Source organism: Streptomyces sp. AA1529, assembly GCF_000280905.1.
In the GTDB taxonomy this organism is placed as follows: Bacteria; Actinomycetota; Actinomycetes; order Streptomycetales; family Streptomycetaceae; genus Streptomyces.
On record NZ_ALAP01000092.1, the window covers coordinates 1 to 113471 of the forward strand.

Below are 113471 nucleotides of genomic sequence, written 5' to 3' on the forward strand. Positions count from 1 at the left end.
GGCTGGGCGGCCGCTACGCGGTCTTCGCCGACCGGTTGGGCGCCGAACGGGAGCAGCTGCTGGAGGAGGCACGCAGCGACATCGCGGACTTCGCGCTGCTGACCGAGGTGTGGGAGGACTTGGTGACCGCCGCCCGCCGCACACCGGTGACCGCCGAGCCGGAGGTGAGCCGCCGATGAGCACGGACGCTCCGGTGCGATCCGGAGGGGACCTCCCCGGCTCCGCCGTCCCCGGGGCACACCCGGCCGCGGCGCTCACCGCGGCACTCGCCGCGGCGGACACCGACCGGATCGTCTTCGACCTGGCGGGCATCGAGCGCAGCTACGACACCTTGTGCCGGGAACTTCCGGGCGTCCGGGTCCGGTTCGCGATGAAGGCGTGCCCGGTGGACGAGGTGCTGGCCCTCCTGGCACGCAGGGGCGCGGGGATCGACGCCGCCGGACCGAACGAGGTGCGGCAGGCCCTGCGGGCCGGGGTACCGGCCGGACGGATGCACTACGGGAACACCGTCAAGTCGGACGCGGACATCGCCGCCGCGTACCGGCTCGGCATCCGGCAGTTCGCCACCGACAGCCTGGAGGACGTGGCCGCCGTCGCCGCCCATGCCCCCGGATCGCGGGTCTTCTGCAGGGTGCTGACCAGCGGCGAAGGAGCCGTGTGGGGGTTCGGAACCAAGTTCGGGTGCCCGCCGGGTGAGGCGGCGGCCGTGCTGGAGGCCGCCCGGGCCGCGGGCCTGGTGCCCTCGGGTCTGTCGGTGCACGTCGGATCCCAGCAGATGACGGCGGAGGCCTGGCGCGGGGCGCTGGAGGAGCTGGAGGGGGTGCTGCGCACTCTGGTCGGGCGGGGCATCCGCCCCCAACTCGTCAATCTCGGCGGCGGGCTGCCCGCGCTCGGCTATCTCGACCGGCACGGGCGGCCCCTCCAACCGCCCCTGGACAAGATCTTCGCGGTACTGCGGGAGGGCATGGCCCAGTTGCGGCACGCCGCAGGCGGCCCCCTGGAGTTCGTGGTCGAGCCCGGACGCCACCTCGTCGCCGACCACGGAGCGATCCGGGCCCGGGTCAGCCGTCTCGCCAGACGACGCGGGCCGGACGGCGCGGAGCAGTACTGGCTCTACCTGAGCTGCGGCAAGTTCAACGGCCTCTACGAGATGGACGCCGTGCAGTACCGGCTGGTGTTCCCGGGCCACGCGTCCGGCCGGCACGTGCCCGCGGTGGTCGCGGGCCCCACCTGCGACAGTGACGACGCCTACTCCGCCGAGCACGGGCTGGTCCCGGTACCGAGGGCGCTGGCGTCGGGGGATCCGGTCTGGGTGCTGTCCTGCGGCGCGTACGCGACCAGCTACACCACCCGCGGCTTCAACGGGATCGCCCCGCTCCCCCACCACTGCACACCCGCCCCGGGCGGCCCGGCCGGGCAGCGGCCGGTGCCGTCGAGTGCCTCCGTCGCGCCGGAGGCACTCGATGGCTGAGCCGGTGCGCTCGACGGCCGAGCGGGCGCGCCAGGAGGCCGCCGTCCGCATCCGCCCCATCGTGGAGGGCGACTGGGACGCCATCGCGGAACTGGAACGGGACGCCTACGGCAGCATCGGCCTCTCCGAGGGGCGGGCCGCGCTGCAGGCGCGGGCGAACGCCTCACCGGCCACCTGCTTCACGCTGGATCTCGGCCCGCGGACCGTCGGCTATGTGCTGGCGCTGCCCTACCCCGCCTTCCACTACCCCGTCCTGGAGCGGACGGGCGAGGCTGCGCACACCGTCGCGCAGACGACGGGCAACCTCCATCTGCACGACATCGTCGTCGCCGGGCCGCTGCGCCGCAGAGGTCTGGCGCAGCACCTCCTGCGCCACCTCGGCCGGATCGCCGGGGCACGCGGCGACGAACGCATCTCGCTGGTCTCGGTCGGCGGCAGCGAAGGGTTCTGGTCGGCGCGGGGGTTCGTGCCGCATCCGCGCATCGTCCCCGCCGGGAGCGGATACGGCGTGGGCGCGGTGTACATGTCCAAGCCGGTCCGCGCTCCCGGACCTTCGCCCGGTCCCCGGAGCGCGCCGCGGCGTGACCCGGCGATGCACCACGAGGTGAATTGATGCACGTGTCCTCCGCCGCAGGCGGTTCGTTCCTCCGGGCCCAGACGGCGATCGCCGCGCTGTTCTGCTCCCTGGGATTCCAGTACGCGACCTGGGCCTCGCGGATCCCGGCGCTGAAGAGCGGACTCGGCCTGACCGCCGCCCAGGTCGGCATGCTGCTGATGGCCGCCGGGGTCGGTGCCGCGGTGTCCTTCCCGCTGGTGGCCGTACTGATGAGACGGCTGGGCTCGCTGCGGCTCGCCCTGCTCTCCCACCTGTGTCTGACGCTGCTGCTGCCGGCGCTGGCGGCGGCGCCCGACTACCCGGTCGCGCTGCTGGTGCTGTGCGTCGACGGGGTCTTCGTCGGGTGCCTCAACGTCGCGATGAACGCACAGGGGGCGGCGCTGGAGGAGCGGTTCGCGCGCAACGCCATGGCGCGGCTGCATGCGGTCTTCAGCGGCGGGTCGCTGCTGGCGGCCCTGCTCGCGTCGGCCATGAACGTGCTGACCCCTTCGGTGGGGGCGCACTTCGGTGCCGCGGCGGCCGTCCTGCTGCTGCTGGGCGGATACGCGCGGACCGGGTTGCTGGCGGACGGCGGCGCCACCGCGGCGGAGGAGACGCCCGGGCGCCGCCGGTGGGCGCTGCCCTCCCGGGTGACGCTGTGGATGTGCTGCGCCATGGTGTTCGGGACCGTCGCAGAAGGGGCCATGAACGACTGGTCCACGCTCTACCTGCGGGATGTCGCCGAGGCGTCGGCGGAGATCGCGCCGCTGGGGATCGCGGTGGTCTCGGGGATGATGGTCCTGGCGCGGCTGTTCGCCGACGGCTGGCGCAACCGCTGGGGCGACCGGCGGGTCGTCCTCCTGGGCAGCGCCCTGGCGGGCGCCGGGCTGGCCTGCGCCCTGGCGGCCGGCGGTGTGGCACCGGCCCTGGCGGGGTTCGCGTGCGTGGGCCTGGGCATCGCCGCGGTCACCCCCTGCGTGTACGCGGCGGCGGCCAGGGAGGGCTCGGACGCACTGACCCTGGTGGCCGCCATGGGGACGACGGGGCTGCTGGCCGGGCCGCCCCTCATCGGCTTCATCGCGAGCGCGAGCGGTCTGGCCTGGGGCATGGCGACGGTCGCCGCCTCGGCTCTGGTGGTGTCGCTGTGCAGCACCCGGATCCGGTGGACCCCGCCGGTGACCGCCGCCTCCGGCTGAACCCGCCGTACCGTGCCCGGGCGCGCGGCGCTCCCGGCCGGGGCCGGTACCACCGGGCTACGCGCCCGTGGGACGCAGCAGGAGCAGCGCGATGTCGTCGGTGACCGGCACCTGCCGCGCGGAGGGGTCGGTGAGGGCGTCGGCGAGGCCGTCGAGGTCGGACTCGGTGGCCTCGGCCAGTCTGCGGGCCAGTGCGGCGGTGCACGCTCCGATGTCCGCCCCGGGGGTCTCGACGAGCCCGTCGGTGTAGAGGGCCAGGACGGAGCCCGGTTCGAGCGGGACGCGGGTCGTGGCATATGCGCTGTCCGGCTCGATGCCGAGCAGCAGCCCGGGGGGCAGGTCGAGGACCTCGGTACGGCCGTCCGGGTGGCGCAGCAGGGGCGGCGGATGTCCCGCCGTGGCGAGGCCGACCTCGTTCCGGACCAGGTCGAGATGCGCGTACAGGCAACTGGTGAACAGGTCGGTGTCCAGGTCGATGAGGAGCCGGTTGGTGCGGGCGAGGATCTCCCCGGGTGACGCGCCGGCGGTCGCGTGGGTGTGGACGGCGGTGCGCACCTGGCCCATCAGCGCGGCCGCCGTGGTGTTGTGTCCCTGGACGTCGCCGATGGCGGCGGCGGCGCTGCCGGGGCCGCAGCGGACGAGGTCGTAGAAGTCGCCCCCGATGTCCATTCCGCGCCCGGCGGGCAGATAGCGGGCGGCGACCTCCAGCGACGGGATGCGGGCCAGACTGTGCGGCAGCAGACCGGTCTGCAGGCTGTGGGCCAGGCGCCGCTGGGTGTCGTAGAGCCGGGCCCGGTCGAGTGCCTGTGCGATCAGCCCGGCCAGGGAGGTGAAGAGGGCGCGTTCCGGAGAGGTGAAGGGATGGGGCTGGTCGTAGGCGAGCACGAGGGTGCCGATGGGGCTGCCGGACGCGGTCAGCGGCAGGTATGCCCAGGCGGCCATCCCGTCCCGCTGGGCACTGTGCGCGTGGGCCCGTTCGAGGTCGGCGGTGCTCGCGAAGAACGCCGGGACACCGGATGCCAGCACGCGTGCCGCGGGTGCCCCGGAGGAGAGCGGCACCGCGTCCGAACGCTCCATCGCCTCGGCCGGGAAGCCGCGGTGCCCGACGATGTGGAGGCGCCCCTCCTCGACCGTCAGCAGGGCCATGGCGCCCGGGCCGAAGGCGGGCACGAGCTGATCGGCGACGAGTTCCACCACGTCGGCGACGCCGACCGCCTCGCTGAGCACGGCGGCCAGATGGGTGAGGTGGTAGAGAGCGGTGGCGCCGCCCGGCGGTCCCGCCTCGGCCGGGCCGCGGTCCGGGGGCTGGAGGGCCTGTTCGGTGGCGGCGGGTGTGATGTGCACGCTCACCCCGCCCTCGCCGGGGAACAGCCGGAAGGAGAGCCAGGTGTCGGGGGGACGCCGCGCGGTGAAGGTCGTCGGCTGCCGGGCGATCACCGCGGCCCGGTACCGGTCCTCGAACACCGGGTCGTGCAGCCAGGGCAGCGACTCCCAGGGCCGCGTACCCAGCAGCGCCTCCGCATCGGCGCCCACCAGCGTCGCGGCAGCCGGGTTGAGGAAGACGATCCGGCCCTCCACGTTCAGCGAGCAGCAGCCGTCCGGGAGGCGTTCGAGGAACGCGACGGCGGCCGCCGCCTCGGCGGGTTCGGGTTCGCGCGGCGGCCCCGGCTCCAGCAGCCGGGGTTCGTCCCCGGGCAGCAGCGGACGGCCGCTGTCCGCGGCCTGTCGCAGGACCCGGCTCGCACTGCGGCAGCTGGCCCCCAGCACATGGCGTTCGTGGGTGCTCAGCTGCGTCGGGTGGGCGGACGGCCACAGCAGCACGATGCCGCCGCGCGCCGCACCGGAGGTGAGGACGGGCGCGGCGGCCAGCCGGAAGTCGTAGGGCAGCACCAGGCCGACTCTCGGATAGCGGCGGGCCATCTCCTCCTGGCTGGCCAGCCACACGATCCGCCGCTGGCGCATCGCGACCGCCACCGGGATCGGCGCCTCCAGCGGCACCCGGGCCCACGGCGCGGCGATCCGCCGGGACACCCCGACCACCACGGCGAGGCGGAGCACCCGCTCGCCGGGCGGCAGCAGGTACAGCAGCCCCATCGAGGCGCCGGTGGCAGCCATCGCCTCGGACATCACCGCGTCCAGCCGCCCCCAGTCGGGTTCGTCGGATTCAGCGGACCGCACCGTATCGCTCACACCGCTCCCGGAGCTGGACGCAGGTAGCCAGGGCAGCCGGTGCGGCGCACTGTGCGCACCCGGCCGCCGCCCGACATTGTTCCGGTACAGGTCCGCGCTCCGGTGGCGGCGCACCGGGGGGCGGCCAGGTAGCCCCGCGGGCGGGAGGCCGGGAGGCGGCGTACGCGGTCCGGCATCCGGGCTGCCGCGGGGTGCCCGCCCTGCCTGTCAACCGGACGCGCGTTCGACCTGCCGGGCCCGGAGCAGCCGGGCGAGGGCGCGGCCCCGGATCCCGCCGAGCGGTCCGGCTGCCCGGCGGGCAAGCCGCCTCTCCCGCCGCCGCCGCGGCCCGCTCGGACGCTCTGACCCGAGTCCCACAATTCCGGGCACCGTCCGGGAATCACCCCTGTTACGTCCGGTAACTTCCGGGCAATACCGGGCCTGCCGTTTCAGCCGGGGACCAGCGAGCACGCGTACTGCTGTTCCACGCCAACCCGGCGTGCCCCACGAACAGTTGGAGGATCACATGCACTCCCGGCCGAGACACCGCACTCGACGTACGGTCACCCTGGCCGCCACCGTACTGCTGGCCGGGGCCGTCACGGCCCCGGCCGCACAGGCCGCCCCGGCGAGCAGCGGCGGCGGACCGCGACACTGCACACTCGATCTGAACACCGGCGCCGAGCGCTGCTTCGCCGACTTCACCGCGGCCGTCGAGCACGCGAGCGGCGGACGCATCGACGACGCTCCCGCCTCGGCCCGCGCGGCGGCCCACGACAGCGGGTTCCGTGCCCGGGCCCGCTCGCTGGCGGCGGACGGCGAGCGGCAGGCCGACGGCGTCATCCAGGGCACCTTCTTCGAGGACGTCGACTTCGGCGGCGACTCACTGACCATCACCGGCGCGAGCCTGTGCGAGAAGGACGGCTGGGTGGACTACCAGTACGACCTGCAGGACGCCTGGAAGAACCGCATCTCCTCGGTGCAGCCCTGGGGAAACTGCTGGCTCTGGCTCTACCCCGAGCCCGACCTGGGCGGCGACCGGGACGGGCCGTTCAAGGAGAACACCGCGGACATCGGCTCGTTCATGAACGACCGCACGCAGTCCATCGGCTTCAGCTGACGCCGAGGGGACGGACGGTGCCCAGTGCGCTCCGCCCGGCCCGCCATCGCGCCGGCACTCTTCCGCCGTCCCCCACCTTCCGTGAGGAGAAGCCCCATGAAACAGCGCGTCAAGTGGTCCGTCCTGCTCGCAGCCCTCGCCACCGCGGGCAGCGCCGCACTCGCCCCCGGCGTGGCGCAGGCCGACGACAATCCGCCGACCATCCGCGAACTGCTCGACAAGTGCGACAACGGCACCGACGTCTGCGTCTTCCATCCGGACGGGCCGCCCCGCGACTCGATGGGCGAGTCGCACCAGGTCGGCGACAGCGCCTTCAACTGCACCCAGGACCTGCAGCGCTCGACCGTCGGCTGGTCCGACACCACCGGCGAGAGCAACAGCGTGGGCGTGTCGCTGAGCGCGGAGTACGGCTTCGCCGAGGTGTTCAAGGTCAGCATCGAGACGAACTACCAGCACACCTGGGAGAGTTCGCACACCGAGACGGACCAGACGAACATCGACGTCCGGCCGGGTGAGGTCGGCTGGGTCACGCGTGAGGCGCAGTTGCAGACCGTCAGCGGGCAGTACGAGATGCACTTCCCCGACCGGTTCCACGGCCACTACATCTGGTACGTCCCCTTCGAGGCCACCGGCCCGAAACCGGACGCGCCCAGCACCAAGACGCAGCACACCCGCCAGATGACCGACGACGAGCGGGCGCAGCACTGCGGCTGACGCCGGCGCGCCTCCCCCGGCCGGTCCCCGGTACCCGAACAGGGGGACCGGCCCGGGGCCACTCGGGCGGTCGGCCGCGCAGTGCCGTACCGCAGCACGGGTGACACCCGGCGAGGCTCTCCGGTGCCGGAGGCCGGGCGCGGTACCCCTGTGGCATGACCGATCCGGAGCATTACGCGCTGGCCATGGCACACCGATCCGCACCGCCCGGCGACCCGGCGCCGGCCCCCGAGCGCCGACCGGCGGCGCACCGCACCGGCTCCGAGCCGGACGAGGCGGCGCCCGCGCCGCAGCACACCGCGTCCCCGTCCCCGATCGGCGTCCTCAACCCGCCGACGTAGCGGCGGAGACGAACGCCAGCACCACGTTGTGGCCGCCGAATCCGCAGGAGTTGCTGAGTGCCAGTCCCACGGGCCGCGCACGCGCGGTCCCGTGCACGAGGTCGAGCTCCGGGGCGCCGGGGTCGGCATCGCGGAAGTTGGCGGTCGGCGGTACCGTTCCGCGCTGCACGGCCAGCACGGTCAGCGCCGCCTCCACCGCCCCGGCCGCACCCATCATGTGCCCGGTGACCCCCTTGGTGGAGGTGACGGCCGGGCCACCGCCGAAGAGGGAGTGCAGCACGGCTCCCTCGGTACGGTCGTTGAGCCGGGTACCGGTGCCGTGCGCGTTGACGTGGTCCACGTCCGCGCGGGCGGCACCGGCCCGGCTCAGCGCCTGCTCCGCCGCTCTCCGCAGTTGCCGGCCCTCCGGCTCCGGCGCCACCGTGTGGTGCGCGTCGGCCGACGAACCGTGCCCGGCCAGCAGGGCACGGACGGGAGCACGCCGCGCCGTCGCGTCCGCGGCGCGCTCCAGCACCAGCACTCCGGCGCCCTCCGCCAGCACGAAGCCATCCCGCTCGCTGTCGAACGGACGCGAGGCGCCGGCCGGATCACCGGCCCGGCGGGAGAGGGCGCCCGCCCGGGCGAAGGCCGTCGCGCACAGCGGGGTCACCATGGCGTCGCTGCCCCCGGCGACGGCGATGTCGCAGGCGTCGGCGTCCAGCAGCATGGCCGCGACGGCCAACGCGGTCGCACCCGAGGCGCAGGCCGTCGCGGTGTGCAGTACCGGTCCGTGCGCTCCCAGGTCGATGGCGAGCCGGCCGGCGGCCATGTTCGGCAGGAAGGCCGGCAGGGTGAGCGGGGAGACCGCACGGTGCCCGGTGGTGAGGAACCTGTGGTGCTGCTCCTCGTAGGTGCCCACGCCGCCGGCCGCCGAACCGAGGACCACCGCGACCCGTGCGCCGTCCCAGGAGCGCGGCTCCACGGCGGCGTCCCGCACCGCCTCCCGCGCCGCCACCAGGGCGAACTGGGTGAATCTGTCGTCCCGCCAGGGCTGGGCGCCGCCCACGTGCCGGCGAGGCTCGAACCCCTCGACCCGGCACGAGAGCCCGACCGGCGCCCCGGCGAGTGCGGGGTCCTCGGCCGCGGTGGCTCGGCCCGCGCACACCCGCCGCCAGGTCCGCTCGGTCCCCAGGCCCGCCGGAGTGACCAGGCCCAGACCGGTCACAGCCGCGGCACCGGCGCTGCCGCTCACTCCGGCGTCCCCTGCCCGGCGGGCCGCTGCTCCCCGCTCTGCAGCTTCCGCACCAGTGCCGCGACGTCCTCGGGGGTGGCCTCACCGGTGACGGCGTCGTCGGGCGGGCCGACGGCGTACTGCTCCTGGAGCGTGACCAGGAGCTCGGTGACGGCGAGGGAGTCCAGGCCGAGTTCGGTCAGGGTCGTGCCGGGTGCGATGTCCTCGGCGGGGATGTCGAACTTCTCGGTGAGCACAGTGATCACGTGGTCGTGGACGGGGTCCATGGGTCTGCCTTCCGCTGCTGTCGGTCCTGTGACTGGTTCGTGTCGTGGGTCAGGTTCGTGTCGTGGATCAGGTTCGTGTCGTGGGGTGGCGGTCCTCCCCCGAAGTGGCCGGTCCTGCCGGGGTGTCGGCGCACACCCGGACTGCGGGCCAGGTCAGGGCGATCGACCCCCAGGTGAGCCCGCCTCCGAAGGCGGTCAGCAGGGTGGGGGCACCCGGCCGCACCACGCCGCGGGCCGCGGTGTCGGCCAGGGCCAGCGGAACGGAGGCGGCAGCGGTGTTGCCGACGTCGCGGATGTTGCCGAAGCGGCACTCGGCCGCGACGCCGAGCCGGTCGCCGACCGTGTCCAGAATCCGCTGGTTGGCCTGGTGCCCGATGAACGCGCCGAGCGCCGAAGCCCGCCAGTCCGCCCGCCGCAGCGCGGTACGGGACGACTCCGTCATCCGGCGCACCGCGTGCGCGTACACCTCCCGCCCCCGCATCCGCAGATACCGGTGGTCCCGCGGCGGCCGGTCCGAGGTGCCGGGCGCGGCGGAACCGCCCGCGGCGATGGCGATCAGATCGCTTCCCGCACCGTCCGCCCCCAGGTCCCAGGCCAGCACCTCGCCCGGTTCCCCGGGGTCCCCGGCACGCAGCAGCACCGCGCCCGCGCCGTCGCCGAAGACGACAGCGGTGTCCCGGTCCCGGGGGTCGACGATGCTGGAGTAGGTCTCCGCGCCGATGACCAGGGGCCGTTCGCAGAGCCCGGCCCGGACCAGCCCGGTGGCCACGGTCAGCGCGTAGACGAACCCCGAGCAGACCGCCGCCAGGTCGAAGGCAGGGACGGGGCACAGGCCGAGCCGGTGGGCCACTTCCGGAGCCGTCGCCGGACAGCGCCGGTCCGGTGTCGTCGTGGCCAGGAGCACCAGGTCGGGCGCGGCGCCGCCCGCCGACTCCAGCGCGGCCCCTCCGGCGGCCGTCGCCAGGTCCCCGGTGGCGATGCCGGGGCCCGCCCGGCGGCGGCGCGCGATGCCGGTGCGCGAGCGAATCCACTCGTCGCTGGTGGCCAGGTCCCCTTCGCGCGCCACATCCGCGTTGCTCCGCTCCGCGTGGGGCAGCGCGGCGCCGACGCCGCACACCACACCCGCCCGTCCGTCGTGCCGGAGTGTCCGGGACGCCACCGGCTCACACCTCCGCGAAGGGGGAGGCGGGCTTGGGGATGCCGGCGAGACCGCCGTCCGGTACCGACAGTCCGCCGTCCAGCAGCAGCGCCTGCCCGGTGAGATAGGCGGCCGCGGGCGAGGCCAGGTACAGCGCGGCCCAGGCGGCCTCCTCGGGTTCGGCCCAGCGGCCCATCGGCACGTGCGCCATCAGCCAGTCGGAGACCGGGGCGGCGCCGGAGGCGAACGAGGTCATGTCGGTACGGGCCCACCCGGGGCACAGCGCGTTCACACGGATGCCCTCCCGCGCCCACCCGACGGCCAGGCTGCGGGCCAGGGAGACCTGTCCGGCCTTGGTCGCCGCGTACGCCTCCATCATCGGGGTGCCCACGGCTCCGGCCACCGAGGACATCAGCACCAGGGAGGCCCGCCGGGACGCCTTGAGGTGCGGATGGGCGTGCCGGCACAGCGCGGCGGAGGCGTTGAGATTGACGGTCACCACGGTGTCCCAGTCCTCCTGCCGCGTGTGCTGCAAGGGAGCGACGTGCGGTGTGCCGTCGGGGCCGCCGGGCAGGATGCCGGCGTTGTGGACGACGGCGTCGAGTCCGCCCAGCGCTTCGGCCGCGCGGTCGACCACGGCCCCGGCCGCGGACGGCTCGGAGAAATCGGCGGGTGCCAGGGCGGCGGTCCGCCCGCGGCGCGCGACCTCGGCGGCGGTGTCCTCGAGCGCCGCCGAGGTACGGGCCGACAGCACCAGGTCGGCGCCCGCGTCGGCGAAGGCGAGCGCGACGGCCCGGCCGATTCCGCGCGACGCGCCGGTCACCAGGGCGCGGATGCCGTCGAGCCGGAACGCCTCGGCGGTGGTGGGGGTGGTGTTCATGGTGTTCATCGCGGGCTCCGTTCCGTGGATTCCGGGGCGGGGGCGGTGCGGATGACGGGGGCACCGCTCCAGGTGAGCAGCGCGCTGCCCCAGGTCATCCCGGCGCCGAAGGTGGTGAGCAGGACGCGGCTGCCGCGCGGCAGAGCACCCTCGGCGGCCGTGGCGGCCAGCGCGTAGGGCGTCGAGGCGGCGCCGATGTTGCCGACCTCGTCCGCGACGATCGGGAGCCTGCCCGGCGGGATGCCGAGCGACGTGCCGACCGAACGCAGCAGCCGGGGGTTGGGCTGATGGGCGACGAAGGCGTCGATGTCGTCCATGCGCAGCCGGTTGCGGGCCAGGCCGTCGGCGACGACGGCGGGGAACATCTCGGCGATGAAGTCCCGCACGGCGCGGCCGTCCATCCGGATGGTGTGCCCGCCCGAGGCGAGCGTGCCGGAGCTGGCGGGTGCCCGGCTCCCCCCTGCCGGGATCAGCACATGGTCGGCGAGAGCGCCGTCGGAACCGAGGTGGAAGTCGGCGAACCCCTCCCCCTCGGGGACCGGGCCCAGCACCGAGGCGGCGGCCCCGTCGGCGAACAGCACGGCGGTGGCCCGGTCGGCGGGGTCGAGGAACTTCGAGTACGCCTCGACGCCCACCACCGCCGCGTACCGGGAACAGGCGTCGGAGCGCAGGTAGTCGTGCGCGACGCGGACCGCGAACAGCCAGCCCGAGCAGGCCGCGCTGACATCGAGGGCGACCGCGTTGCGTGCCTTGGTGAGCGCCTGGACGCGGCAGGCGGTGGCCGGTCCCAGCTCGTCGGGGGTGGAGGTGGCCAGGATCAGCAGGTCGAGCTGCTCACTGTCGAGGCCGGCCGCCGCCACGGCGGACCGTACCGCGGCCGCCGCCAGGTCGGAGGCGGCCTCGTCCGGGGCGGCCGCGTGCCGGTTGTGCACGCCGGTGCGTTCGGCGATCCAGCCGGGGCTGACTCCGGCCGACCGGGCGACCTCGTCGTTGGAGCGCCGCCCGGCGGGCAGATGGGTGCCCATGCCGAGCACGCCGATGGCGGGCGGCCGCGCCGCGGGCGCCGGAACGGCGCCGGGGGCGGGCAGGGTGGTGGTCACGGGTTTCCTCCGTCGGGGCGGTCGAGGGCGGCGCGGAGCGCGGCGGCGTAGTCGGGGTCGGTCAGCGGGGTGGGGGCGAGCGACTCGGGCGGGCCGAGCGCCGTCGCCAGTTCGTCGAGGTGCGGGGCGAGTCGCGCGCACTGGCGGTCCGCGGCCGCGTCCAGGGAGGCGGCCGTGCGGGCGGAGACGACACCGGTCCACTGCAGCGGTCCGGCCAGCCGCAGCGCCTGTGTGGTGCCGTAGAGCGCGGTCAGCGTCCGCCGGGCCGGATCCGAGCCGGCGCCGGTGCCCACGGAGGCGGCCACGGACTGCGCGGCGAGCCGGAGGGTGTGGACCTCGCCGAGCCGGCGGGCACGCTCCAGCAGGGGGTTCCACAGGTCCATCCCCTCCAGTCCGCGGCCGCGGCCGTCCGCCAGCTCCGCCCGGAGGGCGGCCGCCAGCCGCTGCTCCAGATCGGTGACGGCCCGGCACCACCAGGTGGGGTCGTCGGGGTCGGGCGGCGGGCGGGTGCCGGCGGGCGGCCCGTCGGCGGGGCGCTCCTCGGCCAGGGCGCAGCCGACGTCGAGCAGCACGAGCCGGTTGTCGCCGCCCGCCGCGCCGAACGAGTCCGCGAAGCCGCTGTAGCCGCTGAGCCGGTTGACGGCGAGGTAGCCCGCGACCCCGCAGCGGCGGCGGCATTCCGCGGTGACACGCTCCGCGCCGTCCACGGCGGACGCCTTGAGCGCGGACAGTCTGCGGTCGACGGCCGCCCAGGGGGTGAACGCCGCCCCGTCGGCCGCGGCGGGACGGTCGGCGGACCGCCCGGCCTGTGCGTTCTCGGCCTGCTGCCACAGGTCCAGCGCGGTGTCCGCCACCCGGTCGAGGGCGAACGCCTCCGCCAGCGCGCCCAGGACGGCGCGCTGTTGGGTGCGGTAGGACAGCACGGGCGCTCCCGGGGCGAGGCGGCCGTGCGAGCGACGGTGCCGGGAGTGCTGCAGCGCGGCCACGGCGGAGGCACGGGCCGCGGCGGCGGCCGCGGTGGGTACCGTCGCCCACAGGCGGCGTCCGACGTCCAGGGTGCGCCGCAGCGCCAGGCCGGGATCGCCGCCCGGGTCGTGCAGGACCCCGGCGTCGTCGATCGAGGCGGCGCCGCGCAGCCAGCGGTCGTAGGGCAGCCGTGCTCCCTCGAACCGCACCAGCGCGTACTCCAGCGGGAGGGCTTCCACACCGATCGGTCCGCTGATCGCGACCCCGGGAGCGGTGCTCCGCTCGTCGCAGAGGTCGACGAGGAAGGGATGGACCCCGTGGCAGGTGCCGTCCACCAGCAGGCGGGCGCACACCACCGCCGACTGCGGCCTGCCCGGGACGCCGACGCCGGAGAACTTGGCGGCCCCGGCGTCCGGCGTGCGCAGGACGAACTCACGGCGCTCCGGGTCGAACTCGGCGGTGGTGCGGAGCGCCAGGTGGCTGGTGGCATCGCCAATCTCGGTGACCAGGAAGACCCCCTTGCGGTGGCCGCTCTCCAGGGCTTCCACCGTCCGCGCGAGTTCCTTCGCGCCGAGTTGCTCCTCGTCCGCCGCGCCCGCGACCGAGCCCAGGCAGAGGATGTGGTGGTTGACGACGGTCATGTACAGCGCCGGGTCCACCAGGACCGTGCAGGCGCTCAGCGCGGCCAGCCACTCCCGGTCCCGCAGCAGTTCGCGGGCGGGCGGCAGCACCTCCGCCAACCGCGTCAGCGCGTGGTGGGTCCGGTGGTTGCGGCTGGATCCCTCGCACGGTGCGGGAGGACGCTGGGCTCCCAGGGCGTCCGCGATGCGCCGGGCCTGCCGGGTGCGCAGGGGGTCGCCGTCGGATCGGTGCGGGGGCGGCGAGCCGTCCGGGAGTGTCACGCGATCACCCCGTGCTGCTCGCGGCGGTCCGCACCGGGCCCCTCGCTCCCGGCCGGCCATCGGTCGAAGCACCGGTTGAGGTGGTGCGGCCGCTCCCAGGGGAAGTCCGGTTCGGTGAGCGGACTGCGCGCCGCGACCAGGTCGTGCCCGGCCAGGACCCGACGTGCGTTGCGGGTGAGCGCCTGACCGGTGCCGGCCTCCAGCAGCAGGGCTGGGCCGGGGGTCGCGGCCCGCTCCAGCACCGGGGGCAGCCGCACCGGCCGGGTCAGGCAGCCGGCGAGTCCCTGGTACGGGTCGTCCCACCTGCTGTAGGGGCCGCCGTGGACGGCCGAGTGCACGGGAGTGTGGGCCGGCCGGGACGGCAGAGTGCGGATCGCGGCCGCGAACCCCTCGGCGTGCGTGCCCAGCGACGGATGGTGGGAGGCGAAGGGCAGCCGGAGCCGGACCGCCGCCACTCCGTGCCGCTCGGCGCACGCCTCGGCCTGCGAGAGCTCATGGGTCGGGCCGCTGAGGACGGTCTCCTGCGGGTCGTTGACACAGGCCACGGACACCCGGCGGGCCCCCGTCGTGTCGATCAGCTCCCGCGCCCGTTCCTCGCCTGCGGCGAGCAGGGTCATGCCGCCTCGGCAGCGGCTCAGGTAGCGCGAGAGCCGACAGGCGATCCGGGTTCCGTCGGGGATGTCGAAGACCCCGGCGGCGGTGAGCGCGGCGATCTCCCCGAAGCTCACTGCGACGATCCGCCGGGGTGCCGCGCCGATGGCGCACAGTGCCCGGTGGATCGTCAGGGACGCTCCGAACAGTGCCACCTGGGGGGTGCCCACCGGGCCGGCCGCCAGGGTCCGGCCGCTGGGCGGTGTGCTGCCGAGCAGCGCGGGGCCCAGCGCGGGCACTCCGTAGCTGCCGCTGACCGCGTCCACCTGGGCGAACACCTCCTCGGCCGCGGCGCGGACCACGGGGTGGGCGCGGGCGGCCGCCACCAGCGGCGAGACGGCGAAATCCCCCTGTCCCGGGAAGAGATGAACGAAATCGGGAGCCGCCGCGCCCCGGGCGGGCAGCTCGGGTCGGTCGGATGCTGAGGGCATGGTGCTCTCTCTCTTTGCGCAGGGGGCGCTGTCCGCACGGCGGACGGGGACAGCCGGGACGGTGGACGGATGGCGTCTCCGGGCGCCGGAAGAGGGTTCTTTCGCTCGGTGGGATGCGGCGACGGGCGGTCGCCGAAGTGGCGCGCGGGGCCGGGGAAGGTCCGGGGGGTGCCGGATTCTGGACTTTTTCCTCGTGGGTCCGGGGCGGCCGCACCCCGGACCGGGCCGTTCCGTGAGAACCCCTCGTGACAAGCAGCGTTGCGATGCGCTTCGGCGGCGTGTGACGACTGGTGCCGGGGGAACGGCAACAACTGACACACGGAAACCGCCGGGCCAGTGGCACCCCGTGTGTGCAGTCCGAAAACAATCCCGGTTGGTGCGAAGAGGTCTCGCCCCGGGTATGTCTCCACCGAAGCACAAGGATGGGCGCGGTGATAATCGGATCCGAGCATCGGGACGTGAACGCGTTGAAAGCCCCGGGCCCGTGTGACCGGGCGGCCTCGCGGAGCGGAGCGGCCGGGCAGAAGCGAGCCAGGAGACGCCCATGGGCCGGTACCGGCCGAACCGCCATCTCGCCGCCATGCTCGCCGAGTCCGGGTGGAGTGCGGGAGAACTCGCCCGGGCGGTGAACGCCCTGGGGACCAAGCACGGCATGCGGCTGCGCTACGACCGGACGGCGGTGGCCCACTGGCTGGACGGGTCCAGACCCCGCCCACCGGTTCCCGGCCTGGTGGCGCAGGTGTTCGGCAAACGCCTGGGCCGCGCCGTGCACATCGGCGAGACGGGGTTGGGCACGACGGCAGCCGCAGCCGCACCCGGCACGGCGCTGCAGGCGGACGACCCGGTGGAGCGCCTGACGGCGCTGTGCGAGGCGGACGCGGATCCGGCCCGCAGACTCACCCTCAACCGGGAGCTGTTCACCGCCGCCGATGTCCGGCTGCCCGCCTGGCCACCGCCCCCGAGCGACACCCGCACCGGCCCGCCCGCCGCGCCGGACCGCGCACCGCGGCCCGACGCACGCCTGGCCGACCTGGTCGCCGTCTTCACCGAGCTGACCGAGAAGTACGGCGGCGCGCACGCCCGTTCCGCGCTGGGCGCCTACATCGCCAAGGAGGTCGCCCCCCGGCTGGTGACCACGCCCGGCGGCGGGGCGGCCGCTCCGGCGGTGCTCACCGGCAGCGCCTGCCTGATGCATCTGCTGGGCACGATGGCGGCCGACGCGGGGCTGCCCAACCTCGGACACCACTGCTACCTCGCCGCCCTCGACCTCGCCCACCGGGCCGGCGACCGGAACGGCTACGCCATCACGCTGCGCACCATGGCGGTGCTCGCCCTGCGACTGGACGACATGGCGCACGCACACCAGTGGTCGCGGATCGCCCTGGAGGTGGCGTCCTTCGCCGCGACCCCCCATGTACGGACCTATCTGTACGCCGGGCGGGCGGTGGTGCGCGCCGCCCACGGTGAGCGGGAGGAGGCGCTGGCCGACCTGCAGGCCGCGGAGCGCTCCTACGCCGCCGAGCCGGGCGGCGACGACGCGCCGGGCCCCTGGACCCGGTACGCGCCGGAGGCCTTCCACTACCAGCGGGGCGAGGTGCTGCTGTCGCTGGGCGACCGGGCGGCGGCCGTCCGGGCATTCGAGGAGTCCCTGGCCGCGCGCCCGCCGGACCATCACATCGCGCATGTCCTCACCCAGGCCCAGTTGGCCGAGACCCTGCTGCCGCTGGGCGAGCTGGAGAGGGCGCTGGACCGGTGCCGGGAGCTCTTCGCGCACTACCCGTACACCTCCTCGCGGCGCACCACCGCCTCCCTGACGTCGCTGCACCGGACGCTGGCCCCCTATCGGCGGCACCCGCGCGTCCGCGAGGTCCGCGACCGCCTCGCGCGCCTGACCCGGCCGGCCGCGGAGAGCACCGGCTGACCGCGCCACGCGGTGGCCGACGCGGAGGTGGGGGCCCGGCCCGGTCACGGGACCCCGCCGGCCGCCCGCGCGAGGATGGCGGCCATGGACAGCGGCGGCCCGGACGGCGGGCAGCGGGCGACGGCGGAGACGGCGCGCGTCACCGTCATCGGGGTCGGCAACACCTTCCGCGGGGACGACGGCGCCGGACCGGCGGCCGTCGCCCGGCTGCGGGCCCGGACGCCCCCCGACGGGACCCCGGCAGGCGTGCGCACGGTGTGCTGCGACGGCGATCCGGCCCGGCTGATCGACCTGTGGGCGGATGCCGCACTGGCGGTGGTGGTGGACGCGGCACGCGCCCGGCCGACGTGTCCGGGGCGCATCCACCGGCTGGAGCCGGGCCCGGACACGACCTGGCCGGCGCACACCACCAGCAGTCACGGGCTCGGTCTGGGATACGCGGTGGCGCTGGCCCGGACGCTCGGCAGGCTGCCGGGACGGCTCGTGGTCTACGCGGTCGAAGGAGCGGACACCTCCCTGGGCGAGGGACTGACCCCGGCGGTCGCCGCGGCCCTCGACCCGCTCGTGGAGCGGGTCCGCGCGGAGATCGCCCGCGCGGCCGCGGCCCTGCCGGACGGACGGCGGCAGTGATCCCGAGAACCCCGCGGGAGGCTCCGGAGCCAGGCCGGGTACGCCGCCGCGCCACCGGCGGCGGACGCGGCACACGGGCACGCGGGCGCACCCTGCGCAGCGCCCGGCGCGTCCCCGTGCGGGAAGGGGGCGCCGTGGTCAGGCTGGGGGCAGCACATCCACCGAACGGCAGGAGCAGCGATGGCCGCCGCGCCGGCACCCCCGGACACCGAGGAAACGCGCTGCGTGCTGGACCGCGAGGGCATCGATGCCCTGGTGCGGGAGCTGCGGGCCGAAGGGCGCACGGTGGTCGGGCCCACCGTGCGGGACAGCGCCATCGTGCTGGACGAACTCGCCGGTGCCGGGGAGCTGCCCTGGGGATGGGGGGTGGAGCTGGAGGCGGGCCACTACCGGATCGTGCGGCGGACCGACGGCGCGGCGTTCGCCCACAGCGCGGGGCCGCAGTCCTGGAAGAACTTCCTCCACCCCGAGCGGGTGCGGCAGTGGACGGCCGACCGGGCACCGGACGGAGCGATGACGGTACGGGAGGAACGTCCCTCGCCCGTCTCCTTCGCGTTCCTGGGCGTACGCCCCTGCGACCTGAGCGCCGTGCGGATCCAGGACCGGGTGATGACCGGCGGCCGGCACCGGGACGACACCTACCGGGAGCGCCGCACCGGCGCGTTCCTGATCGTCGTGGAGTGCACCGAACCGGGCGCCACCTGCTTCTGCGTCTCCATGGACACCGGACCCGCCGCCCACCCCGGCTACGATCTGGCGCTGACCGAGGTGGTGGATGCCGCGGGCCACCGCTTCCTGGCCCGTGCCGGGACACGGGAGGGCGCTGAGCTGCTGCGGCGGCTGCCGCAGCGTCCGGCCGACGAGGCGACGAGCGGTGCGGCGCGCCGGAGCGTCGAGGACGCCGCCGGACGGATGGGCCGCACGATGCCTCCCGCGAGCCTGCGGGAGCTGATGGCGGGCAGCCTGGACGCCGCACGCTGGGACGACGTCGCGGCGCGTTGCCTCACCTGCGGCAACTGCACGATGGCCTGCCCCACCTGCTTCTGCACCACCAGCGAGGACGTCACCGACCTGACGGGAGATCACGCCGAGCGCTGGCGGCGCTGGGAGTCCTGCTACGACCTGGACTTCTCCCATCTGCCGGGCGGCTCGGTCCGTGCCTCGCCGCGCAGCCGCTACCGGCAGTGGCTCACGCACAAGCTGGGGACGTGGTGGGACCAGTTCGGCAGCTCCGGATGCGTGGGATGCGGCCGCTGCATCGTCTGGTGCCCGGTCGGCATCGACATCACCGAGGAGGCGCACGCGCTGCACCAGGAGCGGCAGCAACACCAGGACGGTCGAGCGGACGGTGCGCGGTGAAGCACCCCGGGGTACTGGCAGCGCTGCGCGAGGGCCCCCGCACCCGCCTGCTGGCGCTGGGCCGCGAGGTGTCCTTCGGCGCCGGGACCCGGATCTTCGAGGAGGGCGAGCGGGCCGACCGGTTCTGGATCATCCGCAACGGAACCGTGAGCCTCGACATCCACGTCCCCGGCCGCCCCGCGGCGGTGGTCGACACGCTGGGCCCCGAGCGGCTGCTGGGCTGGTCCTGGCTGTGCCCGCCGCACCAGTGGCACCTGGGCGCCGAGGCCGTCGGGCGGGTGCGCGCCTGGGAGTTCGACGCGGCGGAGGTGCTCTCGCTGTGCGAGGGCGACCACGAACTCGACCACGAACTGCTCAGCTACGTGGTGGAGGTGATCGGCCGGCGGCTGCGCGCCGCCCGCACCCGGCTGCTCGACCTCTACGGCCCCTACGGAAGCGGACCCCAGCCGTGACCGCGGCTCCCCTCCCCTATCGCGTGGTGGGCAACCGGGCCGAGAGCGCCGACACCCGGACCCTGGAGCTGGAGCCGGCCGGGGAGGCACTGACGGGCTTCCGCCCCGGCCGGTTCGCGATGCTCTACGCCTTCGGGGTCGGCGAGATCCCGGTGTCGGTCGCGGGGCTGCGGGACGGCGTGCTCACCCACACCGTCCGGGGCGTGGGTGCGGTCTCCCGGGCACTGTGCGCGGTGCGGCCCGGCGACCAGGTGGGAGTGCGCGGGCCGTTCGGTACGGAGTGGGACCTGCCGTCTGCGGACGGGGACCTGCTGGTGGTGGCGGGCGGTATCGGTCTGGCGCCGCTGCGGCCGCTGGTGCGGGCCGCACTGTCCGAGCCGGGGGCGCACGGCAGGCTGAACGTCCTGATCGGCGCCCGCACTCCGCAGGACCTGCTGTACCGGGACGAACTGGCCGCCTGGGGGCGGCCGTACTGCGGCGTGACGGTGGACCGTCCCGCCCCGGGCTGGGAGGGCGGGGTGGGCGTGGTGACCGCGCTGCTCGACCAGGCTTCCTTCACCCCGCAAGACACGACGGCCTTCCTCTGCGGCCCGGAGGTCATGATCCGGGCCACCGCCCGTGAACTGCGGCACCGCGGCGTGCCGGCGCAGCGTATCCGGATCTCCCTCGAACGCAACATGCACTGCGCCACCGGTCACTGCGGCCACTGCCAGCTCGGGCCGCTGCTGCTGTGCCGGGACGGCCCGGTGGTCGGCTACGACCGGGCGGAGCCCCTGCTCGCCGTACGGGAGCTGTGAGATGACCGGGTCCGAGCGCCCACGCCTGGGCGTCTTCAAGTTCGCCTCCTGCGACGGCTGCCAACTGACCCTGCTGGACTGCGAGGAGGAACTGCTCCCCCTGGCGGCCGAGCTGGAGATCGCGCACTTCGCCGAGGCGTCGAGCGACGTCCGGCCCGGGCCCTACCAGCTCGCGCTGGTCGAGGGCTCGGTCTCCACTCCCGAGCATCTCGAACGCGTCCGCCGCATCCGCGCCGAGTCCCGCCACCTGGTGACGATCGGCGCGTGCGCGACGGCGGGAGGCATCCAGGCGCTGCGCAACTCCGCGGCCGGCGACGCCTTCCGCGCGACGGTCTACGCGGAGCCCGAGTACATCGAGAGCCTCGCCACGTCCACGCCCATTTCGGCGCATGTGCCCGTCGACTTCGAGCTTCGGGGCTGTCCGATCGACCGGGGGCAGCTCCTGGAGGTCATCACCTCCTTCCTGGCCGGCCGCCGCCCGGACATCCCCGATCACAGCGTGTGCTTCGCCTGCAAGCGCCGCGGCACCACCTGCCTGCCCGTCGCGCGCGGCATCCCCTGCCTGGGGCCGGTGACGCACGCCGGGTGCGGTGCCCTGTGCCCGGCCTACGGACGCGGCTGCTACGGGTGTTTCGGGCCGTCCGCCTCCACGAACCTGCCCGCCATGATCCCGCTGCTGCGCAGCGACGGGATGAGCGACGGGGACATCGTGCGCTTCCTGCACACCTACAACGTCGAGGACTTCGCCGCGCTCGAACCGCCCGGCGTACTGGAGGAGGACGGCTGAGCAGTCGTCCCGCCCCACGACAGCCGGTCTCCCGGGGCACGCGTCGGCGCACCCCGGGCGGCCGGGAAGAAGGACGGAGCAGCCATGGCGGAAAGCGGTACACGGGTACTGAGCGTGGGCGCCTCGCCCGCGTCGAGGGCGAGGGCGCCCTCCGGCTGCGCGTCAGCGGCGACAGGGTCACCGAGGCGCGGCTGAGCATCTACGAACCGCCCCGGTTCTTCGAGGCGTTTCTGCGCAACCGCCGGTACACCGAACCTCCGGACCTCACCTCGCGGGTGTGCGGGATCTGCCCGGTCGCCTACCAGACCAGCGCCTGCCACGCGATCGAGGACGCGTGCGGTGTCGCCGTGCGCGGACAGCTCGCCGCGCTGCGGCGCCTGCTCTACTGCGGCGAGTGGATCGAGAGCCACAGTCTGCACATCCATCTGCTGCACGCGCCCGACTTCCTCGGGGTCGACAGCGCCCTGGAGGTGTCCCGTCGGCACCGCGCGGCCATCGAGCGGGGGCTGCGGCTCAAGCAGGCGGGAAACAGCATTCTGGAGGTCCTCGGGGGCCGCTCCGTCCATCCGGTCAACGTCCGGGTCGGCGGCTTCCACCGGGTCCCCTCGCGGGCCGAACTCCGCCCGCTGGCCGAGCGGCTGGCGCGTGCAAGAGAGGACGCGCTGGCCGCCGTGGCCTGGGTGGCCGGCTTCGACTTCCCCGAAGCGGAGTGCCGTGCCGATCTGTTCGCCCTGGCGGAACCGGGCACCTACGCCATCGAGCGCGGTGTCCCCACCGTGCTGCCGTACGGGGGTGAGGAGCGGCGCAGGTCGTTCCCGCTCGCCGAGTTCGGCGCGCATGTCGTCGAGGAGCAGGTGCCCCACTCCACTGCGCTGCAGGCCCGGTTGGACGGCGGCCGGCATCTCACCGGAGCACTGGCCCGGTACGCGGTCAGCGGACATCTGCTGCCTCCCGCGGTGCGGGAGGCAGCCCGGGCGGCCGGGCTGCCTGATCCGGCGTCGGGTGAGGTCTGCCGCAACCCGTTCCGCAGCATCGTCATCCGCGCGGTCGAGGTCCTCTACGCCGTGGAGGAGGCGCTGCGCCTGATCGAGTGCTACGAGCCGCCCGCGCGCGCCGCCGAGGAGGTCGCACCGCGGGCGGGCACCGGCCACGGGGCCACCGAGGCGCCGCGCGGGCTGCTGTACCACCGCTACGGCCTCGACCGGGACGGGCTGGTCACCGATGCGAGCCTCGTCCCGCCCACCTCGCAAAACCAGGGTGCCGTCGAGGAGGAGCTGCGCCTGCTCGTCCAGCAGCGGCTGGCCCGCGGGGAGGCCGCGGACGCCGAACTGGCGGGGCTGTGCGAGCGCGCCGTCCGCAACCACGACCCCTGCATCTCCTGCTCCGCGCACTTCCTGGACCTCACGGTGCTGCGGGAGCGGGAAGCGGACCGGCCGGCCGCCTCGTCAGGGCGCGTCGGCGGACTCGGGCCGGGCGACACACAGCGCCCAGATGACGAATCCGTAGAGGGCGATCAGCACGACTGACCAGACCGGGTAGTAGGGCAGCGACAGGAAGCTGCTCACCAGGAGCAGACCGGCGATGGCGACTCCGGCGACCCGGGCCCAGAGCGTGAACCTGAAGAGGCTCAGCCCGGTCATCAGGGCCACGATGCCGAGCGCGAGATGGATCCAGCCCCAGCCCTCCACATTGAACTCGAAGACGTAGTCGGGCGTGTTCACGAAGACGCTGTCGTTGGCGATGGCCATGATGCCGCGGAGGATGCCGAGCACCCCGCCGATGACGAGCATCACCGCGGCGAACGTCGCTATACCGGCCGCCAGCGGCTCCCGGTGCGATGCGGGGTGTTTCACAGCCTGTGTCATGAGTACTCCTCGGTTGCTCGGCCGGTGCGGCCGACTCGGATGTCACGCCAGGATCAGTACGACGAAGAGCAGGCACACGATGATGTTGACCAGCCAGCTGTTGTTGTTCATCCAGTCGCGCAGGCCGGGCATCGCGGACGCGGCCCGACGGCCCAGGAGGACGCGCAGCAGCAGCGGGGTGGCGGCGACCAGGGTGGTGAGGGCGATGAACGGCAGCGCGTCGACGAACGAGCTGTGGCCCTGGTCCAGGTGGACGCCGACGGTGAGCATCACCATCAGGTCGGAGGGCATCAGCAGCACGACCAGCAGGCCCGTCTCGAACGCCTTCCGGGTGTCGGCCGACATCAGCGCGTGCAGCCACTTCGGCGGCTCGACGGTCTCCCGTTTCCGCCAGTTCCGCAGCGCGGCCAGGATCAGCAGGGCCACCAGCACGTACTGGATCACCCGGCCGACGGAGCTCTTGTCCCCCGAGCTTCCGAAGTCGACGGCGCCGCCCAGCGCCGTGGCGATCCCGAGCATGATCGCCACGCCCAGCGACGTGGCGATCAGCACTCCCGTCACGAAGCCCAGGGAGACCCGCACGGCCCGTTGCGCCGTGGCCAGAATGACGGCCGACATGATCTGAGGTCCCGCCATCATGGTGATGGCCAGTGGCAGAATCTTCAGACTGTCCATAGGAAACGCCATCCGTGCAGGTGCTGACGACAGCAGTCGCGTGCCTGCTGCGCAGGCCCTGACGCGGCTCCCCTCCGCTCTTGCGGTTCGCCCTCAATTGGACCAGTGCCACCGTCAGCCGCATCCGAACGTAGTCCGAACGGGTGAAACAGACGGTCGACCGGACCGTGCCGGGGCCTCCGGTGGGGGCGGCGCCGCGGGGCAGCCGGGACGAGTGCGACGACCTGGTCACTCTTCGTCCAGGCCGCTCCCCCGGGTAGAATACCTGGAGGGGTATCGGACGGGGTTGGGGAACGGAGTTGCCGTGGAACTGTCGATGGCGGCCGAGGAGCTCAAGGCCGTGGTCAACCGGCTGCGCCGGGCGCAGGGGCAGATCGCCGGAGTGATCAGGATGATCGAGGAAGGGCGGGACTGCGAGGACGTGGTCACCCAGCTCGCGGCCGCCTCCCGGGCGCTGGACCGGGCGGGTTTCGCCATCATCGCCACCGGTCTGCAGCACTGCCTGACCGATACGGACCTGGCCGAGGGCGAGGACCGCGAACAGCTGCGGGCCCGCCTGGAGAAGCTCTTCCTCTCCCTGGCCTGAGGCGCCGGCCACGCTCCCCGGCACCGCCCGACGCCCGCGGCCGGTCGGCGTGTCCTCGCGCTCCACCCGGGGACCCGGTGGGATACAAGGAGACCACCGCACCCCGCCGGACCCAGCCGAGGAGTTCCCGTGCCCTACGACCGCACTGTCACTCTCGACGCCGACTTCGCCACCGCGGTGGCCGCCGTCCGCGCGGCGCTCGCGGAGGAGGGGTTCGGCATCCTCAGCGAGATCGACGTCCGCGCGACGCTGAAGGCGAAACTCGACCACGACATGGAGGACTACCTGATCCTCGGCGCCTGCAACCCGCCCCTGGCCCGGCAGGCGCTGGCGGCGGACCGCAGCATCGGCCTGCTCCTGCCGTGCAACGTGGTCGTCCGGCGCGACGGCGACCGTACGGTCGCGCAGGCACTGGACCCGGGCACCATGGTCACCCTCACCGGGCTGCCCGCGCTGGAGCCCGTGGCCTCGGAGGCCACCAGGCGCCTGGACGCCGCCCTCGCCGCACTGCCCGGCATCGGCTGAGCACCTCCGGGCAGCGGCGCCGGCCCGGACGGCCTCTGGCGCCGCGCGAAAACGGCGGGTACCCCCACGGTGACGGCCGTGCGGGTACCCGCCGTAGTCATCCGGAACGCCGCCGGCTCGGCGGGGGACTTACTTGGGGGGCATCAGCACGGTGTCGATGATGTGGACGGTGGCGTTGGCGGTCTTCACGTTGCCGCAGCCGATCTTGGCGTCGTCGTTGACCGTGTAGGAGTCCCCGGAACCCTTGGTGGTGAGCTTCTGCTTCTCCAGGGTCGCGTACTCCCCGTCCTTCAGCTCGGGCTTGCCCAGCGGCTTGCCGACCACGTGGTAGGTCAGCACCTTGGTCAGCATCTTCTTGTCGTTGAGCACCTTCTCCAGGTCGGCCTTCGGGATCTTGTCGAAGGCGTCGTTGGTCGGCGCGAACACGGTGATGTTCTCGCTGCTGTTGAGGGTGTCGACCAGTCCGGCCTTCTTGACGGCGGAGACCAGCGTGGAGAGCTCGGGGTTGTTGGAAGCGGCAGTCGCGACCGGGTCCTGCGCCATGCCCTTGAAGCTGCCCTTGCCGGTCTCGGGCACAGAGGCGCAGGCCGGACCGAAGGTGTCCATGGCCATGTCATCGCCACTGTCCTGCTTGTCGCTCTTCTCGCTCTTGTCGCTCTGCTTCTGCTCGCTCTTGCTCCCCTCGGACTTGTCGCCACCGCTGTCGTCACTGCCGCAGGCGGCCAGCCCGAACGGAAGCACGAGGGCGGCGGTGGCGGCCAGCAGAGCGTGACGGGTGCGATTGCGGTTCATTCTTCACTCCTACGTGGATGATGGTGCGGTTGCGGATGCGGATCACGGGCGTGACCCGCGGGATTCGCCCGGCGCCGGAGGGATCCGGCGCGTGCGACGAGCGGTTCAGGTCACGTTGACCACCACCGAGTGGCGCCCGGTGGCACCGTCGGGAACTGTGCCGACCCGGTCCGCGGTCTGGGTGCGGCCCTTCTTGTCGGTGGCACGGACCTGGAGGGTGTGGGAGCCGGGTTCGGCGTCCCATTCCCACAGCCACTGGCGCCAGGTGTCCTGGCTGTCCTCCTCGGCCAACTGCGCGGTCCGCCAGGGCGCGTCGTCCACCCGGACCTCAACACGGGCTATGCCGCGGTGCTGCGCCCAGGCCACCCCGGCCACCGCGACCTTGCCGGAGCGGACGTCGGCGAGCGGCCCGGGGGTGTCGATACGGGACTGGATCTTGATGGGCGCCTCGCGGGCCCAGCCGCGCTTGACCCAGTAGACGTCCATGTCCTCGAAGCGGGTGAGCTCCAGCTCGCGCAGCCACTTGCAGGCCGACACATAGCCGTACAGGCCCGGGACCAGCATGCGCACCGGGAAGCCGTGCTCGAAGGGCAGCGGCTCGCCGTTCATGCCCACCGCGAGCATCGCGTCGCGCCCGTCCATGACGGTCTCCACCGGGCTGCCGAGGGTCATTCCGTCCTCGGAGCGGGCCACCAGCTGGTCGGCAGGCCCGCCCTTGGACGGGGGACGGACCCCCGCCTCGCGCAGCAGCGGAGCCAGCGGGACGCCCAGCCAGCGCGCGTTGCCGACGTAGGATCCGCCCACCTGGTTCGAGACGCAGGTCATGGTGATGTCCCGCTCGATCAGGCCGCGTTCGAGCAGGGCGGCGAAGTCGAGGGTCACCGGCCGGGACACGCCCTCGCCGTGGATGCGCAGGCTCCAGTCCCCGGTGGTCAGACGCGGGACCCGCAGCAGGGTGTCCACCCGGTAGAAGCGGGAGTTGGAGGTGATGAAGTCACCCAGCCCCGCCACCTGGAGTTCGGCACCCCGGGGCACGGGAGCCGCGCGGGAGGCAGGCGCGGGCAGCGTCACGGCCTCCCGGGACGCCTCCGCCGCGGCGCCGCGTGCGGCCCCCAGGAAACGGCCCAGCCAGCCGGCACCGGTCGCGGTGACGGCCACCGCCCCCGCGGCGAGGACAAAGCCGCGGCGGCCGGTCGGAGCCACTCGTCCCACCGGACCGGCGAGCACCGGGCCGGCGCCGTCCGGGTCCCCGCGCAGGAAGGCGATCAGAAGGTGGAGCACCGCGGCTCCGGCCACCGCCCCCACCAAGGAGGGCACCACATCGGTGTACTCCCCCTCGGGGCGGCCGAGCGCGGTCACGGCACCGACGACGCCGAACAGCAGCACGCCGCCCACGCCGGCCCTCCGGTACCGCAGCGAGACGACACCGAGGGCCGCCGCGCACAGCGCCAGCACCACGGCCATGCCGAGCTGGAGGACGAACTTGTCGTCGCTGCCGAAGGTGCGGATCGCCCAGTCCTTGACCGGAGTCGGCGTCGCATCGATCGCCGCGCCGCCCACGACCACCAGCGGGCCGCTGCGCGGCCGCACGGCCGCGGCCACCAACTCGGCGACCGCCAGCGCGGCGTAGCCGGCCAGCAGGCCGCACAGTCCCGCCAGCCCCGCACGGGCCGCCCGCGCGGTGGGCATGCGCGGCGATGCGGGATGCTGCCCGCCGGCCGAGGTCTCTTCCGTCTCACTCACGCCCCTGCTTCGGGTCCCGGAGCACGGTGGATTGGTCGACCCGCGAAAAGAATGAATCTTTTCCCGGGAGCTGACGCCAGGGTGCGGATTTCCCCGTCCGGGCCAATCCGCCCCGCGCACAGCTTCGAATCCCATTCGGCTACCCGGCCCGGGTGGTGTCCGGACGAGCGCCCACACGCGCGACGAGGAAGGGAGCGGCATGGCGGCACAGCGGCGGAGGACGGCCGTGATCGGCAGCGGGATCGCGGGACTGACGGCGGCCTGGCTGCTGCGCACCACCGACGAGGTGACCCTCTTCGAGGCCGACGACCGGCTCGGCGGGCACACCCACACCCATGAGGTCGTCACCGCGGACGGCCGCCCGCTGCCCGTGGACTCCGGGTTCATCGTCCACAACACGCGCACCTATCCCCTGCTCACCCGGCTGTTCGGCGAACTCGGCGTGACCACGCAGGAGTCGGAGATGAGCATGTCGGTGCAGTGCCGGGGCTGCGGACTGGAGTACGCCGGGGCCAAAGGGCCCGGCGGGCTGTTCCCCCGCCCCGGGCACCTGCTGCGCGGCCGGTATCTGCGGATGCTCACCGAGATCCCCGTCTTCCACCGGCGGGCCCTGCGGACCCTGGCCGCGGAGGACGACCTGCCGGCGGGCGGCTCTCCGCAGACCCTGGGCGCCTTCGTGCGCGGCGGCGGTTTCTCCCCCTACTTCACCTCCCACTACCTGGCGCCCCTGGTCTCGGCCGTGTGGTCCTGCGCGCCGGACACCGCCCTGCAGTACCCGGCGCGCTATCTCTTCCGCTTCCTGTCCCAGCACGGAATGCTCGGCATCGGCGGCTCACCGGTGTGGCGCACCGTCACCGGCGGCTCGCACACCTATGTGCAGCGGATCGCCAAGGAACTGCCCGACATCCGCACCTCGGCGCCGGTCCGCGCGGTACGCCGGCACTCCACCGGGGGCGCCGGGGCCGAGATCGTCACCGCGGACGGTCACGAGCACCACTACGACAAGGTCGTCCTGGCCGTCCACGCGGACCAGGCACTGCGGGTGCTGGAGCGGCCCACCGAGGACGAGAAGCGGGTGCTCGGCGCCTTCCGCTGGTCCCGCAACCCGGCACTGCTGCACACCGACAGCACGGTGCTGCCGCGCTCACCGGGTGCGGGGGCGAGCTGGAACTACCGGATGCCGGACTGCACGGCACCGCCCGGCCGGGTACGGGTCAGCTACGACATGACCCGGCTGCAGCACCTCGCGGCGCCGGACCGGTACGTGGTCTCCCTAGGCGAGGGTGAGCACATCGACCCGGGCCGGGTGCTGGCGCGGATGGTCTACGAGCACCCCGTCTACACACCGGAGTCGGTCGCCGCGCAGCGCAGGCTGCCGCAGCTCGAGAGCGGACCCGTGGTGTACGCGGGCGCCTGGCACGGCTGGGGCTTCCACGAGGACGGCTGCCGCTCCGGCGTCGCCGCGGCGCGCTCCCTGGGCGTGCGCTGGTGACCGGGCGCACCTCGGCCCGCCTGCCGGACGGACGCGCACCGGCGCGCCGGGAGGCGTGCACACCGGCCCTCTACCGATGCGTGATCTCCCACACCCGGCTCCGCCCGCTGCGCCACTCCTTCCGCCAGGGCACCTATCTGTGGTTCGTGGACCCGGAGCGTCCGCCCCGGCTGCCGCGGCCGCTGCGCGGCCTGGCCCGGTTCGAGGCGCGGGACCACTTCGGCGGTACCGCGCCGAGCATCCGCGCCGGACTCGACCGGTTCCTGACCGCGCACGGCATCGCCCTCGGCGGCGGCCGGGTGCGCATGCTGACCTCCGCCCGGGTCCTGGGCCACGTGTTCAACCCGCTCACCCTCTACTGGTGCCGGCCCGCGGACGGGTCGCCGGAGTGCGTCGTCGCCGAGGTGCACAACACCTACGGCGAGCGGCACTGCTATCTGCTGCACCCCGACCCGGAGGGCCGCGCCGAGGTCCCCAAGGACTTCTACGTCTCGCCGTTCTTCGCCGTGGACGGCGTCTACCGGATGCGGCTGCCCGAACCGGGCGACCGGCTGCGGCTCGGGGTGCAGCTGCGGCACGGGGACGACACCTCCTTCGTCGCCACCGTCACCGGGCGGCACCGGCCCGGGACGGCCGGGCAGTTGCTGCGGACCGCTGTCCGCCACCCCTGGCCGACCGCGGCCACCACGGCCGGTATCCGGCTGCACGGCATCCGCCTGTGGCTGCGCGGGCTGCCGGTGCGCCCCCGTCCCCGAAATTCCCGACAGAAAGGACTGTCTTGACCCTACACGCCTCCCCCGCCGTCCCCTCCACGCACAGCGTGGACCCTGTCCGATGGCCCGACGTGGCCGCGGTGCCGCGCTCCTCGTGGATGCGTACAGCAGTCACCCAGCGCCTGCTGCGCCGGGCCCTGGGCGAGCTGCCGCTGCGCGTACGGCTTCCGAGCGGCGAGCAGTGGGGGCGGGGCGGACCGCTGATGGAACTGCACGACCCCACCGCCTTCCACCGCCGCGTCGGCCGGTTCGGACTGATCGGGTTCGGTGAGTCGTACATGGCCGGCGAGTGGGACACACCCGACCCGGTCGGTCTGCTGTCCGTCTTCGCCGAGCACGCCGACCGGCTGCTGCCCCCGTCGCTGCAGCGGCTGCGCCATCTGTGGGCGCCGCGCAAGCCCGCCGCCGAGCGCAACACCGTCGCCGGTTCGCGCGCCCACATCAGCCACCACTACGACCTGTCCAACGAGCTGTTCGCCCTCTTCCTGGACGAGACCCTCAGCTACTCCGCCGGCCTCTTCCGCAGCCTGCCGGCCGACCAGGAGGCCCTGGCTCCCGCGCAGCGCCGCAAGGTCGACCACATGCTCGACCTGGCCGACGTGGGGCCCGGCACCCGGCTGCTGGAGATCGGTACCGGGTGGGGCGAACTGGCGCTGCGGGCCGCCCGCAGAGGCGCCGAGGTGGTCAGCGTCACCCTCTCCCAGGAACAGCTCGACGTGGCCCGGCGCCGGGTCGAGGAGGCCGGACTGAGCGACCGCGTCTCCGTCCGGCTGCACGACTACCGGCAGGTGCGGGGGTCCTTCGACGCCGTCGTCAGCGTGGAGATGATCGAGGCCGTCGGCGCGGAGCACTGGCCGGTCTACCTCGGTGCGCTCGACCGGCTGCTGGTACCCGGCGGCCGGGCCGCGCTCCAGGCCATCACCATGTCGCACCAGCGGATGCTGGCCACCCGCAACACCTGGACGTGGATACACAAATACATCTTCCCCGGCGGGCTGATCCCCTCCCGCGAGGCACTCACCCGCATCGCCCACGAGGAGACCGCGCTGTGCCTGGCCCGGTACGACCGGCGCGGTCCGCACTACGCCGAGACCCTGCGGCTGTGGCGGGAGCGGTTCGCCGAGCACACGGCGGAGGTCTCCGCGCTCGGCTTCGACGCCGTCTTCCGCCGCATGTGGGATCTCTACCTCGCCTACTCGGAGGCCGGGTTCCGCACCGGGTACCTGGACGTCCAGCAACTGCTCTTCATCAAGGACGGAGCCACCGCACCGTGATCCAGCTCGTCTCCCGTACCGGCGCCGCACAGCGCCTGGCCGCCGTCGCCGAGGAGTTCCTCGGCGGCGCACTGCCGTTCCGGCTGCGGGCCTGGGACGGCAGCGAGGCCGGACCCTCCGGCGCCCCGCTGGTCGTCCTGCGCTCGCGGACGGCGCTGCGGCGGCTGCTGTGGCAGCCCGGCGAACTCGGTCTGGCCGACGCCTACATCAGCGGCGACCTGGAGGTCGTGGGCGACCCGGCGGACGCACTCGCCGCCCTCTGGCAGGCCGCGCGGGCGCGCGGTCTGAGCCGGCCGCGGCTCACGGCCCGGCAGTGGGCGGAGGCGGCTGCGCTGCTGGTGCGGCTCGGCGCGGTCGGTCCGCCGCCGCGCCCGCCGGGCCGACGCGCCAGGCAGGGCGGCACGCTGCACAGCGTGGCCCGGGACCGCAGCGCCATCAGCCACCACTACGACCTGTCCAACGACTTCTACGAGCTCCTGCTCGACGAGACGATGGCCTACTCCTGCGGCTACTGGAGGCAGCTGCCCGGCACCGAGGGCTACGGGCCGGCCCAGTCCCAGTACGACAAGCTGGATCTGATCTGCCGCAAACTGGCGCTGCGCCCCGGGGCCCGGCTGCTCGACATGGGATGCGGCTGGGGTTCGCTGACGGTGCACGCGGCCGAGCACTTCCAGGCGCAGGTCACTGCCGTGACCCTCTCCGCCGAGCAGGCGCGCCACACCCGGGAGCGCGTAAGGGCCCGCGGGCTGGAGGACCGGGTGCGGGTGCGGCACTGCCACTACCGCGACCTGCCCGACGGCGGATTCGACGCGGCGGCCACCGTCGAGATGGGCGAGCACGTGGGTGCGGACGCCTACCCGCACTTCGCCGCGCGACTGCGGCACGCGCTCGCTCCGCGCGGCAGGCTGCTGGTGCAGCAGATGTCCCGGGGCGCCGACGCACCGGGCGGTGGACCGTTCATCGAGACGTACATCGCCCCCGACATGCACATGCGGCCCCTCGGGGAGACCGTCGCGCTGCTGGAGGAGGCGGGCCTGGAGGTCCGTGCCGCCACCTCGCTGCGGGAGCACTACGTGCACACCATCGACGCCTGGCGCGACACCCTGGAAGCACACTGGGACGCCGCCACGGCCCTGGTCGGAGCCCCCACGGCACGGCTGTGGCGGCTGTATCTGGCGGGCGGCCGGCTGGCCTTCGCCGAGCGGCGGATGGGCGTCGACCAGATCCTCGCCGTCCGGCCGGACGAGGACGGCCGCAGCGGGCTGGGCGCGAACCCGCTGGGCGGGCACGAGGGGACGTGGGGGACGTGGTCATGACCGGCGGCACCGACTGGTCCGCGCTGGGCGGGGACGTGTGGGCGACGGTCGCCGCCGTGGCCGCCGTCATGCTGCTCACCTTCGCCGTCGCCCTCCGCAAGGGCGTCCACCGCATCGTGGACGTCGCCTGGGGACTGGCGTTCGCGGCGGTGGCGCTCACCACGTGCGGGTTCTCCGCGGGCGAGGGCGATCCGACGCGCCGGGCGCTGGTCACCGCTCTCACCGTGGTGTGGGGACTGCGGCTGGCGGGGCACATCGCCGGCCGGGGGCGGGGCAAGGGCGAGGACCCGCGTTACGCGCGCATGCTCGACAAGGCACCGGGCAGCCGGAACGCCTACGCGCTGCGCAAGGTCTACCTGCTGCAGGGCGCACTCGTGCTGGTGGTGTCCCTCCCCGTGCAGGCGGGGCAGTACGCACACACCCCGCCCGGTCCCCTCGCCTGGGCGGGGTGCGCCGTGTGGCTGGTCGGGATGTTCTTCGAAACCGTGGGGGACGCCCAACTGGCCCGCTTCACCGCCCGGCCGGAGAACCGGGGCACCGTCATGGACCGGGGGCTGTGGTCGTGGACACGGCACCCGAACTACTTCGGGGGACTTCTGCGTGTGGTGGGGTCTGTACCTCGTGGCGGTGACCGACGGCGCGACGGCCCTCGCGGTGCTCGTCTCCCCGCTGTTGATGAGTGCGCTGCTGACCGTGGGCAGTGGAAAGCGCCTGCTGGAACAGCACATGGCCGAGCGGCCCGGCTACGCGGCCTACGCGGCGCGCACCAGCGGCTTCCTCCCCCGGCCGCCACGGCGGACGGCCGGCGGAAGGAGCTGACCGCCTCCGCACCCCGCGCCGGCGCGCGGGGTGCGGGGCGCGGGGACACGACGATCCGTCCCGTGCCTCCGGCACCGCCCGGTGCCACGGGTGCGGGTGCGGGAACCCCCTCCGGCCCCGGAAGAAGAGACGGCGGGCGGACCGCCGTGCCGCGGGCAACGCGCGCACGGCGGTCCGGGCCCGCGGCGGATCACGCCGGGAAGTCCACCAGCATCACCGGCTCGGAGGTGGGCTGCGGGGAGCCCCCGTCCGGCTCGACGGTGACCCCCATGCCGGAGGCACCGTCGAGTTTCCCTTCGAGCAGGGCCGCTTCGGAGCCGGAGCCGGGATGCATCAGGCCCGCCGGGCGCATCCGGCCGTCCTCGCTCAGCCACAGCTGGTAGACCTTGCCCTTCGGCGGCGCCGGCATCCCGGAGACCACCAGGGCCGCCCGGTTCTGCGACTGCGAGAGGACCACGGTGCTGGAGCCGCCGCCCGGCAGTTCGCCGCCGGAGACGGCTCTCGCGTCGGAGGCGGACAGCACCCGCGCGAGGGCCTCGGCCCGGTCCTGGGCCCGCTCGCTGCGCTGCCGCGCGTCCTGGGCCTCCTGATGCTGCCACACGGCGACCCCGCCCAGCGCCCCCGCGGCCGCGACGCACGCCGCGAGTGCCCAGATGTGCCAGGCCCGGCGCCGCCCGCGCGGCGCCCGGACGGCGACGTCCTCCTCCGCCGCCCGGCCTCCCGGCGACTCCTGACGCACCTCGCCGATCCGGCGCAGTACCCGTTCGCGCAGTTCCGCGGGGGGCTGCTCGGAGACGGCCTGGCCGAGCCGGGCGGCTGTGGCGCGCAGCTCGGCGACCTCCTGGGCGCAGAAGGAGCAGGCGCGCAGATGCTTCTCGAACTCGTCCCGCTCGTCCCCGGAGACGGCGTCCAACGCGTAGGCGCCGGTGAGGGTGTGCAGTTCCGCGGTCTTCATCCCTGCACCCCCAGGCAGTCCCGCAGCCGGATCAGGCCGTCCCGCAACCGTGTCTTGACCGTGCCGAGCGGCTGGGAGAGCAGCTCGGCGACCTCACGGTAGGTCAGACCCTTGTAGTAGGCCAGTGTCACGGACTGGCGCTGGATCTGAGTGAGCGTGCGCAGGCAGCGGCGCACCTGCTCCCGCTCCAGCCGCGCCTCGACCTGCTCGACGACATGGTCGTAGTCGCGGGAGCCGGAGAGCTGCGCCGCCCGCAGCTCCCGGTCGCTCGCGGACTGCTCGGACCGCACCCGGTCGACGGCGCGGCGGTGGGCGAGCGTCATCACCCAGGTCATCGCCGTTCCCTTGGCCGGGTCGAACCGGGCGGCCACTCGCCAGACCTCCACCAGCACCTCCTGGGTGACCTCCTCCGACTGCGAGGGGTCGCGCAGCACGGAGCGCACGAGCCCGAACACCGGACCGACCACTCTCTCGTACATGGCGGCGAAGGCGTCCTGATCGCCTCGCGCCACCTGGACCAACAGGTCACCCAGCTCGACGGGCCCCACCGCGGGGGACCCGAGGGCAGCGGCTTCATCCATCCGCCCTCACCCCCGGCGCTCCCGGCCCGGCCGGACGGTCACCGCGTGCGCGGCCTCGTACAGGAGACACGTTCTTCCCTTCTCGACACGACAGCTCCACCGCTGCTTCGGAGCCGGACGCCCGGCGGATTGGCCGGCGCCCGCACCGGGCGGCGGCACCGGCCCGCCCGGTGCCGCCGCAGACGTGTCGCGTGCTCCGGAGGGTATCCGTCACCGGGAGGATGCGGGGAAGCGGGCCGCAGCGGGTACCGCGCGTGGGGATCGTGGACCGGCCGAGGTGGAGGCAGAGGATGGCGGAGCAGCCGGCGGACGGGCGGCGGTGCCTGGTGACGGGCGCGACCGGCTACATCGGGGGGCGGCTGGTGCCCGGGCTGCTGGACGCGGGATACGCGGTGCGCTGCCTGGCGCGGTCGCCGGAGAAGCTGCGCGACCATCCCTGGGCCGATCGCGTCGAGGTGGCCGGCGGCGACCTCACGGACCGCGGCTCGACCGCGGCCGCGCTGCGCGGGATCGACGTCGCCTACTACCTGGTGCACTCGCTGGGCACCGGGAGCGGCTTCGAGGAGACCGACCGGATGGCCGCCCGCCTCTTCGCCGAGGAGGCCCGGACGGCCGGGGTGCGGCGGATCGTCTACCTCGGCGGGCTGGCACCCGCGGGGGTGGACGAGCGGGAGCTCTCGCCCCATCTGCGCTCCCGCGCCGAGGTCGGCCGGATCCTGCTGGAGTCGGGCGTGCCGACGGCGGTGCTGCGTGCCGCGGTCATCATCGGCTCCGGTTCGGCCTCCTTCGAGATGCTGCGATATCTCACCGAACGGCTGCCGCTGATGGTCACCCCGAGCTGGGTGCGCACCCGGATCCAGCCCATCGCCGTACGGGACGTGCTGCGGTATCTGGTCGCTGCCGCGGCACTGCCGGCCGGTCTCAACCGCACCTTCGACATCGGCGGTCCGGACGTGCTCACCTACCGGGACATGATGCTGCGCTACGCGTCCGTGGCGGGGCTGCCCAGGAGGCTGATCCTTCCCGTCCCGGTACTCACCCCGGGCCTGTCCAGCCACTGGATCGGGCTGGTCACCCCCGTGCCGCCCGCCGTGGCACGGCCACTGGCCGAGTCGCTGCGGCACGAGGTCGTCTGCCGCGAGAACGACATCGTGCGGTACCTCCCGGGACCGCCGCAGCAGCCGCTGCCCTTCACCCGCGCGGTGGAGCTGTCGCTGCGACGGGTCCGCGACCAGGAGGTGACCACCCGCTGGTCCTCGGCCTCCGTGCCCGGCGCCCCCAGCGATCCGCTGCCCACGGACCCCGACTGGGCCGGCGGCACTCTGTACACCGACCGGCGCGCCCGCCGGGTGTCCGCCTCTCCGGACGCGCTGTGGCGGGTCGTGGAGAGCATCGGCGGGGAGAACGGCTGGTACTCCTTCGACCCGCTCTGGGCTGCGCGCGGCTGGCTGGACCGGCTGCAGGGCGGAGTGGGGCTGCGCCGCGGCCGGCGCGACCCGGGACGGCTGCGGGTCGGCGACTCGCTGGACTTCTGGCGGGTGGAGGAGGTGCGGCCGGGCGAGCTGCTGCGGCTGCGCGCCGAGATGCGGCTGCCCGGACGGGCCTGGCTGGAGATGTACGTCGACCGGACCGCGGACGGCCGTACCCGCTACCGGCAGCGCGCGCTCTTCCGCCCGCACGGCCTGGCGGGCCATCTGTACTGGTGGAGCGTCGCCCCGTTCCACACCGTGCTCTTCGAGGGCATGGCCCGCAACATCGCCCGGGCCGCCGAGCAGGGCACCGGGGACCGGCCCGCCGGCCGGAGCACTGGACGTCGCCGCCTGCTTTCCCGCCGCCGTCGGCGGTAGCTCTCTCCGGTCCGGGCGGAAACCGGGGATCGCCGGGAGCAGGTGGCGGGGCGGTGACCCGATCGGCGGCGCCCCGGTGGCGCGGCTCGCGCCGCCCTGCTGACCTGGAACAGACGGCTCACGAGCCGCGAGACGCAGACGGCACGCCGCGCCGGGCGGCGGGGTGGAGGTCGGGGACGATGCACAGCGAGGGGCCGGAGCCGGACGGCAGCGGCGCGGACGCCGCGGGCCCGCACCAGGACTCCTTCACGAACCGCTGTGCCGTGCGCCGCGAGCAACTGGGCCTGTCCCGGGACGAGGTGGCCCGCCGTGCGGGCATGTCGGTTGCCTATCTCGACCGGCTGGAGTCCCTGAGCGACGACTTCGATCCGGCCGCCCTGATCCGCCTCGCCGCCGTCCTCGACCTCCCCTTCGACGAGCTGAAGGAGGGCCCGCGGGAACCCGGGCCGGGCCGTCGGCCGGCCGCGGCCCGCCCGCAGCTGAGCCGGATGTCGGAGGACGAGTGCTGGCGGCGGCTCGGCACGCACGGTGTGGGCCGGGTCGGCCTGGCCGACGGGCCCGCGCCGGTGATCCTGCCGGTCAACTTCCTGGCGGACGGCCGCACCGTGGTCTACCGGACCGAGCCGGACGGGCCGGCGGCGGCTGCGGACGGGGCCGCGGTGGCCTTCGAGGTCGACCGGACCGACGAGCGCCTCAGCACCGGTTGGAGCGTCCTCCTCACCGGTACCGCCCGGCATGTCACCGATCCCGGCACGCTCGAGGACCTCGCCTCCCGGCCGGGCGCTGCCCCGTGGGCGGGCGGGCGGCGCGAGCTGTGGGTCCGTGTGCAGCCCGGCGAGGTGACCGGGCGCCGGATCCGCACCCGCTGACCCGGTACGGTTCCGAACCCCGGATGCCGGGTCCGGCGCTCCGGGCGACGGGCGACGGGCGACAGGCGACAGGCGACAGGCGACAGGCGACAGCTTCGCATGGTCGGCCGGTGCGCGGACGCGGAGCCCGCCACGCGGCCGGCGGATCAGGTGTGCGGGACGACGGCGACGGGGGTGCGGGAGTGGTGCATCACCGCGTGCACCACGGATCCGACATGGGGGCCGAAGCGGGAGGTGCGCTGCCGCCGTCCGACCACCAGCAGAGCCGCGTTCTCGGCGGCCTTGACCAGCAGCGCCGCAGGCTGTTCGAGGAACGCCCGGACATCGACCTCCACGCCGGGATGCCGCTCGCACCAGGGCCGCACCTCGGCGGTGACGGCGGCGGCGCGTTCTGCCAGCAGTTCGTCCAGGGCCATGGTCGCCCGCGGCAGGGTGCGCGCCCCGTAGTAGGCGGGCGGCTCCCAGCCGTGCCGGATCTCCAGCGGTGCCGCGCGGCGCCCGGCGGCCTGGAAGGCGAAGTCCAGCACCTCGTCGCAGGGGCGGCCCAAATCCACGCCGGCCACCACCGGGCGCGCGGCACCGCGCTCCGCGTCCGCGGCGGGCGCCTCGTCCGCCTGCGGGCTTCCCGCACGGGCCCGGACGAGGACGACGGGGCACTGCGCGTGGGCGACGGCGGGCAGCGCGACGGAGCCGACCAGATAGCCCCCCAGGGTGCTGAGTCCGCGCGATCCGATGACCAGCAGATCCGAGGTCTCCGACAGCTCGGTGAGCAGCCGGGCCGGTTCCCCGGTCGCCGACTTCGTGCTGACGGCCAGGTCCGGGAAGTCCGCCGACAGTTCGGCGATGGCCTCGTGGAGGACCTGCTCGGTGTGGCGGCGGGGCGCGTCACTCTCGTCCGGGACGACGAGCTGGTCCAGGGCGCTGTCGGCGACCTGCACGTGCACGAGCTGGAGCGGTGCGCCGCGGGCGGTCGCCTCGCGGGCCGCCCAGCGGACCGCGGCCGTGCTCTCCGGGGTTCCGTCGGTGCCCGCCGTGACGAAATGGGCCATGTTCGCTCCCAGGCCGGAAAACTCCATACCTCGCATACCGGACGTCTTCAGGTTCCCGCGGTCCCGCTCGACTGTCCACCGACGCCGGACGCAGCAGTCGGACTGCCGGGGATCCCTGGACGGTGCCCTCACCCCGGCCGAGGCACCACCTGACGCTCAGAGCGGAGTCGCGGCGGCGGATGTGCAGCGGCCCCGCTGGAGACAGCCCCATCGGGACCCGTGTGCGAGCGCCGACGGCGGAGATCGGCCGACGCCTTGATCACCGCGCCCCCTCTCCCGACGGCGGGGTTGGCCGGGCCGTTTGCGCAGTGCGCCGGAAGGGGCGGCACGATTGGCCCACGAGATCCAGCGCGGAGTCGAGCGGTGTGGGGGCTACACAAGCTCCGCTGCCGCGCAGCTCGCCCTGAGGGGTATGGCGCCGCCACTGGAAACACGCCGGCAAGGGACATTCAGATGGCGCTCGGCTGCGTGGTGGAAACCGTCGCGACCCGACCGGGCCCCTGCGTCTTCCGAAACGGCGGAATTCCCGCCTCCCCCGACACTGTGATCATCCCTGTCCACGTGCCCGTTCCCGGCGGCGACGGACGCACGACGAGTCGTCACGCCACGGGAAATGGCGAACCAGCCTCCACCTGCCGCGACGTCCGGACAGCCTGAAGACGGACAGCACCCAAGGGCCGAGAATTCCACGCCGACGCCACTGAGGAACCATCGCGACGGGCGAAGTCAAGCGCCGGACGGCCTCACCTCGGTGACACCGGCCCGGTGTCACCGCAATGGACCAGCGAGCTGGCGGAGACAGGGCGCCCGAGCCACCCTCGATCGGAATCGAGCAGATTGCGTGGAGGGTGACATGCAGCACGAGATGATTTCGGTCTCCGACGAGGAGATGACGGAGACGCTGACCTACTGGACCGATGAGCGCATGGACCAGGCACGTCCGGCGCCACTCCGCGTGGTCCCGGCCGGCGAAGTCGGGCAGTACCGAGAGGACACAACTCCGGGAGGGACGTCGGACGCCTTCGCCCCGTCAGGAGAGATGTCGACCGGTCTCAGTTCGAGCACTCCCTACAAGACCGACCCCAACACGCGCCCCTTCTGGAACTGCGGACGCATCTTCTTCACAGACCCGCAGACAGGAGAAGACTATTGGGGGTCCGCCGCTTTCACTGGGCACCCTAATGTAATTATGACCGCAGCGCATAATGTAGTCGAGAACGGAGTGTATTTCACCAAGCTATTGTTTTACCGATCCGCCTGGGGTATGGCGATCGGCACCTACGGACAGAAGATAGCGATCAAGGCGAAGTACACTCCAGGACAATGGAACTCGTTCGGGGACGAGCGCTACGACTATGCGTTCCTGAGGGCCGCGGAGCAAAGCGGCGCCGGATGGCTCGGACTCGATTGTCGAGGCTGCAATCTCCATGCGGATTGCACTTGCGTCGGGTATCCCCAGAATTACGGCGCCAGCGGCAAGGACATGTACGCCGTGGAGGGCTGCAGTCGCCCTGCAGGAGTGCTCATCAGAATGCTGGGAAATCCATTCAATTTCGGCGCCAGCGGCGGACCGTGGATCACCAACTTCAGCTCGACATATGCGCCGGAAAACAATATGGCCATAGCGATCACCACCCAGATGGACCTGGGCGGCGTCCCCGCCGTGTACAGCCCGGCATTCGACTCGAACACATTCGGTCTTTTTGCGCAGTGCAGGGACTACACCGGTGCGGATCCATTGTGACTGCCTGCGCACACGCGGAGCCACGGCACGCCACCCGGCGGGCACACCGTGCGGGCGGCGGCGGCAGCGGGTTCACTCCTTATGAGGGGAGGTACACAATCGCGGATCCGGCAGGGCGGAGGCTGAGTCATCCATGACGGACACCATCGCAGTGGGCTTCGACGGGTCGGCGGAGAGCCAGGCAGCGATCGACTGGGCCGCGCTGGAGGCCGAGCGGCAGGGCACGGGACTCCGCCTGGTCCATGTGTGGCGCTGGCAGCCCCACGCGTCGGCCGCCGACCCGGACAAGGAGCACGAGTGGATCGCCCGGGTCCCGCGGGAGGCGGCGCAGCGGCTGGCCGAGCACCACCCCGGTCTGCGCGTGGAGCAGCTGAGCGTGCCGGGGGTGGCGGCGGATGTGCTGGTCGAGCTGACGGAGGACGCCCGGCTGCTCGTGCTCGGCTCCCGGGCCCTGGGCAGGGCGAGCGGCTTCCTCCTGGGCTCGGTCGGGCAGGAGGTCACCGCCCGGGCCCGGTGCCCGGTCGTGATGGTGCGCGCCTCGTTCCAGGACGAGGAGGTACGGCAGAGCCGGACACCGCGGGTGGGCCCCTCCCCGGGGCCGGTCGTGGTCGGGCTCGATCTGGTCAAACCCAGCCGGGCGATCCTGCAGTTCGCCTTCGAGGCCGCGGCGCTGCGGGGTACGGGCCTGCGCGCGGTCCACGTGTGGAAGCTGCCCGCCGTCTTCACCTACGGCCCGCGAATGATCGACCAGACCCAGCGCTCGGAGCTGGGGCGGCGGGAGCATCAGCTGCTCTCGACCGCGGTGCTTCCGTGGCGGGAGGAGTACCCGCAGGTCACGGTGGACGAGCAGGCGGCGCCGGGGAACGCGTCGCGGCATCTGATCGAGCGGGCCGACGACGCGTCGCTGCTGGTGGTCGGGCGACGGGTGCAGCGGCCCGCGCTCGGCACCCGGCTGGGCCCGGTCACCCAGGCCGCCCTGCACCATGCCACGCCGCCGGTGGCGGTGGTCCCGCATATCTGAGGCTCCGCACATCCGAGAAGGCGCACTTCCGAGGGGGCGCGGGCGGGCACGCGGTGCGGCCCCGTCGGCTCCCGGCCGCCACACGGACCGGTGAACGCGCCCGCGTGGAACGGCGCCCCTGCGGCCCGGGGCGGTGGTGTCCGCCCACCCGCGCGGCGCCTCAGCCCCGTTCACCCACCCGCCACCGCAGGACCACCAGGTTGGCGGTGAGCGTCGCGGCGACGGCCAGCCCCATGCCCAGGACGGCGCCGCCCATGCCGAACACCGGCGGGCTGAAGCCCAGCCCCAGCACCACGAGTGCACCGGCCACCACCAGCAGGGCGTGCCCGACGGCTCCGGTCCCGGTCATCCGGTGCAGCACGCCCAGCACGAGCAGCACGATCACCACCGGTACGGCGACCGCGAGCCCCGCGGCCTGCTCGGTCAGGTGCGCGTGGTGCTGGGTCGTGTCCAGGGCGGCCTCCAGACCGCCGCCCACCGCTGCCAGCGCCGCGAAGACCACATAGTGGCCGTATCCCCACACCAGTGCGGTGCGCAGGGTGGTCAGTCGGGCGTCGCTGCCGGTGAAGTAGATCCACCACAGGGCGAAGACCAGCAGCAGCCCGCCGAGGGCGATCAGCAGCACGGTGGCGGACAGACCCTGGTCGGTGACGGCGGACTGGACGGCGGTGAGACTGGCGAGGATGACCTCACCGAGCACGATGATGGTGAACAGGCCGTACCGTTCGGCGATGTGCCCGGGGTGCCAGGTGGTGGCCCCGCCCCGGGACTCGGCCCAGGCGGGCACGGCCAGTTCGGCCACCACCAGCAGGACGAAGCTGGCCGGTGCCCATGCGCCCGTGGCCCACAGCCGGGCGATCCAGCCGCACTGCACCACGGCGACGCCCGCCGCGTACCGCAGGGCGCTCCGGCGCCCCGCGGGATGCCCGGCGGCGGCCCGGAGCCACTGGGCGATCATCGCGAGGCGCATCAGGACGTAGCCGGCCACCACGATCGCGAAATCGCCGTCCTGGAACGCCTCGGGCACTCCGGCGGCCAGCACCAGGGCGCCCGCCATCTGAAGCAGCGTCAGCAGCCGGTAGGGCACGTCGTCGGTGTCGTAGGCGGAGGCGAACCAGGTGAAGTTCATCCACGCCCACCAGATCGCGAAGAACACGGCAGCGTACCCGGCGAGCCCGGACTCCAGATGCCCCTCCGCCCAGGCGTGGTGGAGTTCGGCCGCGGCCTGGGCGACCGCCACCACGAAGGTCAGGTCGAACAGCAGCTCCAGGGGGGTGGCCGCACGGTGCTCCTCGCCGGGATCCCGGCCGCGCATCACCCGCCGCAGGGTTCCCGTCCGCTCCCCGAGGTTCCCGCCTGCACTCATCCCGCCTCACCCGCCCGGTGCTCGTCCGCCGCCCGCGGCCGGCCGCCGCAGGGGACCACAACGGATCCAACCGGAGGAGCCGGGCCGTGGCCCCGCGACGCACCGGCCGTCCGGATCCCGTACCCGGGTCGGCCACCCCCGCGGGCGGTGGAGACGGCCGGACGGTCCGGCAACGGGGCGCGGGGCAGACGATACGTCAGCCGTGGGAGACGACGGCGACGGGAACGGCGGCGTGGTGCAGGACGGCATGGGTGACCGAGCCGATGCGGGTGCCGATCCGGCCGTGCCGCGTGCGGCGGCCCACGACGATCAACGAGCCGTCCCCGGAAGCCTCCACGAGGTGGCCCGCAGGGCTGCCGATCCGGGACTCCTCGCGGACTTCCACCTCGGGGTACTTCCGGCACCACGGCCGCAGCGCCTCGGCGATCTCGGCGGCCTTCTGCCGGGCGAACTCCTCGTGCAGACCGAGGACCGCCGACATGCCGTAGACGTAGTAAGGGGCAGGTTCCAGGCGTGGACGGCCCGCAACGGGGCGGCGCGGCGGGCCGCCGCCTCGAAGGCGAAGGCGAGCACCGTGTCGTCGGGGCTGTCCGCGTCGAGGCCGAGCACGACGGGGCGGAATCCGGTCGCGGCGGAGGGGATACCGGCAAGGTCCATGGCGTGCTCGTCCGCCGCCTGCTCCCCGGCCCGCACGAACACCACCGGCCGCTCCACCCGCGCGGCGACGGCCAGCCCCACGGAGCCGACCAGGTATCCACCGAGCCCACCGAGCCCACGGGAACCGAGCACCAGCAGTTCGGCGTCCCCGGCAGCGGCGGTCAGCACCGCGTCGGGCGCTCCCTCGTGCAGCTCGACGGCCACCTCCACCCCTGGGTGGCGCAGCCGGATGCCGTCGGCCGCCTCACGGGGGATCCGGTCGGCCCAGTCCTGGAAGGTCTCCGCGGCCGCCGCCGGGGGCGGGTACGTGAGCGGGGCCGGGGCGGGCTCGCGCACGTGCAGGAGCCGCAGCGGCAGGCCGCGCCGTCCGGCCTCCCGGGCTGCCCACTCGGCGGCGGCACGGCTCTCGGGTGAGCCGTCGAGGCCCACGGTCACATTGCGGGACATGCTGGCGTCCCCCTCTCGTTCCGGGTGCTGCTGCGAGCATCGGCACCGGGCGGGGCGCCGGACAGGGGCCACAGGTCCCGGGGCGGGTCCCATCGGCCCCGCGGAACGGGCCTCTCGGGCCCGGAGCGGCGGGAGCGCGGACGCGGGCCGCGAGCATCCCCGCGGGAGAACGCTGTGGCGCGCGAATCCATGGTCAGTCGATAACAGGATGAAGGTGTCCGGATAACGGTCACGTCACGCGCCCAGGCAATTTGATTAGTTACTCGCCGTTATGTGATTTACATCACGTGTGAATCCGCAATGAACATGCTAGAACAGCGCAATCCCGTAACCGGCTCCACCCCATGCCGGCTCTGCGGACTGCCGGTATCAACTGCACAACCAGGGCGATCGCGGTTCGACTTCGCGGACCGACTCCCTCCCCCTCGCCGATCGGACGACGGCGTTCTGCTCCATGTCCGCTCACCGCGGCGCAGTCTCCCATGCGCCGGCCCGCCCTACAGGTGGTAACCACTGTGTCACTCGATTCCATAACCGACTCCATTGACAGTTCCGTCAGCGATTTCGTCGAACCCATTGCCACCAAGCTGGGTGAAATCGTCTTCTACTCCGTTCCCATCGGCGGAACCGAGCTCCCCCTGATCGTCGCCTGGCTCGTCGTGGCCGGCGCGGTCTTCTCCTCCTGGTTCGGCTTCATCCAGATCCGCAAGTTCCGGCTCGCGGTCAACGTGGTGCGGGGCAAATACGACGAAGACGGGTCGGACGGTGAGGTCAACCACTTCCAGGCACTGACCGCAGCGGTCTCCGGCACCGTCGGCCTCGGCAACATCGCCGGTGTCGCCGTCGCCGTCTCCATCGGCGGTCCCGGCGCCACCTTCTGGATGGTCCTCTGCGGTCTGCTGGGCATGGCCACGAAGTTCGTCGAGGTGACCCTCGGCGTGAAGTACCGCGACGTGCACCCGGACGGCACCGTCTCCGGCGGCCCCATGCACTACCTGCCCAAGGGCCTCACCGAGCGCTTCGGCAAGAACGGCAAGATCCTCGGCCGGGTGCTGGCGGTCCTGGCGTCGGCCATGATCCTCTTCTTCGGCCTCTTCGGCGGCAACCTCTTCCAGGTCAACCAGAGCTACGCGCAGCTCGTCTCCGTCGCGGGCGGCGAGGACGGCGCGCTGGGCTCCTCCGCCGGCGCGCTGTTCTTCGGCCTCCTGATGGCCGCGATCGTCGGCATCGTGCTGCTCGGCGGCATCCGCTCCATCGCCACCGTGACCAGTCGGCTGGTCCCGTCCATGGCTGCGCTGTACATCGTCGGGTGCCTGATCGTCATCCTGGTGAACATCACCGCTGTCCCGGACGCGATCGGCTCGATCTTCGAGGGCGCCTTCAACCCCGAAGGTGTCGCCGGCGGTATCCTCGGCGCGCTGATCATCGGCTTCAAGCGGGCCGCCTTCTCCAACGAGGCCGGCCTGGGCTCCGCCCCGATCGCGCACTCCGCGGTGAAGACCAAGCACCCCGCCAGCGAGGGCCTGGTCGCCCTGCTGGAGCCCTTCATCGACACCGTGGTCGTCTGCACCATGACCGCCCTCACCATCGTCATCGCCAGCCCCGACAGCTGGACCAAGGCCCGCACGGACGAGTCCATCGGTGGGGTCACCATCACCTCCGACGCCTTCGAGACCGTGCTCCCCTGGTTCCCGTACATCCTGACCCTCGCGGTCATGCTGTTCGCCGTCTCGACCGTGCTGACGTGGGGCTACTACTGCCTCAAGGCGTGGACCTACCTGTTCGGCCGCAGCAAGGTCAGTGAGCTGAGCTTCAAGGTCGTCTACACCGTGTTCGCCGTCGCGGGCGCCCTGCTCACCCTGCAGACCCTCATCGACCTGGCGGACGCCGTTCTCTTCTCGCTGGCCGTCATCAACATCATCGGCCTCTACCTGCTCGCCCCGATCGTCAAGCGCGAGCTGAACCACTTCCTGGAGTACATCCGCACCCGCAAGGCCGGCGCACCGGACAGCTCCGGAGGCGCCGACGAGGACAAGGACCCGGTCACCACGACCGTCTGACGGTCACTCCGGTCCACCGCGGAAGGGGTCCGGGTACGCCGAGCTCGGCGTACCCGGACCCCTTCCGCGTGTCCGGGGTTGCACGGGGCCCGGGCCCGGGCTGCGCGGCCCGGCGACGGCCCGGCGTCCGACTGGATGCCCGCACCCGACCGCGAAGGGCCGGGGCAGCCCAGCCGCCGGACGGCGCGTCGATGCCGCCGGACACCTGGCTCAGACGACCACCCAGCAGACCCGCCGTCGGCAGGCCCGGGACCGGGGCGACGGCGCGCACCGCTCCACGCTCCCCCGGGGCCGCTGACTTCTCCCGGTGCCCGCTGCTACATTGAGCCTCATGCTCCTCCTCCTGGCATAGGCAAGCGCAGACCCGCGACCCGCATCCGGTGCTCGCGGCACTCCGGCGTCTTCCTTCCGCCTCGACCGAGGAACATTCCGTGTCTGCGTCTGACCGAGGGCGGCTCTCCTACGCCGCCGTGCTCCGCCTTCCGTACGCCCGCCGCACCTTCGCTGCCGCCCTGCTCGGGCGGCTCTCCTACGGAATGCTCGCCCTCTCCGTGATGCTGACGGTGACCCGGGCCACCGGCTCGTATGCCGTCGCGGGCACGATCACGGCACTGTTCGGCGCCACCGGTGTCATCCTGGCCCCGGTTCGGGCGGCCCTCGTCGACCGCCACGGCCCACGCCTCGCACTTCTGCCGATGGCCCTGCTCTACGCGGGGCTCCTGGGCGCCCTCGCGGCGGCCTCCTGGCAGCCAGGGGCCCCCGTCCTTCCGCTGGGCACCATCGCCGCAGCCGCGGGCGCCGCGATGCCTCCGCTCGGCCCCTCGATGCGGGCCGTCTGGTGCGAACTCACCGGCGAACCGGCACTGTTGCAACGCGCATACAGCCTGGACGGCGTCGCGGAGGAGGTGCTGCTCGTGTCCGGGCCACTGCTGGTCGGCGCGCTGGTGCAGATCGCTCCTCCGGCGGCCGGGATCGTGGTGAGCGCGCTGCTGGTGGGCGGCGGGACCCTCGCCTTCGTCATGTCACCGGCCGTGCGGGACGTACGGCCCGCCGCTGCCGCTGCCGCTGCCGAAGCCGAAGGGACGGCACACTCCGGGGCACGGGTGCGGGGGACGCGGGCGCTGCTGACGCCCGTCGTGGTGGCGGCCGGGGTCGGGCTGTCCCTCGGCGCCATGGATCTGCTGGTCCTCGCGTTCGTGACGGCGCACCAGCACGGTGACGACATGGCCGCCTGGGTACTCGCGGCCCTCTCGGCGGGCAGCACGATCGGCGGGCTGCTGAACGGTGCCGTCAGCTGGCAGGCCGGGGCCCGAGTACGACTGCCGCGGCTGGCAGTCGTACTCGGTCTCGCGCTGGCCGCCGCGGGGCTCGCACCGGGCGTGGGGACTTTGACCGTCGCGGTGGCGTGTGCGGGATTCTTCGTGGCTCCGGCGCTCACCACGGCGTATCTGCTGGCCGACGAGGCGGCACCGCGGGAGCGCCGCACCCGGGCGGGTGTCTGGGTCAACACCGCGGTGAATGCGGGAATTTCCGGCGGCACGGCGACGGCCGGTCTGCTGGCAGCACGGCTGCCGCTCGGGGTGTGCTTCGCGTTCTCGGGCGGCGTGACCGTGCTCGCTGCCATGGCCTGCGCCGTGCGGAAGCCCGAAGCCGCCGGCCCGCCGCTCGGCGAAGGGTGTCCTGGCAGCCAGGAGTCCGCCCAGGGCGAAGAGTCCCCCGCACTCTCCCCCAGCCCCGGCGTCCGTGCAGTGCCGAGGGAGTCCCCCGCTCGTCGCCGGGGTCCCGGACGGGGAACAGGAGGTGAGCGGGGCACAGCCGCGGACGTTCCGCTCTCCGCATGCCGGTGGATCAGCGCTCCGGTCGGCCACCACGTCCCGGTCGCCGTCCGCAGGTGTCCGGTTCGCCGACAGTTGCCCCGGCGACCACCCGTGCCGCGTGTCCGCTCCTTGGACCACGGCCACTCGATCCGGCCCCCGACGGTGCCGGGGACAGAGAAACGGGGCTCGTCAGGCTACCCCGCGGCCTGCTTCGCGAGGGGGTGTCCGAGCCGGAGCCCCAGGGCCGTGGAGGGGCACCCGCCACACCAGTGCGGCGCCGCCCGACGGGGGACCGGCCAGCTCCAGCTCGCCGCCCAACTGCCGGGCCCGCTCGGCCATGTTGCGCAGTCCGCTGCGCCGGCCGCCGGGCGGGATCCCCCTGCCGTCGTCCGAGACCGCCAGCCGCAGCTGCTGCCCGTCGGTCTCCAGCACCACTTCGGCCCGGCTCGCACCCGCGTGCCGCGCCGTGTTGGTCAGGGCCTCGGAGAGGACGGCCACCACGTGGTCGGCGACCTCGCCGGACACCTGGGTGTCCAGCAGCCCCTCCATCCGCAGGCTCGGCGGGAAGCCGAGCACGGGAGCCGCCTCGCCCACCGCACGCACCGCGCGGGCACGCAGGCCGGATCCGGCCGCGTCCTCCCGCGCCCGCAGGCCGAAGATGGTGGTTCTGATGATCTTGATGGTCTCGTCCAGATCGTCCACCGCACGCAGCACCCGCTCGGACGCCTCCGCGTGGTCGATGAAGCGCCCCGCGCTCTGCAGCGTCATCCCGGTGGCGAACAGCCGCTGGATCGCCAGGTCGTGCAGATCACGGGCGATGCGGTCGCGGTCCTGGAGCACCGCGATCTCCTCGGCGTCCCGGCGGCGTTCGGCCAACTCCATGGCGACGGCGGCCTGGGCCGCGAATCCGCGCAGCGGCTCGGTCTCCTTCTCCGAGAAGGGGGTCCGGCCCGCCGCCCGGACCAGCAGCACGACGCCCCGTACGCGGTCACCGGAGCCGATGGGCACGGCCACAGCAGCGCCGAGCCCAGCCGACGGGAGCCCGCCGCCCGGCCCCTGTCCCTCGCCCGCGGCGGGAGGAGGACCGGTCGTGCCCCCGCCGGTGCCGGAGAGGTCCGGGGCCGAGACCGCGGCGGCGCTCTCGAAGGCCCGCCCGATCAGGCCGTCCCCGGCGGGCAGCACCAGCCCGCGGTACGCCTCCGCCTGGAGCCCGATGGCCAGTTCGACGGTGAGCGCGTCGGTCCCCTCCATCGGCACCGCGACCACGGCCAGCGCCGCCGCGGTGATCTCCCGGGCGCGTTCGGCGATCAGCCCGAGAACCTGGCCGCGGTCGCTGCCGGACATCAGGTTGTGGGTGATCTCCGCACTCGCCTGCAACCAGCGCTCGCGCAGCCGGGACTCCTCATAGAGCCGGGCGTTGTCGATGGCGACCCCGGCCGCCACGGCCAGGGTGGAGAGGACCGACTCGTCCTCCTCGTCGAACTGCGCGCCACCCCGCTTCTCGGTCAGGTAGAGATTGCCGAAGACCTGGTCCCGCACCCGGATCGGAACGCCCAGGAACGTGTTCATCGGTGGGTGGTGCGGCGGGAATCCGTAGGAGGCGGGGTGCGCGGAGAGCTTCGGCAGCCGCAGCGGCTCCGGATGGCGGATCAGTTCCCCCAGAATCCCGTGCCCCTCCGGGAACGGACCGATCCCGGCGATCTGCTCGTCGGAGACACCCACGGTGAGGAACTCGGAGAGCCGCCTGCCGTCCGGGCCGATGACCCCCAGCGCGGCGTACTCGGCGTCCACCAGGACGGCGGCCGCCTGCACGATGCCGCGCAGCGCCTGTTCCAGGTCCAGTTCGCGGCCGACCGAGAGCACCGCCGCCAGCAGATTGTGCACCCGGTCCCGGGTGCCGCGGGCCGCGTCGAGCCGGGCCTGCAACTCCTCCAGCAGTTCGTCGAGGCGCAGCTGCGGCAGCCGCAGGCGGGGTTCGCGGGCCTCCTCGGAGTCTCCCACCGGTGCTCCTCCACCTCCGCTGGACCGTGCCGCGGGGCGGCGGCCGTCGTGCTTGCGCACCACGGTAGCGGCCGTCGGCGGGGGGCGGTACCGGGCGCCCGTCGGGCGGCGGGGCCGCTCAGCGCTCCGGTGCCGTCCGATGCCGGGCCTGGGTGGCGATGACGGCCGCCTGGACCCGCCGCTCCACCCCCAGTTTGGCCAGCAGTCGGGAGATGTGGTTCTTCACCGTCTTCTCGGCCAGGTAGAGCCGACGGCCGATCTGCCGGTTGGTGAGTCCCTCACCGATCAGGGCCAGGATCTCCCGCTCCCGGTCGGTGAGCCCCAGCAGCGCGTCCGGCTCCTCCTGCGGCCCGCCGCGCAGCCGGTCCATCAGCCGGGCCGCCGCGCGCGGGTCCAGCAGCGACTGGCCCTGTGCGACGGTCCGCACCGCCGACACCAGGTCAGAGCCCTGGATCTGCTTCAGCACGTACCCGGACGCTCCGGCCATGACCGAGTCCAGCAGCGCCTCCTCGTCGTCGAACGAGGTCAGCATCAGGCACGCCAGGCCGGGCAGCCGGGAGCGCAGTTCGCGGCAGACGCGCACGCCGTCGCCGTCCGGGAGGCGGACGTCGAGCACCGCCACGTCCGGGGCGAGAGCGGGCACCCGCGCCAGGGCCTGCTCGGCCGTTGCGGCCTCCCCCACCACGTCGATGTCGGGCTCGTCGTCGAGCAGATCGTGCATACCGCGCCGCACCACTTCGTGGTCGTCCAGCAGAAAGACCCGAGTGGGCTCGCCGGGTCCGGGACGGTCGCCGTCCGCCATCGCATGCTCCTCGTGTTCCCGTGGTTCCCGCGTGCCGAGCTCCCGCGGCCGGTGCCGTCCGGCGCCGCGGTGTGCGGGCCTCCCTCCGGATCCTTGCGCACTTCCGGCCCGCAACGCGAGGGCCGGACGGCCCTGATGCCGCGTGCCGGACGGGGGCGCACCGATGATGCCGGAGCCCGGCCCGCCCCGGGGCCGGAACCGCGGACGGCCGGCGGGGCGCCCGGACAACCGGCGCCGCAGGGCCTGCTGGGGGCCTCCTCCGGCGGTACGGACGGTTGCCGGCGCCCCGGGATCCGGGGGCCGGGGGCCGGGGGCCGGGGGCCGGGGGCCGCGACGGCGGCTACACCGGTGGCGCCGGGACCACGAGCACCGGGCAGTGCGAGTGGTGCAGCAGCGCGTGCGCGACCTGCCCCAGCGGCGGGCCGAACCGGTGGGTGCGCCGGTGCGCCCCGACGACGGCGACGGACGCCTCGCGGGTGGCCGCCAGCAGGGCCCGTACGGGATCCGGGCGGCCGGCCCAGGTCGCGGTGCGGGAGTTCGGGAAGACCCGCAGCCGGGCGCCGCGCCGCTCCGCCTCGGCGAAGGCGTAGGCCGCGGCGTCGGCTTCGGCGTCGCTCTCCAGGCCGAGCAGTACCGCGCATCCCTCGTCCCGGGTCCGAGCCCCGCGTACGACCAGCAGCGGGCCGGGCGGGCGGGCGGCCAGCCGCAGGCTCACCGACCCGAACAGGGCACCGGCGACGGCGCCGAGGCCCCCGGCGCCGACCACGGTGAGGGAGGCTCCGGCACTCTCGCGGACCAGCGCACGTACCGCACCGCCCCCGGCGGCCGTGGCGGCCACCGGCAGGCCGGGATGGCGGGCCCGCAGCCGGGTGCGGGCCGATGCCAGCACGGGCGCGGCCTCGTCACGGTCGGGAACCGCGTACACGAGGCGGAGCGCGGTGCGGCGGCGGGCGGCCTCGTCCGCGGCCCGGTCCAGTGCCCGTACCGCGACCGCTGAACCGTCCACCCCGACGAGCACGTACGGAGCGGTCATGGCAGTCCCCTCCCCGGTGCGGCACCGTCGCGGTGCCGACGGTGCGCGAGTACGGCAGAACCGGCGCCGGTGCGCGCCGGGTTGCGGGCGGCGGGTCCGTCGCCCCTGCCGCCGCCGATGGTCCGCCGCCGGCCACGGCGGCGGCAGGGGCACGGTGGGGCGCCGCGACGGGGCCGGGCGGCCCTGTTGCGCGGGGCCGTCCGGCCCCGCTACCCGGGCGGAGGCGGCGCCGGGCCGGTGCCGCACACCTCGGCCGGGCGGCCTGCCAGTTCGCGCCCGGCGACCAGCGCGGGCTCGACGCGTACGAAGAGCCCCTCGGCCCAGGGTGTCCAGGAGCCCGGGCCGTTCCGCCGGAGCCGGGCCTGTTCGAGAGGATCGGTGACCACCGCGGCGCGCCCGGTGACGACGACGCTCCAGCCGGACGTCGCCCGCTCGTCGACGTCGTCCGCCTCGAACGCCACCACCACCTGGTCGATCGCACGCGCCAGTTCGGAGGCGGCCGGTGTCCGCAGCAGCACGGCCCCGTCGTGGTCCAGGCGGAAGGTGACCGGCAGCACGGCGGGGAGTGCGTGGCGGGTGTGGACGAGGCGGCCGAGCCGCGCCGAGGCCAGCCGGCGGAAGCACTCCCGCCGGCCCAGTTCACGGAAGCCGTCGTTCGGATACATGTCCACTCCGTCGTCGGGATGTGCCGGCCGGGTGGTCTCCAGCCTGCCCGGGGCGCGGGACCGCGGTGAGGGCCGGTCGGTCCCCGATTCGCGGCGAGCGGCCCCGCTCCGCCGTGCGGCGACGGGCCCGGTCGGCCCCGCACCGTCTCGAACACAGGCGCGGGACCGACCGGCCCTATCCGGCGGCCGGTCCCCGCGCTTACCTGGACTCATGTCCGAGAACTCCCCCGAGTCCGCGCACTGCCACAGGGAACGCGTCGACGGCGGCGTGACCGTGCTGGAAGTGGGCGGAGAGCTCGACATCAGCACGGCACCGCTGCTCGCCTCCCGGCTGGACGCGCTGACCGCGGGCCCGCGACCCGACCTGGTGCTGGATCTGCGACCGGTCTCCTTCATGGACTGCAGCGGGCTGAGTCTGCTGTGCCGGGCCAGGAACCGCACCGCGGCACGGCACGGTCGCCTCCGGCTGGTCTGCGACAGCAACCGCTTCCTGCGGATCCTGGAACACGCCCGGCTGGCCGGTACCTTCGAGATACACACCCGGCTGCCGGACACCCCGGCCGCCGCACGCGCCGCCTGCCGCACCGCTACCGGGTGACCCTCTCCCACCGGTGTGACAGCCGTCGGCGGCGGACTCCCCCGAGGGCCGCAGCAGCGCCCTCCGGCACCGGATGGCGGGCGCACCGTCGGCGCGCGGCCGGCGCCCCGCCCGGCCTCGGGCGCGGCCGGGGAACGCCGAGCGGGCCGGGCCACCAGTTGCCGACCATGCCGGTCGACCGGTGCGGGCCGCCTGTCGGCCCCCGGTCAGCCCGCCTCGGGATGCAGCGGCCCCGGTCCGGAGAACGCGGCGCGACCCCGGGCTCAGGTACGCCCCTCTCGCTCCTGCGCCGCCTCCAGTGCCGCCGGTGCCGCCATCCAATCGGCGAGGACCACCTGGAAGCCCGCCCGGCGGTACGCGGCCACCACCTGCTCGTCGTCGTCGACCACCAGGGCCACCGTGCGCTCCCTGGCCAGCAGGCGCAGCAGTTCGGGCTTGACGACCCGGCCCGGGCGGCGGTCGTCCCGCGCGCGCATCAGGAGCCGCCCGGCGGGGAGCCCGTGCTGCCGCAGCCACTGCACCGAATCCGTCCGGCAGTGCTCCGGGCGCCCGGTGAGGTAGGCCAGTTCGCACCGCTCGGCCGTCTCCAGGGCCAGCGCCACCCCCTTGACCAGCGGCGGATCGTCAGCGGCGGCGCGGAAGAACGCGTCCCAGTCCCGTGGCCGCCGCTGCAGGAAGGGCAACCGGTGCCGGACATCGGCCAGCGTCCCGTCCAGATCGAAGACCGCCAACGGCGCACGCACGACCATCGCCACCTCGCTCCCGTCGCGGACATTCTGACGCATCCCGGTCGTGGCGGCCGGGCCGCACCGCACCGCGTCAGGTCCGGCCGTCGGCGCGGCGGCAGCCGCTGCGGCCTCCTGGGCCGGATGCCGCAGCGGCTGCCCCCAAGGAGCGAGTCGCGGCACCTGATGTCCGCTTTTCGGGTGCCCTGGTCGGCAGACGCGGCAGCGGTGGGGTACCGACCAAGCGTCCGGGGCGGCGTCTGCGTTCCGCGCCACCGTGCGCAGTGGCCGGGACCGGGGCGGCGGCAGCGCGGGGCCCGGGCGGGGCGCCGGAGCGCCGCGGGTCTGGAAGGAGTGGGAGCCGTTGACGGTGGGAGGAGCCTCGGCGTGGCTGCTGTCGGCGGGCGTACCGCTGATCCTCCTGGCGCTGAGCCTGCCGGTGTGGCACTGGCGCTGGCCGCGGGCGCCGGTGCTGCTGCGCGAGGCGGCGCTCGTCTCCACGGTCTTCCTGATCTGGCAGATCCCGGCCCGCATGTCGGCGGGGAACCTGCGGCCGGCCCTGGAGCGGGCGCGGTGGATCTACCACTGGGAGCAGCGTCTGCGCCTGCCGGACGAGGTGGACTGGCAGCAGGCCGTGCTGCCCCATCCGTGGCTGGTGCAGGCCGCCAACTTCTACTACGCGGTGATGCACTTCGGGGCGATGGCGGCGCTGCTGGTCTGGCTGTTCTGGCGGCACCGGGACTCCTACGGCCGGGTGCGCACCTATGTCGTCCTGGTCACGGTGGTCTCCCTGCTGATCCAGCTGGTCGCGGTGGCACCGCCGCGGCTGCTGACCCGGCTCGGCTTCGCCGACACGGCCGAACGCTACGGGCAGTCGGTCTACGGCAGCGGTCCGGGCAGCGTGGTGGCCGACGAGCTGTCGGCCGTCCCGTCCGTGCACGTGGCCTGGGCGGTCCTCGTCGCCGCTGTCGTCATCCGGGTGAGCCGCCGGCGGGTGCGCTGGCTGGTGATCGTCCACCCGCTGCTGACCCTTGCCGTGATCGTGGTGACCGCCAACCACTTCTGGCTGGACGCCGCGGCAGCCGTCGGCGTCCTGGGGGTGTGCGCGCTGCTGCAGTGGGCCGCACGGACCTGCGCACACCGGCTGGCCCGGGCCGTCCGGCGGACCCCCGTCTCGGCGGACAGCCCGGCGCGCGGGACCGCGGATCGGCCCGGTCCGCCGGAGGGGGCGGAGAGTGCCGAGGGAGGGGACCGCGGCTCCCGGAAGCCGCACCCGCGGGAGTGACGGCCGCCCCGCGTGCGGGCGGCGATCCGGAGGCTGCCGGTGCGTCCTCTTCGTCCGGGGCCGTGCGGGCCCTAGGCTGCGCGGGCCGACAGTTCCGGCGCTGCCCAGCCTGCCGGAACTGTCGGTCTCCGGCTGCCGCGCCGGCTCAGCGCCGTTCGCTGAAGCGTTCGGTCGCCCGGGTGCGTCCGGCCACGATGAGGGTGTCGTCCGCCTGGACCACCGTGTCGGGTGTGGCGTAGCTGAAGCCCTCGCCGGGCCGTTTGATGGCGACGACGGTGATGCCGTAGCGGGTGCGGACGGCGCTGCTGGACAGCGGGATGTCGAGGACATCGGGCGGCGGGGTGGTCTTGACCATGGCGAAGTCGTCCTCGAACTCGATGTAGTCGAGCATGCCGCCGCGGACGAGGTGCGCGACGCGCTGCCCCATGTCGTGCTCGGGGAAGACGACGTGCTGGACACCGAGCTGGGTGAGGATGCGGCCGTGGGCTTCGCTGGTGGCCTTCGCCCACACGTTCTCGATTCCGAACGAGATCAGCAGCGACGCGGTGAGGATGCTGGCCTCCAGATCGCTGCCGATGGCGACGACGGCCCGGTCGAACTCGTGGACCGCGAGCTGCCGCAGGGCGTCCTCCTTCGTGGAGTCGGCGCGCACGGTGTGGGTGAGCGAGCCGGAGAGGGACTGGACGACCTCGGGGTTCTCGTCGATACCCAGGACCTCGGTGTCCTCGTCCACGAGTTCGAGTGCCAGGGACCGGCCGAACCGGCCGAGCCCGATGACCACCACGGATTCGTGGTGGGAGCCGCGGCGGTTCCGGTTGCTGCGCTTCCTAGCCAATGACGGGTCGCTCCTCGGGAAGGTCGTACATACGGACGCGCAGCCGCAGGGCCAGCGCGGAGGCGACGGTGATCGGGCCGAGCCGCCCGATGAACATCAGTACCGTCAGCAGGATCTGCTCACCCCCGGGCAGCCCGGAGGTGATGCCGGTCGAGAGCCCGACGGTGGCGAAGGCCGAGGTCACCTCGAACAGCGACTGGTCCAGGCTGAAGTCGGTGAAGACCATGAAGACCAGCGTCGAGGTGGCGACGGCGGCCACCGAGAGCAGCACCACCGTGAGGGCCTGCCGCTGGAGGTCGCCGGGCAGCCGGCGGCGGAAGATGTCGACCGCGCCCTCGCCCCGGATCTCCGCGTAGAGCACGAAGAACAGTACGGCGAAGGTGGTGACCTTGATGCCTCCGGCGGTACCGGCGCTGGCGCCGCCGATGAACATCAGCACGTCCGTGCCCAGCCAGGTGGCCGGGCTCAGCGCGCCGGTGTCGACGCTGTTGAAACCCGCGGTGCGCGGCATGACGCCCTGGACGAATCCGGCCAGCAGCTTCCCCGGCACGTCCAGCGGCCCCAGCGTCGCCGGGTTGTCCCATTCGAGGGCGGTGACGAAGGCGCTGCCGCCGGCCAGGAAGACCGCGGAGGCACCGAGCACGATCTTGGTGTGCAGGGACCAGGTGCGCGGCCTGCGGAATCTGCGGCGCAACTCGAACAGCACCGGGAAGCCGAGTCCTCCGGCGATCACCGCGCCCGACAGCGGCAGGCAGATCCACGGGTCGGTGACGAAACCCATCAGGCTGTCGGAGTAGAGCGCGAAGCCCGCGTTGTTGAACGCCGAGACGGCGTGGAAGACACCCAGCCACACCGCCCGCGGCAGGGTCTCGCCGTAGGCGGTGGCGAACCGCACGGCCAGGATCGCCGCGGTGACCGCCTCCAGCAGCAGGCTGACCTTCACCACGCGGACGACGACCGTGCGCACGTCGCCCAGGCCCAGGGTCTTGGTCTCGGTCGCGGCGGTGAGCCGGGCCCGCAGCCCCATCCGGTGTGAGACCAGCAGCACCAGCCAGGAGGCGAACGTCATGATCCCGAAGCCGCCGACCTGGATCAGCGCGAGGATCACCGCCTGCCCGAACCCGCTCCAGTAGCCGGGGGTGTCGACCACGACCAGCCCCGTCACACACACCGCGGAGGTGGAGGTGAACAGCGCCTCCAGCCCGGTGGCCGAGCCTGTCCCGGCCTTGGCCACCGGAAGCATCAGCAGACCGGTCCCGATCCCGATCGCCATGGCGAAGCCGACCACGACCATCTGGGCGGGGTGCCGCACACGAGGCCGCCACCGGGTCACCACAGCAAGCACTCCGCCCCGCAGACACATCCGACGTTTGTTCGCACCGGGAGACGATAAGCAATCGCGCCGCGGTCCTCGGAACCGGTACCCCCGATGGCCGCGCGGACCTGCCCCGCGGGCCGGGAACCACCCGGACGTCGCCACCGCACCGGCCGCAGCACGGCCGAGGCCGCAGCCTCGTCGGCTGCGGCCTCGGCTTCCGGTACCCGGCACCTGCGGCGCCGGTCACCGGGGTGCTACTTCTTGGCGCCTTCGGACGTGCTCTTGGCGGAGGACTCGACCGCGTCGGAGAGCGTGCCGTGCTCAAGGCTGTCCTCGATCGCGGCCACGGTCTGGTCGATCAGCTCCTCCTGCTGCTTCTGCTCCTTGGCCCGCAGGTACGCCTGGCGCTCCTGGTGGAAGGACTTCAGCGTGGCGATGCACATGCCGATCATCACGATGCTGAACGGCAGCGCGATGACGATCGCCGCTGTCTTCAAGGTGTTCAGCGACGCGGCTCCGGCACCGAGATCGGAGGCCAGCAGCAGCGCGATGGCGACGGCACCCTCGGCGAGCGCCCAGAACACCCGGCTCCAGACCGGCGGGTTGGGGTCGCCGCCGGAGGCCAGCATGTCGACCACGTACGAGCCGGAGTCCGAGGAGGTGACGAAGAACAGCACGATCAGCAGGATCGACACACCGGCGACGAACTTGCCACCGGGCAGCGTGTCGAGCATCTCGAACAGCGCGTTGTTGGTGCTGATCGCGCCGTCGTGGACGTAGTCGTGCTTGTCGTTCATCTGCTGGAAGAGGCCGGTGCCGCCGAAGATGGCGAACCAGACGAAGGTCAGCAGAGTGGGGACGAGCAGCACGCCGCAGACGAACTGGCGCACCGTGCGGCCGCGGGAGATGCGGGCGATGAAGATGCCGACGAACGGCGCCCAGGAGATCCACCAGCCCCAGTAGAAGACGGTCCAGCCGTTGACCCAGCTGGTGCCCTCCTTGCCGTGGGCGGCGCCGGTGTCGAAGCTGAGCTGCAGCACGTTCTGCAGATACCCGCCGACGTCCTGCGCCAGCCCGTTGAGCAGGAACACCGTCGGCCCGGCGATCAGCACGAAGAGCATGATGATGGCTGCCACGCCCATGTTGATGTTGGACAGCCACTTGATGCCCTTGCCGATGCCGGTGACCACCGACACGGTGGCGATGCCGGTGATGCAGGAGATCAGGACGACCAGCAGCAGCTTGCTGTTCGGGTCGTCCACCCAGCCGAGGAAGTTCATTCCGCTGGCGACCTGCATGACGCCGAAGCCGAGCGAGGTCGCCACACCGAAGAGGGTGCCGATGACCGCGACCGAGTCGATGACGTTGCCCAGGACGCCGTTCACCCTGTTGCCGAGGATCGGCTCCAGGGCCCAGCGGATGGAGACCGGGCGCCCCTTGCGGTGCACCGAGTAGGCGACGGCCAGACCGACGACCACGTAGATCGCCCAGGGGTGGATACCCCAGTGCAGGAACGTCTGCACCATGGCGAACTGCTCGCGGTCTGCCGCTCCCTCGCCGATGCCCGGCCGGGGTGCGTGGAAGAAGTTCAGCGGCTCGGCCACGCCCCAGAAGACCAGACCGATACCCATGCCGGCGGCGAACAGCATGGCGAACCAGGAGAGTGTGCCGAACTCCGGCTTCTCATGGTCCTTACCGAGCTTGATGTCCCCGTAGCGCCCGATCCCGATCCAGATGACGAAGATCACGAAGAGCGAGACCAGAGCCATGTAGAACCAGCTCAGGTTGCCGACGATCTCGTCCTGAACGTTCTGCACCTGCTCAGCGGCCGTGTCCTGGCCGATGACGGCGTAGAGCACGAAGAGCAGGATGACGGCGGCCGAAGGGTAGAAGACCCACGGCGCGATCGAGCCATCCCTCGGTGGCGCCGGAGGCTTGGCCTCCGGCTCTTGGTCAGATGTTCTGGCCGTTGTCTGCGCAGCCACGCGTTCATCCTTTGCGGTCAGGTTCATAGGCCACCAGGTCGAAGGGAGTCTTCGGCCTGTCGCGGCAGCTGCCCGAAAACCTTCATGTCATTCATTACGAAAGCATTACTGTCAACGGGCAAACCGGAACGAGACGTTCATCACAGCGTCCCCGTATCGACCATGACCGTCTGACCTGCACTTCTCTCCTCACCGCAGCAGACGGAAGCCAAACCGGCCGATCCACTCGCGCCCGAAAATCCGAACCCGGCACACACAGCGGTGGGTAACGGATCAGCCACACACCGCCCTGTGCGGATGGCGCGGACGGCACGGTGCACGACGGTCGCCTGCGGCCCCGCCCCCGCGGAAGCGCGGCGCGCTCCGGCGCAGCGCCGTGCACAGCCCCGCCCACGGCACCGGGCTCACGTGTCAGCCCCGCACATCTGGGAACCCCCGCACCAGTAGCCACCCGTACTCGGCACAGCGTGGCCCGGCCGGGCCGGGCCAGCAGGACGGATCCACCATGACCAGCGGATACACGGGTCCCGGGGATTTCGGTCGGGACCCGTTCGAGGAGTTCATCGCGCACTTCCTGCGCGGAGCCCGGCCCGGGAACGGCGGACAGTTCAGCGATCCCCGCTACTACGACTTCCTCCGGCTGATGAGCGAGCCCGCACGGCAGCTCGTCTCCGACGCGGCCTCCTACGCGGCCGAGCACGGCAGCGACGACCTGGACACCGAGCATCTGCTGCGGGCGGCGCTCGCCGCCGAGCCCACCCGCAGCATGGTCTCCCGGGCCGGGGCCGACCCCGACGCGCTCGTCGCCGAGATCGACCGCGAGGTCGGGACCGGACAGCCCCGCAACTCGCTGTCCGTCAGCCCCGCGGTCAAGCGGGCGCTGATGGACGCGCACGAGATCGCCCGCGCCCGCGGCGCCTCCTACATCGGCGCCGAGCACGTACTGGTCGCGCTCGCCGCCAATCGCGACTCCACCGCCGGCCAGATCCTCAACTCGGCCCACTTCGACCCCCGTTCGGCCGCATCGGGCGGCGGCTCCGGCACCGGACAGGGCGCCGGAGGCGAAGCGCCGGTCCGCGGCGGTCCGGAGGCGCGCCCCAGCAACACCCCCAAACTCGACAAGTTCAGCCGCGATCTGACCGAACTGGCCCGCGAGGGGCGGATCGACCCGGTCATCGGACGGGACGAGCAGATCGAGCAGACCGTGGAGGTCCTCGCCCGGCGGGGCAAGAACAACCCGGTGCTGATCGGCGAGGCGGGCGTCGGGAAGACCGCCATCGTGGAGGGCCTGGCGCAGCGGATCGCCGACGGCGACGTACCCGACAACCTGCTGGGCAGGCGGGTCGTCCAGCTCGACTTCGGCAGCGTCGTCGCGGGCACCCGCTACCGCGGCGACTTCGAGGAGCGGCTCACCGGCATCATCGACGAGATCCGCGCCCACACCGAGGAACTCATCGTCTTCATCGACGAGCTGCACACCGTGGTCGGGGCCGGAGGCGGCGGGGAGAGCGGCTCGATGGACGCGAGCAACATGCTCAAACCGCCGCTCTCCCGGGGCGAGCTGCACGTCATCGGCGCCACGACCCTGGAGGAGCACCGGCGGTACATCGAGAAGGACGCGGCGCTGGCCCGCCGCTTCCAGCCGGTCCTGGTCCCCGAACCCACCGCGGCGGACGCCGTCGAGATCCTGCGCGGCCTGCGGGACCGCTACGAGGCCCACCATCAGGTGCGCTACACCGACGAGGCACTCGTGGCCGCGGTCGAGCTGTCCGACCGCTATCTGACCGGGCGCTTCCTGCCCGACAAGGCCATCGACCTGCTGGACCAGGCGGGCGCCCGGGTGCGGCTGCGCACCGCGACCCGCGGCACGGACGTGCGGGCGCTGGAGCGCGAGGCCGAGCAGGTGCGGCGCGACAAGGACCAGGCGGTGGCCGCGGAGGACTACGAGCGGGCCACCCAGCTGCGGGACCGGCTCGCGGAGCTGGAGGAGGCGGTCGGCCGCGACGGGCACAAGCAGGAGACCCGCTCCGGCCACCGGATCGTGGAGGTCACGGTCGAGGACATCGCCGACATCGTCTCGCAGCAGACCGGCATCCCCGTCAGCAATCTCACCCAGGAGGAGAAGGAGCGGCTGCTGGGGCTGGAGGAGCGGCTGCAGCGGCGGGTCGTCGGGCAGGACGAGGCGGTCACGGTCGTCGCCGACGCGGTGCTGCGCTCGCGCTCCGGCCTCTCCAGTCCGGAGCGGCCGATCGGCAGCTTCCTCTTCCTGGGACCCACCGGCGTCGGCAAGACGGAGCTGGCCCGGGCGCTGGCGGAAGCGCTGTTCGGCTCGGACGAGAAGATGGTGCGGCTCGACATGAGCGAGTACCAGGAGCGGCACACCGTCAGCCGGCTGGTGGGCGCCCCGCCGGGATACGTGGGGCACGAGGAGGCCGGACAGCTCACCGAGACCGTGCGGCGCAACCCGTACTCGCTCCTGCTGCTGGACGAGGTGGAGAAGGCGCACCCCGACGTCTTCAACATGCTGCTGCAGGTCCTGGACGACGGGCGGCTCACCGACTCGCAGGGCCGCACGGTCGACTTCACCAACACCGTCATCGTGATGACCAGCAACCTCGGCTCGGAGGCCATCACCGGGCGCGGCGCGGTGCTCGGATTCGGCGGTGGCGAGGAGGCCGACGAAGGCGCCCGGCGCGAGCGGGTGCTGCGGCCGCTGCGCGAACACTTCCGCCCCGAATTCCTCAACCGCATCGACGAGATCGTGGTCTTCCGGCAGCTCGACGACGCGCAGCTGCGGCAGATCACCGACCTGCTGCTGGAGGAGACCCGGCGCCGGGTGCACGCCCAGGACCTGGAGATCGAGTTCTCCCCCGCAGCCGTCGGGTGGCTGGCCCACCGCGGCTACCAGCCCGAGTACGGCGCCCGTCCACTGCGCCGCACGATCCAGCGCGAGGTCGACAACCGGCTGTCCCGGATGCTGCTGGGCGGCGATCTGGCGCCGCACTCCAGGCTGCTGGTCGATGTGGCGGACGGACAGCTGGAGTTCCGCACCGAGGGGCGCGCGGATCTGGCCGGGGCGCGGCGCTGAGGCGCGAGGCCGGCCACCGCCGGGAAAGGGCCTGAACACGGCGCGGCTCCGGGCACGGCACCGGGTCGGCGTGTCGCCGCACCGACGGGCGCCGCACCTGTGCGGCCGCGCCGCCCGTCCACCCGGAGCATGTCCCGCGCGGCGGGGTAGCCCTGACGGGTTCGGCGCCGGGGCCCGGCGGGCATGCACTCCCCGCCGGGCGCGGCAGCGCCGGTCACCGCGGCACGACCGAGGAGCCCCCCGTTGGGAGACGTCACATCGCAGGAGCGGCACCGGGAACGCGTCCCGGGAGGCGGATCCGGTCCGCTCGGGGGCGCCGGCCCGGCGGCGCCGGACGTGCCGGACGTGCCGGACGTGCCGGACGGCGACGCCGACGGCGCAAGCGGCCGCCCCGGGCCGGACGACGCGTGCCGGGAGCGGGGGCGGCCGCAGGATGTCTGGCCGGTCGTCTCCGCGCTCGCCCGCGCCTTCGACGCGCACGGCGAAGCGCGGGGCATGACGCGGGAGCAGCAGTGGACGCTCCAGGTGCTCAAGCTCTCGGAGGAGACGGGCGAGGCCGCCCAGGCGGTCATCGGCGTCCAGGGCACGAACCCGCGCAAGGGGTACAGCCACGCGTGGGAGGACGTGCACGCGGAAGTGGCCGACGTGGTCATCACGGGTCTGGTGGCCCTGGCGCGCATGCGGCCGGACGACGCGGCGGACTTCCTCGGGAGGCACCTCGAGCGGCAGGCGGCCCGGTTCCCGGCCGCCGGGCGGCCGGGCGCGGAGCCGTCCCCCGCGGACGGCGGACAGGCGCCGCCCTCCGGCGCCCGGCGCCGGCCGTGACAGCTTTCAGGAAGCGGGAGGCGGCCCGTCCGGGGTGAGGAGGTCGCTGCGGCGGGCGGGGCGGGTGAGGGCGAGGAGCGCCTGGTCGTCCTGGGCGGGGCCGGAGCTGTGCCGGTGCACGTCGGTGACCAGGAAGTCGAGCACGGTGGGCGGGTCCGCCGGGTAGCCGGTGTTGCGCCGGTAGGCGTCCAGCATCTGCGAAATCCGCTCGGCCGGCCGGTAGAAGGTGCCGCTGCGGTCCCGGGCCTCGGTGACGCCGTCCGTGAAGCACAGCAGCGTCCCGCCGGGCGGCAGGTCGTAGGTCTCCACGGGCGAGGCCCAGGAACCCAGCGTCGTGATGCCCAGCGGCGGCGCCTCCCGGGCGGGCTCCAGGACGCGGGCCGAGCCCGCCGGGTCCAGCAGCAGCGGCGCGGGGTGACCGCGGTTGACGAGGCGGACCCGTGCCAGGTCCTGGGTGAACTCCACGAGCAGCGCCGTGGTGAAGCCCTCGGACTGTTCGAGCCCGCCCTGCCGCTCCCCCTCCCGGACGAGCGTCTCCTCCAGGGTCTCCACGACGGTGGGCAGATCGGCGCAGTGGTCGGCGGCGTAGCGGAACGCGCCGATGTCCGCGCTGACGGCCGCGACGGCGGACAGCCCCTTGCCGCGCACGTCGCCGATCATGGCGCGCACCCCGTAGGGCGTCTCCTGGACCACGTACAGGTCACCGCCGATCAGGGCGGTCTCGTCGGCGGGCACGTAGCGCGCGGCGACCCGCAGTCCGCCGGTGCGCTCGGGCGGCGTGGGCAGCACCGCCTGCTGGGCCACCTGTGCAGCGTGCCGGGCCTTGTCGGCGGAGGCGTGGTGCGAGCGCAGGGTGCGGTTGAGGCCGACCGCCAGCGCGGTGATGGCCACCAGGGTGAGTTGGGTGCCGATGCCGCTCTGCGGCCCGAACGTGCCGTTGGAGTAGGCGAGCCCGGCCTGTGCGGCCATCGCCGCGACCCCCACGGCGATGATCGTCGGAGGCTCCAGCACCGGCGCCGCCACCACCGGTGCGACGGCGAGCAGCGGTGCCGTGGAGACCCAATGGCGCGCCAGCAGGTCCAGCCCGACCGCGAGCACCAGCACCCCGGCGGGCACCCACCGGTAGATCCGTCGCCACACCCACACCTGACTCACCCGGACATCCTGCCCCGCGACCGTGCCGCCGTGCGCGTCCCCGCACCGCCGGGTCGGAAGGTTGTGGGGCACCTCCGCCCGCCTGCCCCGCACAGGCCGCTCGCCGCGGGGATCCCCGCACGCTCCCTCGTGGGGACGGGCCGGCGGAGCGGCCGCTGCGGCCGCCCTCCGGCCCGCTCCGGTACGCCGCACGGCGGCACCCGGCCCCGCCTCCGGCGCCGCCGCGCTCGGCCGGCGCCCGTCGGCGGGGGTCTCAGGGGGCGGTCAGCTCGGTGAAGTCCCGCACGAAGCGGGTGAGGAGGCGGGCGAGGGCCGCGCGGTCCGGTTCCGGCCAGTCGCGCAGGGCTTCGGCCACGATGCTGCCGCGGAACTCCCTGACGCGGGCGAGCAGTGCTCGCCCTTCGCCGGTGAGCACCAGGAGTGAGCGCCGCCCGTCCCGCTGGTCGGCCTCCCGGCGCAGCAGCCCCGCGTCCCGCGCCTGGGCGGCCAGCCGACTGGCACGCGGCTGGTCGACCCCGAGCACCGCGGCCGCCTCGGTGACGGTGAGGGCGCTTCCCGCTTCGTCCTCGGCCGCGACCGCGTCGACGAGTTCGACGACCGCTTCCGGCAGCGCGGCGTGCGGCCCTGTGCGCTCTCCGCGCCGCTCCGCGAGCCGGGCCAGCGCACGCCGCTTCTGCGCCCGGCGCAGCGCGACCAGCGCGGACTCCAGGGCCGCGACATCGGGTTCCGGGTTGTCCACGGCACGCTCCCCATTACCCGTTCACTGCATGACCAATCACATTCACATGTTATCTTACATGTATTACTCCTGGGGACGGAGGTCGGCATGGACGCGACCAAGCCCATCGGCTACTGGCTCAAGCACCTGGACAACCTGCTGGAGCGGCAGTTCGACGCCACCCTCGCCGATCTGGACATCGGCCGTCGGCACTGGCAACTGCTGAACACACTCAGTCGCGGCCCGGCCTCCCGCGAGGAGCTGGCCCGCGCGCTCGCCCCCTTCTGGCAGGCGGGTGCGACGGAGCCGGCGGAGGTCCTCGACGGCCCCGGTAACAGCCTCGCCGCCCGCGGGTGGACAGCCACCGGGGGACAGCGGATCCACCTCACCGCAGAGGGCCGCGCCGCGCACGCCCGGATCGCCGACCGGATCGCGCACAGCCGCCGCACCGTACTGGGCGAGCTCACCCCCGAGCAATACACCGCGACGGTGCGGACTCTCTCGGTCATGGCCGCGAACGTGGAGGCCGACCTCGCCTCCGGTGTGCGCCCGGCCTGAAACCTGGCCCGGAGGCCTGGCCCAGAGGCCTGGCCTGGAGGTCTGGCCTGGAGGTCTGAACGCCGAGGCTCCGGCGACAGCAGCCCCCAGGACGGCCTGCGGCACCCCGGGCCGGGCTCCGCGAGGTCGGGCCCGGCCGGGGCCCCGGACAGGCGGGGCCGGCTCAGGCGGGCGGGGCCGGCAGCGCGGCGAGCCACTCGGTGAGGATCCGGTTGATCTCCTCCGGACGTTCCTGCTGGATCCAGTGGCCGCAGTTCTCGAGGATGTGCGAGGCGTGCAGACCGGGAAGGGTCGCGGGGTAGGCGTCGACGGCGTCGGCCATCCAGGTGGTGGAGGCGTCCCGGCCACCGCCGGCGAACAGCGACGGCTGGGTGAGCGGTGCGCCGTCGAAGTCCGCGAGCTCCTCCCAGTCCCGGTCCATGTTGCGGTAGCGGTTGAGCGCCCCGGTGAACCCGGTGCGCTCGAACTCCCCCGCGAAGACGTCGAGCTCCTCCTCGGTCAGCCAGGAGGGCAGCCGCCCGGTGGGGAACCGGTCGCACATCCGGCCGCCCGGGGCGACGAAGTGCGGGTCGGGCGCGCCGTCCGCGGGCATGGTCTCGGCGGACAGCGCGGCGTAGACGCCCGCGAGCCAGCCGCGCACGTCGGGCTCGATCTCGCTCTCCGCCCGGCCGGGCTGCTGGAAGTAGGAGATGTAGAACTCCTCGCCCCGGCCGATCCGGGAGAAGACCTCGGACGGCCGGGGGCCGCCGCGCGGACTGTAGGGGACGCTCAGCATCCCCACGGCCCGGAAGACGTCCGGCCGCAGCAGACCGGAGTTCGCGGCGATCGGCGAGCCCCAGTCGTGCCCGACGACGACGGCACTCCGCTCCCCCAGCGCATGAACGACCGCGACGTTGTCCTCCACCAGGTCGAGCATCCGGTAGGCGGCCGTCCCGGCAGGCTTCGAGGAGCGGCCGTAGCCGCGTACGTCGAGCGCGACGGCGCGGTATCCGGCCGCGGCCAGCACGGGCAGTTGGTGGCGCCAGGAGAACCAGGACTCGGGGAAGCCGTGCACGAGCAGCACCAGCGGACCGGCGCCCTGTTCGACCAGGTGGATCCGGCCCGCCGGGGAGGGCACCAACCGGTGGGTCGGGGGCGGGATCCGGTCGGTCCGGTCGGTCTCGTCGGTGGCCTGCCGGGACATCTACCCCTCCGGAGCTGCGGAACCGTCGAACGCCGCACCCGGCCGGCGACCGGGCACTGGCCACGATCATGGGGCCTGCCCCGCCCGAACGCCACCCCCCGCTGTGCGCTCGGGCGTCGAGCGCACCGGCGGCGCCGGGCCGCGCCCGCCCGGCGTCAGCTCCCCGCCGCCGCGGAGCGCGAGCCCGCGGCGGGCAGCAGCCGGAGCTTCTCGTCGCTCTCCGAGCCGGGGACGGCCGTGTACACCAGCAGCGCCTGGCCCTGGTCCGGATCGAGGAGCACCTGGCAGTGCACCTCGATCTCCCCCAGTTCGGAGTGCAGGAACCGTTTCGGCTCCACCCGGGGCGCCCCGACCTCATGGGCGCTCCAGTACCGGGCGAACTCCTCGCTGGCCGCCAGCAGTTGTTCGACCAGCGCCTCGGCCCGGCTGCCCCGGCCCTGCCGGGAGTAGGCGGCCCGCAGTCCGGAGGCGAAGAACCGGCTGTGCCGCGGGTGGTCCTCCTCCGGGTACAGCAGCCGGGCGGCCGGGTCGGTGAACCAGCGGTGGTACAGGCTGCGGTCCGCTCCGGTGAACCGGGACTCGTCCCCGAGGAGCCCGGTCGCCAGCGGGGTCTGCCAGAGCGTCTCGGCGAGGTCGTTGATGACCTGCGCCGGAGTGTCGTCCAGCCTGCCCAGGATGCGCATCAGTCCGGGGGTGATGTGGTCCGAACCGGTCCGCGGAGGTGCGTTGTGCCCCGCGACCTGGAAGAGGTGGTCCCGCTCGGGGAGCGACAGATGCAGGCCCTGGGCGATCGCGGCCAGCATCGGCGCCGACGGCTGCGGGCCGCGCTGCTGCTCGAGGCGGCTGTAGTAGTCCGTGGACATGCCGCTCAGCGCGGCCGCCTCCTCACGGCGCAGTCCCCTGGTCCTGCGCCGCGGGCCGCGGGGCAGCCCCACGTCCTCCGGTTGCAGAGCCTCCCTGCGGGTGCGCAGGAAGTCCGCGAGCTGTGCTCGGTCCACGGTCTGCCTCTCCCTGTCCGTTCCCTGTCCGTCGCCGTCCGTCGCCGTCCGTCGCTCGCCGGTACGGTGCCATTCTCCCTCCCCCGCGGTCGCCTACAGGAGCATGCCGCCCGATGCCTCGATGCGCTGGCCGGTGATCCAGGAGGTGCCCTCGACGAGCAGCGCCGCGGCGGCTGCGCCGATGTCGTCCGCCTCGCCGACCCTGCCCATCGCGGTGACCGCGCCGAGAGCGGACCGGGTCTCCTGCTGGTCGCGGACGGCGCCGCCGCCGAAGTCGGTCGCGGTGGCGCCGGGGGCCAGGACGTTGACGGCGATACCGCGCGGTCCCAGTTCCTTGGCGAGATAGCGGGTGAGGACCTCGACGGCGCCCTTCGCCGCGGCGTACGCGGACGTCTCGGCGGCGACGAAGCGGGTCAGCCCGGTGGAGATGTTGAGGATCGTGCCGCCGTCCCCGAGCAGTGGGAGCAGCGCCTTGGTGAGGAAGAAGACGCCCTTGACGTGGACGTTCATCAGCCCGTCGAATTCCTCCTCGGTGGTCTCCGCGAACGGCTTGTGCACGCCGTGTCCGGCGTTGTTGAGCAGGATGTCGAAGTCCTCACGGTCCCAGTGCTCCTTGAGCACTCCGCGCACGGTGTCGGCGAAGGCCGGGAAGGCGGCGGCGTCCGAGGTGTCCAGCGGCAGCGCCACCGCTGTCCGGCCCAGCGCGCGGAGCTGTGCGACGACGGCCTCGGCCTCGTCCGGGTGCGAGCGGTAGGTGAGCAGCACATCGGTGCCGGCCTCGGCGAGGTGCAGCGCGGTGCTGCGGCCCAGCCCGCGGTTGGCACCGGTGATCAGAGCGATGCGGGTCATGCCGTGTTCTCCGTTCACGAAGCGGGTTCCTGCAGCTCAACGCTGCCGCGTACGGGGAACGGGAGGAAGGCAGCAGCTGTCCGGGGATCGCCGGTCCCCCCTTAGGGTGCGAGGGGGCGGTGGAGAACAGGGCTTCGACCACCGTGAACTTCTCCGCCCGTTCCGCCGTCGAAGGCTGTGCACGGTCCGACAGCGGGGGACAGCACGAGCAGGGACACGAGCAGGGAGTCGACGAGAGCGATGGCACCGGACGCGGACATGACCTACGCCACCCCCGAGGCGAACCGGCGCGCGCGGACGGCCCCGGCCGCGAGCGGCAGCCCCCTCACGCGCCGCGACCGTCCCCGGCATCCGGCGAGAGCCGCCGCGACGGCCGCCACGGCGCTGGTGGCGGCGGGGCTGCTGGCCGGGTGCGGCGGCCCGGACGGCGGCGCTCCGGAACTGCGGCGGGTCGCCGGTGAGGCGACGCCCGCGGGAATCGCCGCGTCCGGCAAGGAGAAGGGCGGCAGCGGGAAGGAGAGCGGCAGCAAGGACAGGAAGGGTGACGGTGAGCGCGCCGAGCCCTCCGCCTCGTCCTCCGAAGGCTCCGGCAGCTCCGCGGACGGCGGTTCGGGGAGCGGCGGCGCGGAAGCCGGCGGCGACGGCACAGAGCCGGGAGCCGGCTCGGGAGGGGCCTGCGCGGCCTCCGACCTCAAGGCGTCCATCGGCCCCAACCGCCCAGGGGCCGGCCAGCACCACCACGCGCTGGTCTTCACCAACAGCTCCGGCAGCGCCTGCACGATGAGCGGCTTCCCGGGGTTCGCCTTCGTCGACGCCTCGGGCAACCGGGTCTCCGTCCCCCCGCAGCGCGAGGGCGGCAGCTCGCAGCAGGTCGAGCTGGCGCCCGGTTCGAGCGCCTGGGCGCCGCTGTCGTTCGCCGATCCGCGGATGACGGGTACCGCGACCGTCACCCCGGACGGCGCGCTGCTCACTCCACCGGATCAGCAGTCCTCGCTGCGGGTCGGATGGTCCGGCGGTCCGGTGACCGCTTCGGGGGACGCCTCGGTGCCGAAGATCGGCCCGGTCTCCCCCGGCACCGGCGGCTGAACGCCGCGCCTCGTTTGCAGTCCGTAGTCCGTAGTCCGCGAAAGGATCCAGATGAGCGAGCAGCGCACCGACGGGCCCCGCGTCCCGGCGGCGGACTCCGAACCGTGGTGGGCCGGCACCGGGCCGGTCGGCGGAGTCGTGCTGATCCTGCTGGGCCTGGGGGCGGTCGCCGCCCTCGTCGTCACCGGCCACGCGACCCCGGACGCGTACCTGAACCTGTACGGAGCCGCCAAGGTCGTGGCCGTCGGTCTGGTCCTCGCGGGCACCGGACTGCTCGCCAAGCGGCGCCGCACGCGTGCCACGTGCGACGCCGACCGGCCGGACGAGGATCGGTAGCCGGGCACCCGGGGGCCCGCCCGGCCGCTCAGTCCGCGGCGGACCGCGGACGCAGCACCACCGGGAGGGTCTGGTGGCCGTTGCTGATGAGCGAGGGAACGGGGCGCAGCTCCTCCTCCGGGACGCCCAGCCGGGCGTCGGGGAAGCGGGCGAAGAACTTCTCCAGGGCCGTGATGCCCTCCAGGCGGGCGAGCGGGGCGCCGAGGCAGAAGTGCACCCCGTGGCCGAAGGCGAGGTGCTCGGGGCCGGGATCGGTGCGGGTGAGGTCGAAGGTGTCCGCGCTCTCGCCGTGCCAGTCGGGGTGCCGGTTGGCGGCGGCGTACGAGGCGAGGACCGGCTCGCCCTTGGCGATGACCTGACCGTCGGGCAGCGGGATGTCGCGGACGGCGAAACGCAGCGGCAGGTGCTTGACGGCCGGTTCGAAGCGCAGCGTCTCCTCCACCACGTCGGCCCAGTTGGCGCGGCCCTCCCGGACGAGCGCCAGCTGCTCGGGGTGGGTGAGCAGCACGGTGATGGCCTGGTCGAGGAGGTTGACCGTGGTCTCGTAGCCCGCGCTGATCATCAGCAGCAGGGTGTCGCGCAGTTCGGCCTCCGAGAGCGCCGACCCGTCGCCCTCCTCGTCCCGCGCGTCGATGAGCAGGGAGGTCATGTCCTCGCCGGGCTGCTCGCGCTTCTCGGCTATCAGCTCGTCGAGCACTCCGTAGAGGCTGGCGGTGTTGGCTGCGGCCTCCTCGGGGGTCAGCGTGGTGGCGAAGACGTTGTCGACCAGTTGGCGGAAGCCCGCACGGCGCTCGGCCGGCACTCCCATCAGGTGGCAGATCACCTGGATGGGCAGCGGGTAGGCGAACAGCTCCCGCACATCGGCGGCTTCCCCTTCGGGGGTGCGCGCCAGCACGTCCAGCAGGTCGTCGACGATGCTCTCGACGCGCTCGCCGAGCGCCGCCACCCGGCGTGCGCTGAAGGACGGGGCCACCATCCTGCGCAGCCTGCGGTGGTCGCTGCCGAAGGAGGTGAACATGTTCTCCACCGCGACCCACAGCGCCAGCGGCCAGGTGGGGACGGTCTCGGCGAACTGCGGCCAGTGCTGCCGCGCGTCCTTGGAGACGTCCGGGCCGGTCAGCAGCTTCTTGAGGAGGACCGGGTCGCTGACCGACCAGGCGGTGACGCCCAGCAGGTCGACCCGGGTCGCCGGCCCCCGTGCATGGAGGGCCTGGTGTTCACCGTGCGGATCGCTGCCGGTGGGATCGAGAGTCAAAAGCTCGGGAACAGACACGGTGAGTCGCAATCTCCGTTCGCGGGGCGGGGAATTGACGCAGTGACGCCTGCCCACAGTACGAGCCGATCACGCGTCCGTGTAGGGGTCAGACGGTGCAAGATCATCTCACGTCGCGCGGGATGCGCCAGGGCCCCGGCGGGAACCGCATCGGCGGCGGCCCCGGCCGGGTACCCGGTGCCGGATCCCCTCAGTTTCCGCCCAGGGACACCACACCGCCCAGCAGCGTGCCCAGGGCCTTCTCCGCGACTCCGAGGGCGGCCTGTTCACGGGGGGTCAGCTCATCGGTCTGCGGCACGGGGGCTTCGGCGGCCGCAGCGGCCGGTGCCACCGCGAGGACGGTCGTGGCCAGCACGGTGGCCAGGGCCAGTACGGATCGACGGAACATGCGCGCTCCTCAGCAGACGTCCGGGGCAGTACGCCACCCAGCGTCCGGGAGCGGCCGGCGGCGGAGCGAGCGGCCGGTCCGGCGCTGCTGCGAACGGACCAGCCGGCACCACTCGTGCGGCCGTTACCGCGGGTTCACTGCTCGACGCCGCCGAGCAGCCGCTCCGCGCGCTCCTCCACCAGCCGTACCGCACCGGGCTGGCGGCCGGGGACCCGGCGGCGCAGGAGGACCAGTTCCGGGGCCAACTCGCGGGCGGCCTCCCCCTCCTCCAGGCACTGCCATTGGTGGTGGGCCCGGTCCACGGCGCCCTCCACCTCCAAGGCCCCCTCGGACTCGCCGCGTTCGAGACGGCCCCGGGCAACCCGCAGCCACAGTTCGCAGCTGCGGGCCGGGGCGCCGGCCAGCCGGGCGAGGTCGGCGCGGACCTCCACCCAGTGCAGCGCTCCCTCCGAACCGGGCCCTTCCGTACGCTCGGCGGCCTCCTCCCAGGACACCGCGAGCGTCTCGGCCTCCTCGTGGCGCCCGGCTCGGGCCGCGGCCATGATCGTCTCGTGCGGGTCCTCGGCCGGCTCGGTGTGCGGGCCACGGGCCGCCGGGGGCGGCGGTGCGGGCCGGTGCCGGGGTTCCGCTCCGTTCCCGGGTTCCGGCTCGGCACCGGGCGGCCCGTACGCGGCCGGGACCGGCTGCGCGTACTGATCGGCGGGCTGCCACTCCGCGGGGAGGTCCGGCGGGGGCTGATGCTCCCATCCGTTCGGGCTCAGGGGTGCGGCAGCGGGCCGGTACTCGTTCGGCGGTTCGGCCGCCGGTTCCGGGGCCGCGGATGCCGCAGCCGCGGACGAGGCGACGAACAGCGCCTGTTCGTGCTCCGTCGTACCGGAGACGGCCGCCGCCCGCTGATGCAGCTCGGCGAACGGCATCCGGCCGCCCGCTCGCCACAGCCGAATGCACTCCAGCAGATAGGCGGGCTCCATGGGGGCGTTGCCGCCGCGCAGCCGGCGCCACGCCGACTCGCGGCTGTGCCGCACCACGCGGCCCAGCACGGCCACCCCGGGGGCCTCCGGCAGGCCGCCCGCCCGGACCGCATCCCAGGCGCCGGGCTCGGTGGCCACGTCCAGCAGCACGGTGGTCGACCCGGGGGGCCGTACGGCCAGTTCCGCCGTCAGCCACTCCCAGGGCAGTCCGCTGTACCGCACCGCGGCCGAGTGCTGGCCGGGCGCTCCCAGCCCGATGTGCAGGCCGCCCTTGCGCGGATCCTTGCGCAGCTCTCCCACGACGACCACCAGGAGCCGGCCGGAGGCTCCGGCCACCAGACGCACGCGGGCCAGCACCATCTGCGGGTCGACCGGACCGGCCAGTTCGACGACGTTGACCGCGCCGGGACCCGCGGTGTGCACGTCCGCGCCGGCGAGTATGCCGCTCCAGGACACTCCGCCCAGGCCCGCCATCACGACGCCGACGTCCATCAGGCCCCCGCCGACACCCGCCATCACCAGCACCCCGTCGCTCGCGCCTTCGGAGCCCGCACCCGGAACCGACACCAGAACCCCCCACACACCAAACCGATCAGAACACGGACAGTTGTCAGTCCAAGGCCCCGGTGGGCCGTTGCCGCCACGCGGATCGCAGGCAGCCCCTGCCCGGCCGAGTCGGGCCGGTGGCGCACTCCTGCCGGGCCCGCAGCCGAGCCCCTTGCTACGGCGACCTCCAAACCTTCGACGGCGTACTCCAATTCAACACGACGGCGTCGGCGTCGGCGATCCGGCTGCCGCCACCCGCCTCGGCCTGGGGGACATTGCGGCTGATTCGGACGCCGTGCCGGTTCGCCACCCTCAAGAGTGAATTCCGCGTGGCTCACTCCGATGGTTGGCATGCGGCCCCGGCCCGGAGCGAAGAACGACGGCCCGACGGGTAAGCCATCAAGAGTGTAATCCAATTCATCGAAAACGATCTACATCGATCAAACAAGTACAACGCAATGCCAATTCCTCGCTTGAAAGTTCGACACCGGGTCGGCTTCCCCGCAGATCGGCTGCTCGTGCAATTGCCGATGAATTTGCACGGTGCAGAAGCTCGTGGCGTCCGACGCATCTGGAGCTGTAGCTTCCGCGGGAGGGGGACCACAACGGAGGGATGGGAGGGGAGAGGAACGTTGAACGTTCGTATGCCCTTGCCGTGCGAACAGAGCGCCGTGCCCACGGCGCCACCACAGAACTGCCGGAGGACGCAGCAGCCGGAATCCGCACCGGATGCTCCGGTGGCCTTCATCGCTTTCTGCGTTCTCTACCGGCAACGGTATCTGGAATACGCGCACAACCGCCTGGCCGATGCGCGACAGGCGGACACCGTTGTGAGCCTGGCCTTCGCCGAGTTGGCCGACCAGTGGGACCAGGCGCTGCGCAGCCCGCACACCAACGCCTACGCCTGGCGGCTGCTCAGCCGCCGCATCCGCGACCACGCACACCGAGCCGCGGACGGGCCAGGAGGGCACCCGGGCGGCGAGAGCCCCGCCGGACACGGGGGCCACGCCTTCCTCCCGGACCACACGGACGACACCCGCGTCCTCCTCCAGGACCTGGGCATGCCGCTGCTGGAGGCCACCGAGATGATGGGGCACACCGCTCCCCGGCCCCGCTGAACCGCCGGGAGGCGGACGCGCCCTCGCTGCCCCCGTGCGCTCCCGTGTGCCGCCCGCGAGCGGGCAGCCATCTCCCGGGAGGTGGGCGGATGCACGGCCCTCACACGGTGGGATGGCTGCTGACGGCGCTCTGCGCGGTGACGGGCATCACGTGCCTGCTGCGGGCACGCGGCGCCGGACCGGGCCGCCGGTCGGAGGCGGGGGGCGAGGCCGCGATGGGGCTGGGGATGGCGGCGATGGCAGCACCGGCTCCCTGGAGCGGAACGCCCGCGGGGCACACGATGTCGGGATGGGTCTTCGGCGCACTGTTCGGCGCAATGCTGGTGCGGGAGCTGCGGCTGACGGCGACCGAGCGGCACACCGCCGCGCCGGGGCGGCATCTGCACCACCTCCTGGGCAGCGCGGCGATGGTGTACATGTCGCTGGCGATGACCCTGGGCCCACCCGGCGGAGCGGCAGCGCACCACTCCGCAGCGGGCGGTCTGCCGCCGGTGACGGGGATGCTGCTGGTCTACTTCGCCGGATACGTCCTGTGGACGGGGACTCGTCTGATGCCGGCGGGCGCCGCCCCGGGGAGCGGCCCGGCAGCACAACGGACAGCGGTGCCTCCCGTGGCGCGGCAGGCCGGGGTCGCGGCCGGCTGCAGAGTCGCCATGGGGACGGGGATGTTCGCGATGCTGCTCGCCCTCTGAGGAGTGTCCGCACCGGGCCGGCGGCCCTCCCGGGCGCGGGCGGCGGCCGGAAACCCGGCAGGGATGTGAACCGCGTCACTTCTGCACTGCCGGGCGTATCACTGTCTCGTAACGGCCTTCTAGGCTGAGCGGTATGACCGTCCCGCTCGCGCTGATGGTGCTCGCCCTGTTCGCCGCGGGTCTCGCGCCGCGCGTACTGACCCGCTCCACCTGGCCGGACCGGGAACCGGTGCTCGCCCTGTGGGCGTGGCAGTGCGTGGTGGGAGCGGTGCTGCTGTGCTGCTTGCTGGCGATGGCCCTCTCGGGTGCGGCCGCCTTCACCGCCGTGCGCAGCCACGTCTTCGCCGGGGCGCCGCACGGTGTGGCCGAGGCGTACTCCTCCAGCTCCACGCCCTGGGCAGGCGCCCTGAGCGTGCTGCTGGCCTGCGGGGGTGCCTGGACCGGAGCGATGCTGCTGCGGGAGATCAGGGACGCGCGGGCCAGGCGCCGCAGGCGGCGGGCGGAGCTGCGCGAGCGGGCGCCGTGGCTGCCCGGCGAGAGCGCCTCCCCGAGCGAGCGGCTGGTGGTCCTGGAGGAGGAGAAGCCGGACGCCTGGTGGCTGCCGGGCGCCAACCCGCAGCTGGCCATCACCACCGGCGCGCTGCGCCGGCTCAAGGGCCGGCAGCTGGACGCGGTGGTGGAACACGAGCAGGGACACGCGCGGGCGCGCCACGACTGGCTGCTGCACTGCTCCTCGGCGCTGGCCGCGGGGTTCTCCCGGGTACCGGTCTTCGCAGGTTTCCGCGACCAGGTGCACCGGCTGGTGGAACTGGCCGCCGACGACGCCGCCTCCCGCCGCTACGGCAGGCTCACGATCGCCCTGGCCCTGGTGGAACTGAACGAAGGGCGCGGGGTCTTCGGGCCCTGCCCGACACCGGTGGCGCTGGTGCCGCAGCGGGTGCACCGGCTGCTCGCGCCCGGACCGCGGCTCTCGGTCAGCCGCCGGCTGCGGATGACGGCGGTGGCCTCCCTGGTGCCGGTGATCCCGGTGCTCGTGGCGTTCGCTCCCGGGCTGTCCGCGCTGCGCCACTGACCCGTTTTCGGGCCGGCCCCCGCCTCCCGGCGGGTGTTCCCCGCCGGGAGTTGTACCGCGACCGGTGTCAGGGGCGATGATCGGGACATGCGAGGTGTGACCCGTGCCGGTCCGGCAGGCGCGTGGCAGGCTGCTGCGGCCGCCACGCTGGGTGCTGCGGCCGTACTGCTGACCAGTCTGGCCCTGCTGCCCTGGGAGCCGCTGGCCGTGCTCGACCGGAGCACCGCCTCCGGACTGCACACGGCGGCGCTGGAGCACCCGGCGCCGACCCGGACCATGCGGGTCCTCACCGACTGGGTGTGGGATCCGTGGACCTTCCGGCTGCTGCTGGCGGCGGTGTGCGTCCGGCTGCTGTGGCGCGGGGAGCGCGCGGCGGCGTACTGGGTGTCGGGCACGGCACTGGTCGGCGCCGGGGTGCAGCAGGGGATGAAGGCGGCGCTCGGCAGGGAGCGGCCGCACTGGCGGGAGCCGGTGGCCTCGGCGGAGTACAGCGCGATGCCGTCGGGGCACGTGCTGACGGCCGCGCTGGTGTGCACCGTATTGCTGTGGCTGTGGTGGGAGCGGGGAACACCGGTGACCAGCGCGAGATGGCGGACCGGGCTCGGCACCGCCGCGGTGAGCGTTCTCGGCGTCGCGTTCACCCGGCTGTGGCTGGGCGTGCACTGGCTGACGGACACCGTGGTGGGTGCGCTGCTGGGGACGGCGGTGGCCCTGGCGTCCGCGGCCGCGTGGGCCGCGCTGCGGCGCGCTGAGCGGCTGCCCGGCACCGTATCCGGATAGCCCGGCGGGAGCCGTCGGCAGCCGCCCGGTGGCCTCTCAGGGCTTGCGGGCCACCGCGCCCACGTTGTCGACCTCTTCGGGCTCACCGAAGGGGAGCGCCTCGGGGCGCCAGCGGGTGACCGAGACCAGCCCCGGTTCCAGGACCTCCAGTCCGTCGAAGAACCGGAGGATCTGCTCACGGGAGCGGTTGACGCGCGGGTTGTCGCTGGTGCGGTTCCACTGCCGCACCATGGCGCGGACCGCCTCCGGGTTGACCACTTCGGCCGAATCGCTGAACACCAGATGGCTGCCGGCCGGGAGAGCCGCCGTCAGCCGCGCCACCACGTCGTAGGCGCTGTCGTCGGTGAGATGGGCGACGACGCCGAGCAGCATCAGCGCCACGGGCCTGTCGAAGTCGAGTATCCCCGCCGCCCCCTGGAGTATGGCGTCCGGGTCGCGCAGATCGGCGTCGAGGTAGTGGGTGACACCCTCCGGGGTGCTGGTCAGCAGGGCACGGGCGTGCGTGAGGACGAGCGGGTCGTGGTCCACATAGACGATCCGTGCGTCAGGGGCGATGCGCTGGGCGACCTCGTGGGTGTTGTCGACGGTGGGCAGACCGGTGCCGACGTCCAGGAACTGGCGGATGCCGAGATCTCCCGCGAGGTGGCGGACAGCCCGGCACAGGAAGGCCCGCTGGGCGCGGGCCGTGGTCACGATGCCGGGGTTGGCGCGCGCGATCTCGTCACCCACCTGCCGGTCGACGTCGTAGAAGTCCTTGCCGCCGAGCCAGTAGTTCCAGATCCGCGCCGAATGCGGCAACGTGTTGTCGATCTCTCTGGGGTCCGGTCCCGGCACCATGGCTCTCCTCTGCCCTCGGCTGTGTGTGTCGTGCGCTGTGCGCGCACCAACGTACCGGGGACGGGCAGTGACCGTACCGGGGGCGGCGGCCGGAAGCCGGCCGGGCAAAGTCGCGGTGCAGGAGGGGTGTTGAGCGGGCGCGCGTACTCTGGAGCCGGTCCCGGAACCGCCGGTGCCGCTACGCTCGGCCGAACCTCACCGGCCCACCTCGCCGGGGCGCCTGGTCGACACCGATATCGGGGCGATCCCCCGCGTCGCCCCGATATCGGCTGCTGCAGCGGGCGTTCCGGCCCCCCTGGAGGCGAACACCCGAAGTCGTGCTGAATATATTGGCTGCCGGCCAGTCAACGCAGGAGTTACAGGATGTCCCCCCGGAGCGCATCGGTCAATGAAGAGTTGCGCCGACGCTCGCGTGAACGCCTGCTGCAGGCGACCGTCGAGCTGGTCGCCGAGCACGGGTACGAGTCGACGACCCTGGGCGCCATCGCCGACCGGGCCGGCTCCGCACGCGGGCTCATCTCGTACTACTTCCCCGGCAAGCGGCAGCTCTTCCAGTCGGCGGTGCACCGGCTGATGCATCTGACGCTGACCGAGGCCCTGGAGCGCGTACCGTCGCCGGAGGGGCCGGACAGCGGACGGGAGGTGCTGGCGCGGGCCATCGACGCCGTACTCGGACTGGCCTGCAGCCAGCCGGTGCTGATGCGTGCCCACATGGCCGGAATCCTGCAGCAGGAGGGCTTCGTGCGGTGCGACGAGCAGCAGCGGCTGGCGGCTGTGCTGCGCGACGCCGTGATCCGCTACGGCTCCCCCGACCCGGACACCGACTATCCGCTGTTGCGCGCCAATCTGATGGGCGCCGTCGTCGCGGTGCTGCTGCCCGGCGCGCCGATGCCGCTCGGACGGCTGCGGGGAGAACTGTTCGCCCGGTACGGCCTCGCCTGGCGGCAGGGGACACCGCCGGAGGGGGAAGCAGGCCCCGAGGTGTCGCATGCGGCCCGGGTGCGGCAGTTGGAACGGCTGCGACCGTGCGGTTGGGGCACCGGCTCCGGACCGCACGGCGGACAGTGAGCCGCGCGGGGCACGGCACCGGCACGCCCGGTGGACGGCGACGGCGGACTCAGCCGGGGCACGGCAGCGGGCACGGGGCGCACCGCAGGCGGCGCGTGCGACCGGCGCGGGTCCGGCCGGGACGGCGGGCGTGCTTCGCCGGGCCTGCCCCGTCCGCCGCCGTTCAGCGCCGCCGGCGGGCGTGACGCGGACTCAGCAGCCCCGCGTCGCGGGCGCTCGCGATGACGCGCAGCGACTTGCGACGGCTGTGCCCGGTGACCCGCATGACGGCCAGCACCGGGTCCTGGCCCTGCGCCCGCGCCGCGGAGTAGGCACCGGCCACCGTGTGCAGCGCTGCCGTGCCGCGGAGACCGGGCGGCCGCCTCCGCCGTCTCGCGGGCGCGGGCGGTCTCCACTTCGTGGCAGCAGCGGGGACCGGTACGGGATGCTGCGGGGGCGCGGACACCGGCGGCGCCGACCGCGGCGGGACCGGGCGCGGCGCCGCGGGCAGCACGCAGGGCCCGGTGGTCCGGACGGTGGGGGCGGGCGGCGGCGGCCGGAGCGCGGCGGGGCAGGCCAGCGTCAGCGGTTCGCCGAGGCGCGGCGCGAGCTCCGCGAACTCCCGGAGGGTCAGCGGCGGATCGGCCCGCACTTCCTCCAGCCGGATGCCGCCGTCCACCACGGCGGCCACCATCTCCACCTGGGTACCGTCCGGCCGGCTGACACCGACGGCGAACCAGGGCGCACCGGCGGAGTGCGGGACAGTACCCGCGCCGCTGCCGTAGCCGCGCAGTTTCCACGCGGGCCCCGGCGGTGGCGAGGACCGGCCCGCGGACGGACAGCTTCCCTGCCGGCAGGACTGGTCCGGCGCACAGCACGGACATGAGGATCTCTCCGACACGGCGGCACCGTAGCCCCGGCGTCCGCGACCGGGCCCGCACGGCGCGCTCGGCCGCGCCCGGGGCAACCCTGACGACGGAGGCGGTCGCAGCCCGTTCGGCGCACCGGTGTGCCGCCGTTCGGGGGGCCGTGGCGCTCGCCTCCGGAGCCGAACGGGCGCCGCGGACACCGCCCCCGGGGCGCAGTCCGGCCGGAAGTGTCAGTGGGCAGGTGCAGACTGTTCCGTGTTCCGGTCGACTCGGGGACGGACACCTCGGACAACGACGTCTCGAAGGCGGTGCCGCAATGGCGGACGTACTGCTCGCGGTAGGTACGAGAAAGGGCCTGTTCCTCGCCCGGCGGCCGGTGGCCGGGCGAGGCGGGGCGGACTGGGACTTCACCGGCCCGTATTTCGACGCCCAGGCCGTCTACTCCTTCAGCATCGACCGGCGGGGCTCCACGCCCAGGCTGCTGGCCGGAGGGGACAGTGCGCACTGGGGCCCCTCGGTCTTCCACTCCGACGACCTGGGCAGGACCTGGGAGGAACCCCCGCGGCCGCCGGTGGCCTACCCGCGGGACACCGGAGCCTCCCTGGAACGAGTCTGGCAGCTCCAGCCCGGCGGGGAGGACGAGCCCGGTGTGGTCTACGCCGGGACGGAGCCCGGCGGGCTGTTCCGCTCCACGGACGGCGGCGAGTCCTTCTCCCTCGTCCGCGCGCTGTGGGAGCACCCCACCCGACGGGAGTGGGCGCCCGGTGGCGGCGGTCTGGGCCTGCACACCGTCCTGGTCGACCCGCGGGACGCGCGGCATGTGACCGTCGCCGTCTCGACGGGCGGCGCCTACCGCACCCGGGACGGCGGCGAGAGCTGGGAGCCGTGCAACCGCGGGGTCTCCGCGGTGTTCCTGCCGGAGGGCCGCCGCTACCCCGACTACGGGCAGTGCGTACACAAGATCGCGCGGGACGCGGAGGACCCCGACCGGTTGTATCTGCAGAACCACTGGGGCGTCTTCCGCAGCGACGACAGTGCCTCCAGCTGGCATTCGATCGGCGACTCCCTCCCCTCCGACTTCGGATTCCCCCTCGCGGCCCACCCACGGCGCGGCGGCGTGGCCTACCTCTTCCCGCTCAACGCGGACGCGGACCGGGTTCCGGCGGGGCACCGTTGCCGCGTCTTCCGCACCCAGGACGCGGGCAGCAGCTGGGAGGCGCTGGGCGCGGGCCTTCCCGAGGCCGCTCACTACGGACCGGTGCTGCGGGACGCGCTGAGCACGGACGACGCGGACCCGGCCGGAATCTACTTCGGGAACCGGAACGGCGAGGTCTTCGCCAGCGCGGACGAGGGCGAGAGCTGGCGCCAGCTGGCCTCGCATCTGCCGGACGTGCTGTGTGTGCGGGCGGCGGTGGTCGACTGAGCGGATCCCCGCATGCGGACCGCAGCGCGGGGATGAGCCAGTAGAGTGACCGCTCGTGGCTGCACGACCGTTGAACGAGATTGTCGAGCCGGGCTGGGCCAAGGCGCTGGAGCCGGTGTCCGAACGGATCGCCGCGATGGGCGACTTCCTCCGCGCGGAGGTCGCCGCGGGGAGAACGTACCTGCCCTCGGGGCCGAATGTGCTGCGGGCCTTCCAGCAGCCCTTCGACGAGGTGCGCGTCCTGATCGTGGGCCAGGATCCCTATCCCACGCCCGGGCATGCCGTCGGCCTGTCCTTCTCGGTGGCTCCCGAGGTCCAGCGGCTGCCGGGCAGCCTGGAGAACATCTTCCGGGAGCTGCACGACGACCTCGGCCTCCCCCGCCCCTCGAACGGTGATCTGACGCCCTGGACGAGACAGGGAGTACTGCTGCTCAACAGGGCGCTGACGACGGCTCCGCGCCGGCCCGCGGCGCACCGCGGCAAGGGCTGGGAAGAGGTCACCGAGCAGGCGATCCGCGCCCTGGTCGCCCGCGGACGCCCCATGGTCTCGGTGCTGTGGGGCCGCGACGCGCGGAATCTGCGTCCGCTGCTGGGCGAACTGCCCGCGGTCGAGTCCTCGCACCCCTCACCCATGTCGGCGGATCGCGGGTTCTTCGGCTCGCGGCCCTTCAGCCGGGTCAACGAACTGCTCGCCGCCCAGGGGGCCGACCCCGTGGACTGGCGCCTGCCGTGACCGCCGCGGCGGAGGGCACCCGAGCGGCCGCACGGGAGACGGGCGGCTGGGTGCTGGGCGTGGACTCGGGCGGATCCGGACTCCGGGTCGCGCTGGCGCGCCTCCCCGGCGCCGGGCACGCGGGCGGCGGGCCACCGGAAGCCGTCGGTTCCGTCGCCTGTCCGGAGCCCGTGCGCACCGGACCGGCCGGAATCGACGCGGCGCACCTGTCCGGGCAGTTGGTGCCCGCGGTGCGAGCGCTGCTGGCGGACGCGGGCGCCGCGCACCTGGCGGCGGCCTGCGTGGGCGCCGCCGGGATGGCGACCCTCGGCACCGGGCTGCGGGCCGAACTGCCGGGCGTGTTCGCGGCGGAGTTCGGGGTACGGCGCCTGGCGCTGGCCGCCGACGCGGTGACCGGGTACGCCGGGGCCCTGGGCGAACGGCCCGGTGCCGTGGTGGCGGCGGGGACCGGGATGATCGCCATGGGTACCGACCTGGAGACCTGGCGGCGCGCCGACGGCTGGGGGCATCTGCTGGGTGACTGCGGCAGCGGTGCGTGGATCGGACGCGCCGGGCTGGAGGCGGCGCTGCGCGCCTTCGACGGCCGGGCGGGAGGGTCGCGGGCGCTGCGCAGACGCGCCGAGGCGGTGTTCGGCACCCCGCTGAGCGCACTGCCCGGGCAGTTGTACCCCCGTACGGACCGGGCGGCCGTCCTGGCCTCGTTCGCGCCCGAGGTCGCCCGGTGTGCCGAGGAGGACGCCGTGGCGGCGGGTATCGTCCGGGCGGCTGCCCGGGAGATCGCCGCCGCGGCCGAGGCCGTCTGCCCGAGCCGGGAGGGGACGCCCCCGCCCGCGAGGGCCCGGACCGCTCACCACGAACCGGCGGGGCGCCACGGGCGCGCGGTGCGGGTCGCCTTCACCGGGGGCCTGTTCAAGCTCGGCGAGGCTCTGCAGGGGCCGCTGCGCGCGGAATTGGCCGGGCGGCTTCCGGACGCCCGGATCGCGGAGGCGGCGGGCGGCCCGCTCGAAGGTGCGCTGCTGGTGGCCGCGCGGCTGGCGGACGGGGCCTTGGCGCTCCCGGGGGATCCGGCGCTGCTGTCGGTCACGGATCCGGAGGCCGGGCAAATGTCTGAAGCGCCTGGCCGGGACGCGGGCAGCACGGACTGAGGCGGAGCCGGGCAGCGCGGCACCCGGCCCGGGCCTGGGGCGCGGACCGTCACGTTGTGCACCGTATCCTCTGCGGGGGGCCGCACTCCAGAATGCCCGGAGAAGCAGCCGTCTCGCTCGGATGAATCGGGACATAAGCCCATCGGTCTGCCCCGGCCGAACAGCCAAGCCCATGAAGGCATTAGCATGCGGGCGCATGAGCTCCCCCACAGGACCGGACAATGGCCTGCCCGTACGAATGCCACGTCCCCGCCAGCCCGGACGGCACCGCCGGCCGGAGCCCGTCGTCGCCCCCGAGGGTGCGCCGGCCCTGGTTCTGGCGGTCCCCGGCGCCCCCTCCGGCGCCACGCGCAGTCTCGCCGAGGAGACGCTGAGCATCGCACGCTCGGAGCTGCCCGGCCTGGACGCGCGCGTCGGTTTCACCGAGGGCGACGACGGGGAGTTCCCGACCATTCGCTCGGCGCTCGGTCAGGCGGTCGAGGACCGGGCGACGCGCCGCCGGTACGCACGCGAGGCGGCGGCCATGGCGGAGCAGGCCGGTTCTGCCGAGCAGGAGGCAGCGGTCGCGGCACCGCCGGCCGACACCGCCGACGACGGACTTCCCGCCGTGGTGGTGCCGCTGCTGGCCGGCCCGGACGCCGCGCAGCTGCGCCACATCCGCCAGGAGGTGCTCAACAGCGGTTCCGGCGCCGAGCTGACCGACGTGCTGGGTCCGCACCCGCTGCTCGCCGAGGGCGTGCACGTGCGGCTGTCCGAGGCGGGGCTGGCGCGCGCCGACCGGGCGCGGCTGTTCACGGTCGCGACGGCGGCCGACGGCATCGTCCTGGCGACGATAGGCGGGGAAGAGGCGGTGCAGGCGGCCGGCATCACCGGCATGCTGCTGGCCGCCCGGCTCGCGGTGCCGGTGCTCGCCGCGGCGCTCGACGACGAGGGCGCTGTCCAGCAGATCGCCGAGCAGCTCCGCAACTCCGGTTCCCAGCAGTTGGCCATCGCACCGTGCCTGATCGGCCCGGAGATCGCCGAGGGCCTGCTGGAGGCCGCCGCGGAGGAGGCGGGCTGCTCCACCGCCGAACCGCTGGGTGCCTACCCGGCGCTGGGCAAGCTCGTGGCCTCCACGTACGCCGCCAAGGCGGGTATCGCCCAGCCGCAGGGCGCGACGGCGCGCTGAGCGCCCGCCCGGCCGCCCAGGGCACCCGCAGGAGGCCACCGCGAGCAGCCGCACCCGTCGGCCGGAGGTGAGCCGCGCTGCCCGGTGCGCCGCACCCGGCCGGCTCACGCTCCGGCGGCCGGCCCTCCGGCAGTCCGCTCGATGACGACGCAGGAAGCCGACGGCACGGGCAGCGAGCCCGCCGGTCGCGGGGTGCCGGTGGCCGGGTCGATCCCGAACCAGGTGACGTCGCCCGAGCGCTCGTTGGCGGCGTAGAGCCAGCGACCCGCCGGGTGCACCGCCAGGTCGCGGGGCCAGCAGCCGCCGCAGGGCACGGTCGCGACGCGCTCGGGCAGCGTGGACGAGGTCAGGTCCAGCACGGTGATGCTGTCCTCGCCCCGGTTCGCCGCCCAGGCGAAACGCCCGTCGGGTGCGAGGGCGAGCGCCGAGGGGTGGTTGGGGGCCGCCGCGCGCTCCGGCGGTACGAGCCGGGTCTCACCGAGCGGCTCCAGGGCACCGCCTGCCGGGTCCCAACCGCAGGTCACCACGGACGAGTCCAGTTCGTTGACGACGTAGGCCCGCCGGGCCGCGGCCCGTCCGCGCCCGGAGTGCGCGGGCCCGAACGACAGGTGGCGGGGGCCGGTCCCGGGACGGAGCGGGACCTCGCGGTGCGGTCGCAGACCGGCGCCGGTGTCCCGCAGGTCGTAGATCCACACCGAGTCGGTGCCCAGGTCGGTGCAGAGCAGCCAGCGGCCCGACGGATCGGGGGTGACGCCGTGCGCGTGCGGCCCCTGCTGCCGCTCCCGGACCGGCCCCCGGCCGTGGTGCCGGTGTGTGCGCGCGGGCGCGCCGGGGGCGCCGTCGGCGCGCAGGGGCAGCAGGCTGACGCTGCCGGAGGTGTAGTTCGCGGTGCAGAGGCTGTCCGCGGTCGCCGCCAGATGGGTGGGACCGGCGCCGTCGACGGGGGCCGGGGGCTCCAGCAGCACGGGGAACGCGCCTGCCGAGGAGCGGCCCGCGCCGGGACTTCCGGCGGGGCCGCGGCCGTCGAGGCGCAGCGCCGCAACGGCGCCGGGGTCGGTCTCGCTGACGGCGTAGAGGAGGCCGCCCGCGGGCGCCAGAGCGAGGAACGAGGGGTTCGCGACGGTGTCTTCCGTATGGTGCAGGGCGCTGAGCGCGCCGGTGCGGGGGTCGAGAGCCGCGGTGGTGATGCCCCGGCCCCCCACCGAGGTGAACGACCCGATGTACGCCCGCGGGTGCCGCCACGTCCTGCTGTTCATCGCACCGCCCTTTCGCCGCCCCGTCCGGAAGGCACGACGGTAACAGGCGAGCGCGATTTGGTCTGGACCAATTGGGGGCCGGCTCGTTCCGGACGGAGCGCGGGTCAGCGCCCCGCGCAGCGATCCGGGCGGAGGCCCGGGCCGGGCCGGCGGCGCGCCCTCAGGCGGCCGCTCGCGGGTGGGTGTGCAGGGGCGCGGCGAGCTGGTGGAGCGCGTCCTCCAGAGCGTGCAGATGCACCAGTGCGCGATCGCCGGAAGAGGGCGGCTCCGCGGCGGCGGTCACCGGAACACCGGCGCCGCGAGCCGGGGCGATCCGGGCCCGCGCCGGCACCGCCAACCGGTGCACCGCGGCCTCGACCCGCTCGCAGGCCGCGGTGAGCCGGGCGTCGTGCGACGCGGCGGGGTCGGCCGCGACCTCGGCCAGGCCGCGGATCTGGCGGGCGCAGTCGTCCAGCAGGGCCAGCACCTGGCGGGCCCTGGCCCTGCGTGCGCGCAGCGGGCTGAGGGGATGGACGAGCGGCGCGACCGACAGCCGCACGCGCCCCAGCAGCAGTTCCAGCTCCGCGACCCGCGGTTCGGGCCCGTCGCCGCTGCCGCCCGCGAGGCGGTCCGCCGCCTCGCGGGCACACTCGTGGACGCAGTGCACCGCACGCCGTATCCACACTTCGGTCGCGGCGTGCGTGGTGACGGGCAGCACGAGGGCGACCGCGAGCGCGGCGCCCAGCGCACCCACCGCGGTCTCCTCCAGACGCAGCCCGAGCAGTCCGGGATGCAGGACGCCGAGCAGACCGTAGAGCATGCCGACCATCAGCGTGACGAAGAACATCATCCACGAGTAGGACAGCGGCGCGGTGTAGAAGATCCCGAAGACGCAGCAGGCCACGACGGCGAGCGTGGGCGCGACGGCACCGTCCACGGGCACCGCGACCAGCAGTCCGGCGGCCAGGCCCGTGACGGTGCCCAGCACCCGGCGGAAGCCGCGGACGAGTGTCTCGCCCCGGGAAGCGGTGTTCACGAAGATCCACCAGGCGGCGCCGACCGCCCAGTACCAGCGGTCCAGGGACAGGGCCTGGCCGGCGGCCAGGGCGAAGCCGCAGGCTGCGAGCGCCTGGAACGCCTGCCGGGTGGTGGGCCGGGCCAGCCCCCGGCCGCCGACGGGCGCGACGGCGGGCCGCGGTGCCGCGCCACGCTCGATCGGCCACAGCACGAACCGGGTGAGCGCGGCCGCCGCGAGCGCCAGCAGCCCGGCGGCGAACGTCTCCGGAAGCCGGTCGGGCTCCGTGCCCAGGAACTGCGCGGCGAAGAACTGCATGAAGGCGAAGATGCCCAGCGCATTGCCGCGCGGCCCCCAGCGGCGCGCGTACACCCCGGCGAAGACCACCGCCAGGAACGCGGCGTCCCGGGCGGGCGGCTGCCCGTGCAGGAATGCGGCCAGCGCCAGCACGGGGAAGCCGGCGACGGGCAGCAGCGCCGTGGTGCGGCCCTGCGCCCGCGCGGTCGGGTCCGCGACGGTGAACAGCGCGAGCAGCGCCACCAGCCCGCCCGCGACGGTGGCCTGGAGCGGCAGGCCGGCACCCGCGCAGACGGCGACCGCGAGTCCGATGCCGATGACGGCGCGTGCCGAGACGCGCGCCCGGTGCGAGTGTTCGGGACCGAGTGCCGCGACGGTGCGACGGAGGAGATGTACTGGGGCGCTTCCCCCGGGCTTCCGTAGCGACTCGTCCAAAACCCCTCCAATCCGGGCCGGCCTGGGCGGCCATGCGTCCACATGCTGGTACGAAGAGGAAAGCACCCCTTCCCACCTGCTACCAAATCGCACCCGTTTGACATGCTGGGTGCGTGATCAGTTCTGCCGCCGCACCCGCGGTCGTCTTCGACCTGGACGGCACTCTCGTCGACAGCGAACCGCACTACTACGAGGCGGGCAGGCGCCTGCTCGCCGCTCACGGCGTTCCGGGCTTCACCTGGGCCGAGCACGCGCGGTTCATCGGCATCGGGACCCGGGAGACCCTCGCCGCACTCCGCCGCGCACACGGGCTCACCGCGTCCGTGGACACATTGCTGGCCGAGAAGAACCGCCTGTATCTCCGGTCGGTGCGCTCCGGCACCGAGGTGTTCCCGGAGATGCGGAAACTCGTGGAGCACCTGCATGCCTGCGGGCATCCGCTGGCCGTGGCCTCCGGATCGTCGCGCGGCGCCATCGACGCGGTACTCGGAGCGACCAGCCTGGATGAGCTGCTTCCGCTCCGAGTGTCGGCGGAGGAGGTGCCGCATGGCAAGCCCCGGCCGGACGTCTTCCTGGAGGCGGCCCGCAGGCTCGGCGTCTCCCCCGCGGACTGCGTGGCCGTCGAGGACGCCCCGGCGGGCGCCGAGGCGGCCCGGCGCGCGGGAATGCGGTGCGTCGCGCTGCCGTATCTGGCCGAGCAGGCCGCCGATCCGGGATTCGCGGGCGCCGGCCTGCTGTTCCCCGGCGGTCAGCGCGAGTGCGACGCGCAGCGGATCTACGACTGGATGACCGGGCGCCCTGCCGCTTCGCGGGCGCCCTGCGACGGCCCGCAGCGGGCGTGAGGCTGCGCGGGCCCGGAAGCCACGGGCCACGGCCACGGGCATCGGCACGGAACGCGGGGCGGCGGCCCGGGACACAGGGGCCGAGCGGGCCGAGCCGGAACACGCGGGGGCGGGAGCGCCGCGCCGGGGCACGGGCGGAAGGGCGCGGACGGCGGTCGGGGTTCCCGCCGTCCGTGGGTCCGCCGTCTTCGGCACCGCCCGCGCCGGAAGCCGGTCCGGGCGGGACCGGCCGCGCGGGTGTCAGCCGCCCGTGGGCCGGACGGTGTTCATGATCTTCTTGATGTCATCGGCGTTCAGCGCGTCGGGCACACCCTGGTCCGCGTAGATCACCCAGCCGTGCATGGTGCCGTCGGGGAGCTTCTGCGCGATGCTGTGCACGACGGCCTTCGGCGGCACGCACGCGCTCGGCCGGTTGGTGACGGTGACCTGGGCGGTCGCCGTGTAGCCCTCGATGCCGCCGTGCTTCCACGGCTTCGCCTGGCTGACCTCGATCTTGGGCTTGTGGTCCTTGCCGCCGTACGCGGCGAAGCCCCAGTTGCCGGCCCAGTTGCGGGCGTTCTCCTGGAGGGAGCCCTCCTTGCCGCCGCCGGTGGTGCCCACGGTGGCGAGCTGCCCCTTGCTGGCCTGGCCGATCGCATCGGGATTGGGATGGGAGCTGCAACCGCCCTCGCGGTAGTTGGCCGCCGCGGTCATGACGACTATCGGCTTGCCGGCCTTGTCCGTGTAGGAGAGGGCCGTCCCCTTGTCCAGGACCTTCCACTTCTCGGCCTTCGCGGGGACGTCGTAGCGGAAGTGGTGCTTCTGCGAGGTCTGGGTCTGCCAGCCCTCGACCATCGGCTCGTCGCCCGCGGGTGCCTCCGGGCCGGAGGAGGGCGAGGAGCTCTTCGAGGGGTTCTCGGAGGGGCTCTTCGAAGCGGCGGACTCCTTGTCATCGCCCTTGCCGGTGTCATCGTTGCACCCGCTCAACGCGACGGCCAGTCCCATTCCGAGGGCCACGGCCAGGGTCCTCTTCCTCCGGTGTACCGGTGCCGCCTGGGTGGGCTGCGGATGCCGAGCGATGCGGTGCGGGGTTTTTGACTGATACATGATCAACACTCTAGGCGCACGGCGCCGCTGCTCCGGCACCGGAGGGATCTCCCTTACGAGACGCATACCGGCCCGTGACACGGCGCGCAAAACCGTCCCCCGGCCGGGACGTCGGCCTCCGAGCGAGCGCGCGCCCTGCCGGATTCCGGAAATCCTGCAGAGAGCACCGGGCCGGCGACCGCACCGAGATCCGGCGGACGGGCGCGGAGAGCGCCAACGGCCCCCGCACGGCCTCTCGTCACCGCTGTCCGCAGGCGTTTTGGATCACCTCCGGATCCTCAATACGATCTGGCGATGATCACCAGAAGACGGCTTGTGACCGGGGCCTGCGCCCTGCTCATGGCCCTGCCCCTCGGGCTCCTCCCGACCGGCACCGCGAGCGCGGAGCCCGCGTCGGACGAGGACGCCCCCAAAGTCGAGTTGACGCTCGACGTCAGCGGTTCCATGCGGAAACGCGACATCGACGGCAGATCCCGGATGTCCGCGGCCAAGCAGGCATTCAACGAAGTCATCGACGCGGTGCCGGACGAAGTCCAGCTCGGCATCCGGACGCTGGGTGCCCGCTACCGCGGGGACGACCGGAAGGAAGGCTGCAAGGACACCCACCAGCTCTACCGGGTCGGCCCGCTGGACCGCACCGAGGCCAAGACCTCCGTGGCAACGCTGGCGCCCACCGGCTGGACGCCCATCGGCCCGGCGCTGCGCGCGGCGGCCGACGACCTGGAGGGCGGCGAGGGTTCCCGCCGCATCGTCCTCATCACCGACGGCGAGGACACCTGCGCACCGCTCGACCCCTGCGTGGTGGCGCGAGAGATCGCCGCGAAGGGCATCAACCTGACCGTGGACACGCTCGGCCTGGTCCCCGACGCCAAGACCCGTGAGCAGCTCAGCTGCATCGCGGAGGCCACCGGAGGCACCTACACCTCCGTCCGGCACACCGAGGAACTCACCGACCGGGTGAACCAGTTGGTCGACCGCACGGCCGAGCCCGTCGCCGTCCCCCAGCCGGCCGAAGGGGCCCGGACATGCTCCCAGGCGCCGAAGCTGCGCCCGGGCCTGTACACCGACCGCGAGAAGTTCGGTCAGCACCGCTTCTACCGGGTCGAGGTCCCGCCCGGCAAGGAGTTGCGCGCCTCGGTGAGCATCGGGGCCGACCGGGCCGTCCACAACGACTACGGCGTCCTGCTCCGCGCCGTCACGGTCCACGGCCGGGAGATCGTCCGCGGTTCGGAGGCGGGCGACGGGCGGACCGACCTGATATCCACCGGCCTGCGCTATCCCAAGGCACCCGCCGACGAGGACGAGGCGCCTGCGGAAACCGTGTGCCTCCAGGTCAGCAACTCCTTCTCGGCGCCCGCCTCGGTCAAGACCGAGCCCGGACTGCCCCTGGAGCTGACCGTCGACCTGGTGGAGGGCCCGCACGAGGCGGCCGACGTCGCCTCCTTCGGCCTGGGCCGCGGCTGGTGGATGCTCGGCGTCCTCACGCTCTCCGGCCTGCTGGCCGGCCTGCTGTGGGGCTGGCTCTCCCGCTGGCGCAACCCCGTCAGGAGGGGCAACTGATGCGTATCATCCGCACCCTGGCAACCGCGGCGCTGGCCTGCGCGGCACTGTTCGCGGGAACGGCCGGCGCGGCGGCGGACAGCGCCTCGCCGGACGCCGAGGACGGCAAGTCCGGGCCGACCCGGGCCGGTACCGGCTTCCGGGACGCCGCAGCAGTCCCACCGGGCCGCTCGGCCACCGCGAACGCGTCCAGCGGCGACTACCTGTACTGGGTCTTCCCCCTCGACACCGGGCAGCGCGCCACCTTCAAGGCCGAGGTCGAGCTGCCCGAGCAGTCCGCCCGGCACGGCGACTCGACCTGGCGGATCGACGTGTACGACGGACTGCGCCGTCGGCAGCCCTGCATGTACGGCATGCAGAGCAGGGTGGCCACCGGGGACACCGCGTCGGTCGAGCTGTCCTGCACCCTGCGTCCGGTGCGTTCGCTGACCGATCCGTGGTCGGCGCACCCGCTGCCGGGCAGCTACTACCTGCGGCTGACCGCCGGGGACGCCCCCGAGAAGGATCTGGGCCTGCCGATCCGGGCGAAGGTCGAGGCCGTCACCAAGGACGCCGGCGGCGCCCACGCGGTGGACGGGTCCCTGTCCACTCCCCTGACCCCGGGAGTCTCCGCGGGAGACGGCCAAAACGGCGAGGACGCTGAGGACGGCGAGGAGAGCGCGAGCCCCGACGCGCGGCAGGCCCCGGCAGCCGTCGAGCCGGAGGACGGCTGGTCCTCCGGCCGCTGGTCCGACCGCTGGATCTGGACCGTAGCGGGAGGCGTCCTGGCCGCCCTCGGCACCCTGGGCGGCTACGCCCTCGCCCGAGGTACGGGACGCCCCTCCCGGACACCGCGCGCCTGACCGAGCGGGCCCGGCACGTGGTCCGGGCGGCGGACGCACCCCGCCGCCCGGAGCACGTCGGTGCGGCGCGTGGGCGGCTACTCTTCGCCCCCTCCCATCCGACGCAGCCGGTCAGGGCGGACAAGGACCAGTCCTCTGCGGCTGGTGCGGACGATGTCCCGTTCCCGCAAGCTCTTGAGCAGCCTGGCCACGGCCTCACGGGAGGCTCCGACGGCGCCTGCCAACTCGTGCTGGCTCAGCCCGGCGGTCAGACGGACTCCCTCCGCTTCCTGCACCCCGTGGGTTCTCGACAGCTCAAGCAGCAGAAGTGCCAACCGCTCACGCACCCCGAGTGCTCCCTGCTCCACGCGCCGCCGGTCACTAGCCCTGGTCCGGTCCCCGATCAGGGTCAACAGGTGAAGCGCCGTGGTGGGGAATTCTGCAAGATGAGTGAGGAATCCACCACGATCGATCGTGACAGCCTCGACCTGTCCGAGTGCGGCGACCGTCGCCGAGCGCGGACGGCCACTGACCGCGGATGCCTCACCGACCACATCGCCCGGCCCTCGCAGTGCGAGCAGAGCCTCGTATCCGTTGGCAGCGGAGTGGGTTACCTTCGTCCATCCCCCGAGAATGATCACTACGTGGGTGGACGGTTCGTCCTGGTGCACCAGCACCGACTGCGGTCCGTACGTCATGGGCCGACCCAGCTCCAGCAGCGCGACCCGCTCCCGGGTTTCCAGACGGGCGAGGAACGGGACTTGGTCATCCAGCCTGCCTGCCCGAGACGGCACCGCCGCTCCGGGAATCGCGGAATCACTCTCCGATTGCCGCCGTTGCGGTACGGAACCGGTCGAACCGTCGGTGTCCACCAGCAATCCCCCAAGGCCAGGCGGCTCCACTCTCCTCCGGCGAAGCCTTCCCCGCACTCCGGGGCCCCAGCCTAGGACACGTGGCTCAGCCCTGTGGCCACGCCGGGGCCACCGTTGCCCGGTCCCGCGCACCACACGGTGCTGCCTCAGCGCCCGTTCAGGTACGGCGCAAGGTGATGCAGACGGGTGAAGTAATCAGGATGGGAGGACAGGAGCCGTCCCGAAAAGCTCTGCTCACGACTGTGTGCCGAGGTCCCCTTGTCCGCTGCAGCGGTCCGGCCGCAGCCGGACAGAGCCGGAGCTGTCGCCCGTTCGCTGGCCGCTTCCGCTGTGTGCATCATGTGCAGCACTTCGGCGAGCGGCGGACCGAACCCGGCCGCCGCCGCGTGGCGATCGGCCCGTAGTTCGGCTCGCCGCGCCACCGCGGCCAGCAGATAGGGGGCGACGACCAGCGCCAGAGCAATGAACCAGAAGGACAGCACGATCAACGCCAGGCAGATGCCCACCACGAGGAGAAGCGCTGCCGCCGCACAGCCCGTGCGCCCCGGACGGAGCAGGGCGACCAGCCGGACGAGTCTCCGCACAGCCGACCATGCGAGGCGTCCCGGAAGCGCATACCACTGCCCCAGAAGCGAGGACCACGCGTGACCGCGCACATGGTGACCGAGCTCATGAGCGAGAACGGCGGCCATCTGATCGTCCGCGAGATGGTTCAGCGAGAAGCGGGTGACCCCCACGATATGCCCCGCCGCTGCCAGGGCGTTGAGATGATCACTGTCCTCGATCCACAGCTCGTAGGCGCGACCCTCGACACCGGCCCGAGCGCTCACTTCCCGCCACAGCGGCTCGAGCCGGGTCCGTTCGCGCGGTGTCGGGTGGCGGAGCTTCAGCAGATGGCGGGCCACGGCCCGTTCGGTGGGACGGTGGAACGCCATGGCACCCGAGGCGACCCACATGAGGATTCCCGCCCACTCCATCGCAGGCAGCAGGGCAGTGGAGAGCACCGCCACGATCCCCAGGCTCGCGAGTGACGAGGGCAGGCACAGCAGGAGTTGCCCCACAGCGGTGGCATCGATACCCCGCTGCCACTTGGCGAGGTGCACACGTCCACGGCGACGGAGGTCCTCGTGCGGCGCGCGCCCGCTGTCCCCGGGAACCAACCGGGCTTCGGGGCCGCCTGTTGACTGGTCCCCGGCCGGTCTGGGGTTGCCGGGGTATGACGGCAGGGGCGGCATCGTCCGGGTCGCGTGGTGGGGTCCCTGGGGCGCAGCGCCCGAGGAAGCGGAGTACGGCACAGCAGCGGGTCGGGGAGCGCATCCGGAGCGGGCAGGATCGGGAGGAGTGGTCATGGAATCTTCCTGTCTGGACAGACGGTCTCAGATGGCGAGGTGGGGGTACGGCCCGGCGCGGGTTGTTCAGCCGACGAACTGCGCGAGAGCCAAGAGCGTGACTCCTGCGCAGTAGGCACCCAGACCTCTGCGGATCCATCGGTGTTTGGCTCCGACGATGCGGCTGTTCTGGGCGAGGGCGTCGAGCACGCCGTCGGCTTGGTGCGATTCGGTGACGGCGAGCGCCTCGGCCAGCCGACCGTGCTCCGTGGCCCGACGGATGTCGTCGAAGTAGGTCAAGGGCCGTCCGGGCGACCACCGGCTGGTGCCGTACCGGGGCAGGACGGCGAGGAGCAGGCACCCCAGTGCTCCGGCCAGAGCGGCCATGGCAGCCCACGACAGCCCGCTCCCGGCATTCGAAAGCCGCGACAGCGGTCCTCCGCAGGCTGTGAGCAGGCCGCCGAGCAGAGTCATGGTCATGCTCATGACGCCCAGCAGCAGCGACGCCTTGTTGTCCGCATATGCAGTCTCGGATCGTAATTGCGCAAGCAGACGAGTCCCCTCGCCGCTGGTGCCGGTTCCGGTGCGACCGGTGCTCATCGCTCCCCCTCAGCGTCGGAGGCCGGGGGTCCGCCTGCCTGCTCACGAGGAGGCAGGCGGCTCTCGGCGGACCCGGACCAGGACAGCGGATCCGGTGCGAAGGGTGCTGGAACGGCGTCCGGCAGGTTGCGGGCGAGGAGTTGCTCCACGATCCCCACGGCCTGCTTGTTCAGACCGGCCCGCTGGTAGTCCTCGGGGGTGCCTTCCTTCAACACCCGCAGTGCGGCCTCGGACTGGTTGCGGATCAGGTCCAGTTGGTCCTTGCGCAGGTTCTCCATCACGAGACGGGAGTCCTCCGGGTGCTGCGCCAGGTGCAGCGCCCACATCGCCACGCCACCCTGCTGCAGGTAGGACTCGTAGCAGCTGATCTTGGCCGTCTCCAGTTCCCTGGCCTCCTCCTGGTGGCGCCCATCGATCATGACCAGTTCGTGCTCGTACCGCGCCAGTTCCTTGTTCCGCTCCGCCCTGCTCCGGTCCTCCCGCATCGCCATGTCGTGCGACAGGCCCATCTGGGTGTCGGCGTACCGCATGCGGCGCAGTTCCTGCTGGTGGGCAACGGCGGCGGCGTCCGGCCTGACTCGCGTCGCGCACGAAGTGCGCAACCCGACGTCTTCTCCCAGCTCGCCCGCCCTCGCGATCACTCGGCACACCGCGGACTCGGCCTCACCACTCCGGTCGATCGGGTAGCCGCGGCTCACCGGGTACATCAGCCGCTGCAGCCTGCGTTTCAGGAAGGCGGGCACATCCCGCTCTCCGCTGGCCACGAGCTGCTGAGGCCCGGAGACCTGCCAGGTGAGTTCCACTTCGGCGGTGAAGTCGAAAGCGTCGTTCTCACTCGGCAGTGACAGCGACGTGGTGAAGGTGTGCACCCCCGTGTCGACTTCGTAGACGGCGGTGTACGGGCTGGCAGTGAACAACGAGCGCCTCGGCCGGTGGGGTGGCAGATAGACATCGAACCCGCCTTTGTCCGTGGTGAAGACCAGCGCGTTGTCGATTCTGCTGTACCCCCTGCGGTGGTCGTACCGGGACAGCTGACGCACGATCAGCACCGGGTCGGCCAGCTCGGTGTGCCGGTCGGCTCCTTGGTCCCAGTCGGGTGCGCGGCGCAGGTCCGTCATCGTTCGTCTCCTCACTCGATGGTGATCCGCGGCTTCGTTCCCGCAGCCGCGGAGGGGAACGCGGTGTCTCAGACCACCGACATCAGACGCTCGGCGACGGCGGGGACGGGGCCTCGGCATCCGTCGCGCAGCGTCTCGAGCATGTGCGCGAGGCGCTTGCGGTCCTCGGCGGAGCCGACGAGAGCAGGAAGCAGCGTCGCCAGTTCTTCTTCGGCCCGCGGATCGGCTGCCGCTTCCCTGACCCAACCCGCGAGTGCCTTCAACGCGTCGGTGGTGTAGCGCAGGTCACTCAAGGCAGTCCGCCACAACAACAACAGCCGATCCGCGTCCGCGCCGCCCAAGTCTCCGTCCGTGGCCGCCGAGGTGGCCTCGGCGTACCATCGCAGCAGCATTCTGCTGTCGCCGCGTGTGCACGCCATGACGAAAGCGTGGAGCGCCAGCCGACGGCCCGACCCTCCGTCTCCGAGAAGTTCGAGCAGCCCCCGCAGCACCCGGCTGCGCACCGGCGCCGACTCGTCGCTCAGCAACAGTGCGGCCGACTCGGCGATGTGCTCCGCCTCCTGCTCCTCCTCCCCGGTGCGAGCAGCTTCGGCCAGCGCCCTCAGCGCCTCGTCGGGCATCCTCGAACCCACCAGCGCATAGGCCCGGATGGCTGTCCATCGATGCCTCGCCTCGGCCCCCTCCTCGCACCAGGAGCGCAGGATCTGCGGAATGTTGGGCGCATCGACGGCGTGTGCCATCGCGAGAGCATTGGCTGCGACGAGGCAGTCGCGGTAGCGCCTCGATTTCGCCCAGTCCTCGATCAGCAGCGCCATGGCCGACGGTAGATCGGCCTGGGCGAGTACCGCGGCAGTCACCGCCGCGCGAGCACGCACCAACGGCCGTCCGTCCTGGGCGAGCCGCCGGAGCCACTCGAGAAGAGCGGGCCGCGCGGAGGGGTGACTCGTCCAGACCTCCCGCAGGACCTCGCCGGCAGTTCTGGGCTCCTGGAAACGGGCCATACGTTGCTGCACCGGACCCCACTCGGTGTGCTCCTTCTGCCAGTACTCGATGGCACGGGCCAGACGCAGGCGCTTCGTGATGGACGTGCCGAAGATACCGACCCGCGGCTCGCGTCCGGCGTCCTCGGTTCGCTGGAACTGGGCGAACAGCGCGTCGCTCAGCTCTGCGGTCAGCGCATAGGCGGCCTCGTCGAACGCCGCGAGGGAGATGAGGAACGCCTTGTCCCTGAGCTGGGTCTCCTCGTCCCCGAACCACTCCTGGACCTGTTCCCGGACCAGCCCCGTGCCGACCTCGGCGAGTTGCTCCGGCGTCACGGCACCCTCCACGTGTGCGCTGAGGACCTTCGCGAACGCCGCCGCCTCCCGCAGTTGGTGTCCTTCCTTGCCGAGGAACTCCCGGGAAGGTCGCAGAGCAAGCAGTTCCGACTCCTTGCGCGAGTCCTGCACCCGGGCATGCAGATGCGAGCGGAGCACAGCCTGGGGTGACGGCGGTTGCCATTCGATGGCGGACACACCTTGCAGGGAGGCGAACAGGTCGACGGTGATGACCAGATACGCGTCCTTCTCGCGGAGCGTTTCCCGCACGGCCCACAGGTCGATGTCGCGGAGCGGGTTCTCCCTGTTCGTCACCAGGTCGCTGATGAGGTAGCCAAGTGAATCGCCGTTCAGTTCGTCCTTGATGGCAGTCGGCCGTGTGTTGGGGTCGACGGCGCGTACGGGCACGGCCCCGAGGGCACGCAGCAGCATCAGGCCTGCGCTTCGACGGCCGGAGAAAGGGGCACCGGACAGCACGAGGACCCGCTCCTCGCGCAGCCGGCCGCGGAGGGGGTGTACGAGTTCCTCGTAGCCGGCGAACACCTCAGCCAGCTGGTCGATCTCCTCGGGCGGGATGTTCCCGGAGGTGTGCGTGGCGGCGCCGAACCGGTAGTGGTGCTCAACCTTCGTGCCCAGGACAACGTCGCCTGTGACGCTGCCTCCGCTGACCCCGGTCTGAGCACCTCCGACCAGGCTGCCGCTCACCGCCTTCGGTACGTGCTCGTACAACTCGCGCCGTGCGGCCCAGGGATCCTGCGGGCGGTCGTCGGCCGCCTCGACGTTCTCCTCGCCATTCTGCTCGGACCCGTCGGCCTGCAAGTCGCCGTCGGCCTGCGGCCGCTCTCCCCTCCTGTCCCCGGCGTGCTCGCTCATGACTGCCCGCTCCGGCCCTCGCGCCGGACGCTCCCCAGAACCACATCGCCGATGACCCGGCCTCCGCTGACCCCCGTCTGGTCACCGAGGACCTGGCTGCCGCCGAAGGACGCATTCGCGCCGCTGAACGTGACGGCCACCCCCCGGTCGGTGGGCGCTGCGGCAGAAGCAGTCGGAGCCTGTCCGCCAGCGGCACCCGACGCAGTGACGTCACTGCTTTCCGGAGACGCAGCTCCCAGGACGGGAACAGGGGCGGCTGACAGCATTGGACCGTGCAACCACAGGTCGAGCCGGTCTTTCTTCACGGCGACCGCGGCGTGGTGGAACTGCTCCGGGCGCAATCCGCGGTGCCCGTGGCGCACCACGCCCTCATAGACGGAGGGTGACACCCCCAGCACACAGTCTGTTTCCTGCTTCGCGAGCGCTTCGCGCAGAACGTCGGCGTCGAGTAGTCGGCACGATTGGTTGAGGTCGTGGCCGACGAGTCCGCCGACCGTGCCGTGCTTCGGATCCAGAGCGACCTCTCCCGCAGCCAGCACCATCCGCAGGCGCATCTGCGCACTGCTCGATGCCAGCCGGTTGTACTGGCACAGCGCATCGGGAGTACTCGTCAGCAGAGCCCTGAGCAGTGCGGTCTTCGGAATGTCGGCGCTGACCAGCACGATCAGGCCGTCTCCGCGATCCTCGCGGTACTGCATGTTCCGCTCGACACCCGCCTCGGCCAGGGTGTCCTCGACAACGTTGTGCAGTTCCCGGCGCAGGCAAGCCTGCGCCACATCGTCCCGTCGGCTGAAATCCTCGATGTCCAGCAGCAGGATGGTGCGGTTGACGGGTTCTGTCAGGGGCAGAGCCATGCGTGCCTCTCAGACGATCGGGCTCGGTCCGGAGCACTATCCCGCGGGGGTCTGACAGCGCAGAAGGAACAACTGCACACAGCGTCTGTAACCGTTGACACACAACGCCCCCTGATGGGAGTGCTGTTGACCAGGGGCCTGGCGGTGCCTGGTTGCCGCCGCCGCGTTGCTCGTTAGGGTGATACCCGGCGGCCGGCCCCGGGTGCCCCGGGCAGCATGAGCCGCGCGAGTGGACGGGTGCGCGTCCGGCGGGGCGCGGGCCGGGAGAGGCATGCGGCGGCGGGCCGGCCGGGGGCGGGTTTCCGCGGAGCGGGTGCGGGCGCCGAGGGAGAGGCCGGGCCGGTGAGGCCGGAGGCGAGGGGCCGGGCACCACGACCGGACCGACAGGGTGTGGGGGCGACGGTGCATCAGCCGGACGGAACGGGCTCGGGAGTCGGCCCGGCGCGGTACGGGTCCGAGGGGTCCGCAGTCGTGCTCGGCCCGGCCGCACGGGCCGCGGAGGCCGACGGTCCGGACCGTGCCGGCGCGCGGCGGTGGGCGCTGCGGACGGGGTCCGGATGCCGCCGCGCGGAGAGGCACGGTGCCGGGCCGGGCGGGCCGGCGGACCGGCAGGTCGCCGCCGCGGACCGGCCGAGCGCGGTGGGCGGGTGACCGGGCGGGCGGCGCCGGCGCTGCTGACTCCCCCGCTGCGCGCCTCGTTCGGGCCGGCCGCGGCTCTCGCCGCCCTGATGGTCACCGTGCTCGGCATCCGGTATGCCGGGCACAGCGGACCCGGCAGGGCGGAGGCGCGGATCCGGGCGGCGTTCGAGGGGGCGGGGCCGCCGTGGCGGCAGCTCGCCGTGGCCACGGACTTCCTGGGAGAGCCCGCGGGGGCGGCGACGCTGGTCGCGGCCGCGGTGACGGGCTGCCTGCTGGTCCGGTGGTTTCGGGCGGCGGTGCTCACGGTGGTCGGCGCGGGGCTGGCCGTGGGGGCGACGACGCTGCTCAAGCCGCTGGTGGGACGCACCATCAACGGCGGGCATCTGTCCTATCCGAGCGGGCACACCGCCTTCGCCACCGCACTGGTCCTGGCCGTGGCGCTGCCTGCGGCCGGCCGGCTCGGTCTGGGCAAGGCGGCCGGTCCGCTCCTGGTGTTCACCGCGGCGCTGGCCGGCGGTGCCGCCATGGGCTGGGCTCAGGTCGCCCTGGGTGCGCACTATCCGACCGACGCCCTCGGCGGCTGGTGCACCGCGCTGGCGGTGACACCGGCGACCGCCCGGCTGATCGACCGGGCGGCCGACCGCCGGGCCGGCCGCCCGGTCCCGTCCGGGCGGCCGGCGCGGCGCTGACGTCGCGTCAGGCCGAACGGCGGAACACGGGCCGCACGGGCCGCCCGCCCAGCCACGGTGTGGGGTCGGCGGCGTCGAGCGCCTTCCGGTACACCGCGCAGGCCCCGGACACCACCTCGACGGTGCGGTCGATGTCGGCCTCCTCGAGTGCGCTGCTCACCACGAACGACGGGGCCAGCACTCCGCCCGCGAGCAGGTGGCGCAGGAAGAGGGTGCGGTACCGCTGCGAGGGCTGCCGGTTCTCGTCCAGGGTGGCGAACACCAGGTTGCTGGCCCGGCCCCGCAGGACGAGGTGGTCGCCGACGCCCGCGCTCGCGGCGGCCTCGCGGACACCGGCGGCCAGCCGCGCGCCGAGGGCGTGCAGCCGCGCGGTGATGCCTTCCTCGACGTAGGTGGTGAACACGGCCTGTGCGGCGGACAGGGCGTGCGTCTCCGCACCGTGCGTGGTCGACAGCAGGAAGACGCGGTCGCCGGGGTGCCGCAGTCCGCCCCGCTCCATCAGCTCGCGGCGCCCGGCCAGCGCCGAGACGGCGAACCCGTTGCCCAGCGCCTTGCCGAACGTGGAGAGGTCGGGGACCACGCCGTACAGGCCCTGGGCGCCCGCCTCCGACCAGCGGAAACCGGTGATCATCTCGTCGAAGACCAGTACGCAGCCGTGCCGGTCGGCCAGCTCGCGCAGCCCGGCGAGGTATCCGGGCGGGGGCTCGGTGTGGGCCGCGGGTTCGAGGACCAGGCAGGCGACCTCGCCCCGGTGGCGGGTGAGCAGCTCCTGGGTGGCGGCCAGGTCACCGTAGGGGAAGGTCAGGGTGAGTTCGGTGGTGGCCGCCGGCACCCCGGCGGCCATCGGCGTGGTGCCGATGAACCAGTCGTCGACCGAGAAGAACGGATGGTCGCCGCAGAGGGCCACCCGCTCGCGCCCGGTGGCGGCGCGGGCGAGGCGCACCGCGGCCGTGGTGGCGTCGGAGCCGTTCTTCGCGAACTTCACCATCTCGGCGGTCGGCACCGCGGCCAGGAAGCGCTCCGCCGCTGCGATCTCCACGACGGACGGCCGGACGAAGTTGCTTCCGCGGTCGAGTTCCCGCCGCACCGCCTCCAGTACGCGCGGATGTGCGTGACCGAGGCTGACCGAGCGCAGGCCGGAGCCGTACTCGATGTAGCGGTTGCCGTCCAGGTCCCACACGTGGGCACCGCGACCGTGGCTGATGACCGGGGCGAGGTCGGCGGGGTACTGGTCGTCGCCCTTGGCGTAGGTGTGCGCACCGCCGGGGATCAGGGCGTGCAGCCGCTCGTTCGCCGCCCGCGACCTGGGGAGGAGGAACTCTTCGCTCTCCATGCTCACTTCACCTCTCCAGGTGCTTCAGGGCCTCGGCGAGACCGGGCGCCTCCCGGTCCCGCCGGGACATCGAGGTGACCGGCAGCGGCCAGCCGATGGCGAGCTCCGGGTCGTCGAAGGCGATCGTGACGTCCTGTGCGGGATCGTGCGGGCGGTCGATCCGGTAGCAGGTGTCGGCGGTGTCGGTCAGCGCCTGGAAGCCGTGCGCGCATCCCGCCGGGATGTACAGCGTCGTCTGCGTCTCGCCCGAGAGCTCGAAGGAGGCCACGTTGCGGTGGGTGGGCGAGTGCGGCCGCAGGTCCACGACGACGTCGAAGATCTGCCCGTTCGAGCACCGCACCAGCTTCGCCTCGCCGTCGCCGGAGCGCAGGTGCAGGCCGCGCAGCACGCCCCGCACCGAGCGGGACACGCTGTCCTGGACGAAGGCGTCCGGGTCGAGGCCCACCGAGCGGATCACATCGGCGTCGAAGGTGCGGCAGAAGAAGCCGCGTTCGTCGGTGTGCGGCGTCGGCTCGAACAGGTACGCGCCGGCGATCGCCGGGACGGGGGTCGCCTTCATGGGGTCTCCTGCCGGGTGCGGGGGTGCGGGTGGTCGTTCGCCGGGAACAGAGCGGCCGTCAAGGCGCCGAACTGGTCCTGGAGTTGCCGGGCCACGAGCCGGTTGCGTGCGGCGAGGGTCCGGCGCAGCCCGGCCGATCGCTGCTCGAGCGCGCGGAACTGCTCCAGCAGCCGGTCGGCGTCGACCTCGCGGGCCGGATGGCAGTACGCGCCCAGCCCCATCCGGGCCATGAGCGCGTCGCTCTTGGCCGCATAGCTGAGGGCGAGGGCCGGGGTGCCGGCCTTCAGGGCGCAGACCAGGTTGTGGTACCGGGTCGCCACCACGGTGTCGGCGGCCGCGGCCTCCGCCGTCAGCTCGGCCAGCGAGGTCGCCTCCGCTGCGTCGACCAGCGGCGAGTCCACCGCTGCGCGGATCGCGTCGACCACCCGGGCGTCGCACCCGTCGCCGGTGAGCAGCCGGACCGGTCTGCCCTCCGCGACCAGCGCGCGGACGAACCGGGTTGTTCCCTCGAGGTAGCGGCGGTGGATCTGCTCGGCACGGGCGCGGTCGTCGTTGCCGCCGTGGAAGTCCATGACGCCGACGCAGACCAGGCCGGGCGGGCCGGGGTCGCGGCCGGCCACCGGTGGTGCGGGCAGGGCGAACGCGAGGTCCGGGTGCACCGCGTCGCGCGCCGTGTCCACGCCCATCTCCCGCATCGCGTCCCGGGACAGGCCGTCCCGGTAGGACCGGTAGGCGGCCAGCCGCGCGGAGCAGCGCACCAGGGCCCGGGTCGCCCGGTCGCCGATGGCGGCGGCGCCGACACCGACCAGCGCGACCCTGGTGCCGAACAGCCGGCCGGAGGCGCAGAGCAGGAACAGCGCGTAGGGGAAGCCCCACGGCCGCAGCGGCAGCGTGGCCTCCAGAACGCCCATGCCGGGCACGATCACCACGTCGTGCCGGCGCACCCAGGCGGCCGTGCGGACGGCGTCGAGGAGCTTGCCCACTCCCTTGCCCACGATCGAGCCCGCCCGGGACGCGGTCCGGTACTCCCCGCGGTACCAGTGCAGCCGCGTCGCGGGAATCCCGTACCGGGCGGCGACGGCCTCGGGCCCGCCGCACAGCGCGTCCACAACCGCCTCCGGGTGCTCGGTGCGCAGGTAGCCGAGCACGGCCTCCAGCGATCCGTCGTTGCCCAGGTTGCCGGAGCCGAGCAGTCCGAACAGCCCCACACGTGGCGGAGTCGTCATGTCCGTCGCCCCTCTCGGCCTGCGACGAGGTCGTCGACGGAGACGGTGAGCCCGGCCGTCCCGACCGGGGCGCGGTCCTCGACCCGCTCGCCGGCGCCCGGCCGCACCCGGCTGGCCAGCCACACGGCCAGGTGCCGGTAGCAGGCGCGCCGGTCGGCCGCGGACAGCGGCGCCCGTCGGATGGCGGAGGCGAAGCCCCCGACGTACTCGGCCAGCAGCCGGGGCGTCGGATGCAGCCGGCCCGCCCGGCGCGGGTCCAGGTTGACGCACCGGGAGCGCTTGGAGGGGTTCGCGCGCTCGGCGCGGCCGGGGTGGTCGCGGCGGAAGTAGAGGAGTTCGGGCACCTGGTGGAAGGGCCCGTGCAGGACGATCTCGGCGACGAAGGTCCGGTCCGCGTGGTGGTAGCTGTCGTGCGGCTGCACGCGGCGCAGCATGTCGGCGCGCATCACCCCGTAGAAGTCGTCGCCCCCGGGCTCGAACAGGAAGCTGCGGAAGCGCTCCGGCGCGTGCGGCGAATCGGTGGCGAGCCCGTACTCGTAGGGAACCTGCAACTGTCCTTCGCCGTCGACGACCGCCTGGCCGGAGTGCGCGAGGATCACGTCCGGCCGTGCGTCCAACGCCTCCACACAGCGCCGCAGCAGGTCACGAGCGTAGAGGTCGTCGTGCGAGGCCCACTTGAACAGCTCGCCGCGGCACTCGGTGAAGACCCGGTTGTGGTTCGGTGCGGCGCCGATGTTCCGGGGCAGCCGCAGGTAGCGGATGCGTGAGTCCTGCGCGGCGTACGTGCGGCAGATGTCCTCGGTCCCGTCGGTCGAGGCGTTGTCGGAGACGACCAGTTCGAAGTCCTCGTAGGTCTGGCCGAGCAGCGCGTCGAGTGCCTCGGCGAGGTACTCCTCGCCGTTGTACACGGGCAGGCCGATGCTCAGCCGGGGATGCGCGTTCATGGCGTCCTCACTTCACGGATGGGGTGGTGGTGGCGCTCGCGCAGGGCGGACCGCAGCTGCAGCCACCACACGGCCGAGCCCAGGAGGGTCGCGGCGGCCACGCCCCAGGCGGAGCCGACGGTGCCGGCCGCGGCCGCCCCGCCGAGCCCGCCGCCGGCATAGCAGGCGGAGGCGAACAGCTGGCTGCGCAGACTGCGCCGGGCCGCGGCGAGGGCACGCAGCCCCGCGGCCGCACCGGTGCCGAGGCCGGCGCCCGCGACGCCGAGCGTGGCGGGCACGATGAGCTCCGCCGCGGCATGCCAGATGTCGCCGAGCACCAGCGCACCGGCCCGGTCCGGCAGCAGCAGCAGCGCCCCGCCCCACAGCAGCGCGGCGGCGGCCTGCCCGCCGCCCAGCAGGAGGCAGAACGGGCCCAGTCGGTGCGGGGCCCGCCGCAGCACCCGTGCCGCCTCCGCGACGGTGACCAGCGAGAGCCCCATCAGCACGGCGAGGAACGGGCCGAGCAGCAGTTCGGCGCCCCGGATCACCCCCACGGCGCCGACCCCGGCGATCACGCCGAGCCCGTACGCCCGCAGCTGGCTCGCGCCGCTGACGCAGGTGTTCTCGACCAGATACCGGTAGCCGAGGTCGCGATGCTCGCGCAGCCACGCGCGCGCTCCGGTGGGCCGGGGCAGGATGCCGGACTGGAGGCAGCCGTAGGCGGCGGCCACCGCGGCGGACGCGCCCCAGGCGACCACGAAGGCGGCGACGCTGCCCACGCGGGCCGCGCAGACCATGGCGGGGACGAGCGCGAGGCCCCACACGAGGTCGTTCACGAACGCTTTGCGGCCGGTGCCCGCGGCGAAGAACGCGTACCGCCAGGCGTCCTGCAGCAGCAGTCCCGGCAGCAGCACGCCGAGGCAGGCGAACGCGGTCCCCACCTGCCCGCCGAGCGCCGGTCCGAGCGCCAGGCACACCGCGCCGACGGCGGCACCGACACCGAGCGCGGTCCCCGACGCACGGGCCACGGCGCCGCGCCAGGAGGCGTGCGGCACGCCGCTGAAGCGCACCACGAGCGGGTCGGTGGCCACGCCGCGGGAGACGCTGAGCACCACGCCGTAAGTGACCCAGGCCAGGCTGAACGCGCCGAACGCGGCCAGCCCGAGCGAGCGCGCCACGTGGACGCCCACCGCGAAGTTGGTCATGCTGGAGGCCGCCTGGTCGGCCAGCCCCCAGGAGAGCCGGCCGACCACGGCCCGCCGGGCGGTCGGCCCGGAGCGCCCGGCCGGGGCCGACGGCGCTGTGCGCTCCCCGTCGGTGCCGATCGGCGTCATGCCTTGATCAGCCCTGCCTCGTGCAGGGCGTCGGCCGCGCCGGCGACGGTGTCGAACGGCAGCCCGGACCGCTCCGCGACGTCCAGCAAGCTGTGCGCGCCGTCCGAGAGGTTGAGCACCCAGAGCATGGCGAGCTGGGCCTGCTTGGCGTCGCTGCGGCCGCCGAGCGACTCGTACAGCCCGCGGCGGCCCAGTTGCGGTTCGCCGTAGGGGCTGAGGTTGACGTAGCGCCGGTTGCGGTCCAGCACGGCGAACGCCTCGCGGCAGACGGCGAGCGTGTCGGCCATCGCCTCCGGGGTGACGAAGTCCAGATTGTCCGCCGAGGTGTGGTATTCGGGGTATCCGGCATACGGGGTCCGGCAGAGCGAGCCCACGCCGAGGTCGAATCCGGGTGAGCAGAACTGCCGCTCGTCGTAGCCGTAGGGGGTGAACTCCGCGATCCGGTGGGGGCGTTCGGAGACGCGCAGCACGTGCCGCAGCACCCGGTCGATCTCCGCGTCCCCGCGCCTGCTCTGCTTGTACGTCAGTCCGCCCCGGTCGCCCGCGCAGGCCAGCACCAGTCCGTGCTCGACCCGTCCCCCGGCTCCCGGCTCCACCCGTGCCGGGGACGGTCCCTGCACCCGGTCCGCGTTGCGGGCCAGCCAGGTGATCGCGCCGATGGTTCCGGGGGCGAACAGGAACCGGTAGGTGTACCACGGCGTGCGCTCCGCCAGCGCGCGGGCCAGGAACGTCGCCACCGCGACGCCGGCCAGGTTGTCGTTGGCCAGCGACGGATGGCAGACGTGGCAGGAGACCAGCACCTCGTCGGTGACCTGCCCCGGGACGACGTGCTCGGCGTAGGTGAGGTGGCCGTCGCCGAGCGTGGAGTCGATGCGCACCTCGTACCGGCCGTCCGGCAGCGCGTCCAAGGTGTCCTGGGCCAGGCAGAACCCCCATTCGGGCGCGTAGTAGCTGGTGCGGTACGGCACCCAGGACGGGTGGTCGGGCAGGGTGTGCAGGTGCGCGCGCAGTTCGGCCAGCGGCATGGTCGCCGACACCGGCACGCTGTAGCCGAGCACGTGCAGGCTGGAGTCGGCGAAGTCGACGACCCGGCGGCCGGTGCTGTCGGCGATGTACGCCTCCCGGATGTTCCACTCCTGCGGCACCGTCCAGTCCAGCACCCGGGTGCCGGTCGGCACCTCGTGCGTCTGCAGCGGGAGGTGCTCGCCGACGATCTCCAGGGTGGCGCGCACGCCGTCGCCGGTGATGCTCCGGCAGAGCGGGTAGAGCCGCTCCACCAGGGCGTACATCTCGTCGCCGGAGGTCATCGGCGCCTCCGCAGGGTCTCGTCGACGGCTCCGGCCTCGGACGCGGCGCGCAGCACCGCCAGCCGGGTGAAACGGTGCTCGAAGTCCTCCCGGGTCAGGCCGTGCTCCCGGTAGGCGTCGGCGAGTTCGAGCGCGCCCCGCTTCACCGTCCACGCGCACTCGAAGCCGGGCACCGCGGCGCGGAACCGGGAGAAGTCCACCCGGTAGGACCGCGGGTCGGCTCCGGTCTCGCCGGTGATGACCACCCGCGAGCCGGGCACCGCGGCGGCGACCTCCTCGGCGATCTCGGCGACCGTGACGTTGTTGGTCTCGCTGCCGATGTTGAAGGCCCGGTCGTGCACCGCCTCCCGCGGCGCGGTCAGCGCCGCCGCGAAGGCCCGTGCGATGTCGGCGGCGTGCACGAGCGGGCGCCAGGGCGTGCCGTCGGAGAGCACCAGCACCTCGCCGGACAGCAGCGCGTGGCCCACCAGGTTGTTCAGCACGATGTCGGCGCGCAGCCGGGGCGAGTAGCCGAAGGCGGTGGCGTTGCGCATGTACACCGGGCTGAAGTCGCCGTCGGCCAGCGCGTGCAGGTCGTCCTCCACCCGCACCTTGGACTCGGCGTAGGGGGTCACCGGGCGCAGCGGGGCGTCCTCGGCCACCAGTTCGCCGCCGCCGGCCGCACCGTAGACCGAGCAGGTCGAGGCGTACAGGAAGCGCCGCACCCCGGCCTCGCGGGCCAGGCGGGCCAGCCGCACCGAAGCGCGGTGGTTGATGTCGTAGGTCAGCTCCGGCGCCAGCGCGCCCAGCGGGTCGTTGGACAGTGCGGCCAGGTGGATCACGGCGTCGAACCCGGCCACGTGTGCGGCCGTGATGTCGCGCAGGTCGACCTCTCCCCCGGCCCCCGGCGGGTCGGCGGGGGGCGGCCCCAGCACGCAGTCGGCGAACAGGGCGGCGTCGAGGCCGACGACGTCGTGCCCGGCGTCGGCGAGGAGCGGGGCCATCACCGTGCCCAGGTAGCCCTGGTGTCCGGTCAGCAGCACGCGCATGGTTCAGTCCCCCAGGTCGAGAGTGAGTTTGGTGACGGCGAACGCCTCGGCGTAGCGCGCGTGGCATTCGACGCCGCGGATCCGCGCGAGGCCCAGGAAGACTTCGCGGTCGTACCAGGGCCGGTGCCGCTGTGAGGGGTAGTGCTCCTGCAGCAGCCGCACCTTGTCCTCGGCCTCTTCGGGCGACAGCGGCTGGTAGGCCGCCGGACGCCCCAGGTCGCCGTCCCACTTGACGATCTCGTAGCCGAGCACGAGGTGGTCGCGGAACGCGGTGGTCATCAGCTTCGCCAGGCAGCGGTGGTCCTGGTGCGCGTCGTCGGTCCGGGGTGCCAGCACGAGGTCCGGGTCGGTCTCCGCACGCAGTTCCTCGACCGCGGCCTTGGCCTCGTCCCAGCGCGACGGCAGCCGGCCGTCGGGCAGCTTGAGCACCGTCAGGCGCAGTTCGGCGCCCGGGCAGAAGGCGGCGAGCGCGGCCCGTTCCTCCTCCTCCCGCTCGCCGCCCCCGCCGGAGAGCACCAGCGCGTCGACGCGGAGGCCCGGCCGCGCCCGGCACATCGCCAGCAGCGTGCCGCCCACTCCGATGGCGATGTCGTCGCAGTGCGCGCCCACCGCGGCGATCCGCTCCAGGCGCCCGGCGCCGAGCCGGATCACGCGCCGACTCCGGCGCCGTGCCTGCTGCCGGGCGCGGCTGCGGCCGCTCCGGCACCGTCCCGTTCCCACACGGCCCACGGGCGGTCGCCCCGGGCGTAGGCGGCGTCGAGCGCGGCCCGTTCCTTGACGGTGTCGGTCGGCTTCCAGAACCCGCGGTGCTGGTGCGCCACCAGCCGGCCCTGCTTGGCCAGTCCGGCGCATCCGTCGGCGACCAGGTCGCCGTTCTCCGGTATGTGGTCGAAGACCTCCCGGCGGAGCACGAAGTAGCCGCCGTTCTCCCACAGCGGCAGTTCGCTCACCGCGGTGATGCCCCCGACCAGCCCGTCCTCGCCCAGGTCCACGCAGTGGAAGGAGGACTGCGGCGGCACCACCATCATCGACGCACCGGCGTCGCGCCGGCTGAAGCGCTCGATCATCTGCGGCAGCGGGGCGTCGGTGAGCACGTCGGCGTAGTTGGCCAGGAACATCTCGTCGCCGTCCAGGTGCTCGCGCACCCGGCGCAGCCGCTCCCCGATCGGCGATTCGATGCCGGTCTGCGCGAATGTGATCGTCCAGTCGGCGATGTCGGTGGACAGCAGTTCGGTCCGCCCGTTGCGCAGTACGAAGTCGTTGGAGGTGGTCTCCTCGTAGGTGAGGAAGAAGTTCTTGATGTGGTGCGCCCCGTAGCCGAGGCACAGGATGAACTCCGTGTGCCCGTAGTGCGCGTAGTAGCGCATGACGTGCCAGATCAGCGGCCGCGGGCCGACCATCGCCATCGGTTTGGGGATGTCGTCGGAGGCTCCGCTGCGCATCCGCAGCCCGTAGCCGCCGCAGAACAGTACGACCTTCATGATGTGACCTCGACGATGCTCAGTTCCGGGATGGGAAAGACCAGCCGGCCGCCCCAGGCGTGCACGTAGGACAGCTGCTCGACCAGTTCGGTGCGCAGGTTCCAGGGGAGGACCAGCACATAGTCCGGCCGGTCGGCGCCGATCTGCTCGGGCGGCAGGATCGGGATCCGGGTGCCCGGGGTGAACCTGCCGTGCTTGTAGGGGTTGCGGTCGACCGTGTACGGGAGCAGGTCGGGCCGGATGCCGCAGTGGTTGAGCAGGGTGTTGCCCTTGCCGGGGGCGCCGTAGCCGACGACCGTCTCACCGCGCTCGGCCGCCTCGATCAGGAACCGCAGCAGGTCCCGGCGTACCTTCGCCACCCGCGCGGAGAACTCGGTGTAGCCGGTCAGCTCGTGCAGTCCGGCGGCCTTCTCCCGGTCCAGCACCTCGGCCACCCGCGGCGTCGGCTCCCCTGCCGCGCCGGTCGGCCGGGCCCACAGCCGGATGGAGCCGCCGTGCGTGGGCAGCAGTTCGACGTCCACGAGCGCCAGTCCGCCGGTGGCCAGCGCCCGGGCCGCGGAAGCGACCGTGTAGTACTGGAAGTGCTCGTGGTAGATCGTGTCGTACTGGTTGTGCTCGATCAGGGTCAGCAGGTGCTGCACCTCGATCGAGACCCAGCCGTCGTCCGCGACCAGGGAGCGCAGCCCTCGCGTGAACCCGACGACGTCGGGGATGTGCGCGTACACGTTGTTCGCCACGACGAGGTCCGCCGCTCCGTGCTCGGCGCGGACGGCCGAACCGGTGGCCGGGTCCAGGAACTCCGTGCGGGTCGGGACGCCCGCGTCCCGCGCCGCGACGCCGACGTTCACCGACGGCTCGATGCCCAGGCAGCGGATCCCCCGGTCGACCAGGTGGCGCAGCAGATACCCGTCGTTGCTCGCGACCTCGACCACGAAGGCGTCCCTCTCCGCGGAGTCGAGGGCGAGCTTGCGCACGGCGTCGGCGACGAACGTGCGCGCGTGCTCCACCCAGGACGTCGAGAAGGAGGAGAAGTACGCGTACTGCGTGAACGTGTCCTCCGGCGTGATCAGCGGCGGAATCTGCGCGAGCCGGCACTCGGTGCACACCCGCAGGTGCAGCGGGTAGGTCGGCTCGGGCTGGTCGAGTTGGTCCGCGGCCAGGAAGCTCTCGCACGGTGGCGTCGCACCGAGGTCGACGACGCTCGCCAGCGCCTCCGCGCCGCACAGCCGGCATCGTGTCATCTGCATCTGCTGTCCCCATCCCCCCTGCGCGCCGGGCCGTCCCCGGCGCGATCCGGTGCTGACCGACCCGCGATCGCGGTGCGGTACTCCTCCTCCAGGCGCTCCAGCCCGACGGCCGGGCTGAAGTGCTGCTCGTACCGGTGCCGGGCCGCTCGGCCCAGCTCCCGGTTGCGGGCCGGCCGGTCCGCGATCCGGCGGATGCAGGAGGCGAGCGAAGCCGCGTCCCCCGGCCGGTGCAGCAGCCCGCTCACCCCGTCCTCGACGAGTTCGACGAAGGCGCCGTGCCCGGCGGCGACCGCCGGCACCCCCGCCGCCATGGCCTCCACGACCACCAGGCCGAACGCCTCCAGCCAGGTCGAGGGAGCCACCACCGCGACCGACCGCACGACCGCCTGCCGGCACTGCTCCGGGTCGTACAGGCCCACGTACCGCACGTCGTCCCGGCCCGCCGCCCAGGCGCGCACCTCGCCCTCCAGCGGCCCCGTTCCGGCGACCACCAGCGGTACGCCCACACCGCCCGCCGACGCGATCCGGTCCCATGCGGCCATGAGCAGCCGGATGCCCTTGGCCTCCGCGAGCCGGCCGAGATACAGCAGATGCTCGCCGGGGCCCGCCCGGCAGCCGCCCGGGTCGGGCACGAAGTTGTGCTTCACCGCCAGCCGCCCGGGGGGCATGCCGGCCCGCACCAGGACGTCGCGCTGCGCCGCGGAGATGCACAGGAACCGCTCGACGCCGGACCACCAGCGCCGCCGGTTGACCGACAGACCGACCGCGAGGGGCACCGTCGCCAGCCGGGAGCCGCGGTAGCAGCCGTGCCGGACGGCGGGCAGGGGTGCCGCGCCCACGCACTCCGCGCACGGCCGCCCGTCGCGCTGCAGCGTGCCGGGCGGGCAGACCTGGGTGTAGTTGTGCAGAGTGGCGACGGCGGGCACGCCGGCGTCGGCGCAGGCGGCCAGCACGGCGGGCGACAGCAGCGGGAAGACGTTGTGGACGTGCACCACGTCCGGCCGCTCGGCGCGGAGCCGGGCGGCGAGTTCGGCGCGGACCCGCGGGTTCCACGGGACCAGCAGCGGCACCGCGGCCTTGCCCGGCAGGGAGCGGGCGGCGATGTCGTCGCTGCGCCGCTCGAAGACCCCGACCCGGTGTCCGGCCGCGCGCAGCAGCCCCGCCTCCTGGTCGACGACTTTGTTCTCCCCGCTCGGCTGCGCCGAGGCGTAGCGGTTGTGCACCACGAGTACATGCATGCTCAGGTCACCTCCCGGTTCGGATTCAGGGCGTGCGGCCCGTCGCGGCCTCCGGAGTCGGCGGGCGGCGGGAGGGCCGGGGCCTCGGCGGGTGCGGCCAGCAGCGAGGCGGCGACGGCCAGATGCAGCAGATAGGGCGAGGCGTCGCCCAGCCCGGCCTCGGTGTAGGAGGCGATGGCGCAGTAGCTGATCAGGAAGATCGCGCAGGCCCGGGACAGCGACGGGGGCCGCAGCAGCGCACCGCCGCCCAGTACCACGAAGAGCGCCGCCACGAGGGCGATGCCGGTCAGGCCCTGCTCCTGGTAGACGGCCAGCCAGCTGTTGTCGATCGGCAGCCCGCCGAACGACTTGTCGCCCAGGCCCGCGCCGAACAGCTGCTCGACGGCCGTGCGGGGGGCCGCCAGCAGGGCGTCCCAGACCTTGGCCCGGCCGGTGAGGCTGGTGAAGTTCTCCTGGCTCTGCCCGCGCAGGAACCATGCTCGCAGCGCGGGACCGAATCCCACGGCGGCCACCGCGGCGCACAGCACGGTCCACACGAAGAACCGGCGTGCCGCGGCGCTGGTGAGGACGAGCGAGCCGATCGCCAGCGCCAGCCCGGCGAACAGGCCGAGGGTGGCCGTCCGGGTGTGGGTCAGCGCGAGGAGAACGGCCGACGGGACGATGACCGCCGCCGCGCTGCCCCTGTCGGTCCGGTGGCCCAGCAGGAGCAGCACGGTGAGGCCGATGATCACGGCGGCGTACTGCCCGATCTGCGGCGGGGTCAGCGGCCACAGTGCGCCGACCAGCCGGCCGCCGTAGAGGTCGGGCAGGGCGGCGCCCGGCGAGAGGAGGGCGCCCGCGGCCACCGACCCGAGCACCGCCAGATACATCCGGATGTGGTGTCTGACGAACGTCGAACTGCCGTCCCACCAGCGGCTGAGCAGCCACAGGGTGCTGACGAAGAGGGCCAGCCGGGTGCAGCGGAACAGTGCGCCGAGCCCGGCTTCCGGATGCGCGCTGGAGATCACGCTCGGCACCAGCAGCAGGGTGAGCAGGAGCAGACAGCCGCCGGGCCGGATGCGCAGCCGGGGATTGAGCACGAGTGCCAGCGCGAACGCGGCCACCAGCGCGCCCATGGTGACGAGTTGGATGAGGGAGCGGGGCAGCGGGACGATGGTCTTCGCCCCGGCTGAGCCGAGCGTGTTGAGGATCAGCAGTCCCCAGACGACTCCGACGGCCCGCGGTGTGCGCTGTCCCATCTCACCCACCGCCCAGGGGCCGGAAGGTGCTGCCCGCGTCCTGCCGGTAGGGCGCGGCCTGCCACTGGCCCGGGTCCAGGACCCGGCTCGGGTCGTGGGCGACGAAGCTCCACGGTCCCAGGTAGACGTTGTCGTGCCAGCGGTTGTGCTGCTTGCGGGTGATCGCCTCGGCCACCCGGTCGCCCTGGTAGGGCGACCAGTCCGGATAGGTGCCGTAGTTGGCCAGCAGCCCCATGCGGTCGCACTTGGCGGTGCACTCGACGACGGAGGTGTCCAGCACGAAGCGGTTGTCGTGGATGTCCACGCGCTGGGTCTTCCACCGGCAGTCGCTGTAGAGCGGCGGGCCGGCGATCGCCGGGCGCGTGCAGCGGTCGGTGTCCTTCACCAGCAGTGTGCAGGAGCCGGTGGAGGTGTTGGCCGGGCTGTTGCAGAACCGGTCGGCGTTCTCCCACAGGGTGATCCCGGACCAGTTGTTCTCCAGCACGTTGCGGTAGATCTCCATCCGGTCCGTGCGGGCCGGGATCCGCGGTTCGCCACCGGCTTCGGACAGGTAGACGGTCGCGAACGGGAAGCTGTCCCCGCGGTCGGCGTATCTGCGGCCCTCGACCCAGTTGTTGCGCCGGATGGTGTTCTTGCGGACGACCGCGTTGTAGCTGGCCTCGTAGATCAGCGCGGCGCCGTCGTTGGCCTCCAGAACGTTGTCCTCGATGCGGAAGTCGTTGTTGTTGGTGTCCGCCCACAGTCCGGCTCCGCGGTTGTCGTGCACCCAGTTGCCGCGGATGTCGGCGCCGTCGACGGCCCAGAACTTGATGCCGCCGGTGCAGCCGCAGCCGGGCCGCCGCCGCTCCCAGTCGTCCCGGTTGTTGTCCGCGATCTCGTTGTCCTCGACCACCAGGTCGCTGATATCGCCGGACGCCTGGTAGGCGTTCATCCCGTACTGCCCGTTGCCGCGCAGGCAGCTGGCGCGGACCCGCTGGCGGGCGCCGGCCATCAGTCCGGCGCCCGAGTTGTACTGGATCCTGGCGTGCTCGATCACCCATCCGTCGGCCGAGTCGTGGTTGACCACGCCCTCGTCGTGCGGCGCGACGAAGCCCTGCACGGTCAGGTGCCGGATGGTGACGTCGCGGGCGCTGCCGCCGAACGCGTACTGGTTGGTCTTCCGGCCGTCGAGCACCGCGCCCGGCGCACCGAGGTAGCTGTTCCCCCTCTTGGGGACGACCTGCGCGTGGCGGCCCCGTTCGAGCCGGTGCTCGCCCGGCCGGAGCCAGAAGACGGTGTCCGGGGGGCTGCTCCGGGTCTTCGCGGCCAGGTCTCCGACCACCGCGGGGTCGACCGGCACCGCACCCGCGGGCGGCTTCGCCGGGCCGGCTGCGGGCTCGGCGCACACCCGGGCCGCGGACGGGGACGGCGCGGCGCTCGGCTCCGCCGGGGCGCCGGGCGTGCTCACACAGCCGGTCGCCGCCACCAGGGCCAGTACCGGTA

General features: G+C 73.5%; 101 protein-coding genes and 3 pseudogenes (1 of these 104 running past the window's edge). 47 read left to right on the plus strand and 57 right to left on the minus strand.

Going from position 1 to position 113471, the window contains the following annotated elements:
• Nucleotides 1-35: 35 nt before the first annotated feature.
• The 4 genes from A949_RS38600 to A949_RS0125875 are packed head-to-tail and all read left to right on the plus strand — an operon-like array spanning nt 36 to nt 3262.
• Nucleotides 36-179, plus strand: coding sequence for a DUF6271 family protein (locus A949_RS38600; protein WP_443332995.1), 144 nt, complete (start codon nt 36-38; stop codon nt 177-179).
• A complete protein-coding gene (locus A949_RS0125865; protein WP_019358949.1) occupies nt 176-1471 on the plus strand; it encodes a type III PLP-dependent enzyme in 1296 nt (431 codons plus the stop codon). Before A949_RS38600 ends, A949_RS0125865 begins: the two co-directional genes overlap by 4 nt.
• The gene (locus tag A949_RS34615; RefSeq protein WP_019358950.1) at nt 1464-2084 is read left to right on the plus strand and encodes a GNAT family N-acetyltransferase; all 621 of its coding nucleotides are present in this window, start codon (nt 1464-1466) and stop codon (nt 2082-2084) included. Before A949_RS0125865 ends, A949_RS34615 begins: the two co-directional genes overlap by 8 nt.
• On the plus strand, nt 2084-3262 hold the full coding sequence (locus A949_RS0125875; protein WP_019358951.1) for an MFS transporter: 1179 nt from the start codon (nt 2084-2086) through the stop codon (nt 3260-3262). The genes A949_RS34615 and A949_RS0125875 overlap by 1 nt, the downstream gene beginning before the upstream one ends.
• A 57-nt stretch (nt 3263-3319) precedes the next feature.
• Here the strand turns inward: A949_RS0125875 and A949_RS0125880 are convergent, their stop codons facing one another.
• Nucleotides 3320-5389 carry a SpoIIE family protein phosphatase gene (locus A949_RS0125880; protein ID WP_037707784.1) on the minus strand — a complete coding sequence of 690 codons (2070 nt, stop codon included), beginning with the start codon at nt 5387-5389 and terminating at the stop codon, nt 3320-3322.
• Nucleotides 5390-5957: 568 nt separating this feature from the next.
• Here A949_RS0125880 and A949_RS0125885 point away from each other — a divergent pair.
• The 3 genes from A949_RS0125885 (at nt 5958) to A949_RS0125895 (ending at nt 7606) form a co-directional block, all read left to right on the plus strand.
• Complete coding sequence (locus A949_RS0125885) at nt 5958-6551, plus strand: hypothetical protein (protein ID WP_019358953.1); 594 nt, start codon at nt 5958-5960, stop codon at nt 6549-6551.
• Between the two features lie 96 nt (nt 6552-6647).
• Nucleotides 6648-7265 (plus strand): hypothetical protein, encoded by a 618-nt coding sequence (locus tag A949_RS0125890; protein WP_019358954.1) that lies wholly within the window; start codon nt 6648-6650, stop codon nt 7263-7265.
• A gap of 155 nt (nt 7266-7420) precedes the next feature.
• A complete protein-coding gene (locus tag A949_RS0125895; protein WP_019358955.1) occupies nt 7421-7606 on the plus strand; it encodes a hypothetical protein in 186 nt (61 codons plus the stop codon).
• On the opposite strand, the gene A949_RS0125900 is transcribed toward A949_RS0125895, so the two are convergent.
• From A949_RS0125900 to A949_RS0125930, 7 genes are all read right to left on the minus strand, one after another.
• Complete coding sequence (locus A949_RS0125900; protein WP_019358956.1) at nt 7590-8837, minus strand: beta-ketoacyl-[acyl-carrier-protein] synthase family protein; 1248 nt, start codon at nt 8835-8837, stop codon at nt 7590-7592. The two genes, A949_RS0125895 and A949_RS0125900, sit on opposite strands and share 17 nt — an antisense overlap.
• Nucleotides 8834-9103, minus strand: a complete 270-nt coding sequence (locus A949_RS0125905; protein WP_019358957.1) for an acyl carrier protein — start codon at nt 9101-9103, stop codon at nt 8834-8836. Before A949_RS0125905 ends, A949_RS0125900 begins: the two co-directional genes overlap by 4 nt.
• A gap of 67 nt (nt 9104-9170) precedes the next feature.
• A complete protein-coding gene (locus tag A949_RS0125910) occupies nt 9171-10262 on the minus strand; it encodes a beta-ketoacyl-ACP synthase 3 (protein WP_019358958.1) in 1092 nt (363 codons plus the stop codon).
• Between the two features lie 4 nt (nt 10263-10266).
• Entirely contained in the window at nt 10267-11130 is an 864-nt protein-coding gene (locus A949_RS0125915; RefSeq protein WP_019358959.1) for an SDR family NAD(P)-dependent oxidoreductase, read from the minus strand.
• Nucleotides 11127-12221 (minus strand): 3-oxoacyl-ACP synthase III family protein, encoded by a 1095-nt coding sequence (locus tag A949_RS0125920; protein WP_019358960.1) that lies wholly within the window; start codon nt 12219-12221, stop codon nt 11127-11129. Before A949_RS0125920 ends, A949_RS0125915 begins: the two co-directional genes overlap by 4 nt.
• Nucleotides 12218-14089: an acyl-CoA dehydrogenase family protein gene (locus tag A949_RS0125925; protein ID WP_019358961.1), complete on the minus strand. Its 1872-nt coding sequence runs from the start codon at nt 14087-14089 to the stop codon at nt 12218-12220. The genes A949_RS0125920 and A949_RS0125925 overlap by 4 nt, the downstream gene beginning before the upstream one ends.
• Entirely contained in the window at nt 14086-15171 is a 1086-nt protein-coding gene (locus A949_RS0125930) for an acyltransferase domain-containing protein (protein WP_019358962.1), read from the minus strand. Before A949_RS0125930 ends, A949_RS0125925 begins: the two co-directional genes overlap by 4 nt.
• Before the next feature lie 544 nt (nt 15172-15715).
• Between A949_RS0125930 and A949_RS0125935 the strand changes: the two genes are divergently transcribed.
• The 7 genes from A949_RS0125935 (at nt 15716) to A949_RS34625 (ending at nt 22643) form a co-directional block, all read left to right on the plus strand.
• Nucleotides 15716-17092: a tetratricopeptide repeat protein gene (locus A949_RS0125935; RefSeq protein ID WP_019358963.1), complete on the plus strand. Its 1377-nt coding sequence runs from the start codon at nt 15716-15718 to the stop codon at nt 17090-17092.
• 84 nt (nt 17093-17176) lie between these two features.
• The gene (locus A949_RS34620; RefSeq protein ID WP_051019641.1) at nt 17177-17722 is read left to right on the plus strand and encodes a hydrogenase maturation protease; all 546 of its coding nucleotides are present in this window, start codon (nt 17177-17179) and stop codon (nt 17720-17722) included.
• Nucleotides 17723-17902: 180 nt separating this feature from the next.
• Nucleotides 17903-19081 (plus strand): 4Fe-4S dicluster domain-containing protein, encoded by a 1179-nt coding sequence (locus A949_RS0125945; protein ID WP_019358965.1) that lies wholly within the window; start codon nt 17903-17905, stop codon nt 19079-19081.
• Entirely contained in the window at nt 19078-19533 is a 456-nt protein-coding gene (locus A949_RS0125950) for a cyclic nucleotide-binding domain-containing protein (protein WP_019358966.1), read from the plus strand. Before A949_RS0125945 ends, A949_RS0125950 begins: the two co-directional genes overlap by 4 nt.
• Entirely contained in the window at nt 19530-20330 is an 801-nt protein-coding gene (locus A949_RS0125955) for an FAD/NAD(P)-binding protein (protein WP_019358967.1), read from the plus strand. Before A949_RS0125950 ends, A949_RS0125955 begins: the two co-directional genes overlap by 4 nt.
• Before the next feature lies 1 nt (nt 20331).
• Entirely contained in the window at nt 20332-21117 is a 786-nt protein-coding gene (locus A949_RS0125960; RefSeq protein WP_019358968.1) for a hypothetical protein, read from the plus strand.
• A 155-nt stretch (nt 21118-21272) separates the two neighbouring features.
• The gene (locus A949_RS34625; RefSeq protein ID WP_078565541.1) at nt 21273-22643 is read left to right on the plus strand and encodes a Ni/Fe hydrogenase subunit alpha; all 1371 of its coding nucleotides are present in this window, start codon (nt 21273-21275) and stop codon (nt 22641-22643) included.
• On the opposite strand, the gene A949_RS0125970 is transcribed toward A949_RS34625, so the two are convergent.
• Both A949_RS0125970 and A949_RS0125975 read right to left on the minus strand, forming a co-directional pair.
• A complete protein-coding gene (locus A949_RS0125970) occupies nt 22563-22982 on the minus strand; it encodes a DUF7144 family membrane protein (RefSeq protein WP_019358970.1) in 420 nt (139 codons plus the stop codon). The genes A949_RS34625 and A949_RS0125970 overlap by 81 nt on opposite strands.
• A gap of 42 nt (nt 22983-23024) precedes the next feature.
• A complete protein-coding gene (locus tag A949_RS0125975) occupies nt 23025-23657 on the minus strand; it encodes a GAP family protein (protein ID WP_019358971.1) in 633 nt (210 codons plus the stop codon).
• Between the two features lie 304 nt (nt 23658-23961).
• Here A949_RS0125975 and A949_RS0125980 point away from each other — a divergent pair, with 304 nt between their 5' ends.
• Together A949_RS0125980 and A949_RS0125985 are read left to right on the plus strand one after the other, a co-directional pair.
• Nucleotides 23962-24243, plus strand: a complete 282-nt coding sequence (locus tag A949_RS0125980) for a metal-sensitive transcriptional regulator (RefSeq protein WP_019358972.1) — start codon at nt 23962-23964, stop codon at nt 24241-24243.
• Nucleotides 24244-24372: 129 nt separating this feature from the next.
• The gene (locus A949_RS0125985) at nt 24373-24768 is read left to right on the plus strand and encodes a DUF302 domain-containing protein (RefSeq protein WP_019358973.1); all 396 of its coding nucleotides are present in this window, start codon (nt 24373-24375) and stop codon (nt 24766-24768) included.
• A gap of 129 nt (nt 24769-24897) precedes the next feature.
• On the opposite strand, the gene A949_RS0125990 is transcribed toward A949_RS0125985, so the two are convergent.
• Together A949_RS0125990 and A949_RS0125995 are read right to left on the minus strand one after the other, a co-directional pair.
• Nucleotides 24898-25560, minus strand: coding sequence for a fasciclin domain-containing protein (locus A949_RS0125990; protein ID WP_019358974.1), 663 nt, complete (start codon nt 25558-25560; stop codon nt 24898-24900).
• A 105-nt stretch (nt 25561-25665) separates the two neighbouring features.
• Entirely contained in the window at nt 25666-27249 is a 1584-nt protein-coding gene (locus tag A949_RS0125995) for a molybdopterin-dependent oxidoreductase (protein ID WP_037707794.1), read from the minus strand.
• 253 nt (nt 27250-27502) lie between these two features.
• Between A949_RS0125995 and A949_RS0126000 the strand changes: the two genes are divergently transcribed.
• The 5 genes and pseudogenes from A949_RS0126000 to A949_RS34630 all read left to right on the plus strand — a co-directional run bounded on the left by A949_RS0126000 (nt 27503) and on the right by A949_RS34630 (nt 32977).
• Complete coding sequence (locus tag A949_RS0126000) at nt 27503-28795, plus strand: NAD(P)/FAD-dependent oxidoreductase (protein ID WP_019358976.1); 1293 nt, start codon at nt 27503-27505, stop codon at nt 28793-28795.
• Nucleotides 28796-28815: 20 nt separating this feature from the next.
• The gene (locus A949_RS37330; RefSeq protein WP_051019649.1) at nt 28816-29577 is read left to right on the plus strand and encodes a DUF1365 domain-containing protein; all 762 of its coding nucleotides are present in this window, start codon (nt 28816-28818) and stop codon (nt 29575-29577) included.
• Nucleotides 29578-29639: 62 nt separating this feature from the next.
• The gene (locus A949_RS37335) at nt 29640-30842 is read left to right on the plus strand and encodes a class I SAM-dependent methyltransferase (protein ID WP_019358978.1); all 1203 of its coding nucleotides are present in this window, start codon (nt 29640-29642) and stop codon (nt 30840-30842) included.
• Nucleotides 30839-32158 (plus strand): SAM-dependent methyltransferase, encoded by a 1320-nt coding sequence (locus A949_RS0126015; protein WP_019358979.1) that lies wholly within the window; start codon nt 30839-30841, stop codon nt 32156-32158. The genes A949_RS37335 and A949_RS0126015 overlap by 4 nt, the downstream gene beginning before the upstream one ends.
• Nucleotides 32155-32977, plus strand: a pseudogene (locus A949_RS34630) (DUF1295 domain-containing protein). Before A949_RS0126015 ends, A949_RS34630 begins: the two are co-directional and overlap by 4 nt.
• A 190-nt stretch (nt 32978-33167) precedes the next feature.
• Here the strand turns inward: A949_RS34630 and A949_RS0126025 are convergent.
• Together A949_RS0126025 and A949_RS0126030 are read right to left on the minus strand one after the other, a co-directional pair.
• Entirely contained in the window at nt 33168-33932 is a 765-nt protein-coding gene (locus tag A949_RS0126025; protein WP_019358981.1) for an anti-sigma factor, read from the minus strand.
• Entirely contained in the window at nt 33929-34513 is a 585-nt protein-coding gene (locus A949_RS0126030; RefSeq protein WP_019358982.1) for a sigma-70 family RNA polymerase sigma factor, read from the minus strand. The genes A949_RS0126025 and A949_RS0126030 overlap by 4 nt, the downstream gene beginning before the upstream one ends.
• A gap of 290 nt (nt 34514-34803) precedes the next feature.
• Here A949_RS0126030 and A949_RS34635 point away from each other — a divergent pair, with 290 nt between their 5' ends.
• Nucleotides 34804-36360, plus strand: coding sequence for an SDR family oxidoreductase (locus tag A949_RS34635; RefSeq protein WP_019358983.1), 1557 nt, complete (start codon nt 34804-34806; stop codon nt 36358-36360).
• 179 nt (nt 36361-36539) lie between these two features.
• Nucleotides 36540-37229: a pyridoxamine 5'-phosphate oxidase family protein gene (locus A949_RS0126040; RefSeq protein ID WP_019358984.1), complete on the plus strand. Its 690-nt coding sequence runs from the start codon at nt 36540-36542 to the stop codon at nt 37227-37229.
• A gap of 146 nt (nt 37230-37375) precedes the next feature.
• Here the strand turns inward: A949_RS0126040 and A949_RS0126045 are convergent, their stop codons facing one another.
• Entirely contained in the window at nt 37376-38278 is a 903-nt protein-coding gene (locus A949_RS0126045) for a universal stress protein (protein ID WP_026005044.1), read from the minus strand.
• An 853-nt stretch (nt 38279-39131) separates the two neighbouring features.
• Here A949_RS0126045 and A949_RS0126050 point away from each other — a divergent pair.
• Both A949_RS0126050 and A949_RS0126055 read left to right on the plus strand, forming a co-directional pair.
• Nucleotides 39132-40022, plus strand: coding sequence for a trypsin-like serine peptidase (locus tag A949_RS0126050; RefSeq protein ID WP_019358986.1), 891 nt, complete (start codon nt 39132-39134; stop codon nt 40020-40022).
• Nucleotides 40023-40155: 133 nt separating this feature from the next.
• Complete coding sequence (locus A949_RS0126055) at nt 40156-41043, plus strand: universal stress protein (RefSeq protein ID WP_019358987.1); 888 nt, start codon at nt 40156-40158, stop codon at nt 41041-41043.
• 160 nt (nt 41044-41203) lie between these two features.
• Here the strand turns inward: A949_RS0126055 and A949_RS0126060 are convergent, their stop codons facing one another.
• Together A949_RS0126060 and A949_RS34640 are read right to left on the minus strand one after the other, a co-directional pair.
• Nucleotides 41204-42409, minus strand: a complete 1206-nt coding sequence (locus A949_RS0126060; RefSeq protein ID WP_037707744.1) for a low temperature requirement protein A — start codon at nt 42407-42409, stop codon at nt 41204-41206.
• A 196-nt stretch (nt 42410-42605) separates the two neighbouring features.
• Nucleotides 42606-43513: pseudogene (locus tag A949_RS34640) on the minus strand (universal stress protein).
• A 515-nt stretch (nt 43514-44028) separates the two neighbouring features.
• Here A949_RS34640 and A949_RS0126075 point away from each other — a divergent pair.
• Nucleotides 44029-45573, plus strand: a complete 1545-nt coding sequence (locus A949_RS0126075; RefSeq protein WP_019358991.1) for an alanine/glycine:cation symporter family protein — start codon at nt 44029-44031, stop codon at nt 45571-45573.
• 431 nt (nt 45574-46004) lie between these two features.
• A pseudogene (locus A949_RS39310) lies at nt 46005-47228 on the plus strand (MFS transporter); the annotation flags it as partial.
• Nucleotides 47229-47579: 351 nt separating this feature from the next.
• Here A949_RS39310 and A949_RS0126085 read toward each other — a convergent pair.
• The 4 genes from A949_RS0126085 to A949_RS0126100 form a co-directional block, all read right to left on the minus strand.
• Nucleotides 47580-49391, minus strand: a complete 1812-nt coding sequence (locus tag A949_RS0126085; protein WP_019358993.1) for a GAF domain-containing sensor histidine kinase — start codon at nt 49389-49391, stop codon at nt 47580-47582.
• A 118-nt stretch (nt 49392-49509) separates the two neighbouring features.
• Nucleotides 49510-50193: a response regulator gene (locus tag A949_RS0126090; protein WP_019358994.1), complete on the minus strand. Its 684-nt coding sequence runs from the start codon at nt 50191-50193 to the stop codon at nt 49510-49512.
• A 340-nt stretch (nt 50194-50533) separates the two neighbouring features.
• Complete coding sequence (locus tag A949_RS0126095) at nt 50534-51226, minus strand: universal stress protein (protein WP_019358995.1); 693 nt, start codon at nt 51224-51226, stop codon at nt 50534-50536.
• A 209-nt stretch (nt 51227-51435) separates the two neighbouring features.
• Nucleotides 51436-51891 (minus strand): pyridoxamine 5'-phosphate oxidase family protein, encoded by a 456-nt coding sequence (locus tag A949_RS0126100; RefSeq protein WP_019358996.1) that lies wholly within the window; start codon nt 51889-51891, stop codon nt 51436-51438.
• Nucleotides 51892-52102: 211 nt separating this feature from the next.
• Between A949_RS0126100 and A949_RS0126105 the strand changes: the two genes are divergently transcribed.
• Nucleotides 52103-52489, plus strand: coding sequence for an STAS domain-containing protein (locus A949_RS0126105; RefSeq protein WP_019358997.1), 387 nt, complete (start codon nt 52103-52105; stop codon nt 52487-52489).
• A gap of 263 nt (nt 52490-52752) precedes the next feature.
• Here the strand turns inward: A949_RS0126105 and A949_RS0126110 are convergent, their stop codons facing one another.
• Nucleotides 52753-53238, minus strand: a complete 486-nt coding sequence (locus A949_RS0126110; RefSeq protein WP_019358998.1) for a phosphatase domain-containing protein — start codon at nt 53236-53238, stop codon at nt 52753-52755.
• Nucleotides 53239-53584: 346 nt separating this feature from the next.
• Between A949_RS0126110 and A949_RS0126115 the strand changes: the two genes are divergently transcribed.
• Nucleotides 53585-54499: a phosphatase PAP2 family protein gene (locus A949_RS0126115; RefSeq protein WP_106428923.1), complete on the plus strand. Its 915-nt coding sequence runs from the start codon at nt 53585-53587 to the stop codon at nt 54497-54499.
• A 145-nt stretch (nt 54500-54644) separates the two neighbouring features.
• Here the strand turns inward: A949_RS0126115 and A949_RS0126120 are convergent, their stop codons facing one another.
• From A949_RS0126120 to A949_RS0126130, 3 genes are all read right to left on the minus strand, one after another.
• A complete protein-coding gene (locus A949_RS0126120) occupies nt 54645-55334 on the minus strand; it encodes a potassium channel family protein (RefSeq protein WP_106428914.1) in 690 nt (229 codons plus the stop codon).
• Entirely contained in the window at nt 55327-56646 is a 1320-nt protein-coding gene (locus tag A949_RS0126125; protein ID WP_019359001.1) for a TrkH family potassium uptake protein, read from the minus strand. The genes A949_RS0126120 and A949_RS0126125 overlap by 8 nt, the downstream gene beginning before the upstream one ends.
• Before the next feature lie 260 nt (nt 56647-56906).
• Nucleotides 56907-58637 (minus strand): BCCT family transporter, encoded by a 1731-nt coding sequence (locus A949_RS0126130; RefSeq protein ID WP_237735910.1) that lies wholly within the window; start codon nt 58635-58637, stop codon nt 56907-56909.
• A gap of 505 nt (nt 58638-59142) precedes the next feature.
• Between A949_RS0126130 and A949_RS0126135 the strand changes: the two genes are divergently transcribed.
• Complete coding sequence (locus A949_RS0126135; RefSeq protein WP_019359003.1) at nt 59143-61725, plus strand: ATP-dependent Clp protease ATP-binding subunit; 2583 nt, start codon at nt 59143-59145, stop codon at nt 61723-61725.
• 243 nt (nt 61726-61968) lie between these two features.
• Complete coding sequence (locus A949_RS39670; protein ID WP_019359004.1) at nt 61969-62550, plus strand: MazG-like family protein; 582 nt, start codon at nt 61969-61971, stop codon at nt 62548-62550.
• Nucleotides 62551-62556: 6 nt separating this feature from the next.
• Here the strand turns inward: A949_RS39670 and A949_RS0126145 are convergent, their stop codons facing one another.
• On the minus strand, nt 62557-63705 hold the full coding sequence (locus A949_RS0126145; RefSeq protein ID WP_026005045.1) for a PP2C family protein-serine/threonine phosphatase: 1149 nt from the start codon (nt 63703-63705) through the stop codon (nt 62557-62559).
• A 253-nt stretch (nt 63706-63958) separates the two neighbouring features.
• The gene (locus A949_RS0126150; RefSeq protein ID WP_019359006.1) at nt 63959-64444 is read right to left on the minus strand and encodes a MarR family winged helix-turn-helix transcriptional regulator; all 486 of its coding nucleotides are present in this window, start codon (nt 64442-64444) and stop codon (nt 63959-63961) included.
• 87 nt (nt 64445-64531) lie between these two features.
• Here A949_RS0126150 and A949_RS0126155 point away from each other — a divergent pair, with 87 nt between their 5' ends.
• Entirely contained in the window at nt 64532-64981 is a 450-nt protein-coding gene (locus tag A949_RS0126155) for a MarR family winged helix-turn-helix transcriptional regulator (protein ID WP_019359007.1), read from the plus strand.
• A gap of 163 nt (nt 64982-65144) precedes the next feature.
• On the opposite strand, the gene A949_RS0126160 is transcribed toward A949_RS0126155, so the two are convergent.
• From A949_RS0126160 to A949_RS0126170, 3 genes are all read right to left on the minus strand, one after another.
• Entirely contained in the window at nt 65145-66164 is a 1020-nt protein-coding gene (locus A949_RS0126160) for an alpha/beta fold hydrolase (protein ID WP_019359008.1), read from the minus strand.
• Nucleotides 66165-66319: 155 nt separating this feature from the next.
• Nucleotides 66320-67162, minus strand: a complete 843-nt coding sequence (locus tag A949_RS0126165) for a helix-turn-helix transcriptional regulator (protein WP_019359009.1) — start codon at nt 67160-67162, stop codon at nt 66320-66322.
• Nucleotides 67163-67255: 93 nt separating this feature from the next.
• Nucleotides 67256-68011: an SDR family NAD(P)-dependent oxidoreductase gene (locus A949_RS0126170; RefSeq protein WP_026005046.1), complete on the minus strand. Its 756-nt coding sequence runs from the start codon at nt 68009-68011 to the stop codon at nt 67256-67258.
• 240 nt (nt 68012-68251) lie between these two features.
• Between A949_RS0126170 and A949_RS35750 the strand changes: the two genes are divergently transcribed.
• Together A949_RS35750 and A949_RS0126180 are read left to right on the plus strand one after the other, a co-directional pair.
• Entirely contained in the window at nt 68252-69097 is an 846-nt protein-coding gene (locus tag A949_RS35750) for a DUF4232 domain-containing protein (RefSeq protein ID WP_019359011.1), read from the plus strand.
• A gap of 51 nt (nt 69098-69148) precedes the next feature.
• Nucleotides 69149-69433, plus strand: a complete 285-nt coding sequence (locus tag A949_RS0126180) for a hypothetical protein (RefSeq protein ID WP_019359012.1) — start codon at nt 69149-69151, stop codon at nt 69431-69433.
• Nucleotides 69434-69461: 28 nt separating this feature from the next.
• Here the strand turns inward: A949_RS0126180 and A949_RS0126185 are convergent, their stop codons facing one another.
• The 3 genes from A949_RS0126185 to A949_RS0126195 form a co-directional block, all read right to left on the minus strand.
• Nucleotides 69462-70706, minus strand: a complete 1245-nt coding sequence (locus tag A949_RS0126185) for a cytochrome P450 family protein (protein WP_026005047.1) — start codon at nt 70704-70706, stop codon at nt 69462-69464.
• A 190-nt stretch (nt 70707-70896) separates the two neighbouring features.
• On the minus strand, nt 70897-71094 hold the full coding sequence (locus A949_RS0126190; RefSeq protein WP_019359014.1) for a hypothetical protein: 198 nt from the start codon (nt 71092-71094) through the stop codon (nt 70897-70899).
• A gap of 134 nt (nt 71095-71228) precedes the next feature.
• Nucleotides 71229-72632, minus strand: a complete 1404-nt coding sequence (locus A949_RS0126195; RefSeq protein WP_026005048.1) for a hypothetical protein — start codon at nt 72630-72632, stop codon at nt 71229-71231.
• A gap of 716 nt (nt 72633-73348) precedes the next feature.
• Here A949_RS0126195 and A949_RS0126200 point away from each other — a divergent pair.
• From A949_RS0126200 to A949_RS0126215, 4 genes are all read left to right on the plus strand, one after another.
• Nucleotides 73349-73729, plus strand: a complete 381-nt coding sequence (locus tag A949_RS0126200) for a hypothetical protein (RefSeq protein WP_019359016.1) — start codon at nt 73349-73351, stop codon at nt 73727-73729.
• 89 nt (nt 73730-73818) lie between these two features.
• On the plus strand, nt 73819-74421 hold the full coding sequence (locus A949_RS0126205) for a DUF5134 domain-containing protein (RefSeq protein WP_019359017.1): 603 nt from the start codon (nt 73819-73821) through the stop codon (nt 74419-74421).
• A 133-nt stretch (nt 74422-74554) separates the two neighbouring features.
• Entirely contained in the window at nt 74555-75493 is a 939-nt protein-coding gene (locus A949_RS0126210; protein ID WP_019359018.1) for a M56 family metallopeptidase, read from the plus strand.
• An 87-nt stretch (nt 75494-75580) separates the two neighbouring features.
• A complete protein-coding gene (locus tag A949_RS0126215; protein WP_051019643.1) occupies nt 75581-76273 on the plus strand; it encodes a phosphatase PAP2 family protein in 693 nt (230 codons plus the stop codon).
• A 36-nt stretch (nt 76274-76309) separates the two neighbouring features.
• Here A949_RS0126215 and A949_RS0126220 read toward each other — a convergent pair whose 3' ends face one another.
• Nucleotides 76310-77110, minus strand: a complete 801-nt coding sequence (locus tag A949_RS0126220; RefSeq protein WP_019359020.1) for an SAM-dependent methyltransferase — start codon at nt 77108-77110, stop codon at nt 76310-76312.
• Nucleotides 77111-77473: 363 nt separating this feature from the next.
• Here A949_RS0126220 and A949_RS34655 point away from each other — a divergent pair, with 363 nt between their 5' ends.
• The gene (locus A949_RS34655) at nt 77474-78178 is read left to right on the plus strand and encodes a TetR/AcrR family transcriptional regulator (protein ID WP_051019644.1); all 705 of its coding nucleotides are present in this window, start codon (nt 77474-77476) and stop codon (nt 78176-78178) included.
• Nucleotides 78179-78341: 163 nt separating this feature from the next.
• On the opposite strand, the gene A949_RS37820 is transcribed toward A949_RS34655, so the two are convergent.
• Nucleotides 78342-78950 (minus strand): DUF6214 family protein, encoded by a 609-nt coding sequence (locus A949_RS37820; protein ID WP_063826283.1) that lies wholly within the window; start codon nt 78948-78950, stop codon nt 78342-78344.
• Between the two features lie 392 nt (nt 78951-79342).
• On the opposite strand from A949_RS37820, the gene A949_RS0126235 reads away from it, so the two are divergent.
• The 4 genes from A949_RS0126235 (at nt 79343) to A949_RS0126250 (ending at nt 83495) form a co-directional block, all read left to right on the plus strand.
• On the plus strand, nt 79343-80449 hold the full coding sequence (locus A949_RS0126235; protein ID WP_019359023.1) for a WD40/YVTN/BNR-like repeat-containing protein: 1107 nt from the start codon (nt 79343-79345) through the stop codon (nt 80447-80449).
• Between the two features lie 55 nt (nt 80450-80504).
• A complete protein-coding gene (locus A949_RS0126240; protein ID WP_037707749.1) occupies nt 80505-81182 on the plus strand; it encodes a uracil-DNA glycosylase in 678 nt (225 codons plus the stop codon).
• Nucleotides 81179-82327: an N-acetylglucosamine kinase gene (locus tag A949_RS0126245; RefSeq protein ID WP_019359025.1), complete on the plus strand. Its 1149-nt coding sequence runs from the start codon at nt 81179-81181 to the stop codon at nt 82325-82327. The genes A949_RS0126240 and A949_RS0126245 overlap by 4 nt, the downstream gene beginning before the upstream one ends.
• 196 nt (nt 82328-82523) lie before the next feature.
• Nucleotides 82524-83495, plus strand: coding sequence for a hypothetical protein (locus A949_RS0126250; protein ID WP_192817169.1), 972 nt, complete (start codon nt 82524-82526; stop codon nt 83493-83495).
• A gap of 104 nt (nt 83496-83599) precedes the next feature.
• Here the strand turns inward: A949_RS0126250 and A949_RS0126255 are convergent, their stop codons facing one another.
• Complete coding sequence (locus A949_RS0126255; protein WP_019359027.1) at nt 83600-84751, minus strand: lactonase family protein; 1152 nt, start codon at nt 84749-84751, stop codon at nt 83600-83602.
• Between the two features lie 160 nt (nt 84752-84911).
• Nucleotides 84912-86477, minus strand: a complete 1566-nt coding sequence (locus A949_RS0126260; protein ID WP_019359028.1) for an FUSC family protein — start codon at nt 86475-86477, stop codon at nt 84912-84914.
• A gap of 116 nt (nt 86478-86593) precedes the next feature.
• On the opposite strand from A949_RS0126260, the gene A949_RS0126265 reads away from it, so the two are divergent.
• Nucleotides 86594-87319 (plus strand): HAD family hydrolase, encoded by a 726-nt coding sequence (locus A949_RS0126265; RefSeq protein WP_037707818.1) that lies wholly within the window; start codon nt 86594-86596, stop codon nt 87317-87319.
• A gap of 240 nt (nt 87320-87559) precedes the next feature.
• On the opposite strand, the gene A949_RS0126270 is transcribed toward A949_RS0126265, so the two are convergent.
• Nucleotides 87560-88405 carry a hypothetical protein gene (locus tag A949_RS0126270; protein ID WP_237735911.1) on the minus strand — a complete coding sequence of 282 codons (846 nt, stop codon included), beginning with the start codon at nt 88403-88405 and terminating at the stop codon, nt 87560-87562.
• A gap of 294 nt (nt 88406-88699) precedes the next feature.
• On the opposite strand from A949_RS0126270, the gene A949_RS0126275 reads away from it, so the two are divergent.
• Nucleotides 88700-89965 (plus strand): VWA domain-containing protein, encoded by a 1266-nt coding sequence (locus A949_RS0126275; RefSeq protein ID WP_026005050.1) that lies wholly within the window; start codon nt 88700-88702, stop codon nt 89963-89965.
• Nucleotides 89965-90807, plus strand: coding sequence for a hypothetical protein (locus A949_RS0126280; RefSeq protein WP_019359032.1), 843 nt, complete (start codon nt 89965-89967; stop codon nt 90805-90807). Before A949_RS0126275 ends, A949_RS0126280 begins: the two co-directional genes overlap by 1 nt.
• Nucleotides 90808-90884: 77 nt before the next feature.
• Here the strand turns inward: A949_RS0126280 and A949_RS0126285 are convergent, their stop codons facing one another.
• The 6 genes from A949_RS0126285 to A949_RS0126310 form a co-directional block, all read right to left on the minus strand.
• On the minus strand, nt 90885-91580 hold the full coding sequence (locus tag A949_RS0126285) for a Crp/Fnr family transcriptional regulator (RefSeq protein WP_019359033.1): 696 nt from the start codon (nt 91578-91580) through the stop codon (nt 90885-90887).
• Between the two features lie 224 nt (nt 91581-91804).
• Entirely contained in the window at nt 91805-92893 is a 1089-nt protein-coding gene (locus A949_RS0126290) for a M48 family metalloprotease (protein ID WP_078565537.1), read from the minus strand.
• Nucleotides 92894-93073: 180 nt separating this feature from the next.
• Nucleotides 93074-93586 (minus strand): Pycsar system effector family protein, encoded by a 513-nt coding sequence (locus tag A949_RS34665; protein ID WP_051019645.1) that lies wholly within the window; start codon nt 93584-93586, stop codon nt 93074-93076.
• Nucleotides 93583-94704 (minus strand): hypothetical protein, encoded by a 1122-nt coding sequence (locus tag A949_RS0126300; RefSeq protein WP_019359036.1) that lies wholly within the window; start codon nt 94702-94704, stop codon nt 93583-93585. Before A949_RS0126300 ends, A949_RS34665 begins: the two co-directional genes overlap by 4 nt.
• A gap of 68 nt (nt 94705-94772) precedes the next feature.
• Nucleotides 94773-96893, minus strand: coding sequence for a hypothetical protein (locus tag A949_RS0126305; RefSeq protein WP_019359037.1), 2121 nt, complete (start codon nt 96891-96893; stop codon nt 94773-94775).
• Entirely contained in the window at nt 96890-97747 is an 858-nt protein-coding gene (locus A949_RS0126310; protein ID WP_019359038.1) for a hypothetical protein, read from the minus strand. The genes A949_RS0126305 and A949_RS0126310 overlap by 4 nt, the downstream gene beginning before the upstream one ends.
• Nucleotides 97748-98394: 647 nt before the next feature.
• Here A949_RS0126310 and A949_RS0126320 point away from each other — a divergent pair.
• The gene (locus A949_RS0126320) at nt 98395-99075 is read left to right on the plus strand and encodes a phosphatase PAP2 family protein (RefSeq protein ID WP_019359040.1); all 681 of its coding nucleotides are present in this window, start codon (nt 98395-98397) and stop codon (nt 99073-99075) included.
• Between the two features lie 7 nt (nt 99076-99082).
• Here A949_RS0126320 and A949_RS0126325 read toward each other — a convergent pair whose 3' ends face one another.
• The 13 genes in view from A949_RS0126325 to A949_RS0126385 are tightly spaced (at most 7 nt apart) and all read right to left on the minus strand, a layout consistent with a single transcriptional unit that may run on beyond the window.
• Entirely contained in the window at nt 99083-100408 is a 1326-nt protein-coding gene (locus tag A949_RS0126325) for a glutamate-1-semialdehyde 2,1-aminomutase (protein WP_019359041.1), read from the minus strand.
• A 7-nt stretch (nt 100409-100415) separates the two neighbouring features.
• The gene (gene rfbC, locus A949_RS0126330) at nt 100416-100967 is read right to left on the minus strand and encodes a dTDP-4-dehydrorhamnose 3,5-epimerase (protein WP_019359042.1); all 552 of its coding nucleotides are present in this window, start codon (nt 100965-100967) and stop codon (nt 100416-100418) included.
• The gene (locus A949_RS0126335) at nt 100964-102193 is read right to left on the minus strand and encodes a polysaccharide pyruvyl transferase family protein (protein ID WP_026005051.1); all 1230 of its coding nucleotides are present in this window, start codon (nt 102191-102193) and stop codon (nt 100964-100966) included. The genes rfbC and A949_RS0126335 overlap by 4 nt, the downstream gene beginning before the upstream one ends.
• Nucleotides 102190-103137, minus strand: a complete 948-nt coding sequence (locus tag A949_RS0126340) for a glycosyltransferase family 2 protein (protein WP_019359044.1) — start codon at nt 103135-103137, stop codon at nt 102190-102192. Before A949_RS0126340 ends, A949_RS0126335 begins: the two co-directional genes overlap by 4 nt.
• A complete protein-coding gene (locus A949_RS0126345; protein WP_019359045.1) occupies nt 103134-104450 on the minus strand; it encodes a membrane protein in 1317 nt (438 codons plus the stop codon). The genes A949_RS0126340 and A949_RS0126345 overlap by 4 nt, the downstream gene beginning before the upstream one ends.
• On the minus strand, nt 104447-105757 hold the full coding sequence (locus A949_RS0126350) for a DUF4910 domain-containing protein (RefSeq protein WP_019359046.1): 1311 nt from the start codon (nt 105755-105757) through the stop codon (nt 104447-104449). The genes A949_RS0126345 and A949_RS0126350 overlap by 4 nt, the downstream gene beginning before the upstream one ends.
• Nucleotides 105754-106785 carry an NAD-dependent epimerase/dehydratase family protein gene (locus A949_RS0126355; RefSeq protein ID WP_019359047.1) on the minus strand — a complete coding sequence of 344 codons (1032 nt, stop codon included), beginning with the start codon at nt 106783-106785 and terminating at the stop codon, nt 105754-105756. The genes A949_RS0126350 and A949_RS0126355 overlap by 4 nt, the downstream gene beginning before the upstream one ends.
• Before the next feature lie 3 nt (nt 106786-106788).
• Complete coding sequence (locus tag A949_RS0126360; protein WP_019359048.1) at nt 106789-107436, minus strand: PIG-L deacetylase family protein; 648 nt, start codon at nt 107434-107436, stop codon at nt 106789-106791.
• Nucleotides 107433-108266 carry a glucose-1-phosphate cytidylyltransferase gene (locus tag A949_RS0126365; RefSeq protein WP_019359049.1) on the minus strand — a complete coding sequence of 278 codons (834 nt, stop codon included), beginning with the start codon at nt 108264-108266 and terminating at the stop codon, nt 107433-107435. Before A949_RS0126365 ends, A949_RS0126360 begins: the two co-directional genes overlap by 4 nt.
• The gene (locus A949_RS0126370) at nt 108263-109507 is read right to left on the minus strand and encodes a class I SAM-dependent methyltransferase (protein WP_026005052.1); all 1245 of its coding nucleotides are present in this window, start codon (nt 109505-109507) and stop codon (nt 108263-108265) included. Before A949_RS0126370 ends, A949_RS0126365 begins: the two co-directional genes overlap by 4 nt.
• The gene (locus A949_RS0126375) at nt 109504-110751 is read right to left on the minus strand and encodes a glycosyltransferase (protein WP_019359051.1); all 1248 of its coding nucleotides are present in this window, start codon (nt 110749-110751) and stop codon (nt 109504-109506) included. Before A949_RS0126375 ends, A949_RS0126370 begins: the two co-directional genes overlap by 4 nt.
• A gap of 2 nt (nt 110752-110753) precedes the next feature.
• Nucleotides 110754-111989: a hypothetical protein gene (locus tag A949_RS0126380; RefSeq protein ID WP_051019646.1), complete on the minus strand. Its 1236-nt coding sequence runs from the start codon at nt 111987-111989 to the stop codon at nt 110754-110756.
• 1 nt (nt 111990) lies between these two features.
• Nucleotides 111991-113471 carry the 3' portion of a right-handed parallel beta-helix repeat-containing protein gene (locus A949_RS0126385; RefSeq protein WP_026005053.1) on the minus strand. 40 nt of this gene lie beyond the right edge of the window, so 1481 of the gene's 1521 nt are visible here — the last part of the coding sequence; the start codon falls outside the window, past its right edge — the gene reads right to left on this strand; it ends in the stop codon at nt 111991-111993.

Excerpts from the sequence above, each read along its gene's own strand:
- A949_RS0125945 (WP_019358965.1), top strand. The coding sequence starts at position 17,903 with ATGGCCGCCGCGCCGGCACCCCCGGACACCGAGGAAACGCGCTGCGTG.
- A949_RS0126305 (WP_019359037.1), bottom strand. The coding sequence starts at position 96,893 with ATGAGCGAGCACGCCGGGGACAGGAGGGGAGAGCGGCCGCAGGCCGAC.
- A949_RS0126205 (WP_019359017.1), top strand. The coding sequence starts at position 73,819 with ATGCACGGCCCTCACACGGTGGGATGGCTGCTGACGGCGCTCTGCGCG.
- A949_RS0126375 (WP_019359051.1), bottom strand. The coding sequence starts at position 110,751 with ATGCATGTACTCGTGGTGCACAACCGCTACGCCTCGGCGCAGCCGAGC.
- A949_RS0125915 (WP_019358959.1), bottom strand. The coding sequence starts at position 11,130 with ATGAACACCATGAACACCACCCCCACCACCGCCGAGGCGTTCCGGCTC.
- A949_RS34615 (WP_019358950.1), top strand. The coding sequence starts at position 1,464 with ATGGCTGAGCCGGTGCGCTCGACGGCCGAGCGGGCGCGCCAGGAGGCC.
- A949_RS0126255 (WP_019359027.1), bottom strand. The coding sequence starts at position 84,751 with ATGAACAGCAGGACGTGGCGGCACCCGCGGGCGTACATCGGGTCGTTC.
- A949_RS0126310 (WP_019359038.1), bottom strand. The coding sequence starts at position 97,747 with ATGGCTCTGCCCCTGACAGAACCCGTCAACCGCACCATCCTGCTGCTG.
- A949_RS0126235 (WP_019359023.1), top strand. The coding sequence starts at position 79,343 with ATGGCGGACGTACTGCTCGCGGTAGGTACGAGAAAGGGCCTGTTCCTC.
- A949_RS0125990 (WP_019358974.1), bottom strand. The coding sequence starts at position 25,560 with ATGAACCGCAATCGCACCCGTCACGCTCTGCTGGCCGCCACCGCCGCC.
- A949_RS0126030 (WP_019358982.1), bottom strand. The coding sequence starts at position 34,513 with ATGGATGAAGCCGCTGCCCTCGGGTCCCCCGCGGTGGGGCCCGTCGAG.
- A949_RS0126215 (WP_051019643.1), top strand. The coding sequence starts at position 75,581 with ATGCGAGGTGTGACCCGTGCCGGTCCGGCAGGCGCGTGGCAGGCTGCT.
- A949_RS0126025 (WP_019358981.1), bottom strand. The coding sequence starts at position 33,932 with ATGAAGACCGCGGAACTGCACACCCTCACCGGCGCCTACGCGTTGGAC.
- A949_RS0125930 (WP_019358962.1), bottom strand. The coding sequence starts at position 15,171 with ATGCCCTCAGCATCCGACCGACCCGAGCTGCCCGCCCGGGGCGCGGCG.
- A949_RS0126250 (WP_192817169.1), top strand. The coding sequence starts at position 82,524 with ATGAGCTCCCCCACAGGACCGGACAATGGCCTGCCCGTACGAATGCCA.
- A949_RS0126135 (WP_019359003.1), top strand. The coding sequence starts at position 59,143 with ATGACCAGCGGATACACGGGTCCCGGGGATTTCGGTCGGGACCCGTTC.
- A949_RS0126090 (WP_019358994.1), bottom strand. The coding sequence starts at position 50,193 with ATGGCGGACGGCGACCGTCCCGGACCCGGCGAGCCCACTCGGGTCTTT.
- A949_RS0126275 (WP_026005050.1), top strand. The coding sequence starts at position 88,700 with ATGATCACCAGAAGACGGCTTGTGACCGGGGCCTGCGCCCTGCTCATG.
- A949_RS0125885 (WP_019358953.1), top strand. The coding sequence starts at position 5,958 with ATGCACTCCCGGCCGAGACACCGCACTCGACGTACGGTCACCCTGGCC.
- A949_RS0126345 (WP_019359045.1), bottom strand. The coding sequence starts at position 104,450 with ATGACGCCGATCGGCACCGACGGGGAGCGCACAGCGCCGTCGGCCCCG.
- A949_RS34665 (WP_051019645.1), bottom strand. The coding sequence starts at position 93,586 with ATGAGCACCGGTCGCACCGGAACCGGCACCAGCGGCGAGGGGACTCGT.
- rfbC (WP_019359042.1), bottom strand. The coding sequence starts at position 100,967 with ATGAAGGCGACCCCCGTCCCGGCGATCGCCGGCGCGTACCTGTTCGAG.
- A949_RS0125875 (WP_019358951.1), top strand. The coding sequence starts at position 2,084 with ATGCACGTGTCCTCCGCCGCAGGCGGTTCGTTCCTCCGGGCCCAGACG.
- A949_RS0125890 (WP_019358954.1), top strand. The coding sequence starts at position 6,648 with ATGAAACAGCGCGTCAAGTGGTCCGTCCTGCTCGCAGCCCTCGCCACC.
- A949_RS0126370 (WP_026005052.1), bottom strand. The coding sequence starts at position 109,507 with ATGACACGATGCCGGCTGTGCGGCGCGGAGGCGCTGGCGAGCGTCGTC.
- A949_RS0125975 (WP_019358971.1), bottom strand. The coding sequence starts at position 23,657 with ATGGACAGTCTGAAGATTCTGCCACTGGCCATCACCATGATGGCGGGA.
- A949_RS0126340 (WP_019359044.1), bottom strand. The coding sequence starts at position 103,137 with ATGAACGCGCATCCCCGGCTGAGCATCGGCCTGCCCGTGTACAACGGC.
- A949_RS0125935 (WP_019358963.1), top strand. The coding sequence starts at position 15,716 with ATGGGCCGGTACCGGCCGAACCGCCATCTCGCCGCCATGCTCGCCGAG.
- A949_RS0126335 (WP_026005051.1), bottom strand. The coding sequence starts at position 102,193 with ATGACGACTCCGCCACGTGTGGGGCTGTTCGGACTGCTCGGCTCCGGC.
- A949_RS0126380 (WP_051019646.1), bottom strand. The coding sequence starts at position 111,989 with ATGGGACAGCGCACACCGCGGGCCGTCGGAGTCGTCTGGGGACTGCTG.
- A949_RS0125960 (WP_019358968.1), top strand. The coding sequence starts at position 20,332 with ATGACCGGGTCCGAGCGCCCACGCCTGGGCGTCTTCAAGTTCGCCTCC.
- A949_RS0126105 (WP_019358997.1), top strand. The coding sequence starts at position 52,103 with ATGTCCGAGAACTCCCCCGAGTCCGCGCACTGCCACAGGGAACGCGTC.
- A949_RS0126290 (WP_078565537.1), bottom strand. The coding sequence starts at position 92,893 with ATGCCGCCCCTGCCGTCATACCCCGGCAACCCCAGACCGGCCGGGGAC.
- A949_RS0126060 (WP_037707744.1), bottom strand. The coding sequence starts at position 42,409 with ATGAGTGCAGGCGGGAACCTCGGGGAGCGGACGGGAACCCTGCGGCGG.
- A949_RS0126220 (WP_019359020.1), bottom strand. The coding sequence starts at position 77,110 with ATGGTGCCGGGACCGGACCCCAGAGAGATCGACAACACGTTGCCGCAT.
- A949_RS0126350 (WP_019359046.1), bottom strand. The coding sequence starts at position 105,757 with ATGACCTCCGGCGACGAGATGTACGCCCTGGTGGAGCGGCTCTACCCG.
- A949_RS0125905 (WP_019358957.1), bottom strand. The coding sequence starts at position 9,103 with ATGGACCCCGTCCACGACCACGTGATCACTGTGCTCACCGAGAAGTTC.
- A949_RS0126055 (WP_019358987.1), top strand. The coding sequence starts at position 40,156 with ATGACGGACACCATCGCAGTGGGCTTCGACGGGTCGGCGGAGAGCCAG.
- A949_RS0126110 (WP_019358998.1), bottom strand. The coding sequence starts at position 53,238 with ATGGTCGTGCGTGCGCCGTTGGCGGTCTTCGATCTGGACGGGACGCTG.
- A949_RS0126365 (WP_019359049.1), bottom strand. The coding sequence starts at position 108,266 with ATGAAGGTCGTACTGTTCTGCGGCGGCTACGGGCTGCGGATGCGCAGC.
- A949_RS0126270 (WP_237735911.1), bottom strand. The coding sequence starts at position 88,405 with ATGTATCAGTCAAAAACCCCGCACCGCATCGCTCGGCATCCGCAGCCC.
- A949_RS0126210 (WP_019359018.1), top strand. The coding sequence starts at position 74,555 with ATGACCGTCCCGCTCGCGCTGATGGTGCTCGCCCTGTTCGCCGCGGGT.
- A949_RS0125865 (WP_019358949.1), top strand. The coding sequence starts at position 176 with ATGAGCACGGACGCTCCGGTGCGATCCGGAGGGGACCTCCCCGGCTCC.
- A949_RS0126160 (WP_019359008.1), bottom strand. The coding sequence starts at position 66,164 with ATGTCCCGGCAGGCCACCGACGAGACCGACCGGACCGACCGGATCCCG.
- A949_RS0126325 (WP_019359041.1), bottom strand. The coding sequence starts at position 100,408 with ATGGAGAGCGAAGAGTTCCTCCTCCCCAGGTCGCGGGCGGCGAACGAG.
- A949_RS0126280 (WP_019359032.1), top strand. The coding sequence starts at position 89,965 with ATGCGTATCATCCGCACCCTGGCAACCGCGGCGCTGGCCTGCGCGGCA.
- A949_RS0126100 (WP_019358996.1), bottom strand. The coding sequence starts at position 51,891 with ATGTATCCGAACGACGGCTTCCGTGAACTGGGCCGGCGGGAGTGCTTC.
- A949_RS0125880 (WP_037707784.1), bottom strand. The coding sequence starts at position 5,389 with ATGTCCGAGGCGATGGCTGCCACCGGCGCCTCGATGGGGCTGCTGTAC.
- A949_RS0126355 (WP_019359047.1), bottom strand. The coding sequence starts at position 106,785 with ATGCGCGTGCTGCTGACCGGACACCAGGGCTACCTGGGCACGGTGATG.
- A949_RS0126300 (WP_019359036.1), bottom strand. The coding sequence starts at position 94,704 with ATGACGGACCTGCGCCGCGCACCCGACTGGGACCAAGGAGCCGACCGG.
- A949_RS0126000 (WP_019358976.1), top strand. The coding sequence starts at position 27,503 with ATGGCGGCACAGCGGCGGAGGACGGCCGTGATCGGCAGCGGGATCGCG.
- A949_RS0126045 (WP_026005044.1), bottom strand. The coding sequence starts at position 38,278 with ATGGCCCATTTCGTCACGGCGGGCACCGACGGAACCCCGGAGAGCACG.
- A949_RS0126050 (WP_019358986.1), top strand. The coding sequence starts at position 39,132 with ATGCAGCACGAGATGATTTCGGTCTCCGACGAGGAGATGACGGAGACG.
- A949_RS0125895 (WP_019358955.1), top strand. The coding sequence starts at position 7,421 with ATGACCGATCCGGAGCATTACGCGCTGGCCATGGCACACCGATCCGCA.
- A949_RS0126155 (WP_019359007.1), top strand. The coding sequence starts at position 64,532 with ATGGACGCGACCAAGCCCATCGGCTACTGGCTCAAGCACCTGGACAAC.
- A949_RS0125995 (WP_037707794.1), bottom strand. The coding sequence starts at position 27,249 with ATGCCCACCGCGCGGGCGGCCCGTGCGGGGCTGGCGGGACTGTGCGGC.
- A949_RS34635 (WP_019358983.1), top strand. The coding sequence starts at position 34,804 with ATGGCGGAGCAGCCGGCGGACGGGCGGCGGTGCCTGGTGACGGGCGCG.
- A949_RS0125970 (WP_019358970.1), bottom strand. The coding sequence starts at position 22,982 with ATGACACAGGCTGTGAAACACCCCGCATCGCACCGGGAGCCGCTGGCG.
- A949_RS0126170 (WP_026005046.1), bottom strand. The coding sequence starts at position 68,011 with ATGACCCGCATCGCTCTGATCACCGGTGCCAACCGCGGGCTGGGCCGC.
- A949_RS0126040 (WP_019358984.1), top strand. The coding sequence starts at position 36,540 with ATGCACAGCGAGGGGCCGGAGCCGGACGGCAGCGGCGCGGACGCCGCG.
- A949_RS0126190 (WP_019359014.1), bottom strand. The coding sequence starts at position 71,094 with ATGTTCCGTCGATCCGTACTGGCCCTGGCCACCGTGCTGGCCACGACC.
- A949_RS34655 (WP_051019644.1), top strand. The coding sequence starts at position 77,474 with ATGTCCCCCCGGAGCGCATCGGTCAATGAAGAGTTGCGCCGACGCTCG.
- A949_RS35750 (WP_019359011.1), top strand. The coding sequence starts at position 68,252 with ATGGCACCGGACGCGGACATGACCTACGCCACCCCCGAGGCGAACCGG.
- A949_RS0126095 (WP_019358995.1), bottom strand. The coding sequence starts at position 51,226 with ATGACCGCTCCGTACGTGCTCGTCGGGGTGGACGGTTCAGCGGTCGCG.
- A949_RS34620 (WP_051019641.1), top strand. The coding sequence starts at position 17,177 with ATGGACAGCGGCGGCCCGGACGGCGGGCAGCGGGCGACGGCGGAGACG.
- A949_RS0126180 (WP_019359012.1), top strand. The coding sequence starts at position 69,149 with ATGAGCGAGCAGCGCACCGACGGGCCCCGCGTCCCGGCGGCGGACTCC.